The 115,343-nt window shown below is 48.8% G+C and carries 111 protein-coding genes (2 of these 111 running past the window's edge); 71 read left to right on the top strand and 40 right to left on the bottom strand.

All coding sequences use genetic code 11. From position 1 onward, the window contains the following. The 10 genes from F458_RS0105575 to nagA all read left to right on the top strand — a co-directional run. Positions 1–204, top strand: the 3' portion of a protein-coding gene (locus F458_RS0105575) for an alcohol dehydrogenase catalytic domain-containing protein (RefSeq protein WP_018982402.1). It extends 750 nt beyond the left edge of the window; 204 of the gene's 954 nt are visible here — the last part of the coding sequence; its start codon lies beyond the left edge, outside the window; its stop codon occupies positions 202–204. A gap of 237 nt (positions 205–441) precedes the next feature. After that, entirely contained in the window at positions 442–2,169 is a 1,728-nt protein-coding gene (locus F458_RS0105570; RefSeq protein WP_018982401.1) for an alpha-amylase family glycosyl hydrolase, read from the top strand. Positions 2,170–2,229: 60 nt separating this feature from the next. Next, a complete protein-coding gene (gene zntR / locus F458_RS0105565; protein ID WP_018982400.1) occupies positions 2,230–2,655 on the top strand; it encodes a Zn(2+)-responsive transcriptional regulator in 426 nt (141 codons plus the stop codon). Continuing rightward, positions 2,652–3,833, top strand: a complete 1,182-nt coding sequence (locus F458_RS0105560) for an SO_0444 family Cu/Zn efflux transporter (RefSeq protein ID WP_018982399.1) — start codon at positions 2,652–2,654, stop codon at positions 3,831–3,833. The genes zntR and F458_RS0105560 overlap by 4 nt, the downstream gene beginning before the upstream one ends. Before the next feature lie 91 nt (positions 3,834–3,924). Beyond that, positions 3,925–6,003 (top strand): TonB-dependent receptor, encoded by a 2,079-nt coding sequence (locus F458_RS19100; protein WP_018982398.1) that lies wholly within the window; start codon positions 3,925–3,927, stop codon positions 6,001–6,003. Between the two features lie 40 nt (positions 6,004–6,043). Beyond that, complete coding sequence (locus F458_RS0105550; RefSeq protein ID WP_018982397.1) at positions 6,044–7,129, top strand: ATP-binding protein; 1,086 nt, start codon at positions 6,044–6,046, stop codon at positions 7,127–7,129. Further along, entirely contained in the window at positions 7,126–7,650 is a 525-nt protein-coding gene (locus F458_RS0105545; RefSeq protein WP_018982396.1) for a response regulator transcription factor, read from the top strand. Before F458_RS0105550 ends, F458_RS0105545 begins: the two co-directional genes overlap by 4 nt. A 100-nt stretch (positions 7,651–7,750) precedes the next feature. Further along, positions 7,751–8,653, top strand: a complete 903-nt coding sequence (locus tag F458_RS0105540) for a phytanoyl-CoA dioxygenase family protein (RefSeq protein ID WP_018982395.1) — start codon at positions 7,751–7,753, stop codon at positions 8,651–8,653. 62 nt (positions 8,654–8,715) lie between these two features. After that, positions 8,716–9,615, top strand: a complete 900-nt coding sequence (locus tag F458_RS19095; RefSeq protein WP_018982394.1) for a BadF/BadG/BcrA/BcrD ATPase family protein — start codon at positions 8,716–8,718, stop codon at positions 9,613–9,615. Beyond that, positions 9,612–10,736 carry an N-acetylglucosamine-6-phosphate deacetylase gene (nagA, locus tag F458_RS0105530; RefSeq protein WP_026294526.1) on the top strand — a complete coding sequence of 375 codons (1,125 nt, stop codon included), beginning with the start codon at positions 9,612–9,614 and terminating at the stop codon, positions 10,734–10,736. Before F458_RS19095 ends, nagA begins: the two co-directional genes overlap by 4 nt. A 27-nt stretch (positions 10,737–10,763) precedes the next feature. Here nagA and F458_RS0105525 read toward each other — a convergent pair whose 3' ends face one another. The 5 genes from F458_RS0105525 to glmU all read right to left on the bottom strand — a co-directional run bounded on the left by F458_RS0105525 (position 10,764) and on the right by glmU (position 17,166). Next, positions 10,764–11,588 (bottom strand): TlpA disulfide reductase family protein, encoded by an 825-nt coding sequence (locus tag F458_RS0105525; protein ID WP_169334828.1) that lies wholly within the window; start codon positions 11,586–11,588, stop codon positions 10,764–10,766. A gap of 373 nt (positions 11,589–11,961) precedes the next feature. Next, entirely contained in the window at positions 11,962–13,791 is a 1,830-nt protein-coding gene (glmS, locus tag F458_RS0105520; RefSeq protein WP_018982391.1) for a glutamine--fructose-6-phosphate transaminase (isomerizing), read from the bottom strand. Positions 13,792–13,794: 3 nt separating this feature from the next. Continuing rightward, positions 13,795–14,610 carry a DeoR/GlpR family DNA-binding transcription regulator gene (locus tag F458_RS0105515; protein ID WP_018982390.1) on the bottom strand — a complete coding sequence of 272 codons (816 nt, stop codon included), beginning with the start codon at positions 14,608–14,610 and terminating at the stop codon, positions 13,795–13,797. 72 nt (positions 14,611–14,682) lie between these two features. Then, positions 14,683–15,711 (bottom strand): Gfo/Idh/MocA family oxidoreductase, encoded by a 1,029-nt coding sequence (locus F458_RS0105510; protein WP_018982389.1) that lies wholly within the window; start codon positions 15,709–15,711, stop codon positions 14,683–14,685. Between the two features lie 93 nt (positions 15,712–15,804). Beyond that, positions 15,805–17,166, bottom strand: a complete 1,362-nt coding sequence (gene glmU / locus F458_RS0105505) for a bifunctional UDP-N-acetylglucosamine diphosphorylase/glucosamine-1-phosphate N-acetyltransferase GlmU (RefSeq protein ID WP_018982388.1) — start codon at positions 17,164–17,166, stop codon at positions 15,805–15,807. A gap of 193 nt (positions 17,167–17,359) precedes the next feature. Between glmU and F458_RS0105500 the strand changes: the two genes are divergently transcribed. Next, positions 17,360–18,781: a sensor domain-containing diguanylate cyclase gene (locus F458_RS0105500; RefSeq protein WP_040610137.1), complete on the top strand. Its 1,422-nt coding sequence runs from the start codon at positions 17,360–17,362 to the stop codon at positions 18,779–18,781. A gap of 2 nt (positions 18,782–18,783) precedes the next feature. Here the strand turns inward: F458_RS0105500 and F458_RS0105495 are convergent, their stop codons facing one another. Genes F458_RS0105495 through F458_RS19090 form a run of 3 tightly spaced genes read right to left on the bottom strand, consistent with a single transcriptional unit; the run spans position 18,784 to position 21,560 of the window. Next, a complete protein-coding gene (locus tag F458_RS0105495) occupies positions 18,784–19,674 on the bottom strand; it encodes a DMT family transporter (RefSeq protein WP_018982386.1) in 891 nt (296 codons plus the stop codon). Next, entirely contained in the window at positions 19,665–20,126 is a 462-nt protein-coding gene (locus tag F458_RS0105490; RefSeq protein WP_018982385.1) for a methylated-DNA--[protein]-cysteine S-methyltransferase, read from the bottom strand. Before F458_RS0105490 ends, F458_RS0105495 begins: the two co-directional genes overlap by 10 nt. Before the next feature lie 6 nt (positions 20,127–20,132). Further along, positions 20,133–21,560: a DNA-3-methyladenine glycosylase 2 family protein gene (locus F458_RS19090; RefSeq protein ID WP_018982384.1), complete on the bottom strand. Its 1,428-nt coding sequence runs from the start codon at positions 21,558–21,560 to the stop codon at positions 20,133–20,135. Positions 21,561–21,696: 136 nt separating this feature from the next. On the opposite strand from F458_RS19090, the gene F458_RS0105480 reads away from it, so the two are divergent. Further along, on the top strand, positions 21,697–22,887 hold the full coding sequence (locus tag F458_RS0105480) for a serine hydrolase domain-containing protein (protein WP_083928589.1): 1,191 nt from the start codon (positions 21,697–21,699) through the stop codon (positions 22,885–22,887). Positions 22,888–22,912: 25 nt separating this feature from the next. Here the strand turns inward: F458_RS0105480 and speA are convergent, their stop codons facing one another. Beyond that, on the bottom strand, positions 22,913–24,832 hold the full coding sequence (speA, locus tag F458_RS0105475; RefSeq protein ID WP_018982382.1) for a biosynthetic arginine decarboxylase: 1,920 nt from the start codon (positions 24,830–24,832) through the stop codon (positions 22,913–22,915). A 327-nt stretch (positions 24,833–25,159) separates the two neighbouring features. Between speA and F458_RS0105470 the strand changes: the two genes are divergently transcribed. The 8 genes from F458_RS0105470 (at position 25,160) to F458_RS20050 (ending at position 33,029) form a co-directional block, all read left to right on the top strand. Next, positions 25,160–25,660 carry a (2Fe-2S)-binding protein gene (locus F458_RS0105470; protein WP_018982381.1) on the top strand — a complete coding sequence of 167 codons (501 nt, stop codon included), beginning with the start codon at positions 25,160–25,162 and terminating at the stop codon, positions 25,658–25,660. Continuing rightward, on the top strand, positions 25,657–26,679 hold the full coding sequence (locus tag F458_RS0105465; protein ID WP_018982380.1) for an FAD binding domain-containing protein: 1,023 nt from the start codon (positions 25,657–25,659) through the stop codon (positions 26,677–26,679). Before F458_RS0105470 ends, F458_RS0105465 begins: the two co-directional genes overlap by 4 nt. Continuing rightward, the gene (locus F458_RS0105460; protein WP_018982379.1) at positions 26,669–28,891 is read left to right on the top strand and encodes a xanthine dehydrogenase family protein molybdopterin-binding subunit; all 2,223 of its coding nucleotides are present in this window, start codon (positions 26,669–26,671) and stop codon (positions 28,889–28,891) included. The genes F458_RS0105465 and F458_RS0105460 overlap by 11 nt, the downstream gene beginning before the upstream one ends. A 204-nt stretch (positions 28,892–29,095) precedes the next feature. Then, a complete protein-coding gene (locus F458_RS0105455; RefSeq protein ID WP_018982378.1) occupies positions 29,096–29,971 on the top strand; it encodes an STAS domain-containing protein in 876 nt (291 codons plus the stop codon). Position 29,972: 1 nt separating this feature from the next. After that, positions 29,973–30,332: an STAS domain-containing protein gene (locus tag F458_RS0105450; RefSeq protein WP_018982377.1), complete on the top strand. Its 360-nt coding sequence runs from the start codon at positions 29,973–29,975 to the stop codon at positions 30,330–30,332. A gap of 57 nt (positions 30,333–30,389) precedes the next feature. Beyond that, complete coding sequence (locus tag F458_RS0105445; RefSeq protein WP_232362638.1) at positions 30,390–30,746, top strand: anti-sigma regulatory factor; 357 nt, start codon at positions 30,390–30,392, stop codon at positions 30,744–30,746. Then, positions 30,746–31,756, top strand: coding sequence for an ATP-binding protein (locus F458_RS0105440; protein WP_018982375.1), 1,011 nt, complete (start codon positions 30,746–30,748; stop codon positions 31,754–31,756). Before F458_RS0105445 ends, F458_RS0105440 begins: the two co-directional genes overlap by 1 nt. Continuing rightward, entirely contained in the window at positions 31,728–33,029 is a 1,302-nt protein-coding gene (locus F458_RS20050) for an ATP-binding protein (protein WP_169334827.1), read from the top strand. The genes F458_RS0105440 and F458_RS20050 overlap by 29 nt, the downstream gene beginning before the upstream one ends. Positions 33,030–33,288: 259 nt before the next feature. Here the strand turns inward: F458_RS20050 and ppiC are convergent, their stop codons facing one another. The 5 genes from ppiC to F458_RS20045 form a co-directional block, all read right to left on the bottom strand. Further along, positions 33,289–33,564 carry a peptidylprolyl isomerase PpiC gene (gene ppiC, locus F458_RS0105430; protein ID WP_026294521.1) on the bottom strand — a complete coding sequence of 92 codons (276 nt, stop codon included), beginning with the start codon at positions 33,562–33,564 and terminating at the stop codon, positions 33,289–33,291. A gap of 109 nt (positions 33,565–33,673) precedes the next feature. Beyond that, positions 33,674–34,312 carry a S41 family peptidase gene (locus F458_RS0105425; protein ID WP_156824174.1) on the bottom strand — a complete coding sequence of 213 codons (639 nt, stop codon included), beginning with the start codon at positions 34,310–34,312 and terminating at the stop codon, positions 33,674–33,676. 96 nt (positions 34,313–34,408) lie between these two features. Beyond that, positions 34,409–34,672 (bottom strand): hypothetical protein, encoded by a 264-nt coding sequence (locus tag F458_RS0105420; RefSeq protein WP_018982371.1) that lies wholly within the window; start codon positions 34,670–34,672, stop codon positions 34,409–34,411. Beyond that, positions 34,669–35,103, bottom strand: coding sequence for a hypothetical protein (locus F458_RS0105415; RefSeq protein ID WP_156824173.1), 435 nt, complete (start codon positions 35,101–35,103; stop codon positions 34,669–34,671). Before F458_RS0105415 ends, F458_RS0105420 begins: the two co-directional genes overlap by 4 nt. A gap of 73 nt (positions 35,104–35,176) precedes the next feature. Continuing rightward, positions 35,177–35,731 carry a cupin domain-containing protein gene (locus F458_RS20045; protein WP_018982369.1) on the bottom strand — a complete coding sequence of 185 codons (555 nt, stop codon included), beginning with the start codon at positions 35,729–35,731 and terminating at the stop codon, positions 35,177–35,179. A gap of 223 nt (positions 35,732–35,954) precedes the next feature. Here F458_RS20045 and F458_RS0105405 point away from each other — a divergent pair, with 223 nt between their 5' ends. From F458_RS0105405 to F458_RS0105370, 7 genes are all read left to right on the top strand, one after another. After that, entirely contained in the window at positions 35,955–37,235 is a 1,281-nt protein-coding gene (locus F458_RS0105405) for a tyrosine-type recombinase/integrase (RefSeq protein ID WP_018982368.1), read from the top strand. A gap of 1,242 nt (positions 37,236–38,477) precedes the next feature. Further along, a complete protein-coding gene (locus tag F458_RS0105395; protein WP_018982367.1) occupies positions 38,478–39,041 on the top strand; it encodes a recombinase family protein in 564 nt (187 codons plus the stop codon). Between the two features lie 252 nt (positions 39,042–39,293). Beyond that, positions 39,294–39,503 carry a hypothetical protein gene (locus F458_RS0105390; protein WP_156824172.1) on the top strand — a complete coding sequence of 70 codons (210 nt, stop codon included), beginning with the start codon at positions 39,294–39,296 and terminating at the stop codon, positions 39,501–39,503. A 766-nt stretch (positions 39,504–40,269) separates the two neighbouring features. Then, entirely contained in the window at positions 40,270–40,464 is a 195-nt protein-coding gene (locus F458_RS20925; protein ID WP_018982365.1) for a hypothetical protein, read from the top strand. A 16-nt stretch (positions 40,465–40,480) separates the two neighbouring features. Then, positions 40,481–40,978, top strand: a complete 498-nt coding sequence (locus F458_RS0105380) for an RNase H family protein (protein ID WP_018982364.1) — start codon at positions 40,481–40,483, stop codon at positions 40,976–40,978. Between the two features lie 34 nt (positions 40,979–41,012). Beyond that, a complete protein-coding gene (locus tag F458_RS0105375; RefSeq protein ID WP_156824171.1) occupies positions 41,013–41,642 on the top strand; it encodes a hypothetical protein in 630 nt (209 codons plus the stop codon). A gap of 335 nt (positions 41,643–41,977) precedes the next feature. Next, the gene (locus F458_RS0105370; RefSeq protein WP_018982362.1) at positions 41,978–42,817 is read left to right on the top strand and encodes a hypothetical protein; all 840 of its coding nucleotides are present in this window, start codon (positions 41,978–41,980) and stop codon (positions 42,815–42,817) included. 156 nt (positions 42,818–42,973) lie between these two features. Here the strand turns inward: F458_RS0105370 and groL are convergent, their stop codons facing one another. The 3 genes from groL to F458_RS0105355 form a co-directional block, all read right to left on the bottom strand. Next, positions 42,974–44,620, bottom strand: coding sequence for a chaperonin GroEL (gene groL / locus F458_RS0105365; RefSeq protein WP_018982361.1), 1,647 nt, complete (start codon positions 44,618–44,620; stop codon positions 42,974–42,976). 34 nt (positions 44,621–44,654) lie between these two features. Next, on the bottom strand, positions 44,655–44,945 hold the full coding sequence (locus F458_RS0105360) for a co-chaperone GroES (RefSeq protein WP_018982360.1): 291 nt from the start codon (positions 44,943–44,945) through the stop codon (positions 44,655–44,657). A 234-nt stretch (positions 44,946–45,179) separates the two neighbouring features. Beyond that, a complete protein-coding gene (locus F458_RS0105355; RefSeq protein ID WP_018982359.1) occupies positions 45,180–45,686 on the bottom strand; it encodes an FxsA family protein in 507 nt (168 codons plus the stop codon). Between the two features lie 185 nt (positions 45,687–45,871). On the opposite strand from F458_RS0105355, the gene cutA reads away from it, so the two are divergent. The 6 genes from cutA (at position 45,872) to accC (ending at position 51,220) form a co-directional block, all read left to right on the top strand. Continuing rightward, positions 45,872–46,204, top strand: coding sequence for a divalent-cation tolerance protein CutA (gene cutA / locus F458_RS0105350; protein WP_018982358.1), 333 nt, complete (start codon positions 45,872–45,874; stop codon positions 46,202–46,204). Between the two features lie 4 nt (positions 46,205–46,208). Further along, positions 46,209–47,975, top strand: a complete 1,767-nt coding sequence (locus F458_RS0105345) for a protein-disulfide reductase DsbD (RefSeq protein ID WP_018982357.1) — start codon at positions 46,209–46,211, stop codon at positions 47,973–47,975. After that, complete coding sequence (locus F458_RS19075; protein ID WP_018982356.1) at positions 47,972–48,727, top strand: M23 family metallopeptidase; 756 nt, start codon at positions 47,972–47,974, stop codon at positions 48,725–48,727. Before F458_RS0105345 ends, F458_RS19075 begins: the two co-directional genes overlap by 4 nt. Positions 48,728–48,944: 217 nt before the next feature. Next, positions 48,945–49,382: a type II 3-dehydroquinate dehydratase gene (aroQ, locus tag F458_RS0105335; RefSeq protein ID WP_018982355.1), complete on the top strand. Its 438-nt coding sequence runs from the start codon at positions 48,945–48,947 to the stop codon at positions 49,380–49,382. A 16-nt stretch (positions 49,383–49,398) separates the two neighbouring features. Beyond that, positions 49,399–49,860 carry an acetyl-CoA carboxylase biotin carboxyl carrier protein gene (gene accB / locus F458_RS0105330; RefSeq protein WP_018982354.1) on the top strand — a complete coding sequence of 154 codons (462 nt, stop codon included), beginning with the start codon at positions 49,399–49,401 and terminating at the stop codon, positions 49,858–49,860. 13 nt (positions 49,861–49,873) lie between these two features. Further along, positions 49,874–51,220, top strand: coding sequence for an acetyl-CoA carboxylase biotin carboxylase subunit (gene accC, locus F458_RS0105325; RefSeq protein WP_018982353.1), 1,347 nt, complete (start codon positions 49,874–49,876; stop codon positions 51,218–51,220). Between the two features lie 56 nt (positions 51,221–51,276). Here the strand turns inward: accC and F458_RS0105320 are convergent, their stop codons facing one another. The 6 genes from F458_RS0105320 to F458_RS0105295 form a co-directional block, all read right to left on the bottom strand. After that, on the bottom strand, positions 51,277–53,511 hold the full coding sequence (locus F458_RS0105320) for a CehA/McbA family metallohydrolase (RefSeq protein WP_018982352.1): 2,235 nt from the start codon (positions 53,509–53,511) through the stop codon (positions 51,277–51,279). Positions 53,512–53,561: 50 nt separating this feature from the next. Then, positions 53,562–54,770, bottom strand: coding sequence for a BCCT family transporter (locus F458_RS0105315; protein WP_018982351.1), 1,209 nt, complete (start codon positions 54,768–54,770; stop codon positions 53,562–53,564). Continuing rightward, positions 54,770–56,464 carry a choline dehydrogenase gene (gene betA, locus F458_RS0105310; RefSeq protein WP_018982350.1) on the bottom strand — a complete coding sequence of 565 codons (1,695 nt, stop codon included), beginning with the start codon at positions 56,462–56,464 and terminating at the stop codon, positions 54,770–54,772. Before betA ends, F458_RS0105315 begins: the two co-directional genes overlap by 1 nt. After that, entirely contained in the window at positions 56,464–57,927 is a 1,464-nt protein-coding gene (gene betB / locus F458_RS0105305; RefSeq protein ID WP_026294518.1) for a betaine-aldehyde dehydrogenase, read from the bottom strand. Before betB ends, betA begins: the two co-directional genes overlap by 1 nt. Before the next feature lie 16 nt (positions 57,928–57,943). Next, positions 57,944–58,525 (bottom strand): transcriptional regulator BetI, encoded by a 582-nt coding sequence (gene betI, locus F458_RS0105300; RefSeq protein WP_018982348.1) that lies wholly within the window; start codon positions 58,523–58,525, stop codon positions 57,944–57,946. Positions 58,526–58,776: 251 nt separating this feature from the next. Continuing rightward, on the bottom strand, positions 58,777–61,146 hold the full coding sequence (locus F458_RS0105295; RefSeq protein WP_018982347.1) for a TonB-dependent receptor domain-containing protein: 2,370 nt from the start codon (positions 61,144–61,146) through the stop codon (positions 58,777–58,779). A 297-nt stretch (positions 61,147–61,443) separates the two neighbouring features. Between F458_RS0105295 and F458_RS0105290 the strand changes: the two genes are divergently transcribed. The 3 genes from F458_RS0105290 (at position 61,444) to F458_RS20040 (ending at position 64,996) form a co-directional block, all read left to right on the top strand. After that, a complete protein-coding gene (locus F458_RS0105290; RefSeq protein WP_018982346.1) occupies positions 61,444–63,162 on the top strand; it encodes a hypothetical protein in 1,719 nt (572 codons plus the stop codon). 288 nt (positions 63,163–63,450) lie between these two features. Beyond that, on the top strand, positions 63,451–64,374 hold the full coding sequence (locus F458_RS0105285) for a hypothetical protein (RefSeq protein WP_018982345.1): 924 nt from the start codon (positions 63,451–63,453) through the stop codon (positions 64,372–64,374). A gap of 163 nt (positions 64,375–64,537) precedes the next feature. After that, positions 64,538–64,996 carry a hypothetical protein gene (locus tag F458_RS20040; protein WP_018982344.1) on the top strand — a complete coding sequence of 153 codons (459 nt, stop codon included), beginning with the start codon at positions 64,538–64,540 and terminating at the stop codon, positions 64,994–64,996. On the opposite strand, the gene F458_RS0105275 is transcribed toward F458_RS20040, so the two are convergent. The 3 genes from F458_RS0105275 to F458_RS0105265 all read right to left on the bottom strand — a co-directional run bounded on the left by F458_RS0105275 (position 64,993) and on the right by F458_RS0105265 (position 67,806). Next, a complete protein-coding gene (locus tag F458_RS0105275; RefSeq protein ID WP_018982343.1) occupies positions 64,993–65,259 on the bottom strand; it encodes a TIGR03643 family protein in 267 nt (88 codons plus the stop codon). The genes F458_RS20040 and F458_RS0105275 overlap by 4 nt on opposite strands. A 37-nt stretch (positions 65,260–65,296) precedes the next feature. Continuing rightward, complete coding sequence (locus F458_RS0105270; RefSeq protein ID WP_018982342.1) at positions 65,297–67,432, bottom strand: exonuclease domain-containing protein; 2,136 nt, start codon at positions 67,430–67,432, stop codon at positions 65,297–65,299. An 80-nt stretch (positions 67,433–67,512) separates the two neighbouring features. Continuing rightward, positions 67,513–67,806: a hypothetical protein gene (locus F458_RS0105265; RefSeq protein WP_018982341.1), complete on the bottom strand. Its 294-nt coding sequence runs from the start codon at positions 67,804–67,806 to the stop codon at positions 67,513–67,515. Between the two features lie 99 nt (positions 67,807–67,905). On the opposite strand from F458_RS0105265, the gene F458_RS0105260 reads away from it, so the two are divergent. The 3 genes from F458_RS0105260 (at position 67,906) to F458_RS0105245 (ending at position 69,229) form a co-directional block, all read left to right on the top strand. Then, complete coding sequence (locus F458_RS0105260; RefSeq protein WP_018982340.1) at positions 67,906–68,097, top strand: CPXCG motif-containing cysteine-rich protein; 192 nt, start codon at positions 67,906–67,908, stop codon at positions 68,095–68,097. Beyond that, the gene (locus tag F458_RS0105255) at positions 68,090–68,710 is read left to right on the top strand and encodes a flavin reductase family protein (protein ID WP_018982339.1); all 621 of its coding nucleotides are present in this window, start codon (positions 68,090–68,092) and stop codon (positions 68,708–68,710) included. The genes F458_RS0105260 and F458_RS0105255 overlap by 8 nt, the downstream gene beginning before the upstream one ends. Before the next feature lie 225 nt (positions 68,711–68,935). Beyond that, entirely contained in the window at positions 68,936–69,229 is a 294-nt protein-coding gene (locus F458_RS0105245; protein WP_018982337.1) for a high-potential iron-sulfur protein, read from the top strand. Between the two features lie 54 nt (positions 69,230–69,283). Here the strand turns inward: F458_RS0105245 and F458_RS19065 are convergent, their stop codons facing one another. Beyond that, on the bottom strand, positions 69,284–70,087 hold the full coding sequence (locus F458_RS19065) for a substrate-binding periplasmic protein (RefSeq protein ID WP_018982336.1): 804 nt from the start codon (positions 70,085–70,087) through the stop codon (positions 69,284–69,286). Positions 70,088–70,194: 107 nt separating this feature from the next. Between F458_RS19065 and prmA the strand changes: the two genes are divergently transcribed. The 10 genes from prmA to F458_RS19060 all read left to right on the top strand — a co-directional run bounded on the left by prmA (position 70,195) and on the right by F458_RS19060 (position 81,431). Beyond that, entirely contained in the window at positions 70,195–71,076 is an 882-nt protein-coding gene (gene prmA, locus F458_RS0105235) for a 50S ribosomal protein L11 methyltransferase (protein WP_018982335.1), read from the top strand. A 222-nt stretch (positions 71,077–71,298) separates the two neighbouring features. Continuing rightward, positions 71,299–72,297 (top strand): tRNA dihydrouridine synthase DusB, encoded by a 999-nt coding sequence (gene dusB / locus F458_RS0105225; protein WP_018982333.1) that lies wholly within the window; start codon positions 71,299–71,301, stop codon positions 72,295–72,297. Between the two features lie 31 nt (positions 72,298–72,328). Further along, positions 72,329–72,622 carry a DNA-binding transcriptional regulator Fis gene (gene fis / locus F458_RS0105220; protein WP_018982332.1) on the top strand — a complete coding sequence of 98 codons (294 nt, stop codon included), beginning with the start codon at positions 72,329–72,331 and terminating at the stop codon, positions 72,620–72,622. Positions 72,623–72,706: 84 nt separating this feature from the next. Next, positions 72,707–74,305: a bifunctional phosphoribosylaminoimidazolecarboxamide formyltransferase/IMP cyclohydrolase gene (gene purH, locus F458_RS0105215; protein ID WP_018982331.1), complete on the top strand. Its 1,599-nt coding sequence runs from the start codon at positions 72,707–72,709 to the stop codon at positions 74,303–74,305. 153 nt (positions 74,306–74,458) lie between these two features. Next, a complete protein-coding gene (locus F458_RS0105210; protein WP_018982330.1) occupies positions 74,459–75,271 on the top strand; it encodes a class I SAM-dependent methyltransferase in 813 nt (270 codons plus the stop codon). Positions 75,272–75,287: 16 nt separating this feature from the next. After that, positions 75,288–76,580 carry a phosphoribosylamine--glycine ligase gene (purD, locus tag F458_RS0105205; RefSeq protein ID WP_018982329.1) on the top strand — a complete coding sequence of 431 codons (1,293 nt, stop codon included), beginning with the start codon at positions 75,288–75,290 and terminating at the stop codon, positions 76,578–76,580. Between the two features lie 169 nt (positions 76,581–76,749). Further along, positions 76,750–77,652: a phosphoribulokinase gene (locus F458_RS0105200; protein WP_018982328.1), complete on the top strand. Its 903-nt coding sequence runs from the start codon at positions 76,750–76,752 to the stop codon at positions 77,650–77,652. Between the two features lie 189 nt (positions 77,653–77,841). Then, positions 77,842–78,564 carry an osmolarity response regulator transcription factor OmpR gene (ompR, locus tag F458_RS0105195; RefSeq protein WP_018982327.1) on the top strand — a complete coding sequence of 241 codons (723 nt, stop codon included), beginning with the start codon at positions 77,842–77,844 and terminating at the stop codon, positions 78,562–78,564. An 18-nt stretch (positions 78,565–78,582) separates the two neighbouring features. Next, complete coding sequence (gene envZ / locus F458_RS0105190) at positions 78,583–79,893, top strand: two-component system sensor histidine kinase EnvZ (protein ID WP_018982326.1); 1,311 nt, start codon at positions 78,583–78,585, stop codon at positions 79,891–79,893. A 62-nt stretch (positions 79,894–79,955) separates the two neighbouring features. Continuing rightward, positions 79,956–81,431, top strand: coding sequence for a serine hydrolase (locus F458_RS19060; protein ID WP_018982325.1), 1,476 nt, complete (start codon positions 79,956–79,958; stop codon positions 81,429–81,431). A 21-nt stretch (positions 81,432–81,452) separates the two neighbouring features. Here the strand turns inward: F458_RS19060 and F458_RS0105180 are convergent, their stop codons facing one another. After that, positions 81,453–82,385, bottom strand: coding sequence for a LysR family transcriptional regulator (locus F458_RS0105180; protein ID WP_018982324.1), 933 nt, complete (start codon positions 82,383–82,385; stop codon positions 81,453–81,455). Positions 82,386–82,555: 170 nt separating this feature from the next. On the opposite strand from F458_RS0105180, the gene F458_RS0105175 reads away from it, so the two are divergent. Then, positions 82,556–83,662 carry an NADH:flavin oxidoreductase/NADH oxidase gene (locus F458_RS0105175; protein ID WP_018982323.1) on the top strand — a complete coding sequence of 369 codons (1,107 nt, stop codon included), beginning with the start codon at positions 82,556–82,558 and terminating at the stop codon, positions 83,660–83,662. A 74-nt stretch (positions 83,663–83,736) separates the two neighbouring features. Here the strand turns inward: F458_RS0105175 and F458_RS0105170 are convergent, their stop codons facing one another. Beyond that, positions 83,737–84,639: a LysR family transcriptional regulator gene (locus F458_RS0105170; RefSeq protein ID WP_018982322.1), complete on the bottom strand. Its 903-nt coding sequence runs from the start codon at positions 84,637–84,639 to the stop codon at positions 83,737–83,739. A gap of 98 nt (positions 84,640–84,737) precedes the next feature. Here F458_RS0105170 and F458_RS0105165 point away from each other — a divergent pair, with 98 nt between their 5' ends. The 3 genes from F458_RS0105165 (at position 84,738) to F458_RS19055 (ending at position 87,738) form a co-directional block, all read left to right on the top strand. Then, complete coding sequence (locus F458_RS0105165; protein ID WP_018982321.1) at positions 84,738–85,247, top strand: lactoylglutathione lyase family protein; 510 nt, start codon at positions 84,738–84,740, stop codon at positions 85,245–85,247. A 291-nt stretch (positions 85,248–85,538) separates the two neighbouring features. Then, a complete protein-coding gene (locus tag F458_RS0105160; protein WP_018982320.1) occupies positions 85,539–85,898 on the top strand; it encodes a hypothetical protein in 360 nt (119 codons plus the stop codon). Positions 85,899–85,905: 7 nt separating this feature from the next. Continuing rightward, complete coding sequence (locus F458_RS19055; protein ID WP_018982319.1) at positions 85,906–87,738, top strand: lipoprotein N-acyltransferase Lnb domain-containing protein; 1,833 nt, start codon at positions 85,906–85,908, stop codon at positions 87,736–87,738. Between the two features lie 65 nt (positions 87,739–87,803). On the opposite strand, the gene hslO is transcribed toward F458_RS19055, so the two are convergent. Both hslO and hslR read right to left on the bottom strand, forming a co-directional pair. Then, complete coding sequence (hslO, locus tag F458_RS0105150; RefSeq protein WP_018982318.1) at positions 87,804–88,706, bottom strand: Hsp33 family molecular chaperone HslO; 903 nt, start codon at positions 88,704–88,706, stop codon at positions 87,804–87,806. 26 nt (positions 88,707–88,732) lie between these two features. Beyond that, positions 88,733–89,137, bottom strand: coding sequence for a ribosome-associated heat shock protein Hsp15 (hslR, locus tag F458_RS0105145; RefSeq protein ID WP_018982317.1), 405 nt, complete (start codon positions 89,135–89,137; stop codon positions 88,733–88,735). Between the two features lie 122 nt (positions 89,138–89,259). Here hslR and gspC point away from each other — a divergent pair, with 122 nt between their 5' ends. Genes gspC through F458_RS0105085 form a run of 12 tightly spaced genes read left to right on the top strand, consistent with a single transcriptional unit; the run spans position 89,260 to position 100,564 of the window. After that, positions 89,260–90,192, top strand: a complete 933-nt coding sequence (gene gspC, locus F458_RS0105140) for a type II secretion system protein GspC (protein ID WP_018982316.1) — start codon at positions 89,260–89,262, stop codon at positions 90,190–90,192. 18 nt (positions 90,193–90,210) lie between these two features. Next, positions 90,211–92,262 (top strand): type II secretion system secretin GspD, encoded by a 2,052-nt coding sequence (gene gspD, locus F458_RS0105135; protein WP_018982315.1) that lies wholly within the window; start codon positions 90,211–90,213, stop codon positions 92,260–92,262. Further along, complete coding sequence (gene gspE, locus F458_RS0105130; RefSeq protein WP_018982314.1) at positions 92,262–93,815, top strand: type II secretion system ATPase GspE; 1,554 nt, start codon at positions 92,262–92,264, stop codon at positions 93,813–93,815. The genes gspD and gspE overlap by 1 nt, the downstream gene beginning before the upstream one ends. A gap of 2 nt (positions 93,816–93,817) precedes the next feature. Then, a complete protein-coding gene (gspF, locus tag F458_RS0105125) occupies positions 93,818–95,035 on the top strand; it encodes a type II secretion system inner membrane protein GspF (protein WP_018982313.1) in 1,218 nt (405 codons plus the stop codon). Positions 95,036–95,037: 2 nt separating this feature from the next. Next, a complete protein-coding gene (gspG, locus tag F458_RS0105120) occupies positions 95,038–95,487 on the top strand; it encodes a type II secretion system major pseudopilin GspG (RefSeq protein ID WP_018982312.1) in 450 nt (149 codons plus the stop codon). Then, entirely contained in the window at positions 95,487–96,131 is a 645-nt protein-coding gene (gspH, locus tag F458_RS0105115) for a type II secretion system minor pseudopilin GspH (RefSeq protein ID WP_018982311.1), read from the top strand. Before gspG ends, gspH begins: the two co-directional genes overlap by 1 nt. Next, entirely contained in the window at positions 96,128–96,526 is a 399-nt protein-coding gene (gene gspI / locus F458_RS0105110) for a type II secretion system minor pseudopilin GspI (RefSeq protein ID WP_018982310.1), read from the top strand. Before gspH ends, gspI begins: the two co-directional genes overlap by 4 nt. Continuing rightward, positions 96,519–97,151, top strand: coding sequence for a type II secretion system minor pseudopilin GspJ (gspJ, locus tag F458_RS0105105; protein ID WP_018982309.1), 633 nt, complete (start codon positions 96,519–96,521; stop codon positions 97,149–97,151). Before gspI ends, gspJ begins: the two co-directional genes overlap by 8 nt. Then, a complete protein-coding gene (gspK, locus tag F458_RS0105100; RefSeq protein ID WP_018982308.1) occupies positions 97,148–98,134 on the top strand; it encodes a type II secretion system minor pseudopilin GspK in 987 nt (328 codons plus the stop codon). Before gspJ ends, gspK begins: the two co-directional genes overlap by 4 nt. Then, complete coding sequence (gspL, locus tag F458_RS0105095) at positions 98,134–99,336, top strand: type II secretion system protein GspL (protein WP_018982307.1); 1,203 nt, start codon at positions 98,134–98,136, stop codon at positions 99,334–99,336. Before gspK ends, gspL begins: the two co-directional genes overlap by 1 nt. Further along, a complete protein-coding gene (gene gspM, locus F458_RS0105090; protein WP_018982306.1) occupies positions 99,333–99,812 on the top strand; it encodes a type II secretion system protein GspM in 480 nt (159 codons plus the stop codon). Before gspL ends, gspM begins: the two co-directional genes overlap by 4 nt. Further along, positions 99,809–100,564, top strand: coding sequence for a type II secretion system protein N (locus F458_RS0105085; RefSeq protein WP_018982305.1), 756 nt, complete (start codon positions 99,809–99,811; stop codon positions 100,562–100,564). Before gspM ends, F458_RS0105085 begins: the two co-directional genes overlap by 4 nt. Positions 100,565–101,411: 847 nt before the next feature. On the opposite strand, the gene F458_RS0105075 is transcribed toward F458_RS0105085, so the two are convergent. The 3 genes from F458_RS0105075 to yrfG form a co-directional block, all read right to left on the bottom strand. Beyond that, on the bottom strand, positions 101,412–102,788 hold the full coding sequence (locus tag F458_RS0105075; RefSeq protein WP_018982303.1) for an NAD-dependent succinate-semialdehyde dehydrogenase: 1,377 nt from the start codon (positions 102,786–102,788) through the stop codon (positions 101,412–101,414). Between the two features lie 196 nt (positions 102,789–102,984). Next, positions 102,985–103,530, bottom strand: a complete 546-nt coding sequence (yjjX, locus tag F458_RS0105070) for an inosine/xanthosine triphosphatase (protein WP_018982302.1) — start codon at positions 103,528–103,530, stop codon at positions 102,985–102,987. After that, positions 103,527–104,225, bottom strand: a complete 699-nt coding sequence (yrfG, locus tag F458_RS0105065) for a GMP/IMP nucleotidase (protein WP_018982301.1) — start codon at positions 104,223–104,225, stop codon at positions 103,527–103,529. Before yrfG ends, yjjX begins: the two co-directional genes overlap by 4 nt. 68 nt (positions 104,226–104,293) lie before the next feature. On the opposite strand from yrfG, the gene nudE reads away from it, so the two are divergent. Genes nudE through F458_RS0105050 form a run of 3 tightly spaced genes read left to right on the top strand, consistent with a single transcriptional unit; the run spans position 104,294 to position 106,265 of the window. Next, entirely contained in the window at positions 104,294–104,857 is a 564-nt protein-coding gene (gene nudE / locus F458_RS0105060) for an ADP compounds hydrolase NudE (RefSeq protein ID WP_018982300.1), read from the top strand. 4 nt (positions 104,858–104,861) lie between these two features. Continuing rightward, positions 104,862–105,689 carry a 3'(2'),5'-bisphosphate nucleotidase CysQ gene (cysQ, locus tag F458_RS0105055; protein ID WP_018982299.1) on the top strand — a complete coding sequence of 276 codons (828 nt, stop codon included), beginning with the start codon at positions 104,862–104,864 and terminating at the stop codon, positions 105,687–105,689. Between the two features lie 3 nt (positions 105,690–105,692). Next, entirely contained in the window at positions 105,693–106,265 is a 573-nt protein-coding gene (locus F458_RS0105050; protein WP_018982298.1) for a YceI family protein, read from the top strand. A gap of 26 nt (positions 106,266–106,291) precedes the next feature. Here the strand turns inward: F458_RS0105050 and mdoH are convergent, their stop codons facing one another. Both mdoH and F458_RS0105040 read right to left on the bottom strand, forming a co-directional pair. Continuing rightward, positions 106,292–108,232, bottom strand: coding sequence for a glucans biosynthesis glucosyltransferase MdoH (mdoH, locus tag F458_RS0105045; RefSeq protein WP_018982297.1), 1,941 nt, complete (start codon positions 108,230–108,232; stop codon positions 106,292–106,294). After that, on the bottom strand, positions 108,213–109,853 hold the full coding sequence (locus F458_RS0105040; protein ID WP_018982296.1) for a glucan biosynthesis protein: 1,641 nt from the start codon (positions 109,851–109,853) through the stop codon (positions 108,213–108,215). The genes mdoH and F458_RS0105040 overlap by 20 nt, the downstream gene beginning before the upstream one ends. Positions 109,854–110,200: 347 nt before the next feature. On the opposite strand from F458_RS0105040, the gene F458_RS0105035 reads away from it, so the two are divergent. Further along, positions 110,201–110,740, top strand: coding sequence for an outer membrane beta-barrel protein (locus tag F458_RS0105035; RefSeq protein WP_018982295.1), 540 nt, complete (start codon positions 110,201–110,203; stop codon positions 110,738–110,740). Positions 110,741–110,803: 63 nt separating this feature from the next. Here the strand turns inward: F458_RS0105035 and F458_RS0105030 are convergent, their stop codons facing one another. The 4 genes from F458_RS0105030 to F458_RS0105015 are packed head-to-tail and all read right to left on the bottom strand — an operon-like array spanning position 110,804 to position 114,455. After that, a complete protein-coding gene (locus F458_RS0105030) occupies positions 110,804–111,049 on the bottom strand; it encodes a YheU family protein (RefSeq protein WP_018982294.1) in 246 nt (81 codons plus the stop codon). Beyond that, on the bottom strand, positions 111,046–112,074 hold the full coding sequence (locus tag F458_RS0105025) for a hydrolase (protein ID WP_018982293.1): 1,029 nt from the start codon (positions 112,072–112,074) through the stop codon (positions 111,046–111,048). Before F458_RS0105025 ends, F458_RS0105030 begins: the two co-directional genes overlap by 4 nt. Before the next feature lie 7 nt (positions 112,075–112,081). Next, positions 112,082–112,570, bottom strand: coding sequence for a TIGR02444 family protein (locus F458_RS19050; protein WP_018982292.1), 489 nt, complete (start codon positions 112,568–112,570; stop codon positions 112,082–112,084). Continuing rightward, complete coding sequence (locus F458_RS0105015; protein ID WP_026294512.1) at positions 112,554–114,455, bottom strand: ATP-binding cassette domain-containing protein; 1,902 nt, start codon at positions 114,453–114,455, stop codon at positions 112,554–112,556. Before F458_RS0105015 ends, F458_RS19050 begins: the two co-directional genes overlap by 17 nt. 158 nt (positions 114,456–114,613) lie before the next feature. Here F458_RS0105015 and F458_RS0105010 point away from each other — a divergent pair, with 158 nt between their 5' ends. Both F458_RS0105010 and F458_RS0105005 read left to right on the top strand, forming a co-directional pair. Further along, positions 114,614–114,820 (top strand): YheV family putative zinc ribbon protein, encoded by a 207-nt coding sequence (locus F458_RS0105010; RefSeq protein WP_026294511.1) that lies wholly within the window; start codon positions 114,614–114,616, stop codon positions 114,818–114,820. 153 nt (positions 114,821–114,973) lie between these two features. Continuing rightward, positions 114,974–115,343, top strand: partial view of an AsmA family protein gene (locus F458_RS0105005; RefSeq protein WP_018982288.1) — the start only. 764 nt of this gene lie beyond the right edge of the window; only the first 370 of its 1,134 coding nucleotides appear in the window; it begins with the start codon at positions 114,974–114,976; its stop codon lies beyond the right edge, outside the window.

The following is a 115,343-nucleotide window of genomic DNA, read 5'->3' as shown; positions in this document are numbered from 1 at the left end:
GCACTTGGGGCGTTACATGACTACGGCAGCGCACAAGACTGGCATGAACTCATGCTAGAGGGCGAAGCATTGCTGGATGATGTGCAGGCGGGGCTGATTATCGTCGAGGATCCGGTACTGTTTCCCTTCAAAGAACTCAATGAGGCCCTTGACCACAGTAAACAAACAAAAGAAAAAACAGTATTGGGCAAAGCGCCGGACTAGAGGGCCAGTTAGCTACTTGTAATGAGTATTTTTGACCGGTAAGGCCTGTAGGATTCGGTAATTTCTTCTATTCATTTTGTACCGATGAGCAGAAGACCGTTCACCTATACACACATCGGGCTGTGTTCACTCATGGCACAGGCCGATATACACTTTTGTCTAAAACTACATCACTATGGCACTGTGTTTGCTAAGCTCAAAGTGCGCCGACGTGCGGCGCACTTTTGGAGAGCAACCATGTCTGCATTTGACGGACGACTCGGCGTTTCCCCGGCAGCAGCCGGTTATCAGTTTTCGGTTTGGGCCCCCAATGCTAAATCAGTGGCCCTGACCGGTGATTTTAATGACTGGACTGCCATGCCAATGACCGCTACCGAACAAGGTATCTGGTGGTGTCAGTGTGATGCTGCGCAAAATGAGCAGCAATACCAGTTTGTAGTGGAAGACGCCAATGGTAGTCAGTTGCACAAAAATGATCCACGGGCCCGTTATCTGACCAATAGCAGCGGCAATAGCATCATTTATGATGATAACTTTATCTGGCAGACAGAGAGTTTTACACCCGCTCCAATTCACCAGCAGGTAATTTACGAACTGCACATCGGAACTTTTGGCAAACACGCGCAACAAATCGGCACCTTCGACCTTGCAATAAAGCGTTTGGATACCTTGAAGGATTTGGGTATCAATATGATCGAGCTCATGCCCGTTTATGAGTTTGCCGGAGATCAAAGCTGGGGATACAACCCCGCCTATCCCTTTGCTATTGAAGAAGCATATGGCGGCCCCGATGGTCTGAAGCGTTTTATAGATGCAGCACACCAGCGCGGAATGGGCGTTATTCTGGACGTAGTCTACAATCATCTTGGCCCGGGCGATCTTGACATGTGGCAGTTTGACGGCTGGAATGAAAACGATAAGGGCGGTATTTATTTTTATAATGATGAGCGCTCCAATACGCCCTGGGGAGATACCCGGCCTGATTATGGCCGCGCTGAAGTGCGCCAGTATTTTATCGATAACGCAAGAATGTGGCTGAGTGAGTTTCGGGCAGATGGTTTGCGCCTGGATATGGTGCCCTATATGCGCACGATTTCAGGTCTGGACGATGGTAGCGATACAATCCCTGAAGCTTACACATTAATTCAGCAGATAACTCAGGTGGTGGCGGATGAGTTCAACCACAAAATCACCATCGCTGAAGACTTGCACAGCCATCACTTTATCACCGATGGTTTGCCTGATGGCTGCGGCTTTACCGCTCAATGGGATGCCGGTTTTGTTCATCCGGTGCGCGGAGCGTTATTAGCCAGCGCTGACAGCGACATTGACTTAGCCTGTATAAAAGATGCAATCTCATCTACCTATAGCGAGCGGCCATTTTCCCGGGTTATTTATACGGAGTCACATGATGAAGTTGCAAATGGCAGCGCACGTCTTGTAGAGGAAGTGGCACCTGGAAATGTGGATGATGACTTTTTTGCCCATAACAAAGCAGTGGTGGCCGCCGCCCTGGTGCTTACAGCTTGCGGTATCCCAATGCTGTTTCAGGGCCAAGAGTTTAAACAGCATGGATGGTTCAGTGATGATCATGACATTGACTGGCCGCGCCGGGAAAAATTTAAAGATATCGTGGCTGCATTCAGCTCACTTGTCGCGCTGCGCACCAATGCTCACGGCGGTAGTGCAGGATTGACCGGCGCCGTTACCGAGTTTGTGCATGAAGACCATACCCATAAAGTGATTGGCTTTAAGCGTACTACTGAGAATAACGAGCAACCGGTATGGGTCTATCTGAATTTAGCCAATAGCGAAGCAAATGCATATCAGCTGGAAGGCTTACCAGAAACTCCGCAATGTCTTTTTGCGTGGCAACATGAAGATATTACCGCGGATTTTTCCCTTCATAACAATCAGATAACATTGCGCCCCTACAGTATTTTAATTTTCTCTCAGCAACAATAATCTGCAGATTGGATATTTCTCTTGACCCTGGAGTAGACTCCAGGGTTTATACTTGCCAACATGAATACAGTGTCTATGTTAAAAATCGGCGAGCTGGCCCGCCGGGCAAATGTGTCGGTAGATACCATTCGCTTCTACGAAAGCAAAGGGCTGATTAAGGCGTCCGTCCGGTCAGCCAGTGGCTATCGTTTATTCGATCACGAGGATGTGACTCGCTTACTGTTTGTGCAGCGCGCCAAACATGTGGGTTTTACGCTTGAGGAAATTGGCGAATTACTTGATCTCAAGCTACATCCTGACGTGCATACCTGCCACGAGGTCAAGCAGCGGACACAGCAAAAGCTTGCCAGCGTGAGTGAAAAAATCGCCGAGCTTGAACGCATTCAGCGTTCTTTGGTACAGCTTCATACCGCCTGTAGTGGCGGCCCCGAAAGTGTCGAAAATTGCTCAATTCTGCAGTTACTGGAGTCGGATGATCCCTTATGAATGATGTCTATTTGTTAGCACAAAACTTTCTGGCTTTGTTTATAGAGTCAGCCCCGTGGCTGTTACTGGGTTTACTGGTGGCAGCGATCATGCACGAATTAGTGCCGGTAAGCCTGCTGCAGCGGCATATGGGCAGCAACAGTGTAGGTGCCGTAACCAAGGCCGCAGTTATTGGCGCGCCTTTGCCATTGTGCTCCTGTGGCGTTATTCCGGCCGCTGTCGGTCTGCGCCGAAGTGGCGCTTCGAAACCCGCTACGGTATCTTTTTTAGTTTCGACGCCAGAAACCGGTGTCGACTCAATTTCTGTTTCTTATGCTTTGCTGGGGCCTCTGTATGCAATCGTGCGCCCCGTGGCAGCAATATCCAGTGCCATTTATGCCGGTCTGATGGTTAAATTTTTCGGTGGCCCGGATGATACTGCTACCGTCACGCCAGCTGATAAAGCAGCCTCTTCAGGTTGTTGCAGCAGCGAAAAAAACACACCGTCTGCGGCGTCTGAAAGTAGCAACGCGCAAGCTCAGTGCTGCGACACCGACGCGCCCGCCACATCGTGTGGTAGTAATCATCCGACAATTAAGCAATCGAAGACGTCAGATAAGCTACGCTCAATGTGGCAGTTTTCCACCGGTCAGCTATTGTCTGATATTACTGTTTGGTTGCTGTTCGGCCTTGCCCTGGCAGCGGCTATCCAGACCTGGGTGCCCACCGACTTCCTCACCCGCTGGGGCGACGGCCTGGTTGCCATGCTGTTAATGGCGGTGATTGGCGTGCCCATGTACATCTGTGCCACGGCGTCTACACCATTAGCGGTAGGTTTTCTGGCGGCGGGCTTATCTCCTGGCGCGGTATTAGTGTTCTTATTGGCCGGACCAGCCACCAACGTGTCTACTATGGGCATGATGCTAAAAGAGCTGGGGCGCCGCTCGCTGGCACTGTATTTGTTTTCGGTATTAACTGCCAGTATCGGTCTGGGCTATTTGCTGAACTGGGCGGTCGCCGCATTCGCCTGGCAGGATCTGATTGTCACAGCTGGCGCTATGCATGAGCATGGTCAGGGCACGCAGATGCTATATGCACTATGTGCTATCGTGCTGGGTTTATTAATGCTTAAAACAATCTGGCAGATGGTAAGTGAAAAGCTACGCACCTCGCCGTCAGAATCCAGCTGCTGCCATTAGCAGTCGTTCAGACCATGCGACATTTTGCCGCATGGTCTGGCCCCCCCTCTGCGATTAATATTGGCGCCTGACGTTTTCGGGAGCCTTCCACGTGAAATTAATTTACCCAGTCATTCTTAGCAGTATTCTTTCAGCCACCACCTATGCCGATACAATCGAATCAATAGAAATAACCGGCAGGGCATTAGATACATCGTCCACCGACCAGCTTGAAAAAGCACTTTCAGAGCAACAGGTGAACTTTGCTGCGGGCGGTGGATTGTCGCCGCTGCCTGTGCTCAACGGTATGATGGGTGACAGAATTCAGATTCTGGCTGATGGTGCGCCCATCACCGCGGCTTGCGGTAATCAGATGAACCCGCCCCTGTCCTATGTAACAACATCAAAGATAAGCAGTATCAATGTCTTATCTGGTGTATCACCCGTTAGTGCGGGCGGTGATAACATTGCTGGTGTCATAGTGGTTGATACTCTCACACCGGTCTTTGGTGAAGTCGATGCACCAGTTGTTTCAGGCGAAGCCGGCTTTCATCATAAAAGCGTCAACAACCGTAATACCTATTATCTGAGCGCCAGTATCGCTAACGACACCTGGTATGCCAGCTATGCAGGACAAAGTGAAGAAGCCGACAGCTACGAAAATGGCGCAGGCGAAAAAGTACTTGATACGCTTTACAAAGCACAAAGTCACGCGCTCACATTCGGGTATGAAGATGCCCATCAGATGGGTGTGGTTAAGCTCTCCTATCAGTCGATTCCCTATCAGGGTTTTGCCGGACAGTATATGGATATGACGGATAATCGATCTTATGCAATAAACGCAAAATACCGTCGTCATTTTAGTGATGTACAGCTTGATACGCAGGCCGTATTTCGCGATGTCAGCCACGAAATGGGCTTTTTCACCAGTGAAAAGCCTGGCACCATGCCAATGAATACTGACTCACAGGATATTGCCCTGAAACTAGCGTGGGAAATGCCATTAACCACTGATTACGACCTTGTTGTTGGTCAGGAGTATTACGCCAACACACTCGACGACAGGTGGCCTGCCATTGAAGGCAGCATGATGATGGGCCCGAACGATTACGTAAATATCAATGATGGTAAACGTGAGCGCGCCGCATTATATGCTGAAGTTTCCGGACAGCCATATCGTGACTGGTCGGTAACAGCAGGCACCAGAGTCGAATATGTTACGACAGATACCGGGCCGGTTCAGCCATACAGCGACGGCGCTATGGCTATGGGCGGCGGTATGGCAATGTCTATGGCAAATCCGGATGCAGACGCCGCTATGGCATTTAATATGGCCGACCGGGACCAGCAGGATACGCTGGTCGATATCAGTGCGCAGGCCTCCTATGACATTGACGCTGAACAGAAAGTCTCGTTTGGTCTGGCGCGTAAAAATCGTGTGCCTTCGCTGTACGAGCGCTACACCTGGGGACGCGGTGTTATGGCCACCACCATGATTGGCTGGTTCGCCGACGGCAACGGATATGTCGGCAATATCGACCTGGCACCTGAAACCGCCTATACAGCATCTGCGATGTACACATTCGAGTCACAACGACGGACCTACTCTGCGGATGTATGGTACACCCACGCTGATGATTATATCGATGTACAGAAAATCGGCGAATTCAATCAGTCAGGCCTGGCGCAGACCCAGCGCAATCAGCTTCAGTTTACCAATCTTGATGCGCGGTTAATGGGTATATCGATAGAGGCTGGCTGGCTGGTAGCAGATAACCAAACCGGCCAATGGCAACTCAGTAATACGTTTACTTGGCAAGATGGTATCCGCAAAGATTCTGATGCACCGCTGTACCAGATTCAACCGGTACAAAACCAGATGCAGTTGACCCACAGTAAGGGTGACTGGCAATCGAGCGTTCAGTGGCAATGGACAGGCAATAAGTTTGATACTGATCCGCTAAGGTTGGAAAACAGCACGGATGCCTACTCTGTGATTAACCTGCAAACCCAGGTGATTGTGGATAACTGGAAAATTGAACTGGCAGTAGACAACCTGTTGGACAAACAATACCAGTTGCCCCTTGGCGGCGTCAGCATTGCTGACTTTAAGCAAAATCCTGAAAACGGTTTTGCCCAGCTCGATGGCCCTGGGCGTTCATTGAATTTCGGTATTGAATATCATTTCTGATTAACGCATCTTACCTGTCAGAGTAACTTCGGACTGCCCCATGCTGTTATTGTTCTACACCTACTTGTTTCGTGACGAAAAGTTTGCCCCTTGGCTGGCAACTATCGTACTGATGCTGGAAATTGTTGCTCTTAACAGCCTGATTGCCCTTAATGGCGCTGCCAGCAATCCGTTTAGCATGATACTACTGGTTCCACTGGTACTAGGGCTTATGGTGCTGCCTGCGGTGTGGGCATCGGTAATTATTCTGGTCAGTCTGGGTGGGCAGATAAGCCAGCTCTATTTGCCCTCTGTTCATGCCGGCAATACCACGATGGCAGCGCACAGCCAGAATATGATCATTGGCTTTGTGCTGACCTCCCTGCTTATTACGGCGGTCGTTACGTACTTTCGGTACCAGCTAAATCAGCAGTCCCGCGCTTTACAGATACTTAGAGAGCGGCAACTGCGGGATGAACAGCTTCTGGCCATTGGCACGGCCGCGGCACAGCTTACCCATGATGCTGCGTCACCCATTCAAACCGCCCAGCTGCTTATCGAAGAAGCACAGGAAGCAGGCTCAGTAACATTAGTAAACGACATTGATGAGCAGTTTCAGCGGCTACAGGCCATGCTGGACGAGTGGCGCAATGTCGCCGATGATGTACGTCTGGCCAGGTTTGTGCCCTTTCACCCGGCCGAGGTTATTCGTTCATTACGTCATGTGGTTATGCTGGCACGTCCCGAATCACAAATCACCTGGCCTCAGCTACCCGACGTGCAGAACAGTCAGATTTACGCTGACCGCACATTACTACCCGCATTAAGCAGCATCTTGCTCAATGCCTGCGAAGCCAGTGAGCGAGCCGGTGATGGCTGGGTAAGTTTCTCACTGAAGATTACCGACGACACATGGCGACTTATTTTTATCAATAAAGTGAATGACGCCGATAGCCTGCGTCTGGATGCGCTGGGAAAGCGCCTGGTAACATCGCAAACCGGCAGTGGCGTCGGCGCGGCTATCAGCAATGCCACCATTGAAAAATTCGGCGGGCTCGTGCAATGGTCGCATAGCAATGACAAAGCAGTTACCGAGATAACCCTTCCTGCCCGTACCATCGCTTATGCGCAGCAGGTTACCGGATGAAGTTGCTCATTATTGATGACGATGCGCGTCTGACAGAGGTGTTGGCGCGCCGTTTCACAAACGTCACCCATTATGAGGTAAACACCTTTGGGACAGCATCTGAGGCAATGAAAGCAGATCCGAACAATGTTGATGCCATCCTGCTAGACATGATGCTGGATAATGATGAAGTTGGTCTGTCGTTTGTTGAGGCGCTCGCAGCGCGATTTACTCCAACACATCTTATCATCATGACCGGCTATGCAAGCATTGCTACCACCGTGGCCGCCATTAAAAAGGGGGCCACCGACTACATCGCAAAGCCGGTTGGATTTCAGGAATTACTGACCCGGCTTAATATAGACGCGGCGCCACCCACTGCTACTTTACTTCCCATGACGCCTGCGCAGGTAGAATGGGAACATATACAGCGCGTGCTGCATGCGAATGATGGCAATATTTCGGCCACCGCAAAAACATTGGGCATGCACAGGCGAACATTGCAGCGAAAACTGCAAAAGTTCTCACCGAGTAAACAATAAATTTTGTCCATTTTTATCTGTCATCCAACGTATTTGCATTGATTTTTGCTTAGTTTTCATTCAAAGATAAGCGAAGGAATATGTACCAAGGATTGGCACCATGCATTACTACCCCTCTCAGGGCGCGAAAGTTTGCTCGCTTTTATTTAATACTCTACGTCGCTGGGCACGTCAGCTTAAGCTGGCTAACGCTATCAGAATTGTCCGTCAGTTAATTCACTTTGGCCCGTGGCGGCACCTGTTTATAAACGCTATACGGTTTTTTCGTGGCCCCGCTGAGTGGCGGGTAAACGCCGCCTCACTGATGCCTGATCTTGATATAAAAACTATTTCAGCAACACTTCGACAAGACGGTGTCTGTGTGGCGGGTGTACTGCCCGCCCCTTTTGTCGACGCCCTGTGCCGGTTTACTGACCAGTTGCCTGCACAGGAGTATCATCAAACCCATCAGGCTAATGAAAAAATTGCCCGCATTGCTGACGACCCGGCGTTGTTAAATGTAGTCGGCGAGTACTTAGGATGTGAACCGGTGTTGGTGGAATCCTCACTATTTGTGACCAACCCGGAAGCCAGTAAGACCAAAGGTGCACAAAATCATTTTCACTTCGACTATGCCGGCTGGCAGTCATTGAACGTATTTGTTTACCTTACCGATGTGAGCCTTAACAGTTCTCATCATGTTGCCATCAAAGGCTCCCATAAAAAGATGCGGTTAAGCACACTATTAAAAGGTTTGATCAGTGACAAAGAGGCTGAAAATGAACATGGTCACGCAATAAATGCGATAACCGGCCCGGCTGGTACGGTATTTTTTGAAAATGTAGAAGTGCTGCATAAGCGTACGCAAGGTCATGAGCGACGGGTGCTGTTAAATCTTACCTATACCTCGCACCGTAATCTTATGAGCTACGGGCGAGCCAATCCCAGACAACTGGCATTTAGGGATAGTCAGTTTGCCCGGGCCCAATCGGCTTCACAGTCCATACCGGGCTCAGATAAGTAGGGTTTTGATACGCTTCAGGGTACACTGTTTGGCATCAAAACAGTCAAAAAGGCAAAGTGGCAGTGTCGAACTGGGTTCTGGGGATTGATGGTGGTGGGACAAAATGCCTGGCCAGGCTAGAGACGCTTCAAGGCGAATTAATCGGAGAGGTTGTTACCGGTCCAGCCAACGTGGCCCAGAACGTAGCCACGGCGTATGACTCTGTCTGTCAAGCGTGTGAACAGCTTCGTCAGCGCACTGGCATCTCAGCCATGGACTTTGCCAATATTCCCACGGTGATTGGCCTGGCCGGCTTCAATATTCAAAAGTATGCAGAAGCCGCTCTTCAGTGGTCACTACCGGTGCATACTGCCAACATGACTACCGATTTACATATTGCCTGCGCTGGCGCGCACGGCAGTGAAACGGGCGCATTGATTATCACCGGGACCGGCAGCTCCGCGTACGTGAATATAGGTGGTGCGAAGCGAATCATCGGCGGTCACGGTTTTCCGTTAGGTGATGAAGCCTCAGGCGCCTGGCTGGGCTGGCGAGCGCTTTCGTTTACGTTGCAAACCCTCGATGGCATGCATCCTGACAACGCGCTGACCCGGCATCTTTGCCACAAATTTGATACACAATCGGCGCAGGCACTGGTTGCCATGACCCTGCATTATCAGTCCTGCGATTATGCAGCGCTTGCGCCTGAGGTTATTGCGCTGGCCGCCCAGGCCGAGCCTAATGCGATAAGTATTATGCAGCAGGGCGCACAATATCTAAGCCGGATACTTACCGTGATAGAAGGTTACAAGCCACCGCGTATCGCCATGACCGGCGGTCTGGCACCGGCCTGGCAACAGTGGCTTGCGCCGGAAGAGGCTAACAAGTTACGGGCTCCCCTATCCACGCCGGTACAGGGCGCGGTATTGCTCGCCCGGACAATGGCTAACAATCTGACACATAACCCCCATAAAGAGGAATGATGAAACAGTACTTTGCCGACCGACTTTTCGACGGGCACACCATGCTTGAAAGCGTATTGTTTAGCGTTGATAGAGGGCGTATCACATCGTTGCTGCAGAATGCTTCTTTATCCAGTTTCAGCGAGGCTGAACATTTTACCGGCCTGGTTACCCCTGGCTTTGTCGATGTCCAGGTTAACGGCGGCGGCGGTGTGCAGTTTAATGATAAACCCAGCGTCGCCACGCTTCTCACTATGGCCGAGGCTCACCGCCAATTTGGTACTACCAGCATGATGCCAACCATCATTACCGATGACATCGCGGTAATGCAAAAAGCCGCGGATGCTCAGGCTCAGGCTCATGCGAAGGACCCTGCCTGTTTTGTCGGCATCCATTTTGAGGGGCCACATCTGAGTCAGGCCAAAAAAGGCATGCACAGCAGCGAGTATTTGCGCAGTATCAGTGATCAAGAGTTGGCACTTTTCAGTCGCAAAGACATAGGTCGGGTTATGGTGACTGTCGCACCAGAAACGGTTTCTGTCGCCGATATAAACAAGCTGATTGCATTAGGCGTCATTGTTAGCCTGGGCCATACCAATGCCACTTTTGATCAGGCCAGTGAAGCGTTTACTGCCGGGGCCACCGGCGCGACCCACCTTTACAATGCCATGTCACCACTGACCAGCCGGGAGCCGGGTGTGGTCGGCAGTGCGTTGTATCACGAGCACGTATACTGCGGCCTTATTAACGATACGCACCATGTTCATCCGGCCAGCATTGCATTGGCCATGCGCCTGAAAGGCGCCGATAAAACCATGCTTATCACCGATGCTATGGCCCCGGCAGGCAGTGATATCGATTATTTTGTGTATCAGGGCGAAACTGTTTATCAGCAAGGCAAAACGCTGAATCTGGCAGATGGCACGCTGGCAGGCTCCAACCTTACTATGATTGAGGCGGTCAGAAACACTCATCACATTGTGGGTATCAATGTGCCCGATACGTTGCAAATGGCCACCTCTACCCCGGCTGCGTTTTTGCAGCATCAGCAAATTGGACAGCTTCGCCCAGGGGCGTGGGCAAACTTTTTAGTTCTTGATGAGAAGCTGTCTTTGACAAGTGTGAATACCGCTCATCCCTGAGAGGGCGCATCTTTTTAGCGTTAATCTCTATTTTTCAGCGGAATCTGTGACAAGCTGTTGCACATTGTGTAGCAGACTCGCCCTGGATACCTCGCCCATATGACTGGTGACAAGATTGCCGTTCGCATCAAAAAATAAGGTCGAAGGCAGGCCCGATATTCCCAGTTGTCTGGCTGTTTGACCGACTGGGTCAAAATATATATTTGCAATCTCCAGGTTGTTCTTACGCAGAAAATGTAATGCATCAGACGTTGAATCCTGTTGGTTCACAAAAATAAATGTGATGTCAGCGTAATCGTTCTGGGCCTCGACAAGTACAGGCATCTCTCTTCGGCATGGCGGGCACCATGAGGCCCAGAAGTTGATCACTACAGGCTTGCCAGTTTGATGCTCGACCATTACCGCAGTGCCATCTGCGCGTTGCAACTGAATCGGCCAGATAGACTGCTCGTTAGTCAACAAAAGGTTGACCAACGCCAGCGGTGCGATGATAACAGCCGCCATTACTGCGGCTTTTAGATAAGCTGACATATGCTCACGCTTATTGCGGGTGCAAGCCAGCAATATCAAGAGACCGCTAAACCAACCTATTGTGGTATTAAACCCTCCGTCCCGAATATCAATCACCGAAAACAGATCCTGTTGGTAAACCTCCCAAAAGGACAGAACAAATACTGCCCTGGCAGCCACTACGCCGATAACCAAAGCCCGGAAGATATTATCCGAAACATCTTCCGGGCTTTCATTTTTTCGGGTAAGCAGACGCGCCACCGCCCAGAAGACAAAGATGAAAAAGACGGTAAACGCAGCGTATGCTGATATTGAAAAAGGCCCGATTGAAAAGCTTAGCAACAAAAATGTCCCATAGTGTCAGATAAATAAAAAAAGCTTACCTCATCCAAACCACGTCAACCCTTACAAAGTGACAATTCACGACCCGGCCCGGGCGAGTGCAAACGTTATATTAATAGCAAGCTTCGTGTTATAACCAATTGTGCAACAATGTTTTTGATTAACAGTGGCACTGTGCAGCGTAGACGGTTTATTACCAAAATGTGTGGAGCGGAATGTCAGCAAGTTTGAATAAGCGTCAACAGGATAAAATACCCTTAACAGGTCAAAACTAACAAGCCTGAACCCGATTACACATCGAATACAGGCTTGCTTATATAATTACGCAACAAGTCATGTTGCTTCATTAACACCGTCAGGGTTTATGTATCAACTATTCCACTGTAACTGATTTTGCCAGATTACGCGGCTGGTCAACGTCGGTTCCTTTGATCAGAGCGACATAATAGGACAGCAGTTGCAGAGGCAGGGTATAGATAATCGGCGCAATGGACGGTTCGCAGTGAGGCACATTGATGACCCGCATGGACTCGTCGCCTTTAAAGTTGGCATCTTTATCGGCAAACACGTACATAATACCGCCTCGGGCGCGGACTTCCTCAACATTGGATTTTAACTTTTCCAGTAATTCATTGTTGGGTGCCACGACGATGACCGGCATTTCATCATCAATCAACGCCAGCGGACCATGTTTAAGCTCACCAGAGGCATAGGCTTCGGCGTGAATATAGGAAATCTCTTTGAGTTTCAGCGCCCCTTCCATGGCGATAGGATATTGATCACCACGACCTAAGAACAGGCTGTGATTTTTATCAGCAAACTCCTCAGCTAAGTCTTCGATCCCCTCGCTGATGGTCAGCGTTTCTTCCAGCTTCGCCGGCAGACTATGCAGGCCACTCACAATTTGTTCCTTGTCCTGACTGGTCATACCGTTGTGCTCACCGATAGCCAGGGTTAGCATCAAAAAGGCCGTAAGCTGGGTGGTAAAGGCCTTGGTGGAGGCTACCCCGATTTCGGCACCGGCTTTGGTCATAAACGCCATGTCTGATTCGCGGACCAGTGACGAGCCGGGTACGTTACAAATGGTTAGGCTGGCCATATAGCCCAAATCCTTGGCCAGACGAAGTGCCGCCAGCGTATCCGCGGTTTCACCTGACTGAGAGATGGTAACCAACAGACTGTTTTCATGCACTACTGATTTGCGGTACCTGAATTCAGACGCGATTTCGATACCGCAGGATACATTAGCATACTGCTCAAGCCAGTAGCGTGCTGTCATGCCGGCATGATAGCTGGTGCCGCAGGCGATAATTTGTACATGCTTAACTTTGGCCAGTATATCGACGGCCTGCTCGCCAAAGATATTGGTCATCAGTCCGTGCTCGTCCAGGCGGTCCTTGAGCGTATTGCGAACCACAGTAGGCTGCTCATGAATTTCTTTCAGCATATAGTGGCGATAGCCGGCTTTATCGCCCGCGTCATGCTCGATATTGGACTCAATAACTTCACGCTCGACCGGTTCGCCGTTACTGTCAAAAATCAATACTTCACGACGGGTTACCTGCGCCACATCACCTTCTTCTAGGAAGATAAAACGGCGGGTCACTGGCAGTAATGCCATTTGATCAGAAGCAATAAAGTTTTCACCTAAACCAAGACCAATGACCAGCGGGCTACCAGAACGTGCCACTACCATTTTTGAAGGGTCTTCGCGGTCCATGATTACGGTACCATAAGCACCATGAAACTGGGCGACGGAATTCTGCACGGCCTTGAGTAAATCCGCGCCCTTTTCTAGCTCAGCATGAACAGTATGGGCAATGGTTTCGGTATCTGTGTCGCTGGTAAATGTATAGCCCTGCGCACTGAGCTTTTCACGTAAATCGATGTAGTTTTCAATAATACCGTTATGCACCACAGCGATACGTTCCCGTGAAGTGTGAGGGTGCGCGTTGCTTTCCGTTACGCCGCCATGGGTAGCCCAGCGGGTATGAGCAATACCGGTCGTGCCCGGCGCGCCCTCTTCGGCTACTGCATCGGCCAGCGCCTGCACTTTGCCAGTGCGGCGGATGCGATTGAGATCGCCGTTATCAAGCAGGGCCACACCTGCTGAATCATAACCACGGTATTCCAGACGTTTGAGTCCTTCAAGAAGGATCTCTACTACATTACGTTCGGCGACAGCGCCTACAATTCCACACATATCCTACTCTCCATCCAGCGCTGCGGTAATGACCGTCACACCCTGCTTTTCAATTGTTTGTTTAATCTGTAAGTCAATATCATCGTCGGTTACCAGATAAGCAATTTGCTGCCACGGTAACTCCAGGTTTGGCATCTTATGAGAAAACTTGCCTGACTCTGCCATGATAACGACATTTTTGGCGGTGCTGGCCATCGTTTCGGTCAGCCCGGTTAATTCATTAAATGTTGTTGTGCCACGGGATACGTCCAGCCCTGATGCACCAATAAATGCAAAATCAAAGCTGTAGGCCCGTGTCATCTGTTCAGCCATATGTCCCTGAAACGATTGTGATTGTGCATCCCAGGTACCGCCTGTCATCAATACTGTCGGCTCGCTATCCATTGCGGTCAGTGTTGCGGCAACGTGCAGTGAATTCGTCATCACCACTAACCGTGACCGTGTGCTCAAATGTTCAAGCATACAGGCCGTGGTGCTGCCGCAATCGATAATCATCCGGGTATTGTCGCTCACCAACTGTGCAGCGGCATGGCCTATGGCACGCTTGATGTGCGACAGTGTGCCGGGCTGGCCAGCCTGTTCAGTATGGCGGGATAAATCAGACTCTCCTGCTGCATTGCCTGTATTACCCGGCATGGGCGCAGCCCCACCAAACTGACGTACCAGCAAACCTTTATCGGCAAGGATCGTTAGATCTTTGCGAATGGTCACCTCCGACGTCCCAAATGCTGTCGCCAGCGTTTCCACCTGAACCTGGCCTTCCCGGTTTATCCTTTCAACAATTGCCTGGCGGCGGGTATCAGTATTGCGTCGCTGCATAAATGAAACTTTAAATTACAAAACGAAAGCAATTAGAACGAATAATGTTACGAATTGCAATATATTTTGGTTTCATTTTATTATTTCCACGCGCCGTTTGTCGCGATGACTTTGCCACGCCTGTTCCATCACTTGTATGACAGGAACAACTGAGTCTGCGCTACATGGCGAGGCATCACCCGTCGTCAGGCTGGTGACCAGTTGTCGGTAAAATTCGCGATAGTCGCCCCGCACAGTAGTAACTGGTGTGCTACCACTTTCGCAGTGAAGCATTCCGTAACTTTCCTCATCTTCTTGCCCCCACTGCGCTGAAGTCAGGCTGACCCCATCTCTTAATAACTGCTCTTGTGGATCCAGGCCATATTTACGGTAACTACCTTTGTCTCCCTGAACGTCAAAGCGTAATGTCTTGCCTGCCTGAAAGGCTGAGCTACCTACTGCCACCTGTTTATCCGGATAGAACAACGTTACGTCAAAACAGTCATCGCTCTGCCCGTTTGGACGTAACGTCTGAATATTGGCCTGCACTGCCTCTGGCATACCAAACAACTGAATACTCTGGTCGATAAGGTGTGGTCCCAGATCCCAGAAAATACCGGCCCCCGGCCCGGCGTTTTCCCGCCAGCGATCCCGCGGCACAGGCCGGAAACGGTCAAAACGGCTCACCATACGCCGCACAGTTCCCAGCTGTTGCTCACTCAGCAGACGTTGTACGGTTAAAAAGTCACCATCAAACCGCCGGTTATGAAATACATGCAAGGAGGTTTTGCTAAGTCGGGCCTGTGCCACCAGGGCTGTGGCGTCTGCCAGGGAAAGTGTAAACGGCTTTTCAACCAGAACATGGCTGCCCGCGGTGAGACACTGACTGACTTGATCTGCATGTAAATGGTTCGGGGTGGTAATGATACACAAATCAGGTGCTGCGTGACTCAGACCATCAGCCAAATTACTGTACACCGGGATGTCTGGTAAAACAGAAGCAACTGCATCAGGCCGTGAAGACACCACGCCGCTTACCGCAAGCTGGTCATTATAGTTAAGAAAGGGAAGGTGAAATGTTTTCGCCGAAAAGCCAAAACCTACCAGAAGTGTAGAAAGCATGGACAGTTCCTTTTCTGCCGGAGGTGACAGAAGTGTTGAACAGGTGGGTGGCACCGGTGTCATGCAAAACCACGGTGCCACTAATGTATTCGTTTACTTTTTCTGCGGCCGTGGCCAGTTGGCAATATTGCGCTGACGACCACGTGCCACTGCAAGGGCATCATTATCAACATCACCGGTGATGGTGCTGCCGGCACCCACGGTAGCGCCATCGCCAATTTCAACCGGCGCAACCAGTGATGAATTAGATCCAACAAACGCATTGGTGCCGATAACCGTTTTCGACTTATTCACACCATCGTAATTACAGGTAATGGTACCCGCACCGATGTTTGCCCGGGCGCCGACAACAGCGTCCCCCAGATAAGTCAGGTGATTCGCCTTCGCCCCTTCACCCAGCACCGTTTTTTTCATTTCCACAAAGTTGCCGACTTTGGCGCCTTTATGCATAACGGCGCCCGGGCGTAATCGTGCATAAGGGCCAACGGTACAGGCACTGTCCACCTGAGCCTGTTCAATCATACTATTGGCTTCGATGGTGACATCGTCGCCAATCTTACAGTCTTTTAGCAGACAATTTGGCCCGATTACCACGTTATTACCCAGTTCAACAGTGCCTTCAAAAACGGCGTTAACATCAATAAAGACATCCTGTCCGGTCGTCACTTTACCACGAATATCCACCCGCGCCGGATCGGCCAGCGTCGCACCACCATGCATCAGCGCACTGGCTTGCCATTTCTGCAACGCCCGCTCTAGCTTTGCCAGGTGTTCCCGGTTATTCACACCTTCGACTTCGATAACTTCATCGGGCTGCGCCGCCTGAATTTTTTTGCCTTCTGCTGCGGCCATGGCAATCACATCAGTCAGATAATATTCGCCCTGAGCGTTATCGTTACTTAAATTGCCCAGCCAACGTTTTAAATCAGCACCGTTCATCATCATCATACCGGTGTTAATTTCTTTTATCCGGTGTTGCTCTTCAGTCGCATCCTTGTGCTCTACAATGGCTGTGATATTGCCATCGCTGCCTCGCACAATGCGTCCCATACCGGTAGGATCATCTAAATCCACGGTCAATAGCGCCAGATCGCATGCTGCCTTTACCGCTACCAGTCGTTGTAATGTTTGTTGGGTAATTAAGGGGGCATCGCCTACCAGGATAAGGACATCTTCGTCATCTTTTACATGGTCAGCCGCCTGCTGTACCGCATGTCCGGTTCCCAGTTGCTCTGACTGCAAACACCAGTTGAGGTTGTCTGCGCTAACAGTGCTTTGCAACTGATCACCACCATGACCGTAGACCAGATGCACAGCGCTCGCCTGCATGCTTTCAACAGTATTGATAATCCGCTGCACCATTGGGACGCCACCCACCTTGTGCAACACCTTGGGCAACGAGGATTTCATTCGGGTTCCTTTACCCGCGGCAAGTACTACAACAGAAAACGCCATGCAAATTCCTTAAACTTCTTGTGCAATAAAGTATTCGACTTAGTGTAACCAAGCCAGACGCGATAGTCAGCGTTTGAATACGGTCATGTCCGGTTTTTGTTTAATCACAGGTATGGCTAGTCGTACATATGTTACGCAGGTATACTCGTTTTTCGTATTTTTTGGTCTGTTTGCAAGGGAGTGGTTGCCAGCTGTGAAAGCCTTCAGGACGTTGCACCGTAGTATTTTGTTGCTTTTTCTGGTGGTGACTGTTGCCATCGTCACGCTGGTGCATTTCAGTATAACCTCTATCGTCGCTGAGCAAAGCCGTGCTCAGCAGCAATCCATGTCTCCAGCGTTTGCCCTGATTACTGAAGAGTTGCTTAAACCACTGCATACCGCACAGGCACTTGGACAATCAAGAGAGCTGGTTGCGCTGATGGACCGTCCAACGCTGGACCGGGAAGAAGCATTTAACATGCTTGAAAGGCTGGAACAGGAATTTGATCTCACCTTCTTTGTGGCCAGTGAAAACGAACGTATTCAATATATGTCTGATGGCCAGATTGTGGATTTGGTAGAAGGCGAGGTGAACTGGTATTTCAAATATAAAGCCATGCCGCAAAGCGCGGTTGCCGACATAGGCAAGTGGGAAGATGCGCACTTTTATATCGATATAAAAGTATTTAATGAAGACAACGAATTCCTTGGTTTCTTCGGGGTAGGGAAAAGTCTCACCAGCTTTTTACAGATATTCAGCAGCTATAAGCAGCAGTATGGTTATGATTTTCTGTTTGTGGACGACAAGGGCGATATCATGTTGTCATCTGATCCTCGATTAATGGCCAGATACTCCCGCTTTACCAATATGTCCGAGCTATCCTGGTTTTCCAGCTTACCCGAGGAAGTGCAAAATTCTCAGGCGCTCAATAACCGGCTGATTACCATTGATGAAAGTGAGTATCTGATTGCCGAAGTAGACCTGAACCAGTTTGGCTGGACAGTTTTTCTGCTTAGCCCGCTGGACAAACGCCAGACGGCCATTTCTCAGGGCTTCATTGTAAGTGTAATAACCTTGCTGGTGGTCATCTTCGCACTGTTCTTAATGGTGTATCATCTGCTTTATTACTTCAGAAAAGATTTGCATAAAGATGTCGTTCTTCCCAGTCGCACCCGCCTGCCCGATCGCACACAGGTACAGGACGATTATCGCAAACTAATCCGCGCTTATCATTCTGTCAGCATCATTCTGGTGGATATTGATCATTTCTCTGTTATTAACGATACCTACGGGCGCAATATTGGTGACCAGGTTTACCACCACGTCATGACATTCTTACAGGACAGCTTGCGCAGCAAAGATGTTATCGGGCGCTGGAGCAGTGAGGAATTTATCTTATTGTTGCCAGAAACCGGCCCCCATGAAGCCTATGAAATCGCTGAATCTCTGCGCGCGGATATCAGTCAGCTACGCCCGGTAGAACGGTCGTTACAAATCAAACTAACAGCCTCGTTCGGCGTATCGTATACGGCCATTGAACGAACCATGTCGGAAGTTACAGACTGTGCCGAAGATGCACTGTACCAGGCCAGGCGCGACGGGTGTAATCAGGTCAGCATGCAGCTTATCAGCTAAATTTACTTAGCCGGCGCAAAGCCTCGCCGGCTGAACAGGCGCGTAATACCCGTGGTCATTCCCACTCCGGCCATAATGCATGCGCCTCCTACCAGTGTCTGACCGGATACGGTTTCGTTGAGCAAGACCAGGCCCCACACAATACCAAACAGCGGTACCAGATAAGCTACTGTGATGGCTTTAGAAGGCCCCACTGCGGCGATGAGGTGGAAGTAAAGAATGTAGGCAATACCGGTGCCAGCTACAGCCAGTGCCACCGCATTTGTCCAGGCATGGGGTGAGGGAGAGGTATCCGGCCAGTGCATTAGCGCCAGTGGTAGCAACAGCACCGACGCCACTGCCTGACTGCCGGTCGCCACGGCCAAGGGCTTAGCACCGGTTAAAAACCGTTTCATCATGCAGGCGGCGATACCGTAGCAGCAGGTTGCCAGGCAAGCCGCCAGGATAGGCAGCACGCTGAGTTCCCCACCACCGATTTTTTGTTCGCTGATGATTGTCACACCCACAAATCCCAAGCCTAGGCCCGTTACTGCAAGTTTTGATAACCGCTCGTGCAGCCAGACAAATGCCACCATTGCGCCAAACATAGGTGCTGTAGCATTAAGAATAGCATTAACCCCGGCTTCAAGATGCAAACTGGCAAAGTTGAACAGTGCAAAAGGAATAGCGGTATTAATGGCGCCGATAGCAAAAATCGGCCAGAAAAAACGGCGCATGTCGGCCATCTCCTTACGCCACAATACTACCGGCAATAATACAAGTGTGGCCAGACAGGTTCTCACCTCCACTAACGCAAAAATGCCAAACTCCGGAGCGGCCACCCGCATGAACATAAATGAGGCCCCCCATATTGCGCCCAGCAGTACCAGAGCCATCCCCTCTTTTAATGGCATATATCGTTAATTCCTTCCAGTTCCAGTAAAAATTGTTTGCGCCACAGCCCCCCAGCATAGCCAGTCAGACGCTTATTGGCACCCACAATGCGATGACAGGGGACAATAATTGCGACGGGATTGCGGCCATTGGCAGCGCCGACCGCACGCATTGCAGAGGGGTTATTAAGTTGCGCAGCAATATCTTTATAGCTGCGGGTTTCGCCGTAGGGAACGCTGACTAACGCTTGCCACACCTGTTGCTGGAATGCCGTACCCGCAGCATCCAGCGGCACGGAAAAGCGCACTGTATGGCCTGCCAGATACCGGATTAACTCGTTACAGGCCAGCCGGGTATGTGCATTGGGACTATCCTGTTCCTGGGGGGTATCAAATACCACCTGTGTCAGTCCTTTATGACTACTTTTTACAATCAAAGGCCCGCACGGCGTAGACAATGTCTGCTGATACATGAATCGTTACCTCGCTGTGCTTTTGTTGTGTTTTTTTTCCTGCGCTTGCCGAGCTCGCTGTTCCAGCGCTATTTGCCACAGCTGTAGCGTCAGATAGCTGCGCCAGGGGGCAGCGAGATCAGGTTGTACTGCCTCGGTTTTAGCCACATTGCGAACAATAAGGTCACTGTGTAAATAAATGTCACAGGCATTGTAGCCACGCAGTTGGATATAGTCACACGTCCAGGGACCGATACCTTTTAGTGCCAGCAGCGTATCTGTATCCGGCGGCTGGGCGTGCCTGGTAAATGCCTCAGCCAACGTGGCCAGGGTGCGTTGTCGTGAGGCAGGCATTTTTAAAAAATCCACTGGCTGAGCAACTACCTCCTGCGGGCTGGGAAACACCGGTCCAAAGCAATTACTGCCACCAATCAGCTGATCCATTCGATTGATATAACCGGTTGCAGCCTTTAACGAGATTTGCTGGCCTACCACCGCTCTGCTGGCCGCTTCAAAGACATCCCAGGTACCTGGAAAACGTAAGCCCCGGGTAAGCTTTTGCTTACTAATACCGGCAGCGAGTAAGGCCCGATGAATTGTTTCCGGATGGGCATTGGTATCAAGCATACGCGCCAGATTTGCCATGACCGGCTGAATGAACTGCAAGTCAGTAATGTTCAGCGAGACCTCAAAACCACACCGCTTTTCACAAAATTCAGCCTTAAGGTAGCCTTCGCTGTCTTGCCAGTTGAAGGCCCGGGCATAACCGTTTTGAAAGACCTTTTCGACCCGTTCCAATTGATGCGCTGCGATAAAGTCGCGCACCTGTGGCCAGTTATAGGGCGCATGACAGGGCAAAAACAGCACCACCGGTGCTGTTCCGTTGTGATTAGGGGGCTGGCTTTTAAGCATTGTCGGGGTGACTCTCCAATATTTTTGCATTAGATCCTGCAGCCGACGTGCCGAATGCAAACCGCATGCGGCTGCAACATCAATAATTCGCAGCGAGGTTTGAGTAAGAAGCTGTCTGGCAAACCATAACTGGCTGTAAATCTGTAATTGTTTAGGACTTATCCCCAGATGCGTTCGCGTTAGCTGATACAAGTAACGCTCACTGACACCTAACTTTGCTGCCACTTCATACACCGGCCTGACAGGCAATTGCGTCAATAACCGCCGGGCGCGTTCCACCGTAGTGGTAACTCCCCGCCAGGCTGGTGATTCCGGCGCACTGTCAGGCCGACAACGTCGACAGGGCCGAAATCCGTCCTGCAATGCCTGCGTCGCAAAATGATAATATCTGACATTTTTCTCCAGCGGCAGCCGGGCCGGACACACCGGTCGACAAAAAATCCCCGTGCTGGTAACCGCCACATAAAATAGGCCATCAAAGCGCGGATCCCGGCTTTGCCGGGCCTGTCTGAATGCATCATGATAAGGGTGCGCAGATGCCATAATGGGTCACCAGTGTTTGCATTCTTACAGTGTAACCTGATAAAACTATCTGGTGCGATGAAATCGGAAGCGACCACCTGCTAACCGGCGGTTGATTCTCTGCCTACCGGACCGCATAATACTTCGCCATTGATGTATGAAGCAGCCAGACTATGCTGCAACTAATGAATTATCGGAGCTTTTTTTGCAGAAATTGCGCTGTTGCATATCTCGTTTTTGCTGGCTCGTCCTAGTGTCAGGGCTTGCAATCATCAGCACCAGCGCACAGGCAACCGAGCGATGGGTGGATGAATACGCCCGCTATGTTAAACAGCAGGCTGACAGATTAAATATTCCCGGCTATGCCTTTGTTTATTATGAACAGGGCAAACCACCGCAGGTTTATACATATGGCAAAACATGGCGTAGTGGTGAACCGGTCAATAAAGATACCGTTTTCAGGCTGGCTTCAGTATCCAAATCATTCACCGGGTTACTGTTAGCCAAGCTGGTGCAACGAGATGTTCTGCGCTGGGATATGGGCATAGACACTCTGGTTGGGGACATTCCATTTGCTAAAAAAGGCATGGATCAGCTGCAGCTGAGGCATATAAGTGGCCAGTCTAGCGGCTTTATGCCTAACGCCTATGACAATCTCATCGAAGCCGATTACCCGCTCAATAAAGTGCTTAGCTATCTGGCAAAACTGGAACCTATTTGTGCCCCCGGTGAGTGTTACACCTATCAGAATGCCTTGTTTGGCGCGATTGAATATTATCTGGTTAGTCAGAATACGTCTTATCACCGCCAGATTCAGGAGCAACTTTTTTCGCCGCTGGGTATGAAGACGGCCAGCGCCGGCAAAGGTGCCCTACTTAATTCAGAGCGTTGGGCCCGCCCTCATATCGCCATTGCCCGCAACAAATGGCGCCGGGGAGTTGTGGAGAGTAACTATTATCGGTTTACCCCTGCCGCCGGGGTTAATGCAAGTATTAATGATATGACCATTTATCTGCAGGCATTATTGGGGGAATTTCCTACTGTGGTGCCTGAGGAACTGGTGGACTATATTACCGAACCCCGTGTTCGTACTACCCGGGAAATCTACCGCCGTGGATGGCGAGGTCATTTGAAAGATGCGCATTACGGTTTAGGCTGGCGGGTATATGATTTTGATGGCCACACACTTAATTATCATGGCGGCTGGGTGAAGGGGTATCGCGCGGATGTGTCTTTTGACCCGGATGCGAAAGCCGGTTACGTCATGTTGATGAACGCTGAATCAAACCTGATCAATTCGACCACTGCAGAGTTCTGGAAACGATTTTATAGCCAGGCCGATAAATAGTTTCCGGCCTGGCAACTGTACTTTTTTATTTTGATTCTGTCTTAAGGTAAGTGTACCCGCTTAAGCAATTTTCGTAAAAATCTGTCCAGCGGACACCTTCTCTGGGCCGGATTTTGCCAGCCGAGACCTGTTTATCGATAAGCTTTTTCACATCGTAAGCCATCGCCCGCGGATTATATTGCATAATGTTCAGTACATCCTGTACCGATGAGCCTTTTACAACTTCTTCGATATAAAAGTCCTGAGGGTCGTCATCATGACTATAAATGTGCACTTCGTTCAGTCGGCCAAACAGATTGTGCATATCGCCCATCACATCCTGATAGGCGCCGGTTAGAAACAAGCCGGCATAATAATTTTCACCTTCTTTGAGCGGATGCATCGGCAGGATGTCGGTGATTTCACGGCCCACGCTAAACTGATCCAGCTTGCCATCGCTATCGCAGGTGATATCGACCAGCGTACAGTTTACACTCGGCTTTTCATTCATACGGGTTAATGGAACCACAGGCAGAAGTTGATCAATGGCCCAGGTATCAGCCGCTGACTGAAACACCGAAAAATTGCACAAATATTGTGAGGATAAACTATAGTCAAGCTCCTGAAGCTCTTCTGGCACATAGTCTTGATTGGAATACCATCCACGCAGGCGCGCCATAATACGCCAGTAAATGGTTTCAATTTTGCCCAGCTCTTCTAAGTTGAGTACCCTGAACTTGAATGCATCCAGCGCCTGTTCTTTATATTGTGATGCATCGTTGAACACTTCCTGCATCGAGGTTTGCTCGTCAAAATAATCTTCCAATTCACGAATATTTTTGACCAATACATGCTCGTTAGCCGCTGGCGCAGTATCGACTTCAGCACTGTTCGAGCGAATTTCCCCAACAATTTCTGTAATAACACAGCTGTGATGGGCGGTAATCGCTCGCCCACTTTCACTGACCAGATGAGGATGAGGCACTTGCTCTAAGTCGCACACTTCCTTCATGCCATAAACCACATCCGCCACATACTCATGCAACGTGTAATTGCGAGAGGATTCATTGGTAGACGCACTGCCGTCATAATCAATGCCCAGGCCGCCACCGACATCGACATAGTCCAGCGCAAAGCCCATTTTATGCAGGTCAGCATAAATACGGGCACCTTCGCTAATGGCCTCTTTAACCGCCCTGATATCGGTAAGCTGGCTACCGATATGAAAGTGCAGTAACTTCAGGCAATGGCCCATATCGTTTTCCTGCAGATAGCGGGCTGTCTTAATAATTTCGGCAATTGTCAGCCCAAATTTGGCCCGCTCGCCGCCGGAGCCTTCCCATTTACCCCGGCCTTTAACAGTCATTTTTGACCTGACACCAATGATTGGGTCGATGTCGAGCTCTTTGGCAATCTTCACTAACAATAAAAGCTCGGTATACTTTTCGACCACCACTACCATCTTGCGGCCGAGCTTGCGGCCCAACAATGCAAGACGCATGCATTCTTCGTCTTTATAGCCGTTCAGAATGGTCAGGGATTCTTCGTTACTGTTGAGCGCCAGTGCGGTAATAAGCTCAGCTTTTGAACCGGCTTCCAGGCCAAAATTATAAGGGGCGCCGGCGTCGACAATCTCTTCAACCACTTCACGCATCTGATTGACCTTTACCGGGTAGACGCCCTGGTACTGGCCCTGAAACTCTGCTTCGGCGATCACATCCCGAAATGTCGTGTTCAAACTGGTCACTTGCGAGCGCAATACGTCATGAAAGCGCACCACTACAGGGAATTGTACGCCCTCATCGCGAATTTCATCTATAAGAGCCTGAAAATCTATACGGATACTCTTATCCGCTGGAACCGGTGTAACGTGTACGTTGCCGTTTTCGCCAACTTCAAAATATCCGCCACCCCAGCGCGATACGCCATACAATTTTTCAGCTTCTTCGATGCTCCACTCAGACAATGGTGTCTTCTCCACTTTGTTTGGCCAGCTTAAGCTTGTTGCTTATCAGTAGCCGGTATCAATCTTTATTTATGAACGGGTATTATAATCAAGCACACCAGCGACGCTATGAAATTTCTGTTATTCACGCAAATTCTTATGGTCTTGCCTAGCGTACCTAACGGCTATTGTGATTTTTACCCAGACTCACCGATACAGTTCACTCTTCATGTCTGACTTTGCTAATTAAGTAAACCAAGCTAAACCATTGCCTCTGTACCACGTATGAGAATTACACCATGTTAATGTGCTTTTCCTGCACTTATCTTCAGCCAAAGGACCGACAAGATGGCGACAATTACTATTAATGGTCAGGAATATCCACTACCTGACGACCCCCGCACGACACTATTGGATTTTTTACACCAGCATCTTAAGCTATTTGGCGCCAAAAAAGGTTGTGACCACGGTCAGTGTGGCGCCTGCACAGTGGTTGTTGATAACGAACGTATGAACGCATGCCTGTTGCTGGCATTTCAGCTGGAGGGTAAATCGGTAACTACCATAGAAGGTATTGCCAGCGAGGAAGAATTACATCCGTTGCAGAAGGCATTTGTAAAGTGTGATGCCTTTCAGTGTGGCTTTTGCACCAGCGGTCAGATTTGCTCGGGCGTGTCCATGATGAATGAGTTGCAGGAAAACAACCCCAGTACCGTTTGGTTTGAACCAAACTATAGCGAGCAGGAAGATATTAAAGAGCGGATGAGCGGCAATCTTTGCCGGTGTGGTGCTTATGCCAATATCATTGATGCAGTGAATATTGTGCGTCAGGACAAGGAGGTATCATGAGACCATTTTCCGTGAATTCACTTACTGATGGTAAGCAACTGGCAGATATTGGCACTTTTGAAAGCAGCCGCTTTTTAGCGGGAGGCACCAATCTGGTGGATTTGATGAAACACCAGATTGAAACACCACAGCATATTATCGACCTGAGTCGCTGGGACAGCGCCAATAATATTGATGAAACTGACGATTATTACCAGATTGGCGCCATGGTGAGTAACACCGATCTGGCAAACTTTGCCTACCAGCGAAAGGACTTAAGTGTGCTGAGTCAGGCACTGCTATCTGGTGCGACTGTGCAACTTCGTAACCGTGCCACCACCGGCGGTAATTTACTCCAGCGGACTCGGTGTTACTACTTTTACGACACCAACCAACCGTGCAATAAAAGAGAGCCTGGCTCTGGCTGTGCTGCTTTGGACGGTTTTAATCGTATTCATGCTGTGCTCGGCACTTCTGAGCATTGTATCGCTTCTCATCCTTCTGATATGGCGGTGGCGATGACCGCGTTGGATGCACAGGTAAAAACCATCAATACCAAAGGCGATACCCGCAGTATTCCAGTCAGAGAGCTGTATCAGTTGCCCGGCGACACGCCGCATATTGAAACGGTATTGGCTGAGGATGAACTCATCGTCGCCGTAAAGATTCCGAAAAAGAAGCGCGGCACACAAACGTATCGCAAGGTACGAGACCGGTCGTCCTACGCCTTTGCGCTGGTCTCTGTTGCATGTGATCTAACCCTCAAAGATGGCGTTATTGCTGATATCAGTCTTGCATTTGGCGGCGTGGGCACACAGCCCTGGCACGCTGCAAGCGCCGAAGACTTTATGCGCAACAAGACCGCCTCCAGTAGTTTGTATGAACAGGCCGTTGACCTTGAGCTAAACCCAGCGCGTGGCGCTGGCGGCAATGACTTTAAAATTCCGCTGATTAAGCGCACTGCCGCATTTGTTATTCAACAGGCTGTAGAACACCAGATGGCCAACCCCGGTCACCAAGGAGCCATTCATGCCCGCTAGTCAATATGATCAAGTAACAAAAATAGGCGATGCCACTGACCGCATCGACGGTCCGTTAAAAGTCCAGGGCAAGGCCCGGTATGCCGGGGAATTTGAATTTGACGCGCCAACGCTGGTCGGTGTTTATGTTGGCGCAGCCCGCTCTGGGGGCACACTTACTAAGGTAAATACTGATAAGGCAGAGTCACAGCCTGGTGTTAAAGCAGTCCTGACCTATCATAATGCGCCTGAACAACGCCCGTTTGCTGAACCTGAAGATGCGATGCGATTTGGTCAAAGCCGCGCAGTGTTGCAGGATACCAAAATTCGTTATGCTGGCTTTCCCGTCGCATTGGTTGTTGCAGAAACCCTTGAACAGGCCCGCTACGCTGCTAGCTTGATCACCCATACGGTAGAAAGTGACGGGCCTGAGCTATTGGAGAATGCCGACGAGGCACAGGTAACACCGGCATCCTTAGATGGCGGCTTTGAACCAGATGCAACATGCGGCAATATTGAACAGGCGCTGAATAACACCACGCGGCTGGATATGACTTATCACACGCCAAATCAGATCTCGGCAGCGATGGAGCCCCACACCACCATCGCCTATTATGATGGTGATATTTTACATGTGCATACCAGTGTGCAAATTCTGGCCAGTGCCGTTACCTGCCTGGCAAACACGCTGAAATTACCAGAAGATAAAATTCGGATAAAAAGCCTTTTTGTTGGCGGGGGGTTCGGGTCGAAGCTGGGCTTGCATAACGATGCGGTGTTAGCGTGCCTGGGGGCGATTCACCTTAAGCAGCCAGTTAAAGTTGCATTACATCGCCGGCAGGTTTTTCACAGTGCGCCTCACCGTGGCTTCAGCATTCAGAAAATCTCCCTTAGCGCTGACAATGCTGGTCATATTAATGGTATTTCGCATCACAGTGCCATGCCGATGGCGCAGGATTATGCATTTGCCGAGGCCACCGGCGCGGTCGCAAGGATTACCTATAAAGCTGACGCGATAGAAAGTCGTCACCGGGTTAAAGTAGTGGACAGCCCCATGATTGATTCTGTGCGGGCCCCCGGCGATGCTATTGGCTCATTGGCATTTGAGTCTGCTATTGATGAATTGGCCTTGCATTGCAAAATAGATCCCGTGGAATTTCGGCTGAATAATATAGCACCGGCCCACCCAATCACTGGCAAACCGTTTTCAACTCATCATCTGGCAGAGTGCCTGAAAAAGGGTGCAGAAGAGTTTGGCTGGGCTAACAGGACAAAAAATGACAACGGGCCTGTGAAAACGGGCTACGGTGTTGCGTTAGCTATGCGCATGAACATGATTGTGCCCAGTGCGGCAAAAGTCACGCTAGATAGTGACGGGCAAATTGCAGTATTTACCGACATGACTGATATTGGTACTGGGACCTATACGATATTAAGTCAGGTGGTATCTGACTTTTTCAATACGCCCGCCAATGCGATTACCATCAACCTGGGAGATAGCACATCGCCCGCCTCATGTGGCTCAGGCGGTTCATTTGGTGCGTCCAGCAGCGCCACCTCTGTACGCAACGCTTGCGAGAAACTGTCTCGTCAGCTATGTGAGAAAATGGGGCTGGCAAGAGGCTCCCATCAGGTTGCAGTCCATGATGGCAAAGTAATCGCAGGCGAAGGCGATACCCAGCAAGTCTGCACCTTGAGTGACTTGTTCAAAGACAGCGGCGTCAGCGAACTGGAAGGGCATGGCGAGGTGGAACCCGGTGAGAGTCATGATGAGTATGAGCAGTATTCCTGTGGCGCTCATTTTGCTGAAGTGACGGTGGACACCATAACCGGTGAAGTACGTATAAAACGTCAACACGGGGTATTTTCAGCAGGGCAAATCCTTAACCATAAAACAGCCACCTCGCAACTGCAGGGTGGAATGGTGTGGGGCGCAAGTTATGCATTGCTAGAAGATTTGCAGCGGGATAAGCACCATGGTGGTTTTGTAAACTGCGATTTAGCCGAATATCACTTTGCGGTGAACCGTGACATTGGTGATATTAAAGTTACCTTTATCGAGGAACCGGACTACAAAGCCTGCAAACTGGGTAGTAAAGGAATCGGTGAATTGGGTATCACCGGTGCCGGCGCGGCAATTGCCAATGCAATCAGCGATGCGGTTGGTATCAGGGTTCGGGAATTCCCTATTACACCGGACAAAGTTGTAAATGCATTAACTAAACAATCCTAAAATAGTAAAAGGAAAGAACAAAGCGCAAGACATTGCGCTTTGTTCAGCACCTAACTGCTCAATGCTATGTATGATTAAACCACTGAAATAACATCGGTTTGCACAAATTATATTCTTCATCTTGAGTTGCTTTGGATAATTTGTATTATTTATAGGTAAATATACCTATAATGCAAAAATTTAGCAGCCTGACGGATTTGTGTTATGCCTGAAACAATAGACAAAGTACTCCATCTTATTCTCGAGAAACACCAGGAACAACTGCTGGAGAAGTGGGTCGCATCACAACTTCACTCTGGTGAATTTCGTTCCGACCTCGTTCGGGAAGACGAGCTACGCGAACAATGTGCTTCTTTCGTCGCGCTTTTTGTAAAATGTTTTTCACAAAAACCCGATACGGATGTGACCGACGATGTCTGGGCGCCAATGGCGGCATTGCTAACCGACATCGCTAAGCGCCGTACAAATCAAGGTTTCACGCCCTCTGAAACCGCGACTTTTGTCTTCTCGCTGAAACGCCCTCTTTTTCATCTTATTAAAGAACAAAGTCAAACAGATGCGCAAGTTACAGAACGGTTGTGGGAAATTTCATTGGTGCTGGATAAGCTAGGTTTATTTACCACCGAAGTCTACCTGGCAACCCGTGAAGACGTTATTGCCCGTCAGCGAGAAGAGATGTTTGAGCTGTCCTGCCCGGTGGTTCAGTTGTGGGAAGGCGTACTGGGCCTGCCGATCATTGGCACACTGGATTCCAAACGAACACAGGTTGTGATGGAGTCGTTGCTGGAAAGCTTGTCTTCTACTCAGTCCGACATTGCTATTATTGATATTACCGGTGTACCCGTGGTCGATACGCTAACGGCACAACATCTTATCCGTACTGTTAGCGCAGCACAGTTAATGGGCGCGCGGTGTATTATATCCGGTATACGACCGCAAATTGCGCAGACAATGGTACATTTGGGAGTATCTCTGGGTGATGTGGTAACTAAATCAACCATGGCCGCAGCAATAAAGTATGCCTTTGAATTTCAGGGCCTGGAAGTAAATGCAAAAGACAATAAATACATAGGACGGTAGGTTGGATAGAATACCTATTTTACATGTTGGTGCGCTATTACTGGTTACTATTCAGGTTGATATGCATGACCAACTAGCAACAAATCTTCAGGAAGATCTTACTTTAAGAGTAAGTGAAACCCATGCAAAAGGTGTTTTGATAGATATCTCTGCCTTAGATATTGTTGACTCTTATATTGCGCGGGTGGTGGGAAATATTGCGCAAATGTCCCGAATTTTAGATGCACATACGGTGCTAGTGGGGATGCGCCCACCGGTAGCGATGACGCTGGTAGAAATGGGAGTTTCCCTTGACGGTGTGAGTACAGCGCTGAATGTTGATAAAGGCATTTTGTTACTTAATAAAAAAATAGATGATTAATAACAGATGCTTGGTGCTGAGTATGTTTGTATCAAGACCGAAGATGACCTTTTGCTAGTGCGAAATTGCGTACGCCAACTGGCCGCGTCTTTAGGCTTCGGTGTGTTAGATGCAACAAGGGTTATGACCGCGGCAGTAGAGTTAGGACGAAACACACTTATCCACGGTGAGGGCGGCCATATGCAGGCAGCCATAATTATGCAGCGAAACACCAAAGGTATTCGCCTAGATTTTGAAGACACGGGGCCGGGCATACCAGATATTGACCTCGCACTGACCGATGGTTATACCTCAAAAAATGGTATGGGTTTGGGCTTAGGTGGTGCGAAACGATTAGTGAATGAGCTTACTATAGTCCCCCTCGCCCCCCGCGGTGTACGCGTTAGGGCTATCAGTTGGCTGGACAGAAATTAGTGAAAAATGCTTATAAAAAAATACCGGTCTCAGATGATTCCTCCGTCGGCCATGTCAGACGGACGGCCGTGGCGTTGGGTAAGTCGGTGGGGTTAACCTGTGATGCATTGGGTCGCCTGTCCATAGCTGTGACTGAAGCAAGCACTAATATCCTTCAGCATGCTGGTGTTGGTGAAGTTCTTATTAGCGCCTGGGAAGATAGCAATAATGCCTGCATTGCGTTTTTTGCTATTGATAAAGGCCTAGGTATGCGTAATGTCGCTAAATGCCTGCAAGATGGTTATTCAACTGGCGGTTCCAGGGGAGTTGGGTTAGGCGCCATTGATAGGCTTTCTGATTTTTTTGATATTTACGCTATGCCCGACAAGGGTTGTATCATTTATGCAACATTTTCCAACCAGCTATCGTCTTCACCTGAAGTCTCTGCGGTGAATGGTATCAGCGTGGCAAAACCAGGGGAGCGCTCGTGTGGCGATGCCTGGGACTGTATTGAGCGGAAACAAAATCTGGCCAGACTGATATTGGTTGATGGTTTGGGCCACGGTGAACAAGCTGCCCGTTCCGCTGAGCAAATCATTTGTAATCTCAACTCTGTGTCGGCATCGTTAAAAGATTCGATATTACATGCCCACCACTCGGTCAATGGACTTCGCGGTGGCGTAGTGGCTATGGCGCAAATTGATGTAGCCGCAGGCAGTCTTACATTCTGTGGCGTGGGCAATCTTTCAGGCACCGTGTGGGAAAGAGACAAAAAAGTCACAGGATTAGTATCACATGATGGTACGCTGGGTGAGTCAGTGCACACGTTACGCGAATATATGTATCCGTTTTCCTCTCAAAGTATCCTGATATTGCATACCGATGGCCTCAAGTCTGACTGGGATTTATCAGACTACCCGGGAATTACAATGAAATCGTCTTCTCTTATTGCCGCTATTCTGTATCGCGATTTTGCTCATGGACGCGATGATGCCGGCGTCCTTGTCTACAAACCTTTGGAAGATTGTTGAAGACACGATGGATGTAACGCTGACAAAAGTAAGAGTAATGAAGGAAGCCGATGTTGTATTTTTGAGGCAACGGGCGTCGCATATTTGTGAGCTGTTGGGCATTGAAGGACTAAAACAGACGCGTTTTGCTACTGCTATTTCTGAAGTAGGTCGCAGTATGTTTGTTAATACTGTTAAAGGAATGGCGAGTTTTGCTGTTATCACTGACCAACCTGCCAGTATACGGGTAACAGTGCGCGGAGAAGGCGGAGAAGTGAGCAAGTTACAACATCACGCAAACATCCCCTCCTCAGAGCGCTACTTTGGTGGATGTGGCCGATTGGTTGATACATTCACTATATCAGGGAGTGCCGATGCCATTGAGGTTTCGCTGGTTTGCCACCTCAACCCGGGTCAAGTGGTCACGCAGGAAAATATACAAGAGATTGCAGGCGAGCTACAAAAAGTAAGTCCTCCAAATCAGATAGATATTATTCGTCAGCAGAATAATGAACTTATACAAGCACTGCAAAAGCTAAAAGAGCAACAAGCTGAGTTACAAGTCTCCGAAGAAAAAGAACGCGAAGCCAGAACCGTGGCCGAAAATGCTGTCCACGCCCGTGATGCAATGCTTAGCGTGGTTTCGCATGACTTACGAAATCCGTTAAATACCATTTCACTTAGCACAGAGCTTCTGCAAAATATGCCTGCTACTCAGATCGATGACCAGCAAGCGCGTCTTATTAATACTATTGTCCGATCGGTAAAAACAATGGATCGGCTTATTTGCGACCTTTTTGATCTGGGAAGTATTCAAGCCGGGCAACTTACTGTGGAAATCGCCTCTGATAGCCTGACTGAGATTTTGCTCGAAAGTAAGGAGCAAATGAGCCCCATTGCAAAACAAGCAGGATTAACACTTTCCTATAATTTCCCGGGCAATCTTTTTGTTTTTTGTGACCGCCCACGGTTTTTGCAAATACTCTCCAACCTTATCGGTAACGCGATTAAATTCACCTCTCAAGGTGGTCAAATTGACGTCAAGGTGACGCAGGAAGAAAGCAACATTTGTATCGCTGTCGCTGATACTGGTCAGGGTATCGCTGATGAGCAAATCCCCTTTATCTTTGATAAATTCAGACAAGCTGGAACAATGCGAAAAGCAGGAATGGGGTTAGGTTTAAGTATTGCCAAAGGCTTAGTTGAAGCACAAAATGGAAAAATCTGGGTACATAGTAAGTTTGGAGAGGGTACTGTTTTTTATTTTACTCTACCGGTTTGCAAATCGTCGTAGTCCAATGCCTTCCCGCGAGTATAGAACTACACATTTAAAATAGAGTTCGGGGGCGATACATGTTGCCTTTCCCCATCGGCGTGGTCTGCAAGCAGTACATTTTCGATTTAAAAACCTGGCTCTAAACCCACCTAAAATTCGCAGAAGCCGCTCGCTGATTGTAAGTTGGCAGTAAACACTTTACACGTTCATCAGTGTAATATTCCATTGTAATCCGCAGTGCCGATAAACAGGTTTTTAAGGCCATCAGCGAATCTGACTAGCTACGGTAAAGAGTTTTGATCAGGTGATAGCCAAACTTTGTTTTGACCGGACCATGTACTTTGAGCAGCTCTTTTTTAAAAACCACATCGTCAAACGGTTTTACCATCTGACCACGACGAAATTCACCCAAATTTCCGCCGCGCTTACCAGAAGGACATGTTGAATGTCGTTCAGCCAGCGCGGCGAAGTTTTTACCTTTCTTAAGCTGCTCGAGAATAGCAAGCGCCTCTTTTTCAGTTTTAACCAGAATATGTAATGCTGCGGCTTTCATACATCTCACCGAATAATCAAAAAGGCTATTATAGCGCATCCTGGCTGGCTGAGGCATAGGCGATTAACGTCGGTAAGGCGCGCTGTACAAATGCCTCAGCGAGGCAAGATTATTTTGTGTTGGCAAGCTGATGCGCCACATCCAGAGCATCAACGCGCTCTGCCGTGATGTCGGGCGTCAAACCGATTTTCTCCCAGTTGGCTCCGGTTACCGCCAGAACTGGCTTAGACAACGAAATTCGAAACACCAGCCGGTCGGTGATCTTGCGTACGCCTACGTAAAATCCTGCCCCGGCAGTCTGCTCGCCTACCAGCGTTGCCTTGCCACGGGCCTGAAGCACCCCGGCAAATAACTCTGACGCACTGGCTGTTTGCCTGCTAGTAAGGATCCATACCGGATAGTGCTCACGGAATCGGTGGTGGGCGGGAGTATTAAGAGCCTTTACGGTATGGAACTTTTTTGTCTCTCGCGTAATCACCGACCACAGGGCAGTGTCCGTCTCAATAAAATAGCTAAGCATATGTTGCGCAAGATAGGGCGAACCGCCTACTGTGTCACGCATGTCGATGATAAGCCCGTCACTGTTTTGTAGAAACAAAAAAGCATTGTCTGCCACCCTTATTGCATCATCAGCAGAGTGAAATTTATTAAACTTCAGGTAGCCTATATTTCCATAGAGGTAACTTACCGTTTCAAATGCACGGTTATAGGTTAGCCGGCCAGGTAACTCCTTTAATATGTGCGTCATCGACTCATCGGCGTTTTTCACCAATAAACTTAAGTGCAAGTCATTGGCAAACCGCCTGAAGTCATTCCCTACAACCTGGGAAAATTTATCCAGTGACTAAATGTCATCGTATCTGCCGGCGTTATGCTGTGTTCGGACTGACGCGGTCACTTTGTCGATGGATGATTCATCCATATAATGCTCTGCGAAAACCGTCAGTATTTTTGTTAACAGCGTGCCGCGGTCAGATTTATTCAGTGGCTGGCTGGTCTTTATTTGTGTGGATTGAGCATTATCAAAATATTCGGCATTTGCTGTAACGCTTATTGCAGTTGCCAGTAAAAGAAGCCCGCCCAGGGCGCGCAAGAAAAATGTGTTCATAGATAATCTCTGTAGTTAGTTAGATAAAACGTGCATTGACGTAAGAGATAGCGGGTCGACACAGCTTGCTGCTGATAAAGCAGGTTGGTGTCTTTCCACAATAAGGCGCGGGTAAAAAATGGCGGTAAAAAGTGTCGCGTTTCTGGTGGTATCGGTTCACTCCACAAGTACGTGTCGGCTTGAATCACGACAAAGTGTAGCGCATCAACCTGTTCAAAAGACCACCTGGCACGTTGCTGAAGGTGCCTAAACCGACTGGCTTTAGAGGGAAGTGTACCGGTGAGCACGGTGTGTGAAGATAAATCGCTGGCATCCGGTGTGACATAGGGTATTGGTTCAGCGTTATCAATGGCGATCTCAGACAGCACAGGTAATGCAGTTAAGAAGCATCCAAACAAAAGCATTAGTTTAAGTATTCCGGTTAGCGGCACGGTTTATTCCTTTATGACCACTGATAGATCGGCGGCTTTTACCAGCTAATTCAAGTGCTACCGGCTAATAATGCTATTCTATCAATGCTTGCGCTGCCTCAGGCATATGTTGCGGTAAAACCGTCACACCGTATTTCTGCGCCTCCCGGGCAATAATGTGACCCACATCAGCGTCTTTTTGCTGTGACTTCAACGCCATCACCACTGCATCAAAAAAAGAAGCAAACTCGCCCGGCGAAACAATCAGCAGCAGCTTTGCTGGTATATCAGAATCGTTGTAAAAGCCGTGAACGTTATTTCTGGGCAACGTAATCATTTGCCCCTTCGTCAGGACCTTGCTGGTGTCTTTGTTAAAAAAAGTAACCGTGCCCTCAAGAACGTAAAAGAATTCATCCTCTCTTGCATGAGTATGAGGTGGAGCACCTATCGATTTGCCTGGCACCTCTAATTCGAGTATCGCTGTGCGAGCTTTGGTCGTCTCGGCGTCAGCCAGAAGATAGGCGGTGTGACCCGGGAACAAAATAGTAGCGTTTTTATCAACCTGGGTTACTGAGTGGGACAGACCCGGAGGGGTGATAAGAATTACAGCAGAGAATAAGAATACCGGACGCAAGAGCATCATATGCATAGTTGCCAGAAATAAACTTAACTATAGTGCATGTACAGAAAACCTGTATATCAATTGCAAATATGAAAAAGGCGCTCCGAAGAGCGCCTTTTGATAGAAGCGTTAAGCTTATGGGTGGCTTACATCATGCCGCTTCAATTGCCCTGAAACCCTTATTCCTATTGACATTCAATATGTTACGCCCACAATACTGTCTACATTTGTGACTACTTTGAAGGTATACATGAGCAGTAAGGCAGACACAAAGCACCTGAAGCTGAGGGGCAATATCTGGTGGTATCAGCGCCGCGTTCCTAAGCATATGGTCTCGCAATATCCAAACCAAAACACCATTCAGGTTAGCCTTGAAACTGGCGATATTCGTGAGGCCCGTAAAAAACGCGATGTCATAAACGGTGAACTTCAGAGCAAGTCTTTACGCTCAACCACCAGCACCGAAGGCCAGAGATTCAGGGAACTAGTGCGGGAGATGGAGCGTGACCGCCAGAACTATCCCGATGACTGGGACATAATGGTTTACCCCGAAAAGCTTCAGCGTGAAGGACGAAAGGTTGAGCTTGAAGCGTACATGACTGTAAATGGAAAGCGAGACTTTACTCACAAATACAAGCTCGGCCTTTCTGAAGCGGTCGCCATGTGGAAGGAGGACTGGGGAGAAAATAAGACTGCTGAAACACTTCAGAAGGTAGATGCGGTTGCCAAGGACTTCGCAAAATTCTGCTTTAAGTCCTTCCACTGGATTGAGCAGGCTGATACACCTATTCAAGATATTACGAAGAAGATGGTTTACCAGTGGACCAGAAGCCTAAGCAAGCAATACAAGAAGGCCACTATTCAAGCCAAGGTCAGCAGATTAAAGATGGTCTGGGAGTTTGCTGAGACAATGGAAGAAGTCACTGGAACGAACCCATTTGCAGGCCACAAGTATTCACAGGACGACATTGCCCAGTCAGAGAAGCGTGAAGCATTTACTGCCGAAGAGACGCAAAGAATTCTCACTCATGATTGGGAAAAACCAGTCTATGGATTGCTCGTAAGCCTAGGCCTCTATAGTGGTTGTCGTATCAGCGAACTATGCAACCTCAAGAAGAAACATGTTGTTATCGATGAAGGAATTATTGCGCTCAACATTGAGCAGGGTAAAACTAGGGCTGCAACACGCACTGTTCCTCTGCCGGACGAAATAGGGGCACAGGTACTTCAGCACGTGGAAAAGAAACAAGATGAAGATTACTTGATTGGACTGACGAATAAGGCTGCGAGCCGCACCTTCTCAAGCTTCAAGACAAAGTACGTCTCCAGCAACAAACTGAAAGGCTTCCACTCATTTCGTCATATGTACATTACAGCAATGGAACGAGCAGGCGTAGAGGAAAACATCACGGCGCAGATTGTAGGCCATGAGCGCGGTAAAACGATGTCTTATGGCTATTACTCAAAAGGGCATGAGTTGAGGAAGTTGAAGGAAGCTACGGACAAAGCAATGGACTATCTAAAAAGGTAACGTGTTCTGAAGAGATTGCTACGGCGCTAGCAGGTCATAAGCAGCTGTCTTTGACCTACAGCTTGTATAGTAAGTAAAAGAACAAAGACGAGTTGTGGCAGTATGTCGAGATGATTCACGAAGCTAACTGCTCAAGAGTAGTCGTTAACAATTAGAATCGAAAGGTAAGTCTCGTTTTCACCGGCAATGGATAGAGGCATCCTTACTGGAACAATTCACTGCACAGATCGGTTCGGGGTAGAGTAGCACAACAGATGCTCGCATTGAGATTCCATGTAATATGTTGATTTTTATTTATTATTATTGATTTTCCTGTATGTAAAAACAGGCCTATCACAATTTCACGCAGGATCTGGTCTTACCAGTCAACTATCGCTTTTCACAATTAGTTTTGTTTGCTATCTTCTAAATTAGAAGAACTATAATCTTACCCTTGCAATCCCTTCCGATACACCTTAAAATACTCAACTGACGGTGAGAGATAACTTATTGCTTGTTGAAAATTTAAGGTGAGCCAATGAATTAAACATTACTACCGCTTAGATAGGAAGAGCACGTAGAGAAAAAAAGTGTTACTAGCACAATTCCTCTCTACGTTGACCGGTAATGCAGAGAAAGCGGCTGTGTTACAGCTACTCTCAATGATTCGGCATGTGGAATCGCAGAATTATACAGAGTAAACGGTCTTAGCGCAATCATAATCTTATAGTTGAAGGACATCTAATGCTTAGAGCAAAAGTTGTTCGAGTTTGTGCTTACGTGAGACGCAAGGCTGGTCGCCTTGAGTATGTTTGCGCGCACACTCGCAGTCTGCCAAATCGCTAAGTAAAGCGTATTTACATATTACTCACCGTTTTGGGGTAGCTTAGGCTGCCCTTTTCTATTTTTTGGCCTCATAAAGTTTTACTGCAAAAATCTGAGCGGCCAATTCGATAATGGTGATGTCTGAATTCCCCCCCCATAGGGGCCCTAAACGCGCCACAGGCGCACCGCTAAGGCAGCCTTCAAGTAATCACAACGCCCTCTTAACCAAGCACCAAGACAACACACCGGCTCTTGAACCCAATCTGAATAGGCAAAATTAATCAGACTTCTGTACCAACTGGGTATATCCATACGAGTACACCTGATTGGTACACTTTTCTTTCATCTTTTGTGTGGTTATGAGTTGACTATGATTTATTGGTACGGTTACCATTCAAACATCTTAGACTTAAAACCACACACCAAGGATGCAATAGTATGAGTCAGGACATCGGTTATATTCGCGTGAGCACTGTAGAGCAAAACACAGCAAGACAGCTTGAAGGTATAGCGCTAGACAAAGTGTACACTGACAAGTGCTCAGGTAAGGATAGGAACAGGCCTCAACTTCAAATCATGCTGGAGCATCTACGCACAGGCGATACAGTTCACGTTCACGATATTTCACGAATGGCCAGAAATGTTGGTGACTTACTGGAGTTGGTGGAATCGTTTAAAGCTAAGGGTGTCGCGCTAAAGTTCTACAAGGAGAACATGACATTCACGCCTGATACGAACGACGCAATGCAAGACCTGATGCTGACTATGCTTGGCGGTATTTATCAGTTTGAACGTTCCATGATGCTCGAAAGGCAGCGTGAGGGCATTGCGATAGCCAAGAAAGAAGGGAAGTACAAGGGCAGACCTCAAAGCGTTGACCGATCGCGTATAGCCGAACTGTTAAGGGACGGTATGAGTATCCGGAAGATTGCAGGCCAACTGAAAATTTCACCGTCAACAGTTCAGGCGGCAAAGAAGGAAATTGCTAGCAGGCATTCATGATATGAGATGTAGCGCACTATCATGAGGTCAAATCTTGAGCACGTGCTGGTAACAGCAGAAAAAACTTACAGTCACAACCGCCTGTATTGAAACGGGCCAATTTCAGGTGACTCCACGCAATGCAATTTGTTCGCTAGTCAGATGTGACTATTCTTTTTCATTTCAGTCACTTGTGTCGCTCTCGATGCGATTGCAAATGATGAGTGAGGTAAGTATCGTTGCCCTCTCCTTTCAAGCAGTAAGGTAACGTTAATGACAGCAAACACTCTAAGACATATGAACGATACAATCGACAATACACTCGCTAGTCTGGACTACAGCACTGATGAACTGGCAAAGCTATTCAGTGAACAACCTAGTGATATGGAAGATACACTGTATCACCTGACAGATCTGGTCGAGGCGCTGACTAAGGCCGCCCCTGATTATCGTCTTGTGCTCAATACTATGATTAGCTCATAGTTCTTTAGAGCATCCTATGGTCATGCGCCTGAACTCTTCTCACAGATCCATACAGGCGCTTTTAGGTTACTTCCTGCCACACTTACCAGCCAGCAAACTCAAGTGAACTATGGTCTTATACTGGCCAGACATTCTTGGGCATAAATCATACAGGCTCTAATCCATTGTCATTACTGGGCTTGCGACTGTCCGACTTAAGGATAAAGAAATCGCTTCTGCACATTTCCAATCTATCAAGACATCGCAAGGACAACAATCGGTCACTAACTTTGTGGTGGTGAGCTTAGGCTCAGGGGCAAGTGACCAGTCAATCAAACTCAAGGCCAACATTGCTGAACATCGGCGGTCATCTTAGAGTGATTACCCTATTACTTCTCATCATTCATGGGGGTAAGGGGGCAAATCTAAGTCATCAAATCTAAGACCAACGCCTAGACTACTTAAAGTCTGGTCCTGTTACTTCCTTCAATACATCACATGTGGTGGTTAACTGAGTTTATTCTCCTAATCAAACACCGACTCTAATCCTTTGTCATCACTGGACTTGCGACTGTCCGACTTAAGGATAAATAAATTACACCTGTACGTTTCCAATCTATCAGTACATCACACAGACAGGTCACTTGGGACTCACTGCCTTTTCTGGCGGTGTGCATGTGTAAGCCCCTGCTTACCGTTTTCCTGAATCTCTAAAACCAATAAACATGCAGCTATACGCTACCAGCGTACGGCTATTATTTTCATAAAAATCTAATGAGGTAACACCATGCAATACAAGACGTTAAACACGAACCACTTAGGCGTGAAGCTCACAGATAAAGCGCTTCAGCTTTTACGAGCACTTCAGGCTAAGCGCCAAGCTATCGGAGATAAAAAAGTCAGTGCAAACCGGCTCATCAATGAGTGTGTGGAGCAGAGCTTAGCGCCTCTCGCTGAGTACCCAGTATCAACCAACCAATAATATAAAGAGGGAAGTTATGACTACTCAAGATTCAACTATCACAGCCAACAACTCACGCCATATATACACCGACGGTGCCGCGCCCAACAATCAAAGCGGCTGTAGGCTAGGAGGGATAGGCGTAGCAGTGCTCAGTGGCGGCAACGAAATAATAAACATGTTCAAAGAGGCTGTGATACCGCAAGGGGGTGAGGTGGTTACGACCAACAATCGTTGCGAAATGCTTGCACTCATTAAAGCGCTCAAGGTTGCACAACCAGACGACATAATTCACTCGGATAATGAACTGGCTGTACGCGGTTACAACGAATGGCTAGCCGGATGGAAGGCGCGCGGCTGGAAGAAGTCAAATAAGAAGCCAGTAGGGAACAGAGACTTGTGGATGATTGTAGACGCGCTCAAAGAGGTTAAGCCAACAGTCAAAGTCAAGTGGGTCAGAGGGCACAACGGTTGTTACGGAAACGAACTGGCGGACCAGCTAGCCAACGAAGCAGTCATTCAGGCTGCCACATAAATCAACACCACAACTTATAAGGATAATGAAAAAAATGAACACAGAAACACGAAACCTCAAAGACACCGTGAATGCACTGGAAGCGCTAGTAATACACTTACTATCACGAATGCATACACCAGCACAGGCAGAGGTACTCATCAGGAATGCCAAAATCGAAAACACTGAAGAAGCACTTGAAGCTAAGCGTAAGCAAGCGGAAGCGAAAAAGAATAACGAAGCAATGCGTAATGCAGTAACTGACTTTAAGGAGCAGATGTCCTCGTCGTACTGGGATATTGCTATGATGACGGAGGATGAGCGTAAGAGCTTTGCATGCAGCATGTGGGAAGAATTGAAACAAGCTTACTCTCTTCGCAAGAACGCTCAGCAGCCAGATTACACACATACACCACCATCCGTAGATGAATTGATAGAGCGGCGAGTCACGCTCAAATCTGCACGCGACCACATCAATCTGTCCCATGAAAAATCATCGCTAGAACATTACACGAAGAGCTTGAGTGATTTAGAGGCTGCTGAGTTACCCGAAGACGAAAAGCGGACCAGACGCGCGGGATTTAACAGGCGATTAGATAGTGCGCGGGGGGCTATAAAGCGGTGTGAGTCAATTACCAAAGAACTCGAACGTATAAATGCGCTGCTAGTCAAAGCGCTCAGTTAGTTTTCACTCCTTTATTCAGGGCGCAGCCTGTAATTAACCTAACGGCACGCTCCGTTCTGAAAGTATGTTAAGCGCCTAGCCAGTGGCAAACCATGATTCACGCTGATTTGACCAAGACTGCTGATTTGCAGCCTTGTGTAGAAGGTAACGGTGTGAACACTACTGGCAATCACGAATGACCAACACATACACACTTAAAATCTACTGTACGACCTTTTGAGCAGGCTTTTCGCTAGACCCAAGAAGCCAATGGACTTGCATCTAAATCGATCTTATATCGCCTCTCAGAAGGCCGTAACCCCTTATCCACTCATCAACAATAAAAGAGGCAATTCATGACTATTAACTACGACGAATTATGTCCAACTACAAAAGAACAAACACAAGCCTTAGTTGCACGAGGTGAACTAGACGACCACCAGCAAGACCTAGGTGATTCTCAAGGCTTTACTGCCATATCTACAGCTGAACTCTGTGAGACGACTCAGCGACACCTGAACGAGCTGTTAGAGCAGGAGGAACACTTAGAGCACGCCGCTGAAAATTTGGCGATAACAGACATTAAGACAGTTGAAGGCCGTCCCGTTCAACTTAAGGACATTAAACCTGACACGTTGATAACTGTAGACGGTATAACTGGACAAGCAGACCACCTAATAGAAGCCGGTGTCCTCAGTAAATCAATTTATGCTGGCAGCTACGAAGAATATCTTGAAGATGCTGAAGACTGCTTTGAGGTTCCTGAAGAATCGGAAGGTACGCAAGGAACTCGTGAGCACATCACCCCTGAAGCGTTAAGCACAGCAAGTCAGATTGAAGATGCCATTGGTTCAGCTAATACCATCGAGACAGTGACTACTGTATTAGCCGGTGAAGACCTTTCGGCTGATATATTAGCAGGCATCAGCGAGTCCTACGGCGTATCACCTGAACGGGCGGCACGTGAGATATACCAAACAACGGAACAGCTTTACAACGACTTCGCTGGATATGCTGAGGATAAGCTTGGAGTTGAACATATAGACCACCTCGCTGAATGGGTAGCTCATGCAGCAGACCAAAACACCAGAATTAAGCAGTTATACCAGCAAGCTATCGTTGGTGCATTCAGTGGTGATTTCAGATTGTCACGGGACTTGGTTCAAGAGTACCGGAAGTATTATCGAATGTTCTGAGATTACATTGGATACAAAAAAGGCGCTGAGTGTAAACCCAACGCCTTCTTAATGGCTTCTTTCTGACCTACATCACTGTCTACATTTGCGTATACATCACTGTATACATAATCTGTAACCCATTGATTTTAAAGGGCCAGATGAGGCTAGGACTGCTTACATCATGCCGCCCATGCCGCCCATTCCGCCCATGCCACCCATATCAGGGGCACCAGCGCCATCTTCCTTAGGAATCTCAGCTACCATCGCTTCGGTCGTGATCATCAGGCTGGCGACTGAAGAAGCAAACTGCAGGGCAGAACGCGTAACTTTAGTTGGGTCAAGGATACCCATTTCCAGCATGTCACCGTAGGTGTCGTTGGCTGCGTTGTAACCATAGTTACCTTCGCCGCCTTTAACCGCGTTAACAACAACAGATGCTTCTGCACCAGCGTTGGTTGCGATTTGACGTAGTGGCGCTTCCATTGCACGCAGTGCCAGGTTGATACCGTGTGTCTGATCTTCGTTATCACCTTGCAGGTCAAGTACTCTTGCTGCAGCACGTACCAGCGCTACACCACCACCAGGTACCACGCCTTCTTCAACCGCTGCGCGGGTTGCATGAAGTGCATCTTCTACGCGATCTTTCTTCTCTTTCATTTCAACTTCAGTAGCAGCACCTACTTTGATGACTGCAACACCGCCAGACAATTTGGCCAGACGTTCCTGAAGTTTCTCTTTGTCGTAGTCAGAAGAAGATTCTTCGATTTGACCTTTGATTTGTGCACAACGGCCTTCGATAGCTTTATCATCACCGGCACCGTCAACAACAGTCGTGTTGTCTTTGTTAATCACAACGCGCTTGGCTGTACCCAGGTCTTCTAGCTGCGCTTTTTCAAGCTCAAGACCAATCTCTTCAGAGATAACCGTACCGCCGGTCAGAATTGCGATATCCTGCAGCATTGCTTTACGACGATCACCGAAACCAGGTGCTTTAACCGCAGCAACCTTAACAATACCGCGCATGTTGTTAACAACCAGCGTTGCCAGTGCTTCACCTTCAACATCTTCGGCCATGATTAACAGTGGCTTACCTGCTTTTGCTACATTTTCCAGGGTAGGAAGCAGTTCACGGATGTTAGAGATTTTCTTATCAACCAACAGGATGAACGGGTTGTCCAGTTCAACAGTGCCGTTTTCCTGGTTGTTGATGAAGTAAGGCGACAGGTAACCGCGGTCAAACTGCATACCTTCAACAACGTCAAGCTCGTTCTGTAGTGCCTGACCTTCTTCAACAGTGATTACGCCCTCTTTGCCTACTTTTTCCATTGCTTCAGCAATGATCTGACCAACTTCTTCATCAGAATTTGCAGAGATAGTACCTACCTGAGCGATAGATTTGCTATCAGCACAATCAGTAGACAGAGATTTAAATTCTTCAACCGCAGCAGCAACAGCTTTGTCGATACCACGCTTTACGTCCATTGGGTTCATACCCGCAGCAACGGCTTTTAAACCTTCTGTTACGATAGCTTGTGCCAGAACGGTTGCAGTTGTGGTGCCATCACCGGCTTCGTCATTTGCTTTAGAGGCCACTTCTTTAACCATCTGCGCGCCCATGTTTTCGAACTTGTCTTCCAGCTCGATTTCTTTGGCTACAGATACACCATCTTTTGTGATAGCCGGCGCACCGAATGATTTATCCAGTACTACATTACGGCCTTTAGGACCAAGCGTAACTTTTACTGCATTGGCCAGAACGTTAACACCCTTCAACATTTTTGTGCGGGCGTCATCTCCAAAACGTACTTCTTTAGCTGCCATTTTTAAATTCCTCTAAATACGGTTTAAACGGTTATTATTCTACGATCGCCAGAATGTCGCTTTCGCTCATGATCAGGACTTCCTGATCGTCCAGCTTCTCGGTTTTAACGCCGTAACCGTCGCTGAAAATAACGGTGTCGCCGACTTTAACATCCAGAGCTTTAACGTCACCGTTGTCTAAGATGCGACCATTACCTACTGCGATTACCTCACCGCGTGTAGATTTTTCGGCTGCAGAGCCAGTCAGTACGATACCGCCAGCTGACTTTGATTCTTGCTCTGAGCGCTTAACAATAACGCGGTCGTGTAAAGGACGAATTGCCATTTTCAAGTCTCCTGAAAATTCCAACTATAAAATGTTAGATAATGAAGGCGCTCACACCTCGTGAACGCCTCTACATAAAAGAGGCCGCCTCTTGGCCGCCTCAAACTCAATACTGCGAGGATAAATGGGGGAGTCGCGAAACAAACTCAAGGGTAGTAAGCGAAAAAAAGTAAATTTTTTTTCCTGCTGATGCGTCGTTCGCTAAGCAATTACAGAATAAGTATTTTTTATTACTTACCGAAGCCGATTATTATCATCCTGGCCGGATTTATCGGTATATTCGCCTTCGATAATATCGCCGTTTTCGTCTCTGTCAGGGCGGGAAAACGGGTCGCTATGCTGATTAAACGGGTTTTGTCCTGAAGTGAAGGTAGAGGAAGTGACCACCCGGGCCTTCAGGTGTTTACTGATGTTACGCGCAAGATATTGACGGGACCCGGGAATTACAAATAATAATCCCAGAATATCGGTCACAAATCCAGGCGTCACCAGCAATACACCGGCAACTACCAGCATCAGCCCTTGCACGAGCTCATCACCCGGAATCTCGTTGCGCTGCATTTTAGATTGAGCGGTTTGTAGTGTAGCCAGGCCTTCCCGGCGAACCAGATAAGAACCAATCAACGCGCTAAGAATGACCAGCGCTATCGTATTCCACCCGCCTATCATTCCGCCAACCTGAACCAGCAGCGCAATTTCGATAATGGGCATGATGGCAAAAAGTAAAAATAAGACTCGCAAATCGCTTCCTCGTATTCGTCAACTTACATACTGTAAGTTTGGGGTGCCGATGGTTAACTCAAGCGTGCGCGCCTGCATTAACCCGACATACATGCTAAACCACCGTAACTTTCGATGATTTGTTAGCATATGACTGCATTATTTTGTAAGAATAACACGTATGCTTCGGTCTAATGGAGAACATCGTGTCACTATGTATAGTCTTTACTACGACACCAGATACGCAGACAGCCCAAAAAATTGCCTCTGCGTTGGTGGAAAAAAATCTGGCAGGGTGCGTCAAACAGTTCCCTGAAGTGACATCAACGTATGCCTGGCAAGGCAATGTCGAAATAGATAAAGAGTGTCAGTTGCTGATAAAAACCACCCGCCATACGGTGGACAAAGCATTTGAATGCGTTAGCTCATTGCACCCGTATGATGTGCCTGAGTGGATCGTCATCAATGATGTCACAGCCAGCCAGGATTACGGCAAATGGCTGGCCGAGCAGACTGACATGACCAGGATTGTGGAGTAGAAGTATGAATGTTGCGCGCCCGGTGTACGCTGTGGTGTTGGTGGTTTTAGCGTTGCTGATGAGCGCTGCTCAGGCACAGATCCCTTCCCAGGGGTTTTCCAACCCGTTTAGCGAAGAACCCGAATTTTTACCGGTGGCTGAAGCCTTTCAGTTTGACTTCCGGCAGCAAGACGACCAGTTGCGCATAACGTTTGATATCGAACCTGGGTATTACCTTTATAAGCATCAGTTTAAAGTGGTCTCGACGAAAGCAGACCTGGGCACCATTACACTTCCCAAAGGAAAAGAGAAAGAGGACGAATTTTTTGGCCTCACAGAAGTTTATTATGACAACGTCACACTGACAGTCCCCATTAATGCCGCACCAGCCGATGCCCCGGTAACTCTGCGCTTTCAGGGGTGTGCGGATGCGGGGCTGTGTTACCCGCCACAAAACCAGACACTGTATTTGGATGCGGTGGGTGATAATAATGCCGCCGACGCTTCTGCACCGGTGCCTGCTGCAAGTCAGTTCTCTTTGGCTGAACGGTTAGCTGAGGATGAAAATCTTTGGATTACTCTGGGTATTTTTCTGGTCCTGGGTATCGGTCTGGCGTTTACCCCCTGCGTCTTTCCTATGTATCCGATTTTATCTGGCATTGTGGTGGGGCAAGGGAAAAATGCGACGTGGAAAAAGAGCCTGTGGCTGAGTTTTATTTATGTCCAGGGCATGGCACTGACCTACTCATTGCTAGGCATTGTCGTAGCATTGGCCGGTGTGCAATTTCAGGCCGCACTGCAACATCCGCTCATCCTTGCTGTATTTATCGGCATTTTTGTATTTCTCGCCCTGGCGATGTTCGGCGCTTACAATTTACAGTTACCGGCCAGTTGGCAGACCCGCCTGAACACGCTTAGTAACCGACAACGGGGCGGAACCCTCGCCGGGGTGTTTATAATGGGCGCTTTATCAGGCTTGATTGCATCTCCGTGTACCACTGCACCGTTAACCGGCATCCTTTTATTTATCGCCCAAAGTGGCGATCTTTTCTTAGGCTTCATTTCCCTGTATGTACTAAGTATTGGTATGGGTATACCGCTGATTGCTTTTGGGGTGACCGGAAGCAAACTGCTGCCTAGGGCTGGTCAGTGGATGAATGTGGTGAAAGTGACCTTTGGCTTTATGATGCTGGCCGTCGCGATTGTATTTGTTGAGCGGCTATGGCGCTCATCCTTCACCATCTTGCTGTGGTCGGCGCTGGGACTGGCATTGTTTAGTTACTTCTGGGTTATCAATACCACTACCCGCCCGGGTTTTACCAAAGGTGTGCGCGCGCTGGTTGTTTTTCTGGGCCTGTTTAGCAGCGCAATGCTGACCTATCATAACTTTTTCAGCAGTAATACTTCAGCCACGCATCCCGCGTTTATACAGGTTTCCAGTGTTCAGGAGCTTGAAGAGCAGATCGACAAAGCCAGTGCGCAGAACAAATCCGTAATGGTGGACTTATACGCTGACTGGTGTGTCGCCTGTAAAGAATTCGAAAAGTATACCTTTCCCCAGCCCCAGGTAGTAAGCGCGTTATCGGATACCGTATGGGTACAAATTGACCTGACCGAACAAAACGCCACCGACCTTGCCTTCATGGCACACTATGACGTTCTTGGACTACCTACCATTTTGTTTTTTGATGCCTCTGGTAAGCAGCTTGAACAGGCACGGGTAGCTGGTTTTATGAATGCAGATGCTTTCGCCCGCCACGTAAGCCAGGTTCTGGGGGAGCCGCGATCATGAATTTTGTATGTCGCCTGATCGTGCTATCCAGCCTGCTTCCACTTGCAGCGATAGCTCAGCCTGGCTGCTTTGCACAGTGGTTTTGCGTTACGCTGGATACGGCGACATTAAATGTTTTTGTCTATCCGATTCGGCCCCAGCCAGTGGTAGTGACCCTGACCAGCGGGATCACCAATGCACCAAGTACGGTCGAGCTGTCCCCGAACGGCCCCGTTGAGATAGGTCAGGCGACCAGTGTAATGGGGTTTTGGCACAATCTGCAGGTAAAGTGGACGCCGGGTCGGCTCAACGCGATTCACAATGATAGTACGCGATACGCTTACCCTCTTAATCCTGCTGCAATTTACCCGGTTATACAGGGTCATAATGGCAAACTTTCCCATACTGGCGCGGCGCGATTTGCCATTGATTTTGCCGCTCCGGTAGGCACTCCGGTGTATGCGGCCCGCGCCGGGCAAATCATCGATCTGAATGCGTCCAGTAATACCGGAGGGCCAGATCCGGCATTTGCTGATAAAGCGAACTTCGTGGCTATCCTGCATCAGGATAATACCGTAGCTGAGTATTATCACCTTAAACAACAGGGAGTTACTGTGGCGCTAGGGCAGTCTGTAGAAACCGGCGAACAAATTGGCTACTCCGGAAATACTGGCTTTTCCACTGAGCCACACCTGCATTTTGCAGTTTACCAGGCATTGCCTGACGGCAATTATCAGACTCTTCCGGTTACTTTTTATTCTCATGCAGACTAGATACTGACTGTTGTATCAGTATCAGCCGTAATGACTAACTTGTACGCAACATACCTGATTAGACCAGTATTTTGCTGCTAAATTCACAACTTTCTCTATAATCAGCCGTAGGTAGATAGACGTGCACGTGAAAATGTCTTTTTTTCGTGCAACGGCAAGAAAATTTTGGTTATATGAGGTTAATATTGCCTAGTTTTGGAAAGATAGCAGCATTTTAATGGATATTTTGTTACTCAATGGGCCCAATCTGAATATGTTGGGCAAGCGCGAACCGGACAAGTATGGTCAGCAAACACTGGCCCAAATTATTGAGGCTTTAGAACAGGAAGCGTCAGCGCTGTCCGTGTCGCTCCAGCATTTTCAATCAAATGCTGAACATGAACTTATTGATCGTATTCACCGGTCGATGGGAAGTATCGATGCCATTATTATCAATCCGGGCGCTTTCACTCACACCAGCATCGCGCTGCGAGATGCACTGCTTAGTGTCAGTATCCCGTTTATTGAAGTACATCTTTCCAATGTGCATGCCCGTGAACCATTTCGACAGCACTCTTATTTTTCAGATATTGCACAGGGTGTCATCGTAGGGTTGGGTGCACAGGGCTATAAACTGGCATTAAACGCATTACATCAATCACACAAATCAGGTTAATAAACAGAGACAGAACATGGATATTAGAAAAATTAAAAAGCTGATCGAGCTGGTCGAAGAGTCCGGCGTCGCTGAACTTGAAATCACCGAGGGCGAAGAGTCTGTACGTATTCATCGTGGCCCCAGTGCCAGTGCCGCGCCGCTTAGCTACACCTTACCTGCCAGCGCACCGGCTCCACAACAAGCCCCTGTGAGCGCTCCGGCTCCGGCCCCGGCGCCTGAAGCACAAGACAATACCCCGCCGGGCCACCAGGTAAAATCGCCAATGGTAGGGACCTTCTACCGCGCCTCTTCCCCAACCGCAAAATCGTTTTGTGAAGTTGGCCAGACCGTAGAAGTGGGCGATACATTATGTATCATTGAAGCCATGAAAATGATGAACCAAATTGAAGCTGATAAATCCGGCGTGGTGAAAGCCATTCTGGTGGAAAATCAGGAGCCGGTTGAATACGAACAACCTCTGTTCATCATCGAATAAGCAGGCAGGGCACATGTTAGATAAAGTATTAATCGCAAATCGCGGGGAGATAGCACTGCGGATTTTGCGTGCCTGCAAAGAGTTAGGCATCAAAACCGTAGCGGTGCATTCTACCGCTGACAGAAATCTAAAGCACGTTCTACTGGCTGATGAATCCATTTGCATCGGAGGGGCGTCGGCAACCGAAAGTTATCTGAATATTCCACGTATTATTGCTGCAGCAGAAGTCACCAATTCTATCGCGATTCATCCTGGCTATGGCTTCCTGGCGGAAAATGCAGAATTTGCCGAAGCTGTAGAGAAAAGTGGCTTCATCTTTGTGGGCCCCACAGCCGAGACCATTGATTTGATGGGTGATAAAGTGTCTGCCATCAATGCTATGAAAAAAGCCGGGGTTCCCTGTGTACCCGGATCAGATGGCCCCCTGGGCGACGACGAAGACAAAAATAAAAGTATAGCCAAGCGTATTGGCTATCCAATTATTGTTAAGGCCGCTGGTGGCGGTGGTGGCCGCGGTATGCGTGTTGTGCGCCAGGAATCAGAACTTATCTCTGCCATAGAAACGACACAGGCAGAAGCTGGCGCCGCCTTTGGTAACGCCACAGTTTACATGGAAAAGTTTCTGGAAAATCCACGCCATGTGGAGATTCAGGTATTAGCCGATGGTCAGGGCAATGCTATCCACCTTGGGGAACGTGACTGTTCCATGCAACGACGCCACCAAAAAGTGGTCGAAGAAGCACCTGCACCAGGGGTGTCAGAGCAAATGCGTAATAAAATCGGTGATCGCTGCCGTCGCGCCTGTATAGAGCTTAATTATCGTGGCGCGGGTACCTTTGAGTTTTTGTATGAAAACGGCGAGTTCTATTTCATTGAAATGAACACCCGAATTCAGGTGGAGCATCCTGTCTCTGAAATGATCACCGGTGTAGACCTGATAAAAGAACAATTACGTATTGCAGCAGGTCAGCCGTTATCTATTGATCAGTCACAAATCCAAATCCGCGGTCATGCGATTGAATGCCGGATTAATGCAGAGGATCCGCAAACCTTTGTGCCCAGCCCCGGCAACATTAATATGTTTCATTCGCCAGGCGGTCTTGGGGTGCGTTGGGATTCGCATATCTACGCAGGCTATACTGTCCCCCCTTTTTACGACTCCATGATCGGGAAACTGATTACTTATGGAGAAAGTCGCGATGAGGCCATTGCCCGTATGCGACACGCACTGGATGAACTGGTTATTGATGGCATCAAAACCAACATCCCGTTGCAACGCATCATCATGGCCGATGAGAACTTTTTTGCTGGTGGTACCAATATTCACTACCTCGAAAAGAAACTCGGTATGTCTTCATAAGCAAAAGCCCGCAATCAAGCGGGCTTTTTTTGTACCAAAGGTAGCTTCAGGCGAGCTTACTTAATCCAAACCGGGTTAGACCAAGCAGTGTTACCTTTTTTATCATCAACTTCCAGACTCACCCAGCCTTTTGCAGATGTCGGAATTATCCACTTCAGCTGCACTTTTTGCGTGATTTCTTCACCCTTCAATTTTTTTGTCTTAAGTATTTGACCTTCTTTGCCCAGCAGCCGAATCTCACTGATTCCGTTGACCGCCTCAATATCAACTTCCCAGGATGATGCGGCATCGGCACTATCACCAAACATAATATTTCGGGGATAAAGTAAAGGCCCGGTCGTGGCGTAAGCATGCCCGTGCTTGAGCGCTTCTGCGAACCGCTGTGCGCTTAGAGGATCAGGTACCCTGGCCATCATGCGTATATTTCCTGATTTTTGGTTCCAGGCATCATGGGTATCGGTACCGGCATTGAAGTACATTTTCTTGCCCTCATCCCATAGCGAATGGGCTTTATTAACTGTCTTCGTGTTATCCATCGCCGCGTTGAGCTCTAAAAGCGTAAAACCGTCACTTTCCCCGCCGGGCACCACGCCTTTTTTCAAATTAGCGTAATAGCCATAATCATTAAAAGGATGGTTCATTGCGACCACGCTGGCGCCCATTTCCCGTATCGCCGCCATAAGGGTATGTATATCGTCTGTACCGGGATCGGCGTTGAGCGTGGCATCCAGGTCAATCGGAAAGGGATTCATATGCCCCCACGAGGGTGAGATTTCGATAGACGGCAGGAAAGGCACTCCCCGCTTATCAGATAGCTCAGCAAACGCGGCATAGTTTATTGTTGAGTCATGTTCACTGATGAAAATCACATCAAGGCCGGCTGCCAGCTGAGCTCTGACAACAGTTTCAGGCGGCGTGATCGCCTCCAGAATGTTGCCGTGATGATGCAGGTCAGCACTGTACCACTGGCGTTCATTGGGCTGCGACAACTGGGCAATTTTCACCTGCTGCTGCATCGTTTTACCTGATTGAAGCCCAACGTTAATTACCTGTTGCTCGCTGGTAAATCCGGCGCCAGAGCCAATGCCCAGTTTGTAATTTCCCGGGGGCAGCTTAATATCGGCTTTTCCGACGGGTAATAGCTTGGTGAAAAAAGTGCGTTTACCTAAAAACTCTACGGCGGAACGCTGTCCTTGCAAAATACTGATTCGGCCATCCAGCGGCGTGCCGGATGCTGCATCGGTCAGTGATAATTTGAGCGTACCCGGCCCGGCCAGGTCGGTGAAGTCTACGGTCTGCTTACTGTCAGCTGATACGGTTAATGTATGCTGTTTGCTATCGGCATGACCTGAGGCCGTGCCGTAAACCTGATATTCACCACGGGGCAATGCCACTTCATACTGCCCCTCTTTGGCCATGGTCCAGGCATAAAGCTCATCGTTTTGCTGGATGATCACCATGGCGTCATCAGGCACGTTGCCCTGACTGGTTTGAATTTTTCCGCTGATAATACCGGTAGGCAAATTTTTGCGCGCTGCCTCTGCTTTAACCACCGTCATCAGGTCACCATCTGGCACCACCTGAAGCTGCGCTTCAAAGGTCCGGCTCTGGCCAGGTGCTAAATCATGAGACTGATACATATCGCGTCCTTCATACACGTTCATCGTAAAATAAGGCGCATGCAGGGCAAATGCCCAATCCCGGTCATAAGCAACGGTACGGTCACTTTGTGTTTTCTCGTTTCTTTGCTGATCTTCATTCAGGCCAGGCGCTGCAAACATGTGGCCCGCATCTGGCCAGAGGGTAAAGCCGGACGTCAGGCTGACAGGCTTAGCGCCGTTATTCGTCATAACGGTTTTTAGCAGGATACTGTCCGCACCTGATTTGAGGGTATACCAGGTGGCGATATCCACCTCGCCGAAATTGCGCGTAATTTTGATGGTTGCCTGATGCCCGGAGTCTTTCAGAATTTCAACCTTTTTGCTCTCATTCGGCCAGGCGGACCAGGCGTTGGGAATGAAGTCAGCAAATGCAATGCGATCACCACGGGGCTGACCCTCTTCCACCACCGATAAATCCACCAGCGCCCCCCTGGGTATGCCCCAGGGCGCTGGCGACTCTACCGCCAGCGCAAACGCCAGATGCGCGTTTTGCACCACAATATCTTTATCGTCTAACGCCTCAGCATCGGGTATTGGGTTATTTCCCTGCGACACGGACACCTGTGCTACAGCGCCGCTGGCAAAGCAAAGAAACAGCCCTGCAATGATTCGTTTTGTTATTTCAGACATAGAAAAACTGTTCCTTACTCTGTGAAAAGATTCGCAAACTAATCATGATGTTATTTTGAGCTAAGGGATTTTAGCTTCAAAGGGAGTAATCCGTCGGCATTGGGTAGCCGATGACGCCTGTCGGCGGTGACCATATACAGTACGCAACATGCGCCCATCCCAATCACGATGGCGCCAATCCACTGAATTTTGATAAATTGCATGCCAAACAATGTGGTCAGGCTCATCATGATCATTGCGTGGATTGCGATATACCTGGGTTTACCAAAACGCTCTACGGTCAGATTTAGATTGTCCGAATAAAGACGGATCAAAGAATCCAGCGAGTTGAGAACAAATACCACGCCCACAGCCACCATCAACTGATTAATAATGCCTGCTGTGTCGATTCCTTTGGTGTAAAGCAAATACAGCACACTAAACCATAGCGCCAGGGAAACAGATGGCCATATCAGCATATTCAAAAACAGGGTAACCGCGCGCATATTACCCACAAAGCGTGCTGTGAACTGCCCGATCATGATGCTCCAGGCAAACCACCAAAACAGATAAAACGCGTGGTAGTCGTTCATCGGCAAAACAAATTCATCCAGATGGGCAAAGTAATCTGACAACAGCGGCAGGGTTGAAAGATAGTCGCCCATATCCACCCCTGGCTGATTGACTGCATAGATTGCCAGCCCGGTGCCCAGAACAACAAAAAGTCCCCCGGAGCTGACACTGAGAATTTTGACATACTTAAGCGCGGTACTGGAGTATACAGCCGCCAAAATGGTAAGCCCCACAATAGCGATATAAGCGTATGAAATACCATCGCGTGCCGCCAGTGATGGCAAATACCAGGTCAGGTTGGCAAATAGTAAATGGGCGGTAAATGCACAGGTGCCGATAATAACGATATTATTCAGCCACTTTACCCAGGTTATTTGAAAAAAACGCAATTTTGGCTCAAGTGCACAAAAATAAAAGCAGGTGACAAAGTACACAGCCCAAATCATAAAGCCCCAGAACCCAAATTCGATGGCCAGAGGATTGGCGAAGGCATACTCGCTGTTCTCTTTTAAATTGGCATAGACAGGAAACTCGGTGAGCGGAAACATAATCAGGCCCACATCCAGCCCGGAAGTAAACAATATGGCAATAAAGACCCAGGTTGAAACCGGTATCCTGCCTTTAAGGGGCAGCTTGCCCCAACGGATCAATATGAAAGCGACCATGGCCAGAAAGAAAACCATCCCGGCTCCGACTAATGCTGACATTATGACGCCTCCCGAACTGGGGAGTGAGGACGCTGCTGATATTGCCAGTCTTTATCCAAATTGACCGTAACATTGGTAGCAGGAAGCGGCTCCCGGCCTTTGATTAAATCAGCTGCACGCTCTGCCAGCATGATAGTCGGTGCATTGAGATTACCGTTGGGAATGCTAGGAAAAACCGATGAATCCACCACGCGTAGCCCTTCGATCCCGATAACTCTGGTCTGATTATCCACCACCGCCATAGGGTCGTCGTTGCGGCCCATACGGCAACTGCCGCACGGATGGTATGCACTCTCTACAGCCTGCCGGACAAAGGCATCTATCTGTGCATCGGTTTGTATCGCAGCACCGGGCTGAATTTCATTTCCCCGATAAGCGTCCATTGCTGGCTGTGCGATTATCTCGCGGGATAATCGTACACAGGCTCTGAATGCCTCAATATCATCCTGATGTTGCAAGTAGTTAAACTGTATTTCAGGGGCATCCGTTACATCAGCAGAGCGTATATGCACCCAGCCGCGACTCTTCGGCTTATTGTGCCCGATATGAAGCTGAAATCCATGACCATTAAATGCCGAGCGGCCATCGTAACGCATGGCGGCAGGCAGAAAATGATACTGCAAATCGGGCCACTCAATGCCAGCTTTTGAACGGATAAAGCCACAGGACTCAAAATGATTGGTGGCACCGAGCCCGGTTTTAAATAACACCCAGCGGATCCCGATAGCCAGTTTGCTCATCACACCCAGCTTACTGTTAAGGGTCAATGGCTGTCTGCACTCATACTGAAAGTAAAATTCCAGATGATCCTGCAGATTTTTTCCCACGCCAGGCAACCGGTGGGTAAGCGCTACGCCAGCTTTTTTAAGCACCGTTTCGTCACCGATTCCGGAAAGCTGCAGCAGCTGCGGTGAGCCAATGGGCCCTGCACTTAAAATGACTTCTTTAGCGGCTGTAACCTGATGCTGCTTGCCTTTTACCGAGAAGATGACGCCGTTGGCCCGGCGGTTTTCCACCACCACCTTTTCAACCAGCACACCGGTCTTTACCTGGAGGTTAGGACGCTGTAAGGCCGGTTTCAGATACGCATTTGCCGCTGACCACCGCACACCATTTTTGACCGTCATGTGCATGGGGCCAAACCCTTCTTGCTGCGCGCCGTTGTAGTCTGTGGTTTGCATATATCCGGCATCCACTCCAGCCTGAACAAACGCGCTATAGAGTGGATTTTTCATATTATTGCCGTTGTTCACTGATAGCGGTCCACCGTGGTGGCGATAGTCGTCTGTACCGAAAGCCCAGTCATCAGCCTTTTTAAAGTAAGGCAGACACTGCTGATAATTCCATCCTGACGCTCCGTGCGCTTCCCATTCGTCGAAATCTTTTGCATGACCCCGCACATAAACCATCCCATTGATGGAGGATGAGCCGCCCAATACCTTACCCCGGGGGCAGTGCATTTTTCGGTTATCCAGATAGGGCTCGGGTTCACTGTGATATTGCCAGGCATACTTTTTTGTATTCATCGGAATAGACAGCGCGGTTGGCATCTGGATAAAAACACTTCGATCAGAACCGCCCGTTTCCAGCAACAACACGCGCACGTCGGTATCTTCGCTCAGCCGGTTTGCTAATACACAGCCGGCTGAGCCGGCGCCCACAATAATATAATCGTATTCGTCAAACCTGCTCATCAGAACGGGCCTTCAAGGGTCTGCATACCCACATAAACTGACTTGGTTTGGGTGTATGCTTTTAATGACTCCACCCCATTCTCCCGGCCGATGCCCGACTCTTTGTAGCCGCCCACAGGCATTTCAGCCGGTGAGTTGCCATATGCATTGATCCAGCAAATTCCCGCCTGTAGCTGACCAATAACCCGATGAGCACGACGCAGATCTTGAGTAAAAACACCAGCAGCCAAACCATAGCGCGTGGCGTTTGCCCGGCTAACGACCTCGTCTTCGTCGGTAAACGTAAGCACCGACATAACCGGCCCGAAGATCTCTTCGCGGCAAATTGTCATATCATCGGTACAGTGAGTAAAAACAGTAGGGGCGACAAAATAGCCCTGCTCGCAGCCTTCTGGCTGCACCTGCTCCCCCCCGGTGAGCAGCGTAGCGCCTTCTTGTTTGGCCGTGGCAATATAGCTGAGCACATTTTGCATATGCTGCTTTGAAATAAGGGCGCCCAAATTTGTTTGCCTATTCATAGGGTCGCCGATAATAATATTATCGTTAATGCGGCCCAGTAAGCGTGCTATAAAATCGTCATAGATGGCCTCGTGCACAAAAACGCGGGTGCCATTCGTGCAGACCTCACCCTGCGTGTAAAAATTCGCAAGCATCGCCCCGGTGACTGCTTCGTCAATATCCGCATCATCAAAAATAATCAGCGGCGATTTACCGCCCAGCTCCATGGTCACAGGCTTGAGGGTTGCCGCTGCTGCTGCCATTACCTGCTTACCGGTCTCCACTTCACCGGTTAGCGATACTTTTGCAATTTGTGGATGATCGACCAGGTATTGTCCAACCGCTGCATCGCCATGCACCACATTGAAAACACCGTCCGGCACGCCGGCTTCAGAGAAAATTTCAGCCAGTTTGACTGCACCACAGGGCGTCTCTTCAGAGGCTTTAAATATCATACTGTTACCGGCAGCCAACGCAGGGCCGGATTTCCAGCAGGCAATTTGCAATGGATAGTTCCACGCTCCTATCCCAAGGCATATACCTAAGGGTTCCTGTCGGGTATAAAAGAAATCCTCCCCCACGGTTTGCTGCTCACCGGAAAGTGATGGGCACAGGTTCGCGAAATACTCAATGACATCGGCACCGGTTTGCACGTCAACCTCAATGGCCTCCTGCAGGGGTTTACCTGTATCGCGCACTTCTATGGCGGCTAACTCATCGTTACGTTCACGCAGTAAGCGGGCGGCTCTTTGTAGAATTCGTGACCGTTCTATAGCGGGAGTGTCTGACCAGCGCAAAAATCCTTCTCTGGCGCTGTCAATTGCCTTATCCATCAAGGATTCATCGGCTTGCTGGACCTGATAAATGACTTCGCCCGTAGCCGGGTTATTTACCTCGAAGGTAATGCCACTTTGCGTATCAGTAAACTGACCATGTACATAATTGCTCAGTATTTTTGTAGACAACACTCACTCCCGTTTTTCATTCGTGCTTGCTGTAGTTCTCCAGCACGGCGTTGATATAGTTTTTGATATGCCGTTTGGCTTCATCAAATTTTGATTCGTTGTACCGGCTGAGCGCGCAGCGAAGCCAGAAGCCATCAATCAGCGCTGCTGTTATTTCAGCCTCTTCGGCTGCTCTTTCTGCCGGCATTAATTGTTTAAAACTGTAACGTAAGTTGCTGACCAGCCTTTTTTTATTAACTTCCTGCAAGCGATACAAACTATTGTCGTGCATCGACTCACCCCAAAAACAAAGCCAGGTTTTGGTACACGAGTCTGCCTGTTGTAAGTTAGAGAAGTTCAGGTCAACAATTTTCATCAACCGGCCAACCGGTGATTCCGGTGATGTTTCCAGCTTCAGCTTGGAAAGTAAAAACCGGACAGACGCCTCGATAAGCGCCTGTTTTCCGCCAAAATAATGGCTGATAATGCCCGAAGACATTCCTGCCTTTTTACTTATCAGATTAATTGTTGCACCCCGCAGGCCCACGTCCGCAACAACATCAATGGTCGCGTCTATAAGCTGCTGACGACGTACCTGTTCCATTCCGATTTTTGGCATAACGTTCTCAATCGCATCGTTAAAATAGTGTTCAGGAAAGAAGAGTAAGCACTTTGAGTGCTGACTCAATCATGATAAAGCTTAGGCAAAGCAGTAAGTTGCAAGCATAAGCGGCATCTAAAGTAGCAGCGCAGGCCTGATTGGTATACCGGGGAATGCATATTCACATTAGTATTTCACGCAGATATCGATCGGAGCAGGATAATAGAACCCTGAACACTCCTGCTCCGACCAATTTCAGACTGACTGCATCAAAAAGCAAACTTTAAGTTCAGTGCAGCAATGCGTGGCGCACCGATCCAACCTGCATTTGGCGCCAGAGTGCCAAGATATTCTTCATCGAACAGATTGTTGATGGTCAGGCGCATTTCAACATGATCAACACCTGGACCGATGTCATATACCGTCTTGCCCAGATACAAATCGCTAATTACGTAGGAGTCTACTTCCTGAGTATTATCCTGATTCATAAATCGAGGACCGACATATTTTGTACTGATCCCGCCAAAGTAACCGTCATCCCGATAGTTCAGGCTCACCACGGCCATATCTTCTGCAGTACCCAGTACACGATTACCTTCGATGTCTTCGTCAGTGTAGGTCGCATCGTTGTAGGTATAAGATGCATAAAGCTTCAGGCTATCAGTCAGGTTATAGTCCACCGATGCCTCAACACCCTGCGAATCAATCCCGCCTTCGTTAATATACGCACCTTCTACCGCCTCGAGAAAGTCGATACCATCCACATCTTCTGCGCTATAGAAGGTGATACGGTTTTCGAACTTAATGTTGTAGTAGGTCAGACTCGCATTGAGGCCCGGACTGGAGAAACGTAGGCCTAAGTCAATATTTTCCGCGGTTTCCGGCTCTACATTGCTTACGTCGGTGCCATTGTCAGCCAGCACGGTATCTTTAATAGCGGCATAGTTTTCGGCATAACCGGCAAATACTTCCAACCCGGGTACAGCAGAAACTGGCGCGACCACACCACCTGAGATAAGCACATCCGAGTCTGAAGACACTGACAGATTATTACTGGCATCGAACTGGTCTTCTTTCTCTACCTCAACATCAAATTTTTTCAGACCAAAGCGGAAGGTAGCAAAACCGGTATTTAATACATCTTCGGCATAATACATCAGCGTTTCTACCGGAAACTCTCTGCTGTACTGCACCCAGTAAGGGTTACTTTCAAAGCGCGCACTGGTGGCTGCATCAATAGTTTTGTGCCAGTCACGGTATTCTTCACGGTGATAGTCTTCATACCAGAGGCCACCACGTACTGTGTTTGGCATACCGGCTATCTGAGTTTCCCAGATAAAGTCTGCATTAACCCCAAAACGCTCCTTATCATAATGAGAATGGCGGCGGGAGCTTACCGGCATTGCGCCCTGGTCGTAACAGTTCTGGTCAAGTGCAGCGCCTGCACCACCATACGGGTAGCCAATTGAACTTTGGCATCCGTCATTCGGCGTCATTGACTGGCCATCACGGTTTACAAAGTAAATGAGACCCTGGGACTCACCGCCGTAAACCGTTGTAGAAGGATCCAGTTCAGAGTGGGCGTTGCCTGCGCCATCATCAGTAACATCGGCAACATAGTAAGGGATCCAGGAACCGCGGCCTTCGTTGGTGTGGTAGTAGGTATTGGTGCTGATATCTACCTCACCAACAGTGAAGTCTGCTTTAAGATAGCCGAACAGATTTTCACGCTCGGTTATCCAGCCTTCACGCCAGACCTGATCCTGATAGGGATTACCAGTCCATTGAGGATTCAGGCCGTCCCAGTTTGGATTCTGCTCATACTGGCTTAGCCCATATACTCGCTGATAGGTATACTCTTCAGCGTCGTCATAGCTAAAATAACCGGTTAGATTGACCTTGCTCAGCTCACTGATGAACTTACCGGCAAAATGATCCCTTGAGTTGGTGATACTGCCATCCATATAATCATCATTTTGCTGCGTCGATAAGCTCAGCCATGCATAGGTGTTGGGCGCTATCTCTCCCGTATCGTAGCGGGTATAGAGCTTCTGGGCATTGTATTCACCAAGCGTAGTACTCACGGTAAGTTTCTGCTCAAAGCCTGGATCGATACTGGTAAAGTTGATAGTACCGCCCAATGCTTCGTGAGAACGCGAACTAATATCTGCGGTTCCCTGTGAAACCTCACTGGCGCGCAGGTTTTCAGTATCGATATACCGGTTTGCCTTAGTCCCACCGCCGTAGTTTGAATTACCATTCGCGATACCATCTACCGTCATACCAATCTGTTGAGATTCAAGATCCAGCTGAAAGCCTCGGATAGAGATACTGGTAGACCATTCGTCAGAACCAAACGGGTCACCTTCATTAACCATCACGCCCGGCAGATTATCGATGGTCGACAAAGCACTGCTCATAGAGGTTTGCTGCAGCTTCATGGACGTGCTTGAGGCATTGTTAGCATAAGAAACACTTCTACCCATCACCTGGATAGATTCATAATTTTCCTTTTCGTCATCAGCTTGGCTGGTGTTCTGATTTTTGTCCTGAGCGATAGCGGAAAGTGATAAAGATGAAAATGATGAAACTATTGAAATCGCAATTAAGCTTCTTCGCATTGGTAAGTTAGCAAGCATGTTTTTCCTAGTTTTTTATGTAGTAGAAGTCAAAAGTGTGCAGATGAAATGTTACAGATTTACGATATTTAATTGAACGTTCAGTTAATATAACATTTTTAATTGAACGATCAATTAAAAAAAGAAACAAACGTTAACTTAACTCAGGTGATACTGCCGCGTCTGACGGCCCCATCTAATATTCATCACGTCATCGCCAAATAACCTCTCGTTGTCTCAATTAGGTGGTACACTTAAACGAGAGCGAAGTTATGTCAGTGTTCTGAAGTTTGCTATTCACATTCAAAGGACACTGTTATGCACAGTTCGACATTACTACCGTTGTTATCAGCTCTTGTTCTGGCTGCCTGCACCACTGCAGACAGATCGGCCCAGCAGCAAACCAGCCAGATTGCCCAACCTGGCGATACGTCTATTTCAGATACCCAATTAATACAACAGGCAGGCGCCCCTTTATTGGGTGGACTTGGCGATTACACCCATCCCATCAGCAGCAAGATCTATGGCACACAGCGCTATTTTGACCAGGGAATGGTAATGGCGTCAGGGTTTAATCATGCCGAAGCTATTCGGGCTTTTAAAGCGGCGCAACGTTTAGATCCCGCATGCGCAATATGTTATTGGGGCGAGGCCATGGCGACCGGGCCGAATATCAATGTGACCAGCAACGGTAAAGCGGTGATGCAACCAGCCGAACGCGAAGCCGCTTATGCCGCGATAAGCAAAGCAAACACATTAGCACCCAACGCAAGTCAGCGTGAGCAGGATTACATCCAGGCCCAGACAACGCGTTACAATGGCGATCCTTCTACCTCAAGATCACCGTTAGACGAGGCATACGCGCAGGCAATGGCTGACCTGGCAGCAAAATATTCTGATGATGACGATGCTCAGGCGATGTATGCAGAATCGCTGATGGTCACCATGCCGTGGAATTACTGGCTGGATAGCAGCAAACCAAAGCCTGACACCGTAAAGGTAATAGAAGCACTGGAGACAGTCATGCAGCGGTCACCCGAGCACGCACTATCGCTGCATCTTTATATCCATGCGGTAGAAGCATCAGATAGACCAGAGCGGGCGGAACAGGCCGCCGATACACTGGCTGGCCTGGTACCGGGCTCCGGGCATCTTGTGCATATGCCCTCGCATATTTACTGGCGTATCGGGCGCTACAACGATGCGTCCGATGCAAATGTTAAAGCCGCCAATGTGGATGAAGATTATATTGCACAATGCAATGCGCAAGGCTTCTATCCTGCCCTGTATTATCCGCATAATATCCATTTTCTGTGGGCGTCTGCCAGTATGGAGGGCAGAAGTCAGGTGGCTATCGAAGCCGGTGAAAAGGTAGCCAGAAATGTCAATCTTGACCAAATCAAACAATTTCCTCCCATTGAGTTTTTCCACACTATCCCGCTACTGTCTTCAGTGCGCTTTGGTGACTGGGAGAAAATACTCGCGGCACCTGAGCCAGCAGATGAATTACAGTTTTCTAAAGGGATTTGGCAGTACGCGCGAGGAATGGCCAATTTGCGCACAGACAATCTTGCCGACGCTGAACTGGCTGCAGGCGAGCTTGAACAGCTCAAAAATCACGAGCGTATATTTTTATTAGATGGCAATGATTACCCAGCCAGTACAATTTTAGGCATAGCATCGGCGCTGCTTGCAGGCGAGCTTGACATGGCTCGCGGTAATAATGAGCTTGCTATTAACGCATTTAAGCAGGCCGTAGAGCTGCAGGACGCATTGCCCTATACAGAGCCGCCGTTTTGGTACTACCCCACCAGACAAACCCTAGGGCATGCATTAATTCAGACCAGTCAGGCAGCCGAGGCCGAAGCTGTATACCGTCAGGATTTAAAAAATTACCCACGCAACGGCTGGTCGCTGTTTGGTCTGGCCAGGAGCCTGGATATGCAGGGGAAAACCGAAGAAGCCCGGCAGGTCCGACAACGTTTCGACAAAATGTGGGCAAATGCAGATATTACCATCGACAGTTCAGTGATTTGAGATGGTTAAGCTCACCTGCGAAATCCTGCGCAGACGCCTGCGTATAAAGCATCAATCAACCGTGTCGATTAAGCTAATCATTATTTTTGCTTTTCGCGATTGTACGGATCAGCGTATGGTATGCATCAGTTGTAGGTCTCCCTGATGACTATCATGTGTATTCCTTCGGTGATGCGAATAAAGCGGATCCTTTTTTAGCCGGCCAGATGGTCGGCTTTTTTGTCTGCAATAAAACTGTCTTATCTGTGCCCTAGCATAAACGCCTCTTGATGAGTGACGTGCAAATTGATGGGCTATTTATTAAATATCATTATTATCATTAGCTGGGCTGTGAGTACCGTCGCCTGGGCAACTGCGAAAAACATAAGCTATACAGACAAACTGGATTTTCAGGTACGTTTCGACCAGCGTTCAAACCGCAACGAGCGATTTCAGTATCGCCTGCGTTATTACCCGTCACTTCAGCTTGATGCATCTGTAAGTCTGAACAGCATGATTGTGACAGGAGAACATTTCAACGCCAGCCATAACAGCCTGGATGGATCGTCAAATTACATCTATGCACGACGTTTGTTTGTGAGAAAACAGTATGAGCATGGCAAAACCGAAATTGGCGCCATCCCTACTTACAAAGGCCGCATATCCTCCTCCGGTCTGTCCAAGGATGGATGGGTTACAGGCGCACGCCATGTTTATATTTCTCAAGCCGGTAATGCGCTGGAACTCGTCGTGGGCAGGCTTGAGAGTCTCGACCCGGCGCATGCTTTGGACTGGCCCGAGAATCTGAATTATTTTGAACTTGAATACTCCGCTAACATAGATAGGTCTCGCAGTATGGAATTGAGCATTGAGCGCATGCTTAGTGGCAATTTTATACGCACTGAGTACCGCCAGACCCTGAGCAGACAAACCGAACTGGCGCTCGAGTTCATACAACGTCTGGATAGTAACCAAAGCAAATTTGTGACAGGACTTACAGGCACACTACGGTATCCTGATAACCCGCTCGAATACGGCATATATTACGCGTACAGTAGTCAGGATTTCGGTCCACGGGCAGAACTTACTGAGGATTTCATCGGCAATGGGCACAGCCTTTCTCTGGAGCTGGAAGGTAAACTCAGCCGTTTCCAGGCGACAGGTTGGTTTGTTCGTATTGACCTTGTTGAAAATACCCAGCGCTTGTTAACTGGCATTGTTATTAAGCTATAGAGAAAAAAAGGCCCGCCAGTGATGACGGGCCAAATAGCAAGAACGCGTACACACTTTAACAGTGCAGGATTATTTACGTATCGGCCATAAGTGCAGTTCACGGGACACCGGTTACGTTTTTTTAACGTGATGTAGGCTGGCGAGCTATGTAACCCTTTAAAGCATGAATACCCGAGCCAGTCAGATAGAACAACTCAAACACCTTCTGCCTATTGAGCAGCTTTCACTGCCTGTCCTGTTTGCGCTGCGGCTGTTATTTGATAAGCGAGACGATGTCAGCGATTTGGACCTGGATATTGCTGAATTAGCGCATTTTCCTGAGCGGATAACTGCCAGCTATCGCCAGGAGTGGGAGTTTTATGTGCGTCGGGCGCTTATCCGCTATTTGCGTGAGCACAGCCATACCCGAGCATCCATTCTGATTGACAAAATCCTGGCTGATGTCCAGTACATTCAGGAGCAAGACAGCCGCTATAAGGCGATGCTCAGGGTAATCGAAGAAACTCAAACTGTGATGACCACGGACAACACCCGCGTATTTCCTTCACCGTGGCGACAACAAATCATGGCACTAATGCTACCTGTGACAAGCGTCCTGGCTGAGCCGGGCGAGGATGATTAGCCCGCTCCCTGGGGCTTATATTGAGAGCGGCAATAGCCTCGGGTAATACCAGCCGGACGTAGTGCCGCATGCTTGGTTTTACGGCCACTGACGCGTTTGCGCCAGTTTTCAAACGCCCTACGTTTTAAGTGGCGGCGCATCAACGCAATCACGTCTTTTTCGCCGTATCCAAAACGTTGCTCAATAATGTCAAATGGTGTGCGGTCTTCCCAGGCCATTTCTATAATGCGTGACAATGTAGTCTCGTCTGGTGTGCTACTCATCAACTACCTTTTTCTATGAACAATCAAGGCTATTATTTTAACCTGCCTGTTGAGCAAAAAGGCGTTCATGGACAAGATTTAACAGTTGCCCCGCAGCCTGGGCGTCGGACATCGCACGGTGATGTCGCTCCATACCTATGTCAAAATACTTGGTCAACGAGGCCAGAGAATAGGAGGGCAGGCCCGGATAGGTTCGGCGCATCTGCACCACAGTACACAGTTTCGGCCTTTTAAATTCACGCTCCAGGCGGCTGAATTCCTGTTTAATAAAGCCATAATCAAAATTCACATTGTGAGCCACAAATACACAATCTTCGGTAAATGTGTCTATGGCATCGGCTACTTCACTAAACAGTGGCGCATCCGCCACCATACTATCAGAGATACCGGTGAGCCGGGTAATGGACGAGGGGATATGACGCTGCGGGTTAATCAGCGATTGCCAGCTGTCCACCACCTTACCCGCCACCATTTTCACCATACCCACCTCGGTAATTCGATGATAGCCGTTGTTACCACCGGTAGTCTCAATATCCACCACGACATAGGGCTGAGTGGGATCAGAAAACCAGTCTACCTGCGTAATATGCACATCAAAGCCGGCACGCTGCATGCGCTGAATAGAAGTAAGCTGGTTGCGGCGCAGGACATCGCCGGGGGCCTTGATTTCCTCAAATCGTAATTGATTATTCTCCAGTACCATGATGTCAGGAAAGCCATCCGATAACCCGGCATAGTCCTGGGCCATCATTTTCAGCAACTGCTTAACGGCCTCAAAGGATGCGTTATCAAGTAGTGCCCGTACAGTATCAAGCTGGTTGGCCCGCCACATAAAGACACTATTGACCTTACCGTAATGGGTAGCAGCATTTTTGGTGACGTGCTGCAATAAGCTTTCTGACGAGTGCAATCCACCTAATAGTGATTCAATATCATTGGCAAAGGTGTCGTAAAAACGATTATATTTGAGGCTCTGAGGGCGCCGATCAAATTCAGTTACCAGCTGGTCCTGCTCAAATAACAATGCCCAGAATGTTAACCCGAATAATGTACGCCAGAGGCGATTTTCAGTGCGCCACGCAACCACTCCCCTGCGTTTATACCAGGCAATAACACCGCGCTCCACATGTTGGTTCTGACTGATATCCAGCTGCAACGTTTTACTGGAGCTGCGTAACATATCGGTGAGCGCACTGGTGCGTTTTTTATGAAACTTTCTGGCGTAGAAATCTTCGGCGAAGGCCAGCAGGGAATCAGAACCAGGATTATCAATTATGGCTTCCAGCGCCACGCGGGCCGTTTCTTTATCGTCTTTAAAGGTCTCCCGCACCCATTTTTCCCGCGCCGCATCCCCCGGCGCATGCTCAAGTACAGCAAGCGCCAATTCACGATCGCTGTCAAGGAGCCGGACGCCCAGCTTGTGCAAGTATTTTTCAGCATAGGCAATACTGGCTGGTTCGCTGAAGGCGGGCCAGTCTGCCCGGCCAGCCTGTTGCAGTACGGTGTCATTCCAGTAGGGCATTTCATCCAGTGCACTGGCAAAATAAAATGCTGCCTGAGCATCTTCCAGCGAAGCAAATCTGGCCTGATCGGTTGCCGCGTCGGCGCGGGTGCGCATCACACCAAGGTCTCGCATAGAAAACTGGTTTAAACGGCCTTTGGTATTACCGAAGTAAAGAAACAGCAAGTAGCGCAGGCTGCGGTCAAAGGTCTTTACCAGATAGTCAGTTCGAGGCAGGGTTTCCGGCCAGCCATGAACATCGATGTATTCGAACAGTAATGCCACCAGCTCAGCTTTCTTAAGCTGATTTAACCTTTCTTTGACCGGATAAGCGGCCAGATATGCCAACAAGTCATTTTTGGTGACCACACCCGCAAAGTCTTGCATCGACACGTTTTCAGCCGGTGCAAACCAGCCGCTTTCAATCAGGTAATCAAGCTGTAGCTGGGGGGCATGAATCTCATTGTAATCAAAATGTGCGCGGTTAATAAGTGCATACTTACGATTTGCAGCACGCGCGATAATACATTGCTTATCGGCATCCAGTTGTCGAAATTGCTGAATAAGTTTACGACTCTGCGGACATAATAGCGGTGCATTATTGCCATCGAAAAACCGCAGAAATTCGTGGAAATGATCAAGATAATATCGCTCGGGCAGGGTTTTTCGCATATCAGAAGCACAACATTTAAACACTTCTATAGTGTATATACATACAGATAACATCTCAATCTGCAAAGATTAAATTCACGCTAAAGTTGTATGGCCTGCTTACTCACCCACTCAAAATGACGCGTTAGCTTTTCATCCTGTTTGAGGCGCTCAACGGTGTTCAGATGTTTCGCCAATTCCATTTCTGTATAAAATTTATGGATGCCATCATGACATTTGCGACAAATCGCCACTCCTTCATTAAGTTGCGCCTTTGAATAATGCTTCCTAAAGTAAGTTCGCCGGTGCATTTTTTTAGGGATCAAATGATGAAATGTCAGCCGCGTATAGCGAAAACATAAAGGACAATAGCCGGTCGCCAGCCGTTTACTCATGCAGCTACCTCTATCAATTGACTTATGTGTAGGTACCAATCCATCGACAGTTTCGATCCGTAATAATGCAGTCAAACAACAACTTAAAAAAGGGTTTTTATGAGTTTAGCCACACCCGCAACATTTCATTGTCCGTATTGTATGGAACCTAACGAAGTTGAAATTGATGAAATTAACGACACCGGTCAGATGCAGGTATTGGATTGCCAGGTTTGCTGCCAGCCCATTGAAATGACAGTGCATGGGCAGGGTGATTCCCTGACGGTAGAGGTACAACGGGAAAATGTCTGAAAAACGGTTTTTAAGCGCCGATATTGCGACTATGGAGCAGCGCTACCGGGCCGCGTTTATGAACAGTTTATCCGGGGTAAAAAGCGCCAACCTGATTGGCACCAGTCAGGGCCGCCATGTTAATGAAAATCTGGCTATTATAAGTTCGGTGGTCCACATCGGTGCTAATCCGCCTTTGCTGGGTATGATCATGCGGCCGCATACTGTGGTCCGTGACACACTGGAAAATATCCAGCAAACCGGGGTTTATACTATAAATCATGTCAGCAGTGAGTGGACAGAGGCTGCCCACCAAACATCAGCCAGTTATCCTTCGAATGTCAGCGAGTTTGATGCGACCGGCCTCACGTCATGGTATGCCGATGATTTTGATGCGCCCTTTGTACAAGCAAGTCCGGTGAAACTGGCCATGCAACTGGCAGAGATTATTCCTATTAAATTGAATAACACACAGTTGGTTATTGGTGAGATTTCATCTGTATGGATCGACACAAACGCCATAACCGCTGAGGGTCAGGTTAATCTTGACCAGCTCGGTGTCGCTGCCATAACAGGATTAGACACGTATCACACGATCAATCCGGTCGGCCGCTATGCTTATGCAAAGCCGTAATACAAGACAGAATTAGACCGGCGATCTGTTGCTTGCCGAAAAGGTCTGTAATTTCATTCAAATAAGCGTATACTAAATTTGAAACTAATGACTGCATTGCCAGCAAAGACACCGTCAGAGCGAAGCGATGCTAATGCTAAAAACCTGCCTGTTTAGGCAGGTTTTTGCGTTTAATGGGTCAAATAAAGAAGAATCATTTTCATTTTCGTTAACCGGAGTAACCTGATGAAAAGCGTTAACCGTCGCGATTTTTTACGCATGGCAGGCACCTCAATCATAGGTATCACACTGGGTGGTACTGCATTACGCGCGAATGCCCAGGAGCTTCTTAAAAAAGATGATCCCACAGCAAAAGCCCTTAACTATACGCCTAAGTCCACCGTAGATGGCTCAGTGTGTGGTAACTGCATGTATATTCAGGGTGAAGAGGGAAAGACCGAGCGCCCCTGCGCGATATTCCCCGGCAAGTTAATCAATGTTAATGGCTGGTGCAGTGCGTGGGTTAAGCGACCAGGGTAGCAGCCAAGTGAGTCCGTCAGTTGGCCAGACGCATTTACCCGGCGTAACACGCTCTTAGTTATCCGGTAAGGACTTTTCGCTGGCCGGCGTCACGCGTAAGCGATATTTATCGGCCAGTGCCTGATATCGCCCATCGCGCATCATTGCCTTCAACTCTTTATTAAATGCATTGCGCAGCGACTCGTCTGCCACCGCGGCCCGGTAAGATGTTTTACCAAATAATGGGTGCATTCTGATTTCTTTTTGGTGGGCAGCGGGTAGCTTACTGCGTAACCACGAAAAAATATTCTGGTCCATCACAGCAACATCTACGCTGCCCATCAGTAACATACGAACCTGTCGACTCTGATCGGCTATTTCAAGATACCCCTTATGTTCACTGACCATTTCAGTAAACTCAGCGCCAAGTACGTTTTGAGCTGTTTGAAAAGCCAGGACCGTGTATTGTGATAAATCTTTCACTGCATCAATCTGCAAATTTCTCGATGCCAGGGATATCGCCGTATTCTGATAGGTCACATATTCGTCAGTAAGAAAATTACGGCTGATTTTATGCCGGGGATTTACTGTTAACACAATGTCTGCCCGCCCCTGCTCCAGTTGTCTGAGCGATCGGCCGAAGGGCACATAAATGAGTTTTACTGTATGCCCAAGCCTGCTGAGAATATGTTTTGTTAACTCCAGCTCAAAACCGCTGTCAGTGTTGGTATCAACATATGGAGGCTTGTTCCAGCCGGCTACCACATCAATTTGACGGGCCACAGACGTTGTGCTGACAATAACTAACAGTAGAAGCAATAGCCTGTACATAAAAACCTGACCAATACCTTTTTGATTAAGAGCAGCTGTTGTTTCCACAGTAACATTACGGTCAAACCATGACGATGCAGAACGGTGAAATAGTTTTGGTTTGCCCCGCCCAAGAACTGTTAATATAGCGCAAAAATTACGAAACAGGATAAATTATGGCCTGGTTACAGCTTCGCATTGATACCGCTGCGGACTACGCTGAGCAGATTGGCAGTATGTTATCGGCCAATGGTGCCCAAGCTATTACATTTTTAGATGCAAAGGATACCCCCGTCTACGAGCCAAAGCCGGGCGAAACACAGCTTTGGCCAGACACCCAGGTGGTAGGTTTATTTGATGCAGCGCACGATATGCAAGGCGTGATTACGCGCTTGCGCAAAGCCAGAATACTTGGGCCGGATTTCACCTACAAGCTTGACCCCCTGGAAGATAAAGACTGGGAGCGTGAATGGATGGATAACTTTCACCCCATGCAGTTTGGTGAGCGTCTCTGGATTTGCCCAAGTTGGAGAGATGTGCCCGACCCTGACGCCGTCAATGTAATGCTTGATCCCGGTTTGGCATTCGGCACTGGTACCCACCCTACCACTGCACTTTGTCTGCGCTGGCTGGATAGCCAGAATCTGACCGGTAAAACTGTTGTCGACTTCGGCTGCGGCTCAGGTATTTTAGCCTTAGCCGCCTTAAAGCTAGGGGCGAAGCGCGTGGTGGGAATCGATATTGATCCGCAGGCATTGCAGGCTAGCACCGAAAACGCCAGACGCAATAATGTGGCAGAGCGGCTTGAGGTCTATTTACCCGAAGATCAGCCGTCTTTAGCAGCAGACTTTGTTACAGCCAACATTCTTTCAGGCCCGCTTTTAGCACTCCAGTCAGTCATTTCCGGCTATTGCAAGCCGGGAGGGCGTCTGGTTTTATCGGGAATTCTGGCTGAACAGGTAGAAAAAATCGAAAAGGCTTACCATCACGATTTTGAACTGGAGCCTGGTAAAATTGACGGCGACTGGGCCAGAGTTAGTGGCGTTAAGCGTGCTTAACCTATTGCTGTATTTGGAAAAAGCGCCTTCCAGCCGGCCAGAGCCATAGCTGTACAGCCCTTGTCTGTCATGCCCTCAAAGGCAAATCGCAGGTTCTCTGTCAAGCCCCCTTTGATAAATTTTGTTTGAATTTTAGCCTTTTCAAGGGGGGGCAAAATGCGTAAACTTAGCGCCCCGTTTTAGCCAAGTGTTCAAATTACAGTCAATTTTGGGTTACTAACGATGCAGATTGGTCCTTATCAGTTGGATAACAATTTGATGCTGGCGCCAATGGCAGGCGTCACTGACCGGCCTTTCAGGCAAATGTGTCGCCGGATGGGTGCAGGTTTAGTGGTATCTGAAATGCTATCAAGTAATCCCAGAGTCTGGAAAACTGCTAAGTCTATGCATCGCATGGATCACAGTGGTGAGGACGGTATCCGGTCTGTACAGATTGCCGGTGCCGACCCTGAACTTATGGCACAGGCAGCGCAATTTAATGTCGATAACGGTGCGCAGATCATCGATATCAATATGGGTTGTCCTGCCAAGAAAGTGAATAAAAAACTGGCTGGCTCAGCGTTATTGCAATTCCCCGATTTGGTGGAATCAATTGTAAAAGCTGTGGTGGCGGCGGTAGATGTCCCCGTCACCCTGAAAATACGGACTGGCTGGAATACGGATAATCGCAATGGTGTAAAAATTGCACAAATTGCAGAGCAAAACGGCATTCAGTCGCTGGCTGTTCACGGCAGAACACGCGCCTGCATGTATAAGGGCAATGCTGAGTATGACACCATCCGGCAAATTAAATCGGCGATCTCAATTCCCGTGATTGCCAATGGTGACATCTGCAGCGCTCAAAAAGCACGAGACGTGCTTGATTACACCGGCGCAGATGGTGTGATGATTGGTCGTGGCGCACAGGGAAACCCCTGGATTTTTAAACAAATTCAGCATTTCCTGGAAACCGGTGAAACGCTGGAAGCACCGCCCCTGTCAGAACAGCATCAGGTGTTGCATGAACACGTCGCCAACGTGCATGCCTTTTACGGTGATACTTCTGGTGTACGAATAGCCCGAAAGCATGTTGGCTGGTATCTTGCGGAGCATGACACGGAGCGTGAGTTTCGCAAAACGTTCAATGGTATTGAGCAGACAGATCTACAGCTCGAGGCATTGAACGATTATTTTCAATCGTTGCAGACACGGGAAACCCGACAGATTTCTCCTGCAGCATAGTGATGACTAACTTATAGAGCAAGAATGTATTATGTTCGATCAAAACGTGACTTCACCTTTTACTACGACAGTAACAACACCTTCTCAAACTCAAGCTCAAAAGCCGCTGCGTGACTCTGTTAAGCAGGCGGTAAATAAGTATCTTAAGCAATTAGATAACGCGAACATCGACAATCTTTATGAACTGGTGCTGGCAGAAGTAGAAGCGCCTTTACTGGAAGAAGTTATGACGTATACCCGCGGTAACCAAACCCGCGCGGCCATCATGATGGGCATCAACCGTGGCACACTTCGCAAGAAGTTGAAGCAATACGGCATGAACTAAGTATTGACGGGCCTGGCCCACCGAAGAGCACCTGATTACGGTGCTCTTTTTGTTTCACTCTTAGAAAAGTAGCAAAACACCACTATGCAAACACCCAAACCTATCAAACGCGCGCTGTTAAGCGTTTCCGATAAAACCGGTATTGTTGAATTCGCCGAAGCCCTCAGCCAGGCTGGCGTTGAGCTGTTATCTACCGGCGGCACGGCCAAGTTGCTATCGCAAGCTGGTCTGCCGGTTAAAGAAGTTTCTGATCATACCGGGCACCCTGAAATTATGGATGGCCGGGTAAAAACACTCCACCCGAAGATTCACGGCGGAATTCTCGGCCGTCGCGGTCAGGATGAAAGTGTTATGGCGCAAAATGAAATCGCGCCGATTGATTTGGTGGTGGTAAATCTTTATCCCTTCGCCGCAACAGTGGCAAAGGAAGATTGCACGTTGGAAGATGCAATAGAAAATATCGATATCGGCGGTCCAACCATGGTTCGGGCGGCGGCTAAGAACCACAAAGATGTGACGATTGTGGTAAACGCCAGTGACTATGACCGTGTATTACAGGAAATGAATACCAACGAAGGTTCACTGACCTACGAAACACGTTTCGACCTGGCCATAAAAGCCTTTGAGCACACCGCCGAGTATGACGGCATGATTGCCAATTACTTCGGTGCCCGGGTAGACAGTGTGCAGTGTGATGAAGACTGCGGCCATGATCACAGCGGGTTTCCACGCACTTACAATATGCAGCTGACTAAAAAGCAGGATTTGCGCTACGGCGAGAACAGTCACCAGGAAGCAGCGTTTTACGTAGAAAATACTGTTCAGGAAGCATCGGTAGCCACCGCTCGTCAGCTGCAAGGCAAAGCATTGTCATTTAACAATATCGCAGACACTGACGCCGCTCTTGAGTGCGTGAAGGAATTTGAAGAACCTGCCTGTGTTATTGTTAAGCATGCAAACCCCTGCGGCGTGGCCATTGGTCAGACCATTGAAGACGCGTACGACCGGGCCTTTAAAACTGACCCGACCTCAGCCTTTGGCGGCATTATTGCCTTTAACCGCACACTGGATGCCGCCACTGCACAGGCAATTATTGATCGTCAGTTTGTGGAAGTGATCATTGCACCCGCGGTAGCGGAGGCAGCGCAGACGATTATTAGTAGTAAGAAAAATGTGCGTTTGCTGGCTTGCGGTGACTGGCATGGACAGCTGACCGACGGGCTTGATTTTAAACGAGTCAATGGCGGTCTGCTGGTGCAGGAGCGTGACTTTGGCATGGTGGAAATGGACGATCTTACGGTTGTTACCAAACGCCAGCCTACTGAAGAAGAGTTGCGCGACCTGCTGTTTTGCTGGAAAGTCGCCAAATACGTTAAATCCAACGCTATTGTTTATTGTAAAGATGGCACGACTATAGGCGTAGGAGCCGGGCAAATGAGCCGGGTTTATTCCGCTAAAATCGCGGGTATTAAAGCGGCTGATGAGAACCTGGAAGTAGCCGGTTCTGTTATGGCGTCAGATGCATTCTTTCCGTTTAGGGATGGGATTGATGCAGCAGCCAGCGCTGGCATCAAGGCAGTGATTCAGCCCGGTGGTTCAATGCGTGACAACGAGGTTATCGCTGCTGCCGACGAACACGGTATTGCCATGGTGTTTACAGGCATGCGCCACTTTAAACACTAAGCCTTAAATCATTTATGCTGCGCCAGCCGTAGTGGGTGTAGGGCCCACTACTGTCTTTTACCTGACCATCAGAGTAGGTTATTCTAGATTGGTCCGTTACAGGCAGTTCAGGCGGGCATGGCACTTAACAATAAATGTATTTAAGGAAAATCCATGAAAACAACCTTGCGCGTAGTTGCCGCCTCATTGTTCGCTCTCTCAGCACAGCCAGCCATGGCTGACCAACTGAGCGACGCAGTCAAATCTGAACATCGCACAGCAGCTGCCAAAGTCCGCGATGAATACCGTAACCCTCAACAAACTCTGCGCTTTTTTGGAATAGAGCCTGACATGACAGTGGTTGAGATCTGGCCAGGCGGTGGTTGGTATACTGATATTCTTAGCAGTATGCTCAGCCCTGACGGTAAATTAATAGCCGCACACTTTCACGTTGATGAAGAGACCCGTGATTACTACAAAAAATCATTACAGAACTTCAAACAACAGATGGAAGATGGCGGCAAATACAGTGGTGTCGAACTTACTGCCTTTCATCCGGGTAAAGCAATGGAAATTGCCGAAGCCGGCAGTGCCGATGCGGTATTGACATTCCGCAATGTACATAACTGGTATATGAACAGCGGTCAGGAAGGGGTTGAGCAGGCCTTTAAAACCTTTTACAAGGCGCTTAAACCAGGCGGCGTGTTAGGGGTAGTGGATCACCATCTGCCGGAGTCTGCCGATGACGCCATGATGGAAAAAAGTGGTTATGTGAAACAATCCTTTGTGGTTGATGCGGCAAAAGCCGCCGGTTTCACGCTTGAAGCGCAAAGTGATGTGAACGCTAATCCTATGGATGATGCGCAACACCCTAAAGGTGTCTGGACATTGCCTCCAACCCTGGCATTGGGTGAAGAAGATCAAGTGCAGTATCTTGCGATTGGAGAAAGTAATCGCATGACCTTAAAATTTGTTAAACCTGAATAGATAACGGAACGCTGTAATGAACGTACTTGTTATTGGCGGCGGTGGCCGCGAACATGCTCTGGCCTGGAAGGCTGCTCAGTCATCAGCAGTAGAGACGGTCTTTTTGGCTCCGGGTAATGCCGGCACAGCCTCTGAGCCTAAACTGAAAAATGTCGATATCGGGGTGACCGATACTAATGCGTTGCTAACGTTTGTTCAGCAAAATAGTGTTGGGCTTACCATTGTTGGCCCCGAGGCGCCGCTGGTAGCAGGTGTGGTCGATGCGTTCGAAAAAGCTGGCGAGAAAATTTTTGGTCCCAGCCAGGCTGCCGCGCAGCTGGAAGGCTCAAAAGCATTTACCAAAGACTTTCTCGCCCGGCACCATATTCCTACAGCAGAATATCAAAACTTTACTGACGTTGAACCTGCGGTTGCCTACATGAAAGAAAAAGGCGCTCCTATTGTGGTCAAAGCCGATGGCTTGGCTGCTGGCAAAGGTGTTATCGTTGCAGAAACCGAAGAAGATGCAGAAGCGGCCATTCGCGATATGCTGGCTGGTAATGCCTTTGGTGAAGCAGGGAGCCGCGTGGTAATCGAAGAGTTTCTGGAAGGTGAGGAAGCTTCTTTTATTGTTATGGTGGATGGTCAGAATATTCTTCCTTTTGCTACCAGCCAGGATCATAAACGTGCCGCTGACGGCGACAAGGGCCCCAACACCGGTGGCATGGGCGCTTACTCTCCCGCGCCAGTGGTAACAGCCCAGATTCATCAGCGCGTTATGGATGAGATTATTGTTCCGACAGTTGAAGGCATGGCCGCCGAAGGGCACCCCTACAAAGGGTTTCTTTACGCCGGGCTTATGATCATGCCCGATGGCACTCCCAAAGTCATTGAATATAACTGCCGCTTTGGCGACCCGGAAACCCAGCCTATAATGATGCGATTGCAATCTGATTTGGTGGAATTATGCCTATCAGCCTGCGAGCAAAAGCTGGACGAACAGTCTGTTGAGTTTGACGAACAGGCTGCCGTTGGCGTGGTGCTGGCGGCCGGCGGTTATCCTGGCAATTACAATAAAGGTGATGTGATTACCGGTTTACAGGATGCTGCTGCAGTGGAGGGCAAAGTCTTTCATGCCGGAACGTCATTAAAACAAGGTGATATTGTCACCAGCGGCGGGCGCGTGCTATGCGCCACTGCACTGGGCGCAAATGTTACTGAGGCGCAGCAAAATGCCTACGCGCTGGTTCAGCATATCGGCTGGCAGGACATGTACTACCGTACAGATATTGCCCACCGCGCTATAGAACGTGAGAGTAAAGCGGGCTAAATCTGTCAGTTTACTTTCTTTTTGTTTTTTAAATATTTAAATCAACCGCGGAGGGTAAAGCGATGCGCTCCTCTTGCGGTTTTCATTTTGTTACTTCCCTCTCTCGCCTCTTGATTATTCGAACCTGCCAGCTTATAACTAGTGTCCGGCTTTATGCAGAATCAGCGCTATGTCCGTAAAACATCCAATTATAGCTATCACAGGTTCATCCGGTGCTGGCACGACCACCACAACCAACGCCATCCGTCATATCTTCAGAAATCTGAAGATCAATGCGGCAGTAGTCGGGGGCGATAGCTTTCACCGATACACCCGTCCGGAAATGGAAGTCGAGATCCGCAAGGCGCAGGAACAGGGGCGGCATATAAGTTACTTTGGTCCGAAAGCCAACGATTTTGATTTGCTGGAATCGTTGTTTCACGAATACAGCCAGTCCGGGCAGGGCCAGTTTCGACAATATTTGCATACATTTGATGATGCCGTGCCGTTCAACCAGATGCCTGGTACATTTACACCCTGGCAGGCACTACCGGAAAATACTGATCTATTGTTTTATGAAGGACTCCATGGCGGTGTCAAAACAGAAGAAAATGACGTCGCCGAGCATGTCGATCTGCTGGTCGGCATGGTGCCTATCGTTAACTTAGAATGGATCCAGAAAATCGTACGTGATACCACTGATCGCGGCCATTCCCGCGAAGCGGTAATGAGCAGTATTGTGCGTGGCCTGGATGATTATTTTCACTACATTACCCCGCAATTTTCCCGCACCCATGTTAATTTTCAGCGGGTACCTACCGTGGATACCTCTAATCCTTTCAGCGCCCGGGAAATTCCCTCGCAGGATGAAAGCTTTGTGGTAGTGCGTTTTCGCCGGGAAATGAAGAATGTTAACTTTCCTTATTTACTGCAAATGATTGATGGCGCTTTTATGTCGCGCATCAACACGCTGGTAGTGCCTGGCGGTAAAATGGGACTGGCTATGGAATTGATACTGACCCCGCTGATAGAAGATATTCTGGATAAAAAGCGCCGGGCCGGCCATCAAATGGACTGGATAAGTGATGACTGATCCGTCCCGCCGGGCAAGTGCCCGTTTCTCCCATTGCGTTGTAACAACTGTCCTTTAATACCAGCATATTGCTACTTAGAAAAGCCACACTGAAACCATTTGTAACATTCCAAATCACAGAAGCGCGCCGCCAGGCTTTTGTCGCCACAAAGTTCTGGGTATAGTTAAGAAAAACTCAGGATAACCATAATGAGTCAGGAAACGTCAAAAATTCTTGTTGTTGATGATGATATGCGCTTGCGCGGATTGCTGGAGCGCTATTTGATAGAGCAGGGTTTTCAGGTGCGCACCGCCGCAGATTCTGAACAAATGAATCGTTTGCTTGCGCGCGAAAATTTTCATCTGATGGTATTGGATTTGATGTTGCCTGGCGAAGACGGTCTGACTGTCTGTCGCCGCTTGCGTCAGGGTAACAGCGACCTGCCTATCGTGATGCTTACGGCAAAAGGTGAAGAAGTTGACCGTATCATCGGGCTGGAAATGGGTGCCGATGACTATCTGCCCAAACCATTTAACCCCCGCGAGTTGCTGGCGCGAATCAAAGCAGTGTTACGCAGAAAAGTACATGACGCCCCCGGTGCCCCGTCAAAGGGTGAGCAGATTGTTGAATTTGCCAGCTACAAGCTGAATCTGGCGACCCGTGAGATGAGCGATAACGGCAAGCCATTGTCACTCACCAGCGGCGAGTTTGCCGTATTGAAATCACTTGTTACCCATCCCCGCGAGCCATTGTCCCGGGATAAGTTGATGAATCTGGCCCGCGGCCGGGATTACAGCGCCCTGGAACGCAGCATTGACGTTCAGGTTTCGCGCTTACGCCGTATGCTGGAGGCAGATCCCGCCAACCCACGTTATATTCAGACGGTATGGGGGCTGGGCTATGTATTTGTACCCGATGGTGAAGCGCAATAATAGTCTGGTGGGGTATTGATGCGGTTACTTCCCAAAAGCGCTTTCGGGCAGACTGTACTTTTAATTGGTATGCTGTTGCTCATTAATCAGGTTGTGAGCTATCTCTCGGTTACCTATTACTTTATTCGCCCTACCACCGCACAGATTAACAGCCTGCTGGCTACGCAGGTTCAAAGTATGCTGGCCCAGGATCTGCTTTCGGCCAACCGCTTTAAGCAAATAGAATTTACCCGACAAACCGGCATCCAGATACTGGATACTGCAGCGGCCGAAGAGAAGGGGCTGGCGGGAGCCACGCCGTACCGCTTTATGTCTGTTCAGGTTTCCAGTCAGTTGCACCAAACCGCGGATGTGCGAGTAAGCACGCCGGCAGAGGATGCCCAGGGCGAACAGTCTTATCAGGTATGGATAGCGCTGAAAACACAACCTGATAAGTGGATAATGATTCCACTGTCGGGGTGGGCAAGTACTGATATTTCACCACTCACCATTTACCTCATGGTCATCGGTATATTAAGTGTTGTTGGTGGCTGGCTTTTTGTGCGTCGTCTCAACCGCCCTTTACATGCTTTACAAAAAGCGGCCTTAGAGGTGGGTAAAGGCCATTTCCCCCCGCCTTTAAAAGAACAGGGTAGCGCGGAAATTATAGAAGTGACCCGCGCGTTTAATCGTATGAATCAGGGGATTCGACAGCTTGAGAATGACCGCACCCTTATGACAGCCGGTATCTCACATGATTTACGCACACCGCTGACCCGAATACGTCTGTCTTCGGAAATGCTTACCGAAGATAATGAATGGATCCGTGAAGGCATTGTTAATGATATTGAAGACATGAATGCGATTATCGATCAATTCATTGAGTACGCGCGCCTTGATACCTCAGCCAGCTATGAAGACGATAACCTGAATGCATTAATTAATGAACTCACCGACGCCAGACACGTAGAAGAGAATCACGAAATCACTCTCAAACTGGGCGAGTTACCAGCCATCGCGTTAGATCGTGTTGGTATTAAGCGCGTGCTGGATAATCTCATCGAAAATGCGTTCAGGTACGGTAGTGACAAAGTCACTATTACGAGTTTTCACGATAAAAAGGCACAGCGCATCTATTGTAGGGTCCGTGATTTTGGGCCGGGCATTCCAGCTGAGCACTTGCAGAATGTTTTCTCACCTTTCATTCAGGGTGACAAAGCCCGCGGCAGTAGTGGGTCAGGACTTGGGCTTGCTATCTCAAGACGGATTATCAGTAGTCACCATGGTGATATTGAGCTGCGAAACCATCCTGAAAAAGGTCTTATCGCTGAATTCTGGCTGCCTGCCTAGAAAATCTTCAGGGGCAACGCTATGGTATACTTGAAGTCACTGCCTAATGTAAGGATGTATCTATGAGGCTGCTTTTCCGATTTTTTATCAGCCTGCTTCTTTTCGCCGGTTTTTCTGTAATCGCACAGGATCAGCCAAAATGGGCCATAGAGCGTATCGACAATCATCTTACCCGAAGTATTGAGCATGGTTTTTCAGGGGCTGTGCTCATTGCAAACGGCAACAATCTAATTTTGAAAAAAGGTTACGGCGATGCGGATCGGGAATCTCAGAAACCCATTACTACGGCAACGCTGTTCGATATTGGCTCGGTAACCAAGCAATTTACCGCTGCGGCTATTCTGTTATTGGAAAAGGAGGAAAAACTAAGCGTTAAGGATACCCTCGCCCGCTATTTCCCCTCTGTGCCACAAGATAAACAGAGTATTACCGTTCATCAGCTGCTCACCCATACCGCCGGATTACCTGGCGGCGTGGGTATCGACGACTTTACCCACGTTGAAAGAGATGCCTTTTTTAACCGGGTTATGAAGATGGATCTGCTGGAAAAACCAGGTGAAACGTTTCACTATTCCAATGTAGGGTATAGTTTACTGGCCAGAATCATTGAACTTGCCTCAGGACAGCCCTACGAGACATTTTTGCAGCAGCGACTTTTTCAACCGGCAAACATGCAGCAAACCGGATACCTGCAAAATAACATTGCTGACCAGGACACCGCCATTGGCTATCGTGAGGGTGTGGTGCCGGTAGCTACCACGCTTTCGCGCTATCGTCATGATAACCAGGTGGCCTGGAGTCTAAAAGGTAATGGCGGTTTAATATCTTCTCTGGATGACATGTATAGCTGGTATTTAGCGCTGCGTAACAACGTGATTCTGGATACCGAGCAGATTGACAAGCTGACAAAGGCTTATGTTAAACAGCGGCCTGATAATAATATTGCCTATGGGTATGGCTGGAGTGTATTCGATTCGCCCAAAGACACCAAAATGGTCGGCCATAATGGCTCAAATGGAGTTTATTATTTCGATCTACGCTGGTTAAAAAATGAAGACCTGGTAATCATTTACGCCTCTAATGCCATGGTGCAGGATACGCCGAGTGTCAGTGAAAATATTGAGCTCATGCTGTTTGACCATGTATTTAATCCGCCAACTTTTGCAGCCGGGCCGGTTACCGAAATACTGCGCGTGGCGGTAGCATTCACCGGTCCGTCTGAAACCTTACAGCGACGTATTAAAAGCCGTTTTGAAACCCAGCTTCAGGAACGCTATGTGCTTAATCGCGCAGGCCTTGCGCTGCTGGATGTTAACCAGGTTGAACGCGCGATTGCGTTGTTATCATTAAATGTCACCTTATTTGAGAACGATGGAAATTTGTGGGATAGCCTGGGAGAGGCTTACCTGGCGGCGAATAAATTTGAAGATGCTAAGCGATGTTTTGTCAATGCATTGGTTATGGCACCGGCGCAACGATGCTACTGGTGCGATAACGCAAAAGCCAAACTGGCTGCCATCAAGCAGCGGCAGCGATAGTGAGCCCTGTAACTTCGGTTTTCATAAATCTGTCGTCGTTATAGCATAATCCGCCAGAATCGCTTTTATTTCGCTTCTTACCAGACACCGTAACGGATCTTCATGGGTACGCGGATGCCAGACCTGCTCAATGGTCACCGGCGGGGTCTCTACCGGTGGGGTGTGCATCGCCAGTGCCGGCTCTACTTGGCATATGTGTGCGGCAATGGGCGCCAGGCAAGTCAGTAGCAAATCGGTAGACCTGATAACATAGGGCAGCGTTAAAAAGCTTGAGGCCCCGGCGATGACCTCTCGCTGCGCCCCCACTTTATCCAAAGCCTTATCCATGACGCCTTTCAGGTCACCATTTAATGTTGTCACCACATGTTTACAACGGATAAAATTTTTCAGGGACTGGGCCGCTCCCCAATACGGGTTTTGACGATCACTTAAAACAGCAAACTCAAATGAAGATAGCGCCTGTCGGTAAAAGTGATTAGGCAGATTGTCAAAAAAACCGGCGATGGCAATGTCGCAGTCGCCGTTTTCCAGCGCCTTCAGCGGAAACTCGCCAGTGGTATTACGAGTAACAATCCGCACCCCTGGCGCCTTTTGCTGCATCCGCCGGATAAGGTCCGGTAAAAGCATAAATTCTATAAAGTCTGTGGAATACAAACGAATAGTATCAGTGCGCCCGGCAATATTTTCCTCACTACTTCGAACGTAAAAGCCTTCCAGGGATTTAACCAGCGTACAAACTTCCTGCGCCATCACATCCGCTTTTGGTGTGGGAGCTAACCCGTGCCCAGAGCGCACAAATAGAGGGTCATCGAATTCTTGCCGCAACTTTTTCAGCTTATGGCTCAAGGCAGGCTGGCTTAGATTCATGCGCACTGAAGAGCGACTGAGACTTCGCTCTTCATACAAAATGGTAAACAGAACCAGCAGATTAAAATCTTTAGATGCGATATTCATATATTGAAAGACAATTATTTAAAACATTCATTTTTTATATTCAATATCATCCCTATTTTATATCTGTATAGCAAGGTTCGCCCTGCTGACCTAATTCAACGGGACCGACACGCCTACCACGAACGGCCTGACAGGTACCTGCAAATAACGCCAAAGAAGGAATAACAGTAATGTCAGCTTTGTTTGACACATTTACCCTAAAAGATATCACCCTGCGCAACCGTATTGCGGTGCCGCCAATGTGCCAGTACAGCGCGGAAGATGGTTTTGTAAACCAGTGGCATGAAGCTAACTATCAATCATTTGCCCGTGGCGGCGCCGGTTTGGTAATTGTTGAAGCCACTGCGGTATCCCCAGAGGGCCGGATTTCTCCTGAAGATCTGGGCATCTGGAAAGAAGAGCATGTCGAAGGATTAGCGAATGTTGCGCAGCGCATTAAAGATCAGGGCGCAGTAGCTGGTATTCAGCTTGCCCATGCAGGCCGTAAAGCCTCGGCAAATAGTCCGTGGAACGGCGATGATCATATTGCAGCAGATGACCCCAAAGGCTGGCAGCCCATTGGTCCTTCGGCACAAGCCTTTGGCGCTAACTTGCCGCGGACGCCTGCCGCCATGACAAAAGCGGATATCGAGCGGGTAAAGGCGGATTTTGTTAGCGGCGCAAAACGTGCTCTGGATGCCGGTTTCCAGTGGCTGGAGCTGCATTTTGCCCACGGCTATCTGGCCCAGAGCTTTTTCTCACCCCATGCGAATAGCCGTACTGACGAATACGGTGGTGACGCCCAGGGCCGGGGTCGTTTTCTGCTTGAAACATTAGCAGCAGTACGCGAGGTATGGCCGCAAAATCTGCCTCTCACAATTCGTTTCGGCGTTGTTGAATATGATGGAAATGATGAGAAAACCCAGGCTGAATCTATTGCTCTGATAAAGCAGTTCAAAGCCGCCGGAGCGGATTTTGTCAGTGTCAGCATAGGCTTCAATACCCCTGATGCGGATATACCATGGGGCCCTGCATTTTTGGCGCCGGTAGCAGAGAAAGTACGCCGGGAAGCGGAGATCCCGGTGGCCACCGCCTGGGGCGTAGACACCCCGGAGCTGGCTAATGATACGGTGAAGAACGGCCAGCTTGATATCGTAATGGTAGGTCGCATGCATTTGACCAATCCCCACTGGGCGTATTTTGCTGCCAAAAAACTGGGCGTCGATGAGCCGTCCTGGGTGATGCCGGCACCTTACGCGCACTGGCTACAGCGCTACGCGCCCTCAGACGAACGCTAGCAAATACTAGTCGTAAGCCGCCATTTTTCATTATGTAAAATGGTTTAAACGCTACCTTAACAGGTGGCGTTTTTTTATTTCACGCTTGCCAGTTCGCGCTGTAATACGGGAATGAGATTATGCATCCGCGCCGCCAGCTCGCGGTCACTTCGATATACCAGATACAGGGGCTCTTCAATCAGGGGGATATTACCCATCACGCTTAACGCATCCTTGTATCTACTGGCTTCAAGCACGCTGCGCGGTAGCACAGTAAACCCAAGCCCCATCGCCACCGGCAGCAAGATGTCATGGATCTGATTAATAAAGCTATGGGTTTCTATGGTATGAAATGGCACTGCACGCAGGTCATCAGAATCACTGCGATTGAGGTATAAACTGATATAGTAATCACTGTCAGGATGCCGAATCATACCCAGACTTTGCAAATAACTGATCAGCGATCTGGCACCCTGAGGCCGTGCGGCTGGCACGATTATAGCGATGGCCTCACGGCCAATTTTCTGCGTCTTGAATGCCAGCGAATCAGGCTTTTCAGTAACGATACCCAAATCTGCCTCGCCCGTCTGAAGTGCCGCCAGCACGCTTTGGTAAGGAGCCGCCTGTAAATACATGCGTAGTCCGGGATGGCACTGTTGCAGTTGTAACAGGCTTTGGTACAACCGGATTGCGCTGGCACCTGAACAGGCAATGCGGCATGTCCCTTGATAGGGGTTGTCTGCGCCTAACTCACTAAGCAGTTGTTGCTCATTGTTTTCAAGCAACCGGGCATAGTCATACAGCTGCTCGCCCTGCCGTGTGACGGTAAAACTTTTACCCTGGCGTTTAATCAGTGCATGGCCGCAGGCCGCCTCAAGTTTTTGAATATGCTGACTTACGCCAGGCTGAGTCATGAAGCGTTTTTCAGCAGTCCGGGTAAAATGCCCTGTTTCTACCAGAGCCCTGAAAGTAAGCAACCAGGCGGGGTTTAATTTCATAACGTAAAATTATCAAAACAAGAATTAATGATAATTTATCATTTTATATCCTAAGGCGTAACCTTGCTTTCGAGTTAATCAACACGCGGAGCACCACCATGACCAAACAAACGCCTTACCCAAGAACCTTTTCCCATATTGGTTTGTCGGTACCTGACTTAGACGCAGCGGTGAAGTTTTATACAGAAGTGTTGGGCTGGTATCTGATTATGCCACCCACCACCATCGAAGAAGATGACAGCGCTATTGGCCAGATGTGCACCGATGTATTTGGTGCCGGATGGGAAAAATTTCGTATCACCCATCTGTCTACAGGCGATAGAATCGGGGTAGAGATTTTTGAGTTTAAACATCAGCAAAATCCGCAAAACAACTTCGAGTACTGGAAAACCGGCATTTTCCATTTCTGTGTCCAGGACCCTGATGTGGAAGGACTAGCTGAAAAGATCGAAGCCGCTGGCGGCAAGCGCCGTATGCCCAAGCCACGTTACTACTACCCGGGAGAAAAACCGTTCAGAATGATTTATATGGAAGACCCGTTCGGTAATATTCTGGAAATATACAGTCACAGTTACGAGTTAACGTACTCTGCCGGGGCATATCAATAGGAAGTAAAAAAGCCCGCCGTCCTGTAGCGGGCTAAACTCATCACCATGAGAAAGTGATAAACGAAGGAATAACAGTAAGAAGTTTTGCAACCGCCCACCGTCTAAATACTATACGAGATAAACCTTAAAAAAAGTTTACTTCCATGGCTAAAATTTGGTGTCGGAAGATAGAACTATCTGAAGCTCACTAAAAAGGATCAAAAAAGTTGAATTGAAAGTTTGCATTAAAAAAAGAAAAATATATATTACTGACGCCTTCTCAGGCTAAAGCATTTTATTAAGGGATTTTAAATGAAAACAAAACTAATCGGACTAGCGCTCGCTACTGCAGTTCTTACTTCTGGCTGTGCTACTATTCTCACCGAAGATACCTACAAGATGAATGTGACCACTTCAAATGGTCAGCAAACCACTGTTGCGGTAGATGGCCAAAATCAAACCGTACCTGGCGTGGTAACGGTCACAAAAGAAAACAAAAATAAAGTATTGGTGGCGCAGGATGCGAACTGTTCAAATGTTGCATTGAACAAAGAAGTTGAAGGCGCGTTTTTTGTTAATTTGTTGAGCGGCGGCGTATTTGGTTCTTCAACGGATTATGGCACAGAGAAAATGTGGCGTTATCAGGAATCAGTGACTGTTCCCTGTAAATAATATTTACATGAAAATCTTGCGCTGCAAAGGAAGCCCTCTGGCTTCCTTTTTGTTTTGCCTGTTGTTTTTATTACCATCCCAATCAGAGGGATCGACACCCTCTCGGAATAATATTCATCATCAACTTGCTTACCATAACGCTGCAAACACGCCTTTATGGCAAGCATTATTACAGCTAAAACAAGGCGTTGCGATAAATCCCAACTATACTGGGTATTTAGTTCATCCGGTGTCAGCGAGCGCTGAGCTGACCGCCACAGTAAACCTGATTTTTGAGGCGCCTCAGAAAGCCTGTCAATATCCTGCCAGAAAGCGGTTTATTGAGATAACACTCGGCTTGGCAAAAGATACTCTGAACTTTGCAAAGTGCAGCGATTATCGTTCTTTTCGCAACAGTGTTCCCACTGATGAAGCTTACCTTGTCTTCGCCGCAGAAAACGTGACATCAGCAAGCTCAATGATGGGCCATATTATGTTGCGATTTGATGGCGCTAATACCGAAGGCACAGAGGTTCAGCATGGTATTACATTTTTCACCGAACTGGATTCACTGAATATTCCTGTATTGCTGTACGACACGCTTGTGCAGGGCAAGCCAGGTGTTTTTCAAGTGGCCCCCTACGCGCCTTTCCAGCAACATTACCGACAGACCGAGCAGCGCAACGTATGGGAGTACAAGCTGGATCTAAGCGCAACGGAGAAGTCACTTATCGCGGGCATGATTTGGGAGTTGGGTCAGTTTAATCCTGACTACTTTTTTCATTCTTATAACTGTGCCACCGTAACCCGACTTTTGCTAACTCTGGCGCGCCCCCCCACCCTCGCGCAAATGGATACTATTGTAACGCCGTCAGATGTGGTCCGCTTCGCCCTGAAAAATGATCTTGTCGCACAAACACAGCTTCTGCCCTCCCATAAGTGGAAAGCGCAATCTCTTGCCCAGTCGCTTTCGGCTGACAGCGCACAAAAGATTGTCCGTCAGTTGAGCAAGGAAGGCAGTCCCGCACTGAATTTCACTCGCGACTCTCAGAGCTTTCTTCGTTACGAGTTTGCCCAAAGCGTTAATATAATGCTTCGCCAGAGAAATCTCATTGGTGAAAAGCGGCACCACGCCAATATTCAGCGCCTTCAACCCGGACAAGCAATGTTTGCCGGAATGGCCCTGGATGTCAGCAACTATAAAAATCCGGTTAACACAAGTGAAGAATCGATGCTGGCGATAGGCGTCGAAGATATCCATGAAAACCAGTCCCTGACATTTCGTTATTTTCCCGTGGCCAGTGATATTAATTCTGACCACCGTAACTATTCTGGCGAGACTGCGCTTTCTCTGGCGGATATTAAGATCCGCTACACCCCCAGCAACACGACATTGCATCTGGATAAGCTGATGCTTTACAGCATGACGTCCAGAGTTCCTTTTAATGCGGTGTATGGAGATATCTCTACCGGGCTTCAGGTAGGTCTTAATCGTGTCTTTGATAATCATCTGCAACGCAAACTGGTTGCACAAGCTGAGATGTCAGGAGGTTTTACCTTTCCTATAGCTCATGGCGGGGTGTATATTGAAAATGGCGTAGGCATAAGTGCTGATAACCACCGGGTACAGGCTTATTTGGAGCCGCGCACGGGGGGATATGTTTACCTGCGTAACAATATAAAAGTTCACATTGAGGCTGCGTGGGGTTTAAACAAATATGATGGCAGCAGCGTGGGTCGCATTAATACCTCTGTAACACACTTTATCAGCAAATCATGGTCAGTGAATGCATTCTGGTCACGACTCATTTCTGATCGCGACGCGTCGTTTTTAACACTAAATCTGCGTCACAGGTTTTAAATCTTTACATAAAAAGGCAGCACGACGCCAGTAGTACGAATCTGTTGGCGTCGTTTAGCAAACCGTTATTGAGGATTATCCGGCGCGCTGTCGAAGTGCCCGGCATGGATAGCTTCTACATCTATCGTATCGAAGCGATATTCGGTATGACAATACTGGCAATTCATCTGCACCGCGCCTTCTTCTTCGATGATTTGCAGTAATTCCGCTTTTTCCACATTGCGAAGTGCTTCGGCACTTCGGCTGCGCGAACAACTACAGGCGAACGTGATGGATTGCGGCTCAAACAGTTCAACCTTCTGCTGGTGATACAGCCGATACAGAACATCTTCAACCGCCAGGCCGAACACCTCTTCACTGGTTAAGGTCTCGGCCAGCGTGCTCAGATGCTCAAAGCCGGTATCCTGCGCCACGTTGGTGTTTTCAGCCTGGGTTGGCATAACCTGAAGCAGCATACCGGCGGCTTTCACCCGCTCAGGATCGCTTAAATCGGTATACAGCTTCACCTGAGTCGCCAGCTGCTCTGACTGGGCGAAATAATTTTCAATGCACTCAGCCAGCGTAGGCTTATCCAGAGCCACTACGCCCTGGTATCGCTCGCCACCTTCAGGAGTGATGGTAATCACCAGTACGCCTTTCTCCATCAAATCCTCGAACCGTTCAGGCAAGGAGGCCAATTCTTCATCCCAGCGCGCTACGCCGCGTAACGTGTACTCATCGGTAGCATTAACAACAGCATATTTTACCGCGCCGCCGCCTTGTATCTGCAGCCCGATTTCACCTTTAAATTTTAATATTGCGGTGAGCAGACAGGTAGCTGCAGCCATTTCACCAAGCAATTTTTGAATCTGTACCGGATACTCATAGCTATGCACAATATGCTGCAAACTATCATCCAGACGAGCGATCTCGCCACGTACATTGGCATCGTCAATTAAAAATCTGTGTAACTGATCATAATGGTTCATAAAATGGGTTTCCTGCCGGGAAAACACTAACTGTGTTTAAGTTTAATTATTTCGCGCCGCTGTTTTTTGTCGGGGCGGCCGTCGGGTTTGGGACTGTGAAACGCACTGAGTTGACGAGCCCGCTGATTTTCCTCACGCTTATCAACACTGGCCTGGGTTTCGCTGTAAAGCGCCTGGGCCAGCGATGCACTCTGCCGTTTCTCACAAAGGTCGAGCACTTCTACTTCTTTGTGGTCCCAGCCTGCGGGAAGGGTAATCATTGCGCCAATCTCTACCGGTCGGCCGGGTTTGGCCCGCTGGCCGTTATACTGAACTTTTCCGGACTGGACCATGTCTCTTGCCAGGGCGCGGGTTTTAAAGAACCGCGCAGCCCAAAGCCACTTGTCCAGTCTGACTTTTTCGGTTGATTTGGCTTGTTTTGATTGGCTCATGTAATATTTTTGTCACTCTTTCGTTTTAGTGTTGTGGCGCCCACGCTGACTAAGCTATGATGGATTAGCTAACGCCCGGTTTACCAAATTTTAACTAATAAAAGCAGTACCTCGTTGACAGCATGACATTCAATAAATTCAATCACCAAACCCTGACCACAGGCTTAATGCGCCATCAAACCGCGCTGCGCCTGGTGATCGTTGTGCTGTTAAGCCTTTACCTGCTTGCCTTCGCGGCCCGGTTATTCTGGCAACTGTGGCCAGAACCTGCGCAACCAACACCACCTGCTTATACTGGTATTGCAGGTTCGACGACAACCTCTTCGCCGCAAAGTGGGGTCAATGTAGACCAATTACAACAGTTAAATTTATTCGGTGAAGTGACAGAGGTTGCAGAAGCTCCTGCCGAGCAGGTGACAGATGCGCCGCAAACCTCACTAAATCTCACTCTTACCGGTGTAGTTGCCAGTTCTATTGTAGAAGAGGCCGCTGCGATTATCGAAAATAAAGGCACGCAGATGGTATACGGTCTGGGTGAGAAAATAGAAGGCACCAATGTTACTTTGCATCAGGTGCAGCGCGACAGAGTAATCATTAAAAACGGCAACCGTAACGAGACATTAATGCTGGACGGGTTAGAGTATGAGCAAGCGAATAAACGCCGCGAACGCGAGCGGGCGCGCGCACTAACACCCAGCAATCCGCCCCCCGCGCGTCAGGCCAGCCTGGACCGGGATGCAATTGAAGCCACAGCCGCGTTACGCGAGGAGCCAGCCAGTTTTACCGACTTCATCTCTATATCGCCCAAAAGTGAAGATGGTATGTTGGTTGGCTATCAGGTCCAGCCAGGTAAAAACCCATCGTTATTTCAAACTGCCGGGTTACAAAGTGGCGATGTTATCGTGCAGATTAATGGGTATGATTTGACTGATTCTCAGCAAACCATGACAGCAATGAATGAATTACGTAGCGCCCAATCCATTGAGCTAACCCTGGACAGAGGCGGCGAATATTTAACGGTTTATCTGGATATGCCAGAAACCGGTGCAGAATAATACAGGAATATAAGAATTATGAGGCGAGCCAGTCGTACTTTGCTATCCAAACTTACTGTTGCATTCTTTGCTGCATTGCTAAGTATCAGCGTTTCTGTCACCGCTGCAGAGTATATGCCGAATTTTAAAGATACCGATATTAATGAATTTATTAATATTGTCGGTAAAAATCTGCAAAAAACTATTATCGTTGACCCCAACGTACGCGGAAAAATCAGCGTGCGCAGCTACGACATGCTGGATGAGGAGCAATATTACCAGTTTTTCCTGAACGTGCTTCAGGTATACGATTTTGCCGTGGTAGAGATGCCCAACGGCGTTTTAAAAGTAATTCGCTCCAAGGATGCAAAAACGTCAAATATTCCTGTTGTGGAAGGCGCGTTGCGTGACGGTGACGAAATGATTACCCGCGTAGTACCTGTTTACAATGTACCTGTCCGAGAGCTAGCACCGATTTTGCGCCAACTGAACGATCAGGCCGGCGGTGGGAATGTGGTCAGCCATGATCCCTCTAACGTTATGATGCTTACCGGGCGAGCCGCAGTGGTAAACCGGTTGGTGGAAATTATCGAGCGGGTCGATAAGGCTGGTGACGAAGAAGTCGAGATTGTTAAATTGCGCTATGCATCAGCCTCGGAGATGGTGCGCATTATCGAAAGCATTAATAATTCTCAGGGCAATACAGCCGGTAACAGCAAAGCAGCGCCCCGGGCTGTGGCTGATGATCGAACAAACTCGGTCATTGTCAGCGGCGAAGAAAAAGCCCGCCAGCGTATTGTAAATCTTATCAAGCGCATGGATCAGGAGCTTGAGTCTAACGGCAACACACGTGTTATCTTTTTAAATTACGCCAAAGCGGAAGATTTGGTGAAAGTGTTACAGGGCGTATCCGCCAGCATCCAGGCCGAAGGAAACAGTGGCGGTAATAATGCAGCCCGGCGTCCGGCGAGTACCAACCGTGAGATTTCCATTGATGCCCATGAGGATTCAAATGCGGTGGTCATTACCGCTGAACCGGATATGATGCAGTCGCTTGAGGCGGTTATCCGCCAGCTTGACGTACGTCGCGCCCAGGTTCAGGTTGAAGCGATTATTGTCGAAGTATTCGAGGGCGACGGTACCATGCTGGGTGTGCAATGGGTGTCTGAACAGGGCGGCGGCACGCAGTTTACCAATGGTGTTGTACCGGTTGGCTCGCTGGGTGTTGCGTTACGACAGGCAGAAGATCGCTCGGTGGATGAGTCATTTGTCACCGAAGAAGGCCAGGTAGTCACGCGCGAGCGCACAGTTGAAGGTAACCTGACACCGCTGGCCAACTTGCTCGGCGGGGCGAATGGCCTTATTGCCGGTATTATTGATGATGGCTGGGGCGCAGTGGTTCAGGCGGTTAGCAACGACACAAACTCTAATGTATTGGCAACGCCCCACTTAACGACTATGGATAATGAAGAAGCCTTTTTCATTGTCGGTCAGGAAGTGCCGATTCTTACCGGCACCACCACCGGCGACAATAACTCCAATCCGTTCCAGACGGTTGAGCGTCAGGAAGTGGGTATTAAACTGAAAGTCACCCCGCAAATAAATGAAGGTGATGCGGTGCAACTGACCATAGAGCAGGAAGTCTCCAGCGTCAGCGGTGCCACGTCAGTAGATATTTCCATTAACAAACGTCAGATTAAAACCACGGTGATAGTGGATGACGGCGGGACCATCGTACTGGGTGGCCTGATTGACGAAGATGTGCAGGAAAGTGTCTCCAAGGTGCCGCTGTTGGGTGATATTCCTATTCTGGGGCATTTGTTTAAAACAACCTCCACCAGCAAGCGCAAACGCAACCTTATGGTCTTTTTACGGCCTAAAATTGTTCGGGACGGGGTGACCATGAATGAGATCAGTCACCGCAAATACAATTTCATCCGGGCGCAGCAAATTCGTCACCAGCAAAAGGGCGAAACCTTCCTGGATGCAAATGAGCAACCCACCATGCCAGAGTGGGACGATGCGCTGACCCTGCCGCCGTCGTTTGAAGAATATATTCTTGAGAAAAACAAGCAGGATGCGAACGACTGATGGCTGATCAGGAAGAACAACTCCAGCAAGCTGCCATGCTGGCTCAGGAAGATGCCCTGGAAGCCGAAGATGAACATCATGCCGATCCCCGGCAGCTGAGCTTTGGCTTTGCCAAACGGAATAAGGTATTGCTGGAAACAAACAGTGACCCGGCGGTACTTTACTACACGGTTGAGTCACCGTTTACGGTGTTTGCCGAAGTACGTCGCTTTTATGGTGAGCCATTCACGCTGACCGAAATTGACGATGAAAAATTTGACCGTCTGCTAACGCAGGCATTCCAACGGGATTCATCGGCAGCCAAGCAGTTAATGGAAGATCTGGGTAACGAAAGTGACCTGTTCGCGCTGGCCGATGAGCTGCCAGATACCGAAGATCTGCTGGACAGTGAAGACGATGCCCCCATCATCAAACTGATTAACGCCATGCTCGGCGAAGCCATTAAAGAAGGTGCTTCGGATATTCATATTGAAACTTTCGAGAATCAGCTTATTGTTCGGTTTCGCGTCGATGGCGTACTGCGGGAAATTCTGCGACCCAACCGCAAGCTTTCTTCCATGCTGGTCTCACGGATTAAAGTCATGGCTAAGCTGGATATCGCCGAAAAACGCGTCCCTCAGGATGGCCGTATAACCTTGCGTATTGCCGGTCGCGCAGTGGATGTGCGAGTATCCACTATGCCTTCCAGCCACGGGGAGCGGGTTGTACTTCGTTTGCTGGACAAAAATAATGCCCGGTTAAATCTCACTGACCTGGGTATGACAAAAGCAAACCGGGATAAGTTTGACCAACTTATTCGCAAACCCCACGGAATCATCCTGGTGACTGGTCCCACCGGTTCAGGGAAAAGTACTACGCTGTATGCAGGTCTATCAGAGATCAACAGTAAAGATCGCAACATTCTGACGGTCGAAGACCCCATTGAATTTGATTTGCTCGGCATCGGGCAAACCCAGGTCAACCCTCGGGTGGATATGACCTTTGCGCGAGGATTAAGAGCCATTTTGCGCCAGGATCCGGATGTGGTCATGGTGGGTGAAATCCGTGATGCTGAGACTGCGCAGATTGGCGTACAGGCCAGTTTAACCGGCCACCTTGTGCTATCTACTCTACACACAAATACAGCAGCTGGCGCCATCACCCGTTTAGAAGATATGGGCATAGAGCCATTTTTGCTTTCATCGAGCCTGTTGGCAGTGCTTTCTCAGCGTCTTGTGCGCACCCTGTGCCCAGAATGTAAAGCGCCCCACCAGCCCAGCTCGCAGGAAGCCGAAGTGTTAGGCGTAGCAGACCTTGCATCCTATCCGGATATTTATGCGCCCAAAGGCTGTGCTGCCTGCAATCAGACCGGCTATCGTGGCCGAACCGGCATTCATGAATTGCTGATCATCGACGAAAAAATTCGCGACATGATGCACGAAGGTAAAGGCGAACAAATCATTGAAAGGTATGTTCGCAAGAGTACACCCAGTATTCGTGAGGACGGGTGTCGCAAAGTGCTGGCTGGCATGACCTCACTGGAAGAAGTACTGCGGGTAACGCGGGAAGATTAAATATGGCAGCATTTTCGTATAAGGCGGTTAATCAGCGCGGACGCAACAGCAATGGTGTGCTGGAGGCCGATAATGCCCGCCAGGTGCGTCAGCAATTGCGGGAAAAAGGTCTCATCCCGGTACATGTAGAGCAAGTTGCTGAAAAAAGCAGGCAACAAAAAGCACGTTTTCGTTTTTTTGCGCCCCGTGTATCCGCGTCTGAGCTCGCCCTGATGACCCGCCAAATGGCAACATTGGTGGAATCAGCATTGCCTATCGAAGAAGCCTTGCTGGCAGTAGCCGATCAAAGCAACAAACCGGCGCAGCGCAACATGATGATGGCAGTGCGCAGCAAAGTCGTGGAAGGTCACGGCCTGGCCGATGCCATGGGCGAGTTTCCCAGCGTATTTAATGAATTGTACCGGGCCATGGTGGCTGCCGGTGAAAAGTCAGGTCATTTAGATACTGTTTTAAACCGACTGGCCGATTATACAGAACGCCGACAACAAACTCGCAGTCAGATTATCCAGGCACTGGTCTATCCGTCTTTGATGATGTTTTTTGCCATTGCCATCGTCGTGCTGCTGTTAACCATAGTGGTACCCGAAATCGTTGGTCAGTTTGATAATATGGGTCAGGAACTTCCGGCAATAACCCAGGTACTAATCAGCACCAGCAACTGGCTGCAAAATTACGGGTTGTTTTTGCTGGTGTTTATTATCTTACTGGTTATTGGCTTTCAGCAGGCGCTGAAAAATCCGGCCTTACGCCTGCGCTATCATCGCCTTATTTTAAAAATGCCCTTGCTGGGCAAAATATCTAAAGGCCTGAATACTTCGCGGTTTGCCCGCACGCTGAGTATTCTAACTGCCAGTGCAGTGCCTCTGCTTGAGGCTATGCGCATATCTGGTGACGTACTGGAAAATCGTTACATGAAACAGGAAATTGAGGCCGCCACCATAAACGTAAAAGAAGGCAGTAGTCTGCGTGCATCGCTGGATAACACAAAAATGTTTCCACCGATGATGATGCATATGATTGCCTCAGGGGAAAAATCCGGCGAGCTGCAAAATATGCTGGGCCGGGCAGCCGACAATCAGGACAGGGAATTTGAGTCACTGGTGAATGTGTCTTTAAAAACCTTTGAGCCGCTGCTGATTGTAACAATGGCCGGGGTGGTGTTGTTTATCGTTCTGGCAATTCTGCAGCCAATTTTAAGCTTAAATCAAATGGTGAATTAGTAATGAAAAATGTTTCTCGCGCTTCAGGTTTCACACTTATCGAAGTTATGGTGGTACTGTTTATCATCGGCATTATGGCAGCCATTGTGGCGCCGCAAATTTTGGGTGAGTCGGACAATGCTCGCTTGCAAAAAGCCGCCATTGATATTCGTCAGCTGGAAAACACGCTACAGATGTACAAGCTGAAAAACAGCCAATATCCAACGACAGAGCAAGGGCTCGATGCGCTGGTCAGCGCGCCCACTATCGAACCGATTCCGCGGAATTACCCTTCAGAAGGTTTTATTGACCGGATACCGAATGATCCCTGGGGCAATCCTTATGAATTAATGAGCCCCGGCGAAATGGGCACCATCGATATTTACTCCAATGGTCCGGATGGTCAGCCAGGCACCGATGATGATATTGGTAACTGGAACATGCACGAATATCTGGGTAACAGCGCTGGCTAATGATGGTGCAGCCAGCATTTCATTGTCGCGACACCCGGCGCCAGCAGGGCTTTACTCTGCTGGAGGTGATGATAGTGCTGCTGTTAATGGGTCTGGCTGCCACCTATGTGGTGTTTAATGCAGTAGGCACAGACCCGGTAGATGAGCTTGAAAATCAGGCTCGCCGGTTACAGGTGGTCACCGACATGGCCTCGGATTACGCGGTCATGAACCAGCAGCAGATGGGTATTCGTTTCGAGCCGGATGCCGGGATTTACTACTTTGTTTTTTTAAACGAAGAAAACGAGTGGCAGCGGCTGGAGAACAATAACGTGTATGCTGAGCGCCAGCTGCCCGAACCCTTCTTCCTCAGTCTCAACCTTGACAATCTGCCCTGGAACCAGGATTCCTTATTATATGATCGGGAAATCTTTGATGAAGACTTCTCACTCCAGGACTCACAAACACAGATAGGCAATGAAGAAGACGCGCCGTTGCCGCCGCCTCAGGTATTGATTATGTCCAGTGGCGAAATCACGCCCTTTGTACTGACCTTTCACTATGAGCCGGGTTTCGGAACAGACTTGCCCGCATATTTTCAGCTGAAAAATGAAGCGCTGCCGCCATTGAAGCTCACCGGTCCGCTGGAGCAACTTCCGCAATGATGTCACGAGCAAAAAACCGTGGCATGACGCTGCTGGAAGTTATGGTGGCATTGTTTGTTTTCGCCCTGGCTGGCACAGCAGTAATGAAAGCAGCATCGGCGCATCTATCCAGTATTAGCGATATTGAAGATATTACGTTTGCCACCTGGGTTGCCTCGAATCGACTTAATCAAATAAAAATCAGTGATACCTGGCCACCCAAAAACAATCAGAAGGGTTCGGTCGAAATGGCCGGAAGAACCTGGTACTGGCAGCAGCAAGTTAAAAAGACCAACGACAGCACACTACGTCAGATAGACATCATGGTGGGACTGGATGAGCTTTTTAATAACTCGGTAACCAGCGTTACAACCTTTGTGACCCAGCCTGCCACACCCGGAGCTAACAATGGGTAAACGGCAGCAGGGCTTCACACTTATTGAAATACTCGTGGCTATGGCGATTTTTTCGATGATCGGGCTGGCCTCCACCGGCATTCTCACATCGGTTATCGACAGCGATGAGATTTCACAGGAGCGCTTTGAAAAACTGCAAACACTGCAACGCGCTATGCTGATCATTGAACGGGATGTTCTACAGGCGATCCCCCGCCCGGTGCGCCTGGAAGGTGAGCGCACCGACATTGTGATGAAAGGGGGCGTTACGGAAGACAGCGACGCAGACGGTATCGGCTTTGTGCGCGGCGGCTGGCAAAATCCCCAACTGATGTTACCCAGAAGTACACAGCAGTTTGTGGCGTATCGTCTGCGCGACAATAAGCTGGAGCGTGTGTATTCAAACTATGTCGATAACGTAATCGGTTTTGAGCCGCAGGTGCGGGTTCTGCTGGATAATGTTGCGGATTTGAATATAGAGTTTTATGTACAGGGCGACGATGACACAGGGTTTGGCGACAATACCCTAAACTGGAGTGAAAGCTACGTTGGCGCCAAGTTGCCCCGGGCGGTGGCATTTGAGATAGACAGCGACGATTTTGGCCTGCTACGGCGTGAATTCGCACTGACCGGAAATGGCTCATGAAAAGGCACGCTAATCAGCGCGGTGTGGCACTGCTCATTGTCATGATGATTGTGGCATTGGTAACTATTATCGCCACCCAAATGGGCACCAGGTTACAGTTACAGATTCAGCGTACAGCCAATCTTAAAGAAAACACCCAGGCTTACTGGTATGCCATGGGCGCTGAAGCTTTCGCCCGGCAATCGTTAAAAAAGCTGATGGAAGAAACCGCCGATAAAATTACCCTGCAGCAACCCTGGGCACAGGAGTTTGCCTATCCGGTTGAGGGCGGTACTATAGAAGCTAAGCTTGAAGATATGTCCAGCTGCTTTAACCTCAATGCCTTGGCAGGCGATGTGCAAGTCCGGGCCACCGAACAGGGCAACGCTGTCATGGATGGCTTCCATCGTATGCTGACCACGGCTCAGCTTGATGATATGAGTAGTTACGACGCTGATGTACTGCGTGACAGTCTGGCCGACTGGCTGGACGAAGACAGCCAGATGCGCCCCTATGGCGCAGAAGACAGCGAATATGAATCAAGACAGCCGCCTTACCTGGCCGCCAACGCGCTGATGACTGCCCAGTCTGAATTGCGGCTGGTTAACGGTATGAAGCCGGCATGGATTAAGAGGCTGCTACCACTGGTTTGCGTGATACCGCAGGTCAATGAGCTTGTGATTAATGTGAACACACTGAATGAGCAAAAGGCGCCATTGTTGGCGGGGCTTACCGGCATGTCACTGGCACAGGCGCAAAATATGATTAGCGCGCGACCGGCAGAGGGCTGGCAAACCGCGCAGGACTTTTTGCAGGACCCGGCTATTGCTGCGCTGGAATTGAACGAAACTCAGCGCAGCTGGTTTTCGGTAACAACAGAACATTTTCTTTTACATACCAAAGCTCGTTACAATGCAGCTTCTTTCACCATGACTTCGGTGCTAAAAGCTTCTGCATCAGAGCCGGCTCAGGTGCTGCGACGTGAGTTTTTAGGAGTAGATTAATGGAACATTTGGTAGTACGTCTTGGCGCGCGGTACGATGACCCTGTTCAGTGGTTGGTGTTAGATGCTACCGGTAATGAGGTAATGGCCTCGGGCGAGCTGGAAAACGCGGGTGCGCTTGCTACCCTGCCTGAACGTACGGGCCACGATACGGTTGTCGCGCTGGCCCCGACCAGCGAAATTTTGCTGACCTGGGTAACCCTGCCCCCCCGTGCCGGGCGCAAGGTTATCAGCGCGATCCCTTATATGCTAGAAGATGAGCTTGCTTCAGATATCAGTGAGCAATTTTTTGCCCTGGGCCCGAAGGTCGGCGATGAACAAGCTGTTGCAGTGGTCAGCCGACAGGCACTTACTGAATGGCAACAGTGGTTATCCGATGCTGGCTTAAGCTGCCAGCATATGCTCCCCGATGTTCTTGCTGTCCCGTATAATCAAAACGGCTGGGCATTGGTGGCGCTTAAGGAGCAACTGATACTGCGCGAAGATCAGTGGAAAGGCATGCAAGGAGAATCGACCTGGATCCTGCCTGCGTTTTCATATATGGCCCGACAACAGACCACACCCGTTGAACTTGTCACCTACACCGATATGATGCTTGAAAATTTACCTAACGTGAATGTCCAACAGGCGCAGCTTGATTTGCCTATGCAGGTATTGGCGCAACAAGCGATAAAATCCTCCATGAACTTGCTGCAGGGCGAATTTAAAGTTAAGCGCAAACGCTCAGGAGCATTGCGCAAGTGGGCCGGGGTAGCCGTACTGGCGCTGGCTGTGCTGATAACCGCGTTGGTGGATAAGAGTATTACCCTGTATCAGCTTGAACAGGAGAATGCGTCGCTGAATGCACAAATTGATAACGCTGTGAAACAGGCATTTCCTAACATGGGCGCCTACCGTGATGTAAAACGTAAAGTGCGTCAGGAACTCGCCCGTCTGCAACAGGGCGCTGGCGGCGGCGCATCAATGCTGATGATGCTGGAGCAGTTGCGTCCTGCTTTTGATGGTTCCAGTGTGCGCCCTCAGACGTTGCGCTTTGACGCCAATCGGACTGAGATTCGCATGCAGGCCATGGCGGCGAATTTCGAGGCGCTGGAAGCGTTCCGTCGCCGCGCCGAGCAGGCCGGCTTCACAGTAGAGCAAGGCGCCATTAATAATCGAGATAACGCGGTAATTGGCAATGTCAGTATCAGGAGCCAGTCATGAACACTTTTACTGAAAAATTCAAAACGCTATCTGAGCGCGAGCAAAAACTGGTGCTACTTAGCGGTGCTGTGTTGCTCATTGCAATGTTTTACTTTGCTGTTTGGAGCCCGCTGACAAGCGGCGTGGAACAGGCACGCGCGCAACGTCAAAGTCAGCTTGAATTGCTTAGCTGGGTTGAACAGAATGCTGCTAAAGCGCAACAGCTGAAACGCTCTGGGGTAGCTGGTGCTCAGTTTTCCGGATCGCTGGCCCAGGCGGTGACACAATCCGCGGCGCGCTTTGATATTCCGGTTTCACGTATGCAACCGGTGAATGATGAGTTACAGGTATGGGTAGATCAGGCACCTTTTAATGCTGTGCTGGCCTGGCTCAATCAGCTGGAAGAGCGTGGCATTGCTATTTTACAGGTCGATATCAGTGAAACGGATATGCCTGGTCAGATTAAAATCCGTCGTTTGCAACTAGGAGTATCATGAAAGCCAAAATCGCGTGGGCTATTGCCTCTGTACTGGTCTTCGTTTTCTTTTTAATTATATATTTGCCAGCCAGTCAAATTACTTCTCGCCTGGCTTTGCCGGAGGAAGTATCGCTGTACGGTGTGTCGGGGACATTATGGGAAGGTAGCGCGCAACAAGTGGTGGTTAATGGTTTGCCGGTTGATAACGTGAGCTGGGAAATTCATCCAGCGGCATTACTTTGGGGCGATATCCGGGTGTCTCTGAATGGCGGCAACATGCGTTCACCCGAGGCTATTTCGTTTTCAGGCCCCCTTACCACCGGTTTGTTCTCTCAAACACGCGTCAGCGCAGAAAGCTTTGTCGCCTATATTCCGGTTGACCGGATCCTCGCGCAGGTTTCCCTGCCATTACCGGTTAACGCAGCCGGGCGGTTCAAGCTTTCCCTGCAAACGCTGGACTACAATGGCCAGTGCAACGAATTAAATGGCCAGGGAAGCTGGCTCAACGCAGCTGTAGCTGGCACTCAGGGGCCTATCGACTTTGGTACTTACGACGCCTCTTTATCCTGCGCGGATGGAAACTTTATCGTTAACGTTGAGGAGCCAAACAAGCTGGGCCTTTCTATGCAGGCACAAGCCGATCCCCAATTTAGCGACATATCCGTAGAAGGTCGTTTCAAACCGGATAATGACCTGCCTAAAGAGGTTCATCAGGCAGCTCGCTTTTTTGGCCAGCCAGACAGCAACGGTTACACAGAGTTTAGCCTGTAATCGCCACTATCATCAACGCTGCTCGCTATTACCTTTGAAAAAATTCAAGGCGAGCAAGGGTTTAACATTGTGCAGAAAAGAGCGGCTTAAGTCGTGTGAAATTGCTGACATAACATTGCTGACATATCGCTGCTATGCCGCTAGCTTTGCGTTTAGTAACAGTGAGATATTCAAGGATGGAACCGGACTATTCAAAATATTCGATCACAAAGCTTGATAGCACGCTCAGAACCATCGATAAAGACGCTTTTCCGGAGCGAACAGAAACACTACAAACTGTATTAGCCACACGCCAATCAGATGCAGGTAATGCTGCAGCCGCCAATACGCAGACATACCATGCTAACGAGCAGTTTTTCAGATGTCCCGCCTGCGAGAAAAAAAATAGGTGTTTTTTCGAAAGCGGCTAACAAACTGGGCAAAAAGAAGAGGTGCCCCTATTGCAACTCACCCTTTACCTCAACCGTGAAATTTAAAATAATTGTGATTGGCGTAATCCCTGTATTTCTTCTTCATCTGCCGCTTTTCAAGCCCTTAGCAGAGGCGATGGGAATAAGCAGTGGGCTGCTCTACGGTTTACTTTTTGTTTCGGCTACTCGATTTGTCAATATTAGGGACGATACACGGTAGTTGTGGCAGCGTTGTTCAGTAAAGACTGTATATAGTTACTGCGCAACCGTACGGCTCAATGGCCCCATAAGTGCCAACACCATAGCTTTTAAGACTTAGCAAGTTAGAACATAGCGACTGGGTAATACTGACGCCAACCTCTCTATTTCATCTTATTTTAAGCATAAAAAAACGCGCTGGTCGTTCAGACCAGCGCGTTTGTCTATCGTCTTACTATTTATTCGGCAATGAATATTGTTTTGGCGTTAACGAACTCTTTGATGCCGAAGCCACCGTGTTCACGCCCGTAGCCGCTTTCTTTTACGCCGCCAAATGGCAGGTTAGGTTGCGCCAGTGAATAGCCGTTAATGTTAACCATACCGGTATCAAACTCGGTGCGGGCCAGCTCTACAGCTTTCTTCTCGTCAGAAGAGAAAATTCCTCCGCCCAGTCCATAGCGAGAATCATTAGCTATGCGCATGGCATCACCATCATCTTTGGCACGAATGAATGAGGCGACGGGGCCAAACAATTCGTCATCATATGCTGGCATGCCTGGCTTTACGTCCTCAAGAATAGTCAGCGGATAGTAATAACCGGTGCCACTAGTCATATCGCCACCCAGCGTGCAGGTTGCACCATTTTTGACAGATTCCTGAACCTGATCATTAAGCTTATCGCGAAGATCCTTGCGCGCCATTGGCCCTACATCGGTGTCTGTATCGCGTGGATTGCCTACTTTAAGTTTTTTAAATTCTGCCACATAGGCATCTCTGAACTCGTCATAGATTTTATCAGCTATGATAAAACGTTTAGCAGAGACACATGTTTCACCATTGTTGATTATGCGGCCCTGAACACATGCCTGAACAGCGGTTTCAATATCCGCATCTTCAAGCACGACGAATGCATCGTTACTCCCAAGTTCAAGAACACTTTTCTTCGACTGGCTGCCGGCATTTTCGCCAACCATTTTGCCAACCTTATCTGAACCGGTAAATGTGACACCGCGCACTTTATCGTGCTGAATCAGGTCACTGGCTGTCTCGCCGCTGATAAGCAGAGACTGATAGACATTTTTCGGAAAACCCGCTTCTTCATACAGTTCCTGAATCATTTCAGCCATACCGAACACATTGTCAGCATGCTTTAAGACCGTAGTATTTCCTGCCATGATATTGGGAACGCTGTAACGGATGACTTGATACAAAGGAAAATTCCAGGGCTGAATGCCCAGAATGACACCGATTGGCTGATAAGTAATGATGGCGTTACCGCCGTCATACTCACGCTTTTCATCGGCAAGCTGTGTTTCAGCATTTTCCGCGGTGTAGCGGCAAATGGCGGCGCACAATTCAACTTCCTGATAACCCTGCTCGGTAACCTTGCCCATTTCATCAATCATCAGTTCGACAATATCATCGGCTCGCTCATCGATTTTATCAGCCAGCGCATTCATTAGTTTGCTTCGTTCTTGCAAGGAAGTTTTGCGCCAGCTGGTAAATGCCTCGTGAGATGCATCTACTGCTTTTTTCGCTTCCTCTGTACTGAGTAATGTATATGACTTAAGTGTTTGCTCTGTTGCGGGATTGATTGTTTCAACCGTATTGGACATTAATTGTCTCCTGATTTGAACATGTGTTCCAGAAGGTGCAACAACAACGCCAACTTGTCGAGTTAGGAAGATCTCTCACACGATCATGGTGTTATCTGCTGTGATCCTGCAATTATCTTAATATCAACCTGTTAGCCAGCGCGAATAAATTTCAGGGCGCTGGTACAGAATTTCACGTACAGCTCATGGCCGGCTGTTAAATGCCGCCGTACAGCTGAGGATGATTAAATTTTGCTAATGCGAGAATGAGTACAGATTCATAAATACTTTGCCGCGTGGCCAGATTATTGGTGAGCAGGCCGATGGCGCCTTCTTTTTGTTTAACATTATTGGTAGCAAAAACATCGTCCATTACATCACCCAGCTCACGCCCTTCTTCGAGGGCCTGATAAATTATACCGGGTAGCGGCAGGCTGGCTCCGCGGTTAACCGACCATATGCCCTGGTGATAAATCGCTACATAAGCAAAGGTTGCCGGACCATCAGCAAAATGATCCACGCCCCCCTCAATTGCCACAAACCAGCTATGTTCACGGCGCGACTGACTGACGTTATTTACACAGGCATTGATTCGGTTGATTGCCCCCTGCCGCGTGTCCTCCTGTGACAGCGGCTGATCAGCTACGCCACTGGATACCGCCATCGGCGTAATCGTTATGGATTTGTTCAATACTTTAGCCAAGGCCACCTGCGCGGCATTAATTTTTACCGGGTTTTCAGAGCCGACAATACATTCTGTCATTGTTCAGTGCCTGCATGTTGAACTGGCGAACTGATAATCGCTTCGATCAGATCACGATAATCAGTAACAGCCGGAAAGTCTGTAATTTGCTTTACTGGTTGCTGACTATCTGGATTGGCCACTGCAAGCAAATGCGCAATGCCAAACTCACGGGCCGCAGTCAAAATGGGTAGACTGTCATCTACAAATAAGGTTTTATCCGGATCAAATTTCAAGCGATGGTGCAATTGCTGCCATAACGACTGCGATTCTTTGGTCACACCAAACTCATGAGTGGAAATCAGCGTATCTATGTGGGCATCCAGCTGTGTACGTTCGATTTTTAAAGTCAGTCCGTCAGGATGCGAGTTGGTGACCAATACCACATCGCGACCAGATTGCTTCAGTGCATCTAAAAATGCGATGGTATCGGGGCGCAATGAAATAAGGTGAGCGATTTCCCGTTTCGCAGCAAGAATGTCGAGATTGAGCTGTGTCGCCCAGTAATCGAGACAGTACCACTGGATTTGCCCACTGACCCGCGCATAATGAGACATCAGTTGTGCTTTGCACGCATCAGGATGCAAACCGGTGGCGTGCGCCAGTTTCTGAGGCAGATAATCTGTCCAGAAATGATTGTCGTAATGTAGATCAAGTAAGGTGCCGTCCATATCCAGCAGAACGGTATCAATCTGATTCCAGGGCAGAGTGGGCAAGCACATTTCCTTCTATTGCGTTAAGCTTTAGACTAACCACATAATACCGAAGAAAAGCCACGATAAACATGAGTAAAATAGATCCAGCCAAAACGTTACCCCAGATTCATCATCGGGAGATTGTGGCCAGAAGCCGCCTGTTTAAAGTAGAGCGCGTTGATCTTGAATTCTCCAACGGCGCCACCCGACAGTTTGAACGAATGGCTGGCACCTCTCACGGTGCGGTGATGATTGTTCCCATGTTAGATGATGACACGATGATTCTGGTGCGCGAGTATGCTGCCGGCAACCATTCTTATCAGCTAGGCTTTCCCAAAGGGCTCATCGACCCGGGCGAAAGTGCTGTAGAAGCGGCAAATCGTGAGCTTCAGGAAGAAGCTGGATTTGGAGCTAATCATATAGAAGAAATCCATAAAGTGAACATGGCTCCTAATTTCTTCAATTCTGAAATGCGCATTGTGGTGGCCCGTGATTTGTACCCCAAAGAGCTACCGGGCGATGAGCCGGAACCTCTGGATGTGGTGAAATGGAAAATGAGCGATGCAGCCTCGCTGCTGAGCCGTGATGATTTTATAGAAGCGCGGTGTATTGCCGCCTTGTTTTTAGCGCAACAGTGGTTAAAGGAGCGGTAACACGATGCCTGAAGATGACAGACAGGATTTACTGGCGCTTGCCAAAGATGTGGCGGTAGAAGCTGGCCGAGAGGTTTTATCCATTTATGATACGGGTAAATTCGACGCTTATCAGAAAGACGATGATTCGCCGGTAACCAGCGCCGATTATTGTGCCAATGACATCATCAATAAACGCCTCAAAGAAGCGACCCCGGATATCCCCATTCTTTCCGAAGAGAATAAGCATGCCAGTTTGTCCGAACGTAAGGACTGGCCGCGTTACTGGCTTATTGACCCCATCGACGGCACGCAGGAGTTTATTGCCCGCAGCGGAGATTTTGCCATCAATATTGCTTTGATTGAAAATAACGAGCCTGTTATTGGCGTTATTTTCTGGCCGCCCGGACAGTCACTCTATTACGCCAGTAAGGGCAATGGCGCCTATAAGGATAGTCCCGACGAGCACCGCCGTATTCACGTGCGCAAGCTGGACGATCCACACAACAGTGTCGTGATGATTGCCATCAGCCGTCGCCAGTCACGGGAAAAAATCATGTCGCGTCTGACGGCACGTCGCGTCTACCAGACCCTGCCGCTGGGTAGCTGTTCTTTAAAGTCCTGCTTTATCGCAGAAGGCAAAGCGGATGTGTTCATGCGTATCGGCATCACCGGTGAGTGGGACACAGGCGCTTCCCAGTGCATTGTTGAGGAAGCCGGCGGGCGAATTCTGGCGGCGAACTTCGAACCGCTTACCTATAACCAGCGAAAATCACTGGAAAACCCGGACTTTGTTGTGATGGGGGACCAACGGGTACCCTGGCAGGATATTGTCCAGTACGAAGAGGAATAAACTGTGTATAAATCTTTAATTGCCAGCCTGGCCCTGGTGCTGCCATCTGTTGCAGCGGCTGACTGGAAACTCGACGAAAGCGCGTCGCAACTTCACTTTTTGTCGACCAAAAATGCACAGATTACTGAACGTCACAGCTTTGAGGCGCTGGCTGGCACCATCAGCGACAGTGGCGAACTAACCGTGACTGTTCCCCTCACCTCGGTTAATACCAGCATTGAAATTCGGGACACGCGCATGCAGGAGAAGCTGTTTGAAACTGGCAACTTTCCTCAGGCTCGATTTTCAGCAACATTAGCAGATGGAATGCTTACCATGCAGCCTGGAGAATCGGCGATTCAGACGGTAGAAGGTGCAATTGATCTTCATGGAAAGAACGTCGCCACTACTTTTGATGTTGCTGTATCCCGGTTAGATGATGCCACGTTCAGAGTGACCACGGTGGCACCGACAATAGTGAATGCGGGGGACTTCGGCCTGGCTGAAGGAATAAACACATTGCAGGCCATCGCAGGCCTGCAAAGCATCACTATGGCGGTACCGGTAACCTTCTCTGTCGTATTTGAACAGCATTAATGCTAAGGGGCGCCAGCCGCCCCTGATTATTTACCCACCGGCAATGCGCTGCGCATAGGCAGAGGTTTTCTGCCAAAATTTTGGATGGGCATCGGTTGATGATGGGCCGGCGGAATGTCGGGCACTGCGCCATGTTGCGAGGGCTGGCCATAATCAGCCATACCCTGTCTGACTCTTACCAAAGAAGTATCTTCGTTATGCTCTTCGTCAATAACGAAAATTCCCAGCTTGCGGCATAGCAGGCCAACACGCTCACTGCTGGTAAAGCGGATAACCGCCGCCCCAATGAACATGCCAGTGAGTACCGGCAACAACCAGACAAACAGTACCGGGGTAAACCAGGCTGTCAGCCCACCCCACGCCACCGCCAGTAGCGTCATCCAGCGGGTATACGCAAAAGCATCTTTCCATGGCACCATGCGCCCTTCACGAGCCTGCGCATCCCAGCGGACTTTGTGCCCGATAAGAACACTCAATACAAAGTAACTGTGATAAAACATCATGATCGGCGCGATAAGTATTGCCATCATCAACTCTACAATCCCGCCCTTAAGCAGGCTGAATAGCCCGCCAAAGGCTTTTCGTCGCTGAATCATGGCTAACACGATACCCAGCACTTTGGGCATGAAGAGCAGCGCAATGGTGCCCCACAGCGTCCACAACATCATTTTTTCTTTAGCTATGGGCCAGTCAGGAAATAACTGATAACGGGAGGCAAAGAAATCGGGCAGCGTAGTAGCACGTACAATAGCATCAGCGGTGCCAAGCATGAGTACGGCAAATAAAATAATGGATGAAATATAGGCGAAGGCACCAAACAAAAAATGCAGACGGTTTGTGGTTTTCAGCCCGCGAATAGAGAGCAGGCCCATATGCTGGATATTGCCTTGAACCCAACGTCTGTCACGGATAGCATAATCAATCATATTGGCCGGCACTTCTTCGTAGCTGCCATCGGTGTCGGTCAACAGGTAGCATTGCCAGCCTGCGCGTCGTAACAGCGCCGCCTCAACAAAATCATGACTTAGAATATCCCCGCCAAAGGGAGCCGGACCGGGCATTTCCGGCAACCCGCAATGGGCCATGAAAGGCTCAATACGAATTATGGCGTTATGTCCCCAATAATTTGCGCTGTCGGTTTGCCAAAACGCCAGGCCGGTGGCCAGCATGGGACTGTAGAGATGGGCGGCAAACTGCACAAAGCGACCAAAAAAGCTGTGCTGACGTACCGGCATAGGAATCGTCTGAATAAGCGCGACATCATTATTCAGTTCCAGTCTTCTGGCTAAATCCCGCATACGAGTGGCCGACATGACGCTATCAGCATCCAGTACGACCATTCCTTCGTACTGGGCGCCCCATCGCTCACAAAAGTCGGTAACATTGCCCACCTTACGGCCGATATTCTTTTCCCGCCGACGGTAAAACATACGATTGGCCGCCGGCCCCATTCGTTGAATAAGCGACTGCCAGGCATCAAGTTCCGCCTGAGCTAGTGTTGCATCACGGGTATCACTGAGCATATAAAAATCAAATTTATCGGCGTCAGACGATTCAACCAATTCGCGCACACAGGCTTCAAAGCCCACCATAATACGCCGGGTATCTTCGTTGTATACGGGCATAATGATGGCATGCCGTTTTGTCAGTGGTACGCTTTCATCGATAGGTTTTAGTTCACGTCGTAAACTTAGCGGGTCAATATGCAACAGTTTAAGCATAAAACCAATGAACGCCGTCCAGAAAGCCATGGACAGCCATACAAATAACATCACAGCTAAAATCAACTGGCCGGCTTCCAGCGCCGTCAGTTGGTTAGGCCGAAAAATCTCATACAAACTATAGGTTGCCAGCGCGGTGGTAGGTAGCACCAGCATCAACATGATGATCAGCCGAAAACGTCGTGCCCGGGTGAATAAGGCATTTGGGTTTTTTCTGTCACCGGCCTTATTCTGGCTGGTAGACATAATTCCATACCTCGCTGATTTGTTTGTCCTGATGGTTGAGGAATAGACGCATATCCACTGTTTTTTGCGAATCCGGCATTAACAGAAAGGTTGCCCGCATTTCACTGTTACCATTTACTTTAAAAATTCGGGCCTGTTGTACCGTGCCGCGACTGGCATTTAAGATCAGATCTATCTCGTCAGTATCAAGACTAAACCCCCGTGGTAGGGTAAAATCCACCACAAACCGGCGTACTGTCTGCTCCTCAGAGGACTCAAAGCCAGGCAGATGGCTGACGCCCTGCCGAGTCCGCGTAACTACCGCTTTATCGTATAGCTTAGGCTCTTTATCCACCGTGCGTAAGCCGTAAGAAAAATACCGGCTCTGGCCTTCTTTTAACCCTTTTTCAGGCACCCAGTAAGCCACAATGTTGTCATGAATCTCAGCATCGGTAGGTATCTCCACTACCTCTAGCTTACCTTTACCGAAGCCAGCTTTCGGTTTCACCCATAACCCGGGACGGGCATGATAGTTTGCTTCGGCATCCAGGTAACTGTTGAAGCTACCATCACGCTGCAGCATACCGAAGGCCTGAGGCGCGGTGTCGCTTAAAGCAGTAATCTGCAAGCGCGAAGGGTTAGTCAGCGGCCGCCATATTTGCTCGCCAGCTTCGGTAATCATCAGTACACCGTCACTATCATGTACTTCAGGTCGATAGTCGTCGTGTCGTTGTTCGGTATTTTCACCATACAAAAACATACTGGTAAAAGGTGCTATACCTAGTTTATCGATATCCTGCCGGGCAAATAGCCATGCCTTTACATCGGCTTTGGTCGATTTGCCAGGATAAAGGGTAAACGCATACGCTCCGGCTACCGAAGGGCTTTCCAGTCTGGCGTAGATGGTCAATGATTCTGCACTGGAAGGTTTAATCAGCCAAAACTCGGTGAAACGGGGAAACTCTTCCCCTTCAGGCATAGCGGTGTCAATGGCCAGGCCGCGGGCCGAAATACCGTATACCTGGTCCTTACCAATAAGCCGAAAATACGAGGCGCCCTGAAAAACCGCAAACTCATCTTTGTAGTCATTTTTATTTAACGGGTAATGGACACGAAATCCAGCATAGCCGCTTTTTTCATCCGTAAGCCCTCTTACCTCTTTAGCTTTCTTCTCATAACGAAACATGTTTGCGTCAAACGGCAGCAAACGAGTACTGTTATCCCGCTCAACAATATTAACTGTTACCGGCTCATCATATAAAAAGCCGGGGTGGAAAAACTGAATATTGTAAGGACTATCGTCCTTCCATAAGGCCTGCTCCGGTTTAAAATGGATAGCTTTATAGGCCTGATAGTCCATATTCTTAAGCTGATCATCCAGCCCGTGATCGTCCGCCACATAACTTTCCTGGGCCGACTTCCTGGCTTGTTCAATCACTGATTGCAGAATTGGCTTGTTATCCGGCAAATTGCTTTTTCCCACTGCCTCGGCATTCGCGTGTGCACTGCTGACACCCACAATTATTATCAGCACGCTAGTCAGCCAACGACTAAATCTAGTATGACCGGACAACAGATTTCGTGCGTTATATGCAAACGCCCCGCGAAAAAAGGCCAGGGTGGTAAAGCGGCGTTGCTGCATGTGAGGCTCTCCGAAATGTCAGCAGGGCTAAGGGAAAATGAAGTGAATAAGCAACAGGATATGTAATTTTGACTGACTCAGATCAGTTCGGGCAAATATAATCTGCCCGTAAGCCGGGAATCCACCGGCTAAAACTGTCTTTCATTTCAGACAGATAAAAAGAGTAAACCAGCGAAACCTATGACAACCCGCGGTTGCAGACGGGCAGTAATAAAACACTCAAGAATAGTTGACCAGCTGGCAAATAAGTTGCAAACCGTCTGGCAGAAACCTCACAACACCAAGAGAATAATAGCCGGCAAGATGAAAAAGACGATTTTGTCCTGTCGCAAACACAAGGAGTTCTTATGTATAAGCGTTTACCCATACTTACAGCTGCGCTGCTGGGCACTTTCAGTACCGGAGCACTTTCGGATGTAAACTGGCAATACGTTGAAGCTGGCTATAGCGAGCTTGACGCTGGGGGAGCGGATGCTGACGGCTTCACCGTAGCCGGTAAATATTTAATGGATAACAACATTTATCTTAATGGCGACTATAAGCACTTTGATGAGTCAAATGTTGATTTTGATATGCTGACTCTGGGCGCAGGATATCGCATGCCGCTGACCAGCCGCACCGATGCATATTTTGGCGCTAATTTTGAGCGGGTCGATACGCGTGCTTCTGATGATAGCGGGTTTAGTCTGAATGCTGGTATCCGCTCGATGATCATGCCTGAGCTGGAACTGGCTGGTCAGCTAGGCTATTACGATGTGGACGACGGCGATGTTACTTTCAAAGTCAGCGCCAACTATTATTTTACGCCGCGTTGGGCGGTCGGCCTGAGCCATGAAGGTATTGATGACGTGGATATAACTCAGCTAACGGCGCGCTACGCCTTTTAAATAGTGTTGCTCAGGGCCGCCATAGAGTCCTGAGCTTTCTCCTTGCAAAGCAACATACTTGCGCTACTCTGCTGACGCAGTTCCTTCGTCATCACTTGCAAAAGTATCGGCGGGTTTTATATCCACACTCTCATGCAGCTCAGAATATACCAAAACAGCCTCACCTGAGGTGAGACGGGCAATCACCGCGTCTACTTTTTCCCCAAAACTCAATTCAACCTCACCATAGTCGGTACCCTCTCGCAACACAAAGCCCTCAGCAATATTTCTGATGGTCTCTTCTTCCAGTTGGGCCAGAGGTATAATCACGTTTTCTCCTGATCTGTAATGGGCATATACTGCGCTAAAAATTCTCTGACTCGCTGCTGAAGCCAGACCTGAGGGCGTAAAATATTGCCCTGCATAAAGCCAACATGGCCACCGCGATCGCTTAATTCAACCGTTACCGCTTCAGACAGCTCTTCTTGTTTTGGTACCACCAGGTGGTTCATAAACGGGTCGTCAATACTGTGTAATACCAACGTCGGGCAATGGATGGCACTCATATAATGAAATGCACTGCATTTTTGATAGTAATCTTCAGCATCAGCAAAATCATGCAGCGGCGCAGTGACCAGCTCATCAAACCGCCTGAACGAATCTATTTTATCTACATCGTCGGGGTTGAGCTGGATAAGCTTGCGATAATCAATAAATGCCATTTTCTTTTTCAGTGTGGCCTTCATGCTGCCCAGCAAATATTTTTGATAAATTCTGGCAAACCCCTGATTAATACTGTGCGCGCATTCGCTTAACTTTAGTGGGGCCGATATAGCAACAGCGGCATTTAACCATTTCTGGGCAGGGTTTTCGCCCAGCAGTTTAAGCAGCATATTGGCGCCCAGCGAAAATCCGACTGCGACTTTGGGTAACTCAGGGAATCGGGCACTTAATAAATCAAGAAAAAATGCCGGATCCTCGGTATCGCCGGAATGATAAGCACGTGGCAAGTGGTTCGGTTCACCTGAACAGGAACGAAAATGCATCATCACCACCTGCCAGCCCTGATGGCTTAAAGCCGCCATCATGTCGTTGGCGTAATGCGAGCGAATACTCCCCTCAAGGCCGTGAAACATAGCAACAATACCAGTGGTTTTTGCCGGTTTCGGGCCCCACGCCAAATCCAGAAAATCGCTGTCCGGCGTAGTGATTCTTTCCCAGTGGTATTCCAACGGCAAGCGTTTTTGGATAAAACGCGGCCATATTGTCTGAAGATGTCGGTTGCGTGCCCACCATGGAGCCTCAAAAGCACTTTTTACTATCTTTCCGTGCAGCAGGTTTTTTCGTGACGTCATAATACGGTTAAACAATGTCCTTGATAATGTGACGTATATCAGCAATTGCCTCGGGGTTGTCGCGTAGTGTGTAAGCATGAATAAACGCTACAACACTAGCATTTATACCGGCCATATCCGTGCTGTCCACATTCATATTGTTAAATGCACTGACCAGCACAGACTGCTGCTGTGCTTCCAGTTCAAGTTCCGTGTGTTTAAGCTGTTCATAGTCTGCATGTTCAGGACTTTCCGGCTCTTTGGCGGCGCTACGGCGCTGACGATGCTGCTGTAGCTCCTGGTCGCTATGTGCAATGGCAGCTTTCAGGGTATGCCATTGTTTTAGCACAACAATACGCTGATGCTGTAAGCACCAGCATAAAAACAGCAGCATATTCACGTTGACGCCGGCATTATCCTGTAGACGCAGACACCGTGCGGCAAGTGCCGGATCACTGTATAGCTTGGTTGAAAATGCCCAAAAAGTTTCCGGGGATAAATCATGGGTTACTGTCATAATCCTGCCTTGCCTGTTCAATTGCTTCCTGAGCTTCCATCCAGGCCAGTTCAGTGTTTTCCTGATCCTGGGTTAACTGTTTCTGTTCTTCCAGCAATGCCAGCAACGTTGCCTTATTTTCATCGTCATATAGCTGTGTATCTGATAAACGGGTTTCCAGTCGGGAAAGTTCAGCCGATAACGTCTCTAGTTTCTTTTCGTGCTTTTGCAAGGCTTTGGTGTGCGGTGCTATGGTTTTTCTAAACTCTGCATCCCTGCGTTTCTGCGCCTTTCGATTGTCTTTAGGACGGGTTTCTCTGGCTGGTCTTTGGTCATTTTGCTGGCTTAAGATCCATTCACGATAATCATCAAGGTCGCCTTCAAAGGGCGCTGCATTACCGCTGTCAACCAGGTAGAAGTCCTCACACACCGAAGCGAGCAAAAAACGGTCATGGGATACCAGCACCATCGCCCCGTCAAAGCCCTGTAAAGCCATGTTAAGCGCATGGCGCATTTCCAAATCAAGATGGTTGGTCGGCTCATCCAGAAGCAACAGGTTCGGCTTCTGGTACACAATAATCGCCAGTACTAACCGGGCTTTTTCGCCACCCGACATGGGCGCCACGGCGCTTAGCGCAGCATCACCATAAAAACCAAAGCCACCCAGAAAATCTCTGAGTTGCTGTTCGGTGGCACGACTATCAATACGTTGTAAGTGCAATAACGGGGAAGCCTTGGGATCCAGATACTCAAGCTGGTGCTGTGCAAAATAGCCCACTTTGAGACCCTGCGCAGTGGTAAACTCCCCCTTTAGCGGCTTTAAGACATCAGCCAACAGCTTAATCAGTGTCGACTTACCCTGACCGTTTCTCCCCAGCAAACCTATGCGGCTGCCCGGCACCAGATTAAGCTTTACCTCATTGAGAATAACGGCATCACCATAACCTAACTGGACATGTTCCATGCGAATAAGGGGGTTGGGCAGATCGTCCGGCGGCGCAAACGAGAAGCTAAACTCACTGGCCGCATGCGCCGGCAAAATTGATTCCATCTTTTCAAGTTGCTTGATTCTGCTTTGCGCCTGTTTTGCTTTACTGGCTTTTGCTTTAAAGCGGGTAATAAAGGACTCCAGATGCGCGATCTTATCCTGCTGCTTTTCATATTCGATGTTTTGTAATCGCAGACGCTCGGCCCGCTGAACCTCATACGATGAATAGTTACCGGTATACGCGACGAGCTTTTGTTGTTCGACACTAATAATTTGCGAGACCGTGGCATCAATAAAGGCTTTATCGTGGGAAATCAGCATGAGCGTGCCGGTGTAGCGTTGCAACCATTTCTCCAGCCAGATAACAGCATCCAGATCAAGATGGTTAGTAGGCTCGTCCAGCAATAACAAATCAGACGGACACAACAGTGCCTGAGCCAGATTCAAACGCATCCGCCAGCCCCCAGAAAAGTCGGTAACGGGAGCCTGAAGCTGATGATTACCAAAGCCCAGCCCCGCCAGAATGGTGGCTGCCCGCGCTTCCACATCATAAGCGCCGGCCTGGGCGAGCGCATCATGTAATGCAGCAATCTTTTCGCCCTCATGCTGACGCTCGGCATCGGCCAACTCATGCTGTAACTGGCGCAGACGTTTATCGCCATCGATAACATAATCGATGGCAGACCGGTCAACCGCCGGCGTCTCCTGCGCCACACTTACAATGCGCCATTGGGCCGGCACACTGCAATCACCGGCATCCAGTGAAATTTCATTGCGCAACAGCGCAAACAGGCTGGACTTACCACAGCCGTTACTACCAATTAGCGCCACCTTGTGGCCGGGAAAAATCTGCGCTGATGCCGATTCCAGCAATATCTTGCTGCCACGCATCAAAGTCATATCTGAGAGCTTAATCATACCTGCTGTTTACACCTTACTGATTGCGCGGCGTATGGTAGCAAAAATCCACGCCGGTCGCTTGTATTACGCGCCTTTAACTAATCCGTCTGAACAGGTTGAAGAGGAATAATGTACAATATAAAACTATCTGAACAACGATATCGTCAAGAGGTATTATGACCAATCGAGAACGACGCCGCTTTATCGCCGGAGCGATCTGTCCGGAATGCAAAGCCATGGATACCATCATGCTGTACTTTGAAAATAATGTGGAAAAATTAAAGTGTGTGGAATGTGGGTACCAGGAATCGCAGGCTGATGACAAAATTAAATCACAGCGTAAAGATGGAGAAAACGTAATAGGTGTGTTTAAGCCTGAGTAAAAATTACGTCTTTTGACATTATATTCCCGCTACAGCCAACAACCCTGTTTGCACGATGGCGCATAAGCTATTGAAAAATAATAAATTTTAAAAATTCTTTTTGTGGCACAGACTTTTCAAGTCTTTTGCCCTGGTCAATCAAAGAGATTAGGAATGAAAAAGCGTTCAAAACGGCTCACGGTGTCTATCCTCAGTGTGGTAGCAGTGATTATCTTAGTGCGCTTTTCATTGCCCTATGCTGCGCAATGGTATATCAATCGAACATTAAGTCAGCCTGGTGACTATGCGGGCAGCGTAGGGGATGTCGACCTCATGCTGTGGCGGGGCGCCTATAAGCTGGAAGATATTCTGATTATCAAAACGGGCGGCTCCGTAGACAGGCCGCTATTTAAGGCTAATAAAGTTGAGTTTAGCTTGCTGTGGTCGGCGCTTATGGATGGCGCAATAGTGGGCGATGTTCAGCTTACGCGGCCTGAAATTAACTTCATTGACTCACAGCAGGATGACAGTAAAGATCAAACTG

It is taken from the genome of Salinimonas chungwhensis DSM 16280, assembly GCF_000378185.1.
GTDB lineage: Bacteria > Pseudomonadota > Gammaproteobacteria > Enterobacterales > Alteromonadaceae > Alteromonas > Alteromonas chungwhensis.
This window is presented reverse-complemented; position numbering and strand designations above follow the sequence as displayed.

Excerpts from the sequence above, each read along its gene's own strand:
- F458_RS0105570 (WP_018982401.1), top strand. The coding sequence starts at position 442 with ATGTCTGCATTTGACGGACGACTCGGCGTTTCCCCGGCAGCAGCCGGT.
- zntR (WP_018982400.1), top strand. The coding sequence starts at position 2,230 with ATGAATACAGTGTCTATGTTAAAAATCGGCGAGCTGGCCCGCCGGGCA.
- F458_RS0105560 (WP_018982399.1), top strand. The coding sequence starts at position 2,652 with ATGAATGATGTCTATTTGTTAGCACAAAACTTTCTGGCTTTGTTTATA.
- F458_RS0105550 (WP_018982397.1), top strand. The coding sequence starts at position 6,044 with ATGCTGTTATTGTTCTACACCTACTTGTTTCGTGACGAAAAGTTTGCC.
- F458_RS0105545 (WP_018982396.1), top strand. The coding sequence starts at position 7,126 with ATGAAGTTGCTCATTATTGATGACGATGCGCGTCTGACAGAGGTGTTG.
- F458_RS0105540 (WP_018982395.1), top strand. The coding sequence starts at position 7,751 with ATGCATTACTACCCCTCTCAGGGCGCGAAAGTTTGCTCGCTTTTATTT.
- nagA (WP_026294526.1), top strand. The coding sequence starts at position 9,612 with ATGATGAAACAGTACTTTGCCGACCGACTTTTCGACGGGCACACCATG.
- glmS (WP_018982391.1), bottom strand. The coding sequence starts at position 13,791 with ATGTGTGGAATTGTAGGCGCTGTCGCCGAACGTAATGTAGTAGAGATC.
- F458_RS0105515 (WP_018982390.1), bottom strand. The coding sequence starts at position 14,610 with ATGCAGCGACGCAATACTGATACCCGCCGCCAGGCAATTGTTGAAAGG.
- F458_RS0105510 (WP_018982389.1), bottom strand. The coding sequence starts at position 15,711 with ATGCTTTCTACACTTCTGGTAGGTTTTGGCTTTTCGGCGAAAACATTT.
- glmU (WP_018982388.1), bottom strand. The coding sequence starts at position 17,166 with ATGGCGTTTTCTGTTGTAGTACTTGCCGCGGGTAAAGGAACCCGAATG.
- F458_RS0105495 (WP_018982386.1), bottom strand. The coding sequence starts at position 19,674 with ATGCCATTAAAAGAGGGGATGGCTCTGGTACTGCTGGGCGCAATATGG.
- F458_RS0105490 (WP_018982385.1), bottom strand. The coding sequence starts at position 20,126 with ATGTATCAGCAGACATTGTCTACGCCGTGCGGGCCTTTGATTGTAAAA.
- F458_RS19090 (WP_018982384.1), bottom strand. The coding sequence starts at position 21,560 with ATGGCATCTGCGCACCCTTATCATGATGCATTCAGACAGGCCCGGCAA.
- F458_RS0105480 (WP_083928589.1), top strand. The coding sequence starts at position 21,697 with ATGAAGCAGCCAGACTATGCTGCAACTAATGAATTATCGGAGCTTTTT.
- F458_RS0105470 (WP_018982381.1), top strand. The coding sequence starts at position 25,160 with ATGGCGACAATTACTATTAATGGTCAGGAATATCCACTACCTGACGAC.
- F458_RS0105465 (WP_018982380.1), top strand. The coding sequence starts at position 25,657 with ATGAGACCATTTTCCGTGAATTCACTTACTGATGGTAAGCAACTGGCA.
- F458_RS0105460 (WP_018982379.1), top strand. The coding sequence starts at position 26,669 with ATGCCCGCTAGTCAATATGATCAAGTAACAAAAATAGGCGATGCCACT.
- F458_RS0105455 (WP_018982378.1), top strand. The coding sequence starts at position 29,096 with ATGCCTGAAACAATAGACAAAGTACTCCATCTTATTCTCGAGAAACAC.
- ppiC (WP_026294521.1), bottom strand. The coding sequence starts at position 33,564 with ATGAAAGCCGCAGCATTACATATTCTGGTTAAAACTGAAAAAGAGGCG.
- F458_RS0105425 (WP_156824174.1), bottom strand. The coding sequence starts at position 34,312 with ATGACGCACATATTAAAGGAGTTACCTGGCCGGCTAACCTATAACCGT.
- F458_RS0105420 (WP_018982371.1), bottom strand. The coding sequence starts at position 34,672 with ATGAACACATTTTTCTTGCGCGCCCTGGGCGGGCTTCTTTTACTGGCA.
- F458_RS20045 (WP_018982369.1), bottom strand. The coding sequence starts at position 35,731 with ATGCATATGATGCTCTTGCGTCCGGTATTCTTATTCTCTGCTGTAATT.
- F458_RS0105405 (WP_018982368.1), top strand. The coding sequence starts at position 35,955 with ATGAGCAGTAAGGCAGACACAAAGCACCTGAAGCTGAGGGGCAATATC.
- F458_RS0105395 (WP_018982367.1), top strand. The coding sequence starts at position 38,478 with ATGAGTCAGGACATCGGTTATATTCGCGTGAGCACTGTAGAGCAAAAC.
- F458_RS0105390 (WP_156824172.1), top strand. The coding sequence starts at position 39,294 with ATGACAGCAAACACTCTAAGACATATGAACGATACAATCGACAATACA.
- F458_RS20925 (WP_018982365.1), top strand. The coding sequence starts at position 40,270 with ATGCAATACAAGACGTTAAACACGAACCACTTAGGCGTGAAGCTCACA.
- F458_RS0105380 (WP_018982364.1), top strand. The coding sequence starts at position 40,481 with ATGACTACTCAAGATTCAACTATCACAGCCAACAACTCACGCCATATA.
- F458_RS0105375 (WP_156824171.1), top strand. The coding sequence starts at position 41,013 with ATGAACACAGAAACACGAAACCTCAAAGACACCGTGAATGCACTGGAA.
- F458_RS0105370 (WP_018982362.1), top strand. The coding sequence starts at position 41,978 with ATGACTATTAACTACGACGAATTATGTCCAACTACAAAAGAACAAACA.
- groL (WP_018982361.1), bottom strand. The coding sequence starts at position 44,620 with ATGGCAGCTAAAGAAGTACGTTTTGGAGATGACGCCCGCACAAAAATG.
- F458_RS0105360 (WP_018982360.1), bottom strand. The coding sequence starts at position 44,945 with ATGGCAATTCGTCCTTTACACGACCGCGTTATTGTTAAGCGCTCAGAG.
- F458_RS0105345 (WP_018982357.1), top strand. The coding sequence starts at position 46,209 with ATGAATGTTGCGCGCCCGGTGTACGCTGTGGTGTTGGTGGTTTTAGCG.
- F458_RS19075 (WP_018982356.1), top strand. The coding sequence starts at position 47,972 with ATGAATTTTGTATGTCGCCTGATCGTGCTATCCAGCCTGCTTCCACTT.
- aroQ (WP_018982355.1), top strand. The coding sequence starts at position 48,945 with ATGGATATTTTGTTACTCAATGGGCCCAATCTGAATATGTTGGGCAAG.
- accB (WP_018982354.1), top strand. The coding sequence starts at position 49,399 with ATGGATATTAGAAAAATTAAAAAGCTGATCGAGCTGGTCGAAGAGTCC.
- accC (WP_018982353.1), top strand. The coding sequence starts at position 49,874 with ATGTTAGATAAAGTATTAATCGCAAATCGCGGGGAGATAGCACTGCGG.
- F458_RS0105320 (WP_018982352.1), bottom strand. The coding sequence starts at position 53,511 with ATGTCTGAAATAACAAAACGAATCATTGCAGGGCTGTTTCTTTGCTTT.
- F458_RS0105315 (WP_018982351.1), bottom strand. The coding sequence starts at position 54,770 with ATGTCAGCATTAGTCGGAGCCGGGATGGTTTTCTTTCTGGCCATGGTC.
- betA (WP_018982350.1), bottom strand. The coding sequence starts at position 56,464 with ATGAGCAGGTTTGACGAATACGATTATATTATTGTGGGCGCCGGCTCA.
- betI (WP_018982348.1), bottom strand. The coding sequence starts at position 58,525 with ATGCCAAAAATCGGAATGGAACAGGTACGTCGTCAGCAGCTTATAGAC.
- F458_RS0105295 (WP_018982347.1), bottom strand. The coding sequence starts at position 61,146 with ATGCTTGCTAACTTACCAATGCGAAGAAGCTTAATTGCGATTTCAATA.
- F458_RS0105290 (WP_018982346.1), top strand. The coding sequence starts at position 61,444 with ATGCACAGTTCGACATTACTACCGTTGTTATCAGCTCTTGTTCTGGCT.
- F458_RS0105285 (WP_018982345.1), top strand. The coding sequence starts at position 63,451 with ATGGGCTATTTATTAAATATCATTATTATCATTAGCTGGGCTGTGAGT.
- F458_RS20040 (WP_018982344.1), top strand. The coding sequence starts at position 64,538 with ATGAATACCCGAGCCAGTCAGATAGAACAACTCAAACACCTTCTGCCT.
- F458_RS0105275 (WP_018982343.1), bottom strand. The coding sequence starts at position 65,259 with ATGAGTAGCACACCAGACGAGACTACATTGTCACGCATTATAGAAATG.
- F458_RS0105270 (WP_018982342.1), bottom strand. The coding sequence starts at position 67,432 with ATGCGAAAAACCCTGCCCGAGCGATATTATCTTGATCATTTCCACGAA.
- F458_RS0105265 (WP_018982341.1), bottom strand. The coding sequence starts at position 67,806 with ATGAGTAAACGGCTGGCGACCGGCTATTGTCCTTTATGTTTTCGCTAT.
- F458_RS0105260 (WP_018982340.1), top strand. The coding sequence starts at position 67,906 with ATGAGTTTAGCCACACCCGCAACATTTCATTGTCCGTATTGTATGGAA.
- F458_RS0105255 (WP_018982339.1), top strand. The coding sequence starts at position 68,090 with ATGTCTGAAAAACGGTTTTTAAGCGCCGATATTGCGACTATGGAGCAG.
- F458_RS0105245 (WP_018982337.1), top strand. The coding sequence starts at position 68,936 with ATGAAAAGCGTTAACCGTCGCGATTTTTTACGCATGGCAGGCACCTCA.
- prmA (WP_018982335.1), top strand. The coding sequence starts at position 70,195 with ATGGCCTGGTTACAGCTTCGCATTGATACCGCTGCGGACTACGCTGAG.
- dusB (WP_018982333.1), top strand. The coding sequence starts at position 71,299 with ATGCAGATTGGTCCTTATCAGTTGGATAACAATTTGATGCTGGCGCCA.
- fis (WP_018982332.1), top strand. The coding sequence starts at position 72,329 with ATGTTCGATCAAAACGTGACTTCACCTTTTACTACGACAGTAACAACA.
- purH (WP_018982331.1), top strand. The coding sequence starts at position 72,707 with ATGCAAACACCCAAACCTATCAAACGCGCGCTGTTAAGCGTTTCCGAT.
- F458_RS0105210 (WP_018982330.1), top strand. The coding sequence starts at position 74,459 with ATGAAAACAACCTTGCGCGTAGTTGCCGCCTCATTGTTCGCTCTCTCA.
- purD (WP_018982329.1), top strand. The coding sequence starts at position 75,288 with ATGAACGTACTTGTTATTGGCGGCGGTGGCCGCGAACATGCTCTGGCC.
- F458_RS0105200 (WP_018982328.1), top strand. The coding sequence starts at position 76,750 with ATGTCCGTAAAACATCCAATTATAGCTATCACAGGTTCATCCGGTGCT.
- ompR (WP_018982327.1), top strand. The coding sequence starts at position 77,842 with ATGAGTCAGGAAACGTCAAAAATTCTTGTTGTTGATGATGATATGCGC.
- envZ (WP_018982326.1), top strand. The coding sequence starts at position 78,583 with ATGCGGTTACTTCCCAAAAGCGCTTTCGGGCAGACTGTACTTTTAATT.
- F458_RS19060 (WP_018982325.1), top strand. The coding sequence starts at position 79,956 with ATGAGGCTGCTTTTCCGATTTTTTATCAGCCTGCTTCTTTTCGCCGGT.
- F458_RS0105180 (WP_018982324.1), bottom strand. The coding sequence starts at position 82,385 with ATGAATATCGCATCTAAAGATTTTAATCTGCTGGTTCTGTTTACCATT.
- F458_RS0105175 (WP_018982323.1), top strand. The coding sequence starts at position 82,556 with ATGTCAGCTTTGTTTGACACATTTACCCTAAAAGATATCACCCTGCGC.
- F458_RS0105170 (WP_018982322.1), bottom strand. The coding sequence starts at position 84,639 with ATGAAATTAAACCCCGCCTGGTTGCTTACTTTCAGGGCTCTGGTAGAA.
- F458_RS0105165 (WP_018982321.1), top strand. The coding sequence starts at position 84,738 with ATGACCAAACAAACGCCTTACCCAAGAACCTTTTCCCATATTGGTTTG.
- F458_RS0105160 (WP_018982320.1), top strand. The coding sequence starts at position 85,539 with ATGAAAACAAAACTAATCGGACTAGCGCTCGCTACTGCAGTTCTTACT.
- F458_RS19055 (WP_018982319.1), top strand. The coding sequence starts at position 85,906 with ATGAAAATCTTGCGCTGCAAAGGAAGCCCTCTGGCTTCCTTTTTGTTT.
- hslO (WP_018982318.1), bottom strand. The coding sequence starts at position 88,706 with ATGAACCATTATGATCAGTTACACAGATTTTTAATTGACGATGCCAAT.
- hslR (WP_018982317.1), bottom strand. The coding sequence starts at position 89,137 with ATGAGCCAATCAAAACAAGCCAAATCAACCGAAAAAGTCAGACTGGAC.
- gspC (WP_018982316.1), top strand. The coding sequence starts at position 89,260 with ATGACATTCAATAAATTCAATCACCAAACCCTGACCACAGGCTTAATG.
- gspD (WP_018982315.1), top strand. The coding sequence starts at position 90,211 with ATGAGGCGAGCCAGTCGTACTTTGCTATCCAAACTTACTGTTGCATTC.
- gspE (WP_018982314.1), top strand. The coding sequence starts at position 92,262 with ATGGCTGATCAGGAAGAACAACTCCAGCAAGCTGCCATGCTGGCTCAG.
- gspF (WP_018982313.1), top strand. The coding sequence starts at position 93,818 with ATGGCAGCATTTTCGTATAAGGCGGTTAATCAGCGCGGACGCAACAGC.
- gspG (WP_018982312.1), top strand. The coding sequence starts at position 95,038 with ATGAAAAATGTTTCTCGCGCTTCAGGTTTCACACTTATCGAAGTTATG.
- gspH (WP_018982311.1), top strand. The coding sequence starts at position 95,487 with ATGATGGTGCAGCCAGCATTTCATTGTCGCGACACCCGGCGCCAGCAG.
- gspI (WP_018982310.1), top strand. The coding sequence starts at position 96,128 with ATGATGTCACGAGCAAAAAACCGTGGCATGACGCTGCTGGAAGTTATG.
- gspJ (WP_018982309.1), top strand. The coding sequence starts at position 96,519 with ATGGGTAAACGGCAGCAGGGCTTCACACTTATTGAAATACTCGTGGCT.
- gspK (WP_018982308.1), top strand. The coding sequence starts at position 97,148 with ATGAAAAGGCACGCTAATCAGCGCGGTGTGGCACTGCTCATTGTCATG.
- gspL (WP_018982307.1), top strand. The coding sequence starts at position 98,134 with ATGGAACATTTGGTAGTACGTCTTGGCGCGCGGTACGATGACCCTGTT.
- gspM (WP_018982306.1), top strand. The coding sequence starts at position 99,333 with ATGAACACTTTTACTGAAAAATTCAAAACGCTATCTGAGCGCGAGCAA.
- F458_RS0105085 (WP_018982305.1), top strand. The coding sequence starts at position 99,809 with ATGAAAGCCAAAATCGCGTGGGCTATTGCCTCTGTACTGGTCTTCGTT.
- F458_RS0105075 (WP_018982303.1), bottom strand. The coding sequence starts at position 102,788 with ATGTCCAATACGGTTGAAACAATCAATCCCGCAACAGAGCAAACACTT.
- yjjX (WP_018982302.1), bottom strand. The coding sequence starts at position 103,530 with ATGACAGAATGTATTGTCGGCTCTGAAAACCCGGTAAAAATTAATGCC.
- nudE (WP_018982300.1), top strand. The coding sequence starts at position 104,294 with ATGAGTAAAATAGATCCAGCCAAAACGTTACCCCAGATTCATCATCGG.
- cysQ (WP_018982299.1), top strand. The coding sequence starts at position 104,862 with ATGCCTGAAGATGACAGACAGGATTTACTGGCGCTTGCCAAAGATGTG.
- mdoH (WP_018982297.1), bottom strand. The coding sequence starts at position 108,232 with ATGTCTACCAGCCAGAATAAGGCCGGTGACAGAAAAAACCCAAATGCC.
- F458_RS0105040 (WP_018982296.1), bottom strand. The coding sequence starts at position 109,853 with ATGCAGCAACGCCGCTTTACCACCCTGGCCTTTTTTCGCGGGGCGTTT.
- F458_RS0105035 (WP_018982295.1), top strand. The coding sequence starts at position 110,201 with ATGTATAAGCGTTTACCCATACTTACAGCTGCGCTGCTGGGCACTTTC.
- F458_RS0105025 (WP_018982293.1), bottom strand. The coding sequence starts at position 112,074 with ATGACGTCACGAAAAAACCTGCTGCACGGAAAGATAGTAAAAAGTGCT.
- F458_RS19050 (WP_018982292.1), bottom strand. The coding sequence starts at position 112,570 with ATGACAGTAACCCATGATTTATCCCCGGAAACTTTTTGGGCATTTTCA.
- F458_RS0105015 (WP_026294512.1), bottom strand. The coding sequence starts at position 114,455 with ATGATTAAGCTCTCAGATATGACTTTGATGCGTGGCAGCAAGATATTG.
- F458_RS0105010 (WP_026294511.1), top strand. The coding sequence starts at position 114,614 with ATGACCAATCGAGAACGACGCCGCTTTATCGCCGGAGCGATCTGTCCG.